The sequence below is a fragment of the Cytobacillus sp. FSL W7-1323 genome, assembly GCF_038595015.1.
Lineage (GTDB): Bacteria > Bacillota > Bacilli > Bacillales > Cytobacillaceae > Cytobacillus > Cytobacillus kochii.
Genome location: NZ_CP151998.1, coordinates 4148884 through 4264226 on the forward strand (window position 1 = coordinate 4148884; position 115343 = coordinate 4264226).

Annotated in this window: 115 protein-coding genes and 2 pseudogenes (2 of these 117 only partly in view); 35 read left to right on the forward strand and 82 right to left on the reverse strand. The window is 38.3% G+C overall.

Annotation, left to right across the window (positions count from 1 at the left end; genetic code table 11):
* Together hpaE and hpaI are read right to left on the reverse strand one after the other, a co-directional pair.
* On the reverse strand, positions 1-618 hold the 5' end (the start) of the coding sequence (hpaE, locus tag MKX67_RS21095) for a 5-carboxymethyl-2-hydroxymuconate semialdehyde dehydrogenase (protein ID WP_340976668.1). 903 nt of this gene lie to the left of the window's left edge; 618 of the gene's 1521 nt are visible here — the first part of the coding sequence; it begins with the start codon at positions 616-618; the stop codon falls past the left edge of the window.
* Between the two features lie 27 nt (positions 619-645).
* Positions 646-1575, reverse strand: a complete 930-nt coding sequence (gene hpaI, locus MKX67_RS21100; RefSeq protein ID WP_307316121.1) for a 2,4-dihydroxyhept-2-ene-1,7-dioic acid aldolase — start codon at positions 1573-1575, stop codon at positions 646-648.
* 155 nt (positions 1576-1730) lie between these two features.
* On the opposite strand from hpaI, the gene MKX67_RS21105 reads away from it, so the two are divergent.
* The 4 genes from MKX67_RS21105 (at position 1731) to MKX67_RS21120 (ending at position 4866) form a co-directional block, all read left to right on the forward strand.
* Positions 1731-2618, forward strand: a complete 888-nt coding sequence (locus tag MKX67_RS21105; RefSeq protein WP_307316125.1) for a LysR family transcriptional regulator — start codon at positions 1731-1733, stop codon at positions 2616-2618.
* A gap of 301 nt (positions 2619-2919) precedes the next feature.
* A complete protein-coding gene (locus tag MKX67_RS21110; RefSeq protein ID WP_322909913.1) occupies positions 2920-3708 on the forward strand; it encodes a fumarylacetoacetate hydrolase family protein in 789 nt (262 codons plus the stop codon).
* Positions 3705-4457 (forward strand): fumarylacetoacetate hydrolase family protein, encoded by a 753-nt coding sequence (locus MKX67_RS21115; protein ID WP_251162244.1) that lies wholly within the window; start codon positions 3705-3707, stop codon positions 4455-4457. Before MKX67_RS21110 ends, MKX67_RS21115 begins: the two co-directional genes overlap by 4 nt.
* Before the next feature lie 13 nt (positions 4458-4470).
* The gene (locus MKX67_RS21120) at positions 4471-4866 is read left to right on the forward strand and encodes a 5-carboxymethyl-2-hydroxymuconate Delta-isomerase (protein ID WP_095371696.1); all 396 of its coding nucleotides are present in this window, start codon (positions 4471-4473) and stop codon (positions 4864-4866) included.
* 143 nt (positions 4867-5009) lie between these two features.
* Here MKX67_RS21120 and MKX67_RS21125 read toward each other — a convergent pair whose 3' ends face one another.
* Positions 5010-5459 carry a GNAT family N-acetyltransferase gene (locus tag MKX67_RS21125; RefSeq protein WP_342488735.1) on the reverse strand — a complete coding sequence of 150 codons (450 nt, stop codon included), beginning with the start codon at positions 5457-5459 and terminating at the stop codon, positions 5010-5012.
* A 288-nt stretch (positions 5460-5747) separates the two neighbouring features.
* Here MKX67_RS21125 and MKX67_RS21130 point away from each other — a divergent pair, with 288 nt between their 5' ends.
* The 4 genes from MKX67_RS21130 (at position 5748) to MKX67_RS21145 (ending at position 10268) form a co-directional block, all read left to right on the forward strand.
* Positions 5748-7103, forward strand: a complete 1356-nt coding sequence (locus tag MKX67_RS21130; RefSeq protein ID WP_095371694.1) for a sigma 54-interacting transcriptional regulator — start codon at positions 5748-5750, stop codon at positions 7101-7103.
* Positions 7104-7323: 220 nt separating this feature from the next.
* Positions 7324-8616, forward strand: a complete 1293-nt coding sequence (locus MKX67_RS21135; protein WP_342488736.1) for a citrate:proton symporter — start codon at positions 7324-7326, stop codon at positions 8614-8616.
* A 25-nt stretch (positions 8617-8641) separates the two neighbouring features.
* On the forward strand, positions 8642-9949 hold the full coding sequence (locus MKX67_RS21140; RefSeq protein WP_095371692.1) for an acyclic terpene utilization AtuA family protein: 1308 nt from the start codon (positions 8642-8644) through the stop codon (positions 9947-9949).
* A 4-nt stretch (positions 9950-9953) separates the two neighbouring features.
* On the forward strand, positions 9954-10268 hold the full coding sequence (locus tag MKX67_RS21145; protein ID WP_095371691.1) for a hypothetical protein: 315 nt from the start codon (positions 9954-9956) through the stop codon (positions 10266-10268).
* A gap of 48 nt (positions 10269-10316) precedes the next feature.
* Here MKX67_RS21145 and MKX67_RS21150 read toward each other — a convergent pair whose 3' ends face one another.
* The 13 genes from MKX67_RS21150 to MKX67_RS21210 all read right to left on the reverse strand — a co-directional run bounded on the left by MKX67_RS21150 (position 10317) and on the right by MKX67_RS21210 (position 21511).
* Positions 10317-10505, reverse strand: a complete 189-nt coding sequence (locus tag MKX67_RS21150) for a DUF6440 family protein (protein WP_095371690.1) — start codon at positions 10503-10505, stop codon at positions 10317-10319.
* Between the two features lie 110 nt (positions 10506-10615).
* Positions 10616-11104, reverse strand: a complete 489-nt coding sequence (locus tag MKX67_RS21155) for a small multi-drug export protein (RefSeq protein WP_233435191.1) — start codon at positions 11102-11104, stop codon at positions 10616-10618.
* A gap of 106 nt (positions 11105-11210) precedes the next feature.
* Positions 11211-11936 (reverse strand): hypothetical protein, encoded by a 726-nt coding sequence (locus MKX67_RS21160; protein ID WP_322909771.1) that lies wholly within the window; start codon positions 11934-11936, stop codon positions 11211-11213.
* Positions 11937-11950: 14 nt separating this feature from the next.
* Positions 11951-12967 (reverse strand): LytTR family transcriptional regulator DNA-binding domain-containing protein, encoded by a 1017-nt coding sequence (locus tag MKX67_RS21165; protein ID WP_342488737.1) that lies wholly within the window; start codon positions 12965-12967, stop codon positions 11951-11953.
* 966 nt (positions 12968-13933) lie between these two features.
* A complete protein-coding gene (locus MKX67_RS21170) occupies positions 13934-15007 on the reverse strand; it encodes an FAD-dependent oxidoreductase (protein ID WP_342488738.1) in 1074 nt (357 codons plus the stop codon).
* A complete protein-coding gene (locus MKX67_RS21175) occupies positions 15007-15336 on the reverse strand; it encodes a (2Fe-2S)-binding protein (protein WP_342488739.1) in 330 nt (109 codons plus the stop codon). Before MKX67_RS21175 ends, MKX67_RS21170 begins: the two co-directional genes overlap by 1 nt.
* Before the next feature lie 32 nt (positions 15337-15368).
* Entirely contained in the window at positions 15369-16427 is a 1059-nt protein-coding gene (locus tag MKX67_RS21180) for an FAD-dependent oxidoreductase (protein WP_342488740.1), read from the reverse strand.
* Positions 16417-16740, reverse strand: coding sequence for a (2Fe-2S)-binding protein (locus MKX67_RS21185; protein ID WP_341098043.1), 324 nt, complete (start codon positions 16738-16740; stop codon positions 16417-16419). Before MKX67_RS21185 ends, MKX67_RS21180 begins: the two co-directional genes overlap by 11 nt.
* Positions 16741-16753: 13 nt before the next feature.
* On the reverse strand, positions 16754-17554 hold the full coding sequence (locus tag MKX67_RS21190; RefSeq protein WP_224936669.1) for an ABC transporter permease: 801 nt from the start codon (positions 17552-17554) through the stop codon (positions 16754-16756).
* Positions 17551-18465, reverse strand: coding sequence for an ABC transporter permease (locus tag MKX67_RS21195; protein ID WP_322909775.1), 915 nt, complete (start codon positions 18463-18465; stop codon positions 17551-17553). Before MKX67_RS21195 ends, MKX67_RS21190 begins: the two co-directional genes overlap by 4 nt.
* A 4-nt stretch (positions 18466-18469) precedes the next feature.
* On the reverse strand, positions 18470-19537 hold the full coding sequence (locus tag MKX67_RS21200) for an ABC transporter ATP-binding protein (RefSeq protein WP_224936671.1): 1068 nt from the start codon (positions 19535-19537) through the stop codon (positions 18470-18472).
* 15 nt (positions 19538-19552) lie between these two features.
* On the reverse strand, positions 19553-20617 hold the full coding sequence (locus MKX67_RS21205; RefSeq protein WP_322909776.1) for an ABC transporter substrate-binding protein: 1065 nt from the start codon (positions 20615-20617) through the stop codon (positions 19553-19555).
* A gap of 171 nt (positions 20618-20788) precedes the next feature.
* Complete coding sequence (locus MKX67_RS21210; protein WP_322909777.1) at positions 20789-21511, reverse strand: GntR family transcriptional regulator; 723 nt, start codon at positions 21509-21511, stop codon at positions 20789-20791.
* Positions 21512-21683: 172 nt separating this feature from the next.
* Here MKX67_RS21210 and MKX67_RS21215 point away from each other — a divergent pair, with 172 nt between their 5' ends.
* Positions 21684-22142: a hypothetical protein gene (locus MKX67_RS21215; RefSeq protein ID WP_322909778.1), complete on the forward strand. Its 459-nt coding sequence runs from the start codon at positions 21684-21686 to the stop codon at positions 22140-22142.
* A 108-nt stretch (positions 22143-22250) separates the two neighbouring features.
* Here the strand turns inward: MKX67_RS21215 and MKX67_RS21220 are convergent, their stop codons facing one another.
* The 7 genes from MKX67_RS21220 to MKX67_RS21250 all read right to left on the reverse strand — a co-directional run bounded on the left by MKX67_RS21220 (position 22251) and on the right by MKX67_RS21250 (position 29707).
* On the reverse strand, positions 22251-23423 hold the full coding sequence (locus MKX67_RS21220) for an acyl-CoA dehydrogenase family protein (RefSeq protein WP_342488741.1): 1173 nt from the start codon (positions 23421-23423) through the stop codon (positions 22251-22253).
* Entirely contained in the window at positions 23424-24416 is a 993-nt protein-coding gene (locus tag MKX67_RS21225) for an aldo/keto reductase (protein ID WP_342488742.1), read from the reverse strand.
* Positions 24417-24428: 12 nt separating this feature from the next.
* Positions 24429-25814, reverse strand: coding sequence for an LLM class flavin-dependent oxidoreductase (locus tag MKX67_RS21230; RefSeq protein ID WP_342488743.1), 1386 nt, complete (start codon positions 25812-25814; stop codon positions 24429-24431).
* 14 nt (positions 25815-25828) lie between these two features.
* On the reverse strand, positions 25829-26710 hold the full coding sequence (locus tag MKX67_RS21235; protein WP_322909782.1) for a MetQ/NlpA family ABC transporter substrate-binding protein: 882 nt from the start codon (positions 26708-26710) through the stop codon (positions 25829-25831).
* 13 nt (positions 26711-26723) lie between these two features.
* On the reverse strand, positions 26724-27386 hold the full coding sequence (locus MKX67_RS21240; RefSeq protein WP_322909783.1) for a methionine ABC transporter permease: 663 nt from the start codon (positions 27384-27386) through the stop codon (positions 26724-26726).
* Entirely contained in the window at positions 27376-28398 is a 1023-nt protein-coding gene (locus MKX67_RS21245) for an ATP-binding cassette domain-containing protein (protein ID WP_342488744.1), read from the reverse strand. Before MKX67_RS21245 ends, MKX67_RS21240 begins: the two co-directional genes overlap by 11 nt.
* A 106-nt stretch (positions 28399-28504) precedes the next feature.
* Positions 28505-29707, reverse strand: coding sequence for an acyl-CoA dehydrogenase family protein (locus tag MKX67_RS21250; RefSeq protein ID WP_342488745.1), 1203 nt, complete (start codon positions 29705-29707; stop codon positions 28505-28507).
* Between the two features lie 387 nt (positions 29708-30094).
* Here MKX67_RS21250 and MKX67_RS21255 point away from each other — a divergent pair, with 387 nt between their 5' ends.
* Positions 30095-30919 carry a hypothetical protein gene (locus MKX67_RS21255; protein WP_342488746.1) on the forward strand — a complete coding sequence of 275 codons (825 nt, stop codon included), beginning with the start codon at positions 30095-30097 and terminating at the stop codon, positions 30917-30919.
* A gap of 44 nt (positions 30920-30963) precedes the next feature.
* Here the strand turns inward: MKX67_RS21255 and MKX67_RS21260 are convergent, their stop codons facing one another.
* On the reverse strand, positions 30964-31869 hold the full coding sequence (locus MKX67_RS21260) for a DMT family transporter (RefSeq protein ID WP_342488747.1): 906 nt from the start codon (positions 31867-31869) through the stop codon (positions 30964-30966).
* A gap of 118 nt (positions 31870-31987) precedes the next feature.
* Here MKX67_RS21260 and MKX67_RS21265 point away from each other — a divergent pair, with 118 nt between their 5' ends.
* Positions 31988-32674 carry a metalloregulator ArsR/SmtB family transcription factor gene (locus MKX67_RS21265; RefSeq protein WP_341098052.1) on the forward strand — a complete coding sequence of 229 codons (687 nt, stop codon included), beginning with the start codon at positions 31988-31990 and terminating at the stop codon, positions 32672-32674.
* A 370-nt stretch (positions 32675-33044) separates the two neighbouring features.
* Here the strand turns inward: MKX67_RS21265 and MKX67_RS21270 are convergent, their stop codons facing one another.
* Positions 33045-33314 carry a hypothetical protein gene (locus tag MKX67_RS21270; RefSeq protein ID WP_095371670.1) on the reverse strand — a complete coding sequence of 90 codons (270 nt, stop codon included), beginning with the start codon at positions 33312-33314 and terminating at the stop codon, positions 33045-33047.
* Positions 33315-33324: 10 nt separating this feature from the next.
* Positions 33325-34686, reverse strand: coding sequence for a TRAP transporter large permease subunit (locus MKX67_RS21275; protein ID WP_233435189.1), 1362 nt, complete (start codon positions 34684-34686; stop codon positions 33325-33327).
* 181 nt (positions 34687-34867) lie between these two features.
* On the opposite strand from MKX67_RS21275, the gene MKX67_RS21280 reads away from it, so the two are divergent.
* The 3 genes from MKX67_RS21280 (at position 34868) to MKX67_RS21290 (ending at position 37464) form a co-directional block, all read left to right on the forward strand.
* Positions 34868-35611: a GntR family transcriptional regulator gene (locus tag MKX67_RS21280; protein ID WP_322909788.1), complete on the forward strand. Its 744-nt coding sequence runs from the start codon at positions 34868-34870 to the stop codon at positions 35609-35611.
* A 129-nt stretch (positions 35612-35740) separates the two neighbouring features.
* Positions 35741-37123 (forward strand): acyclic terpene utilization AtuA family protein, encoded by a 1383-nt coding sequence (locus tag MKX67_RS21285; protein ID WP_095371667.1) that lies wholly within the window; start codon positions 35741-35743, stop codon positions 37121-37123.
* A 20-nt stretch (positions 37124-37143) separates the two neighbouring features.
* Positions 37144-37464 carry a DUF4387 domain-containing protein gene (locus tag MKX67_RS21290; protein ID WP_095371666.1) on the forward strand — a complete coding sequence of 107 codons (321 nt, stop codon included), beginning with the start codon at positions 37144-37146 and terminating at the stop codon, positions 37462-37464.
* Between the two features lie 401 nt (positions 37465-37865).
* Here MKX67_RS21290 and MKX67_RS21295 read toward each other — a convergent pair.
* A pseudogene (locus tag MKX67_RS21295) lies at positions 37866-38219 on the reverse strand (GDP-mannose 4,6-dehydratase); the annotation flags it as partial.
* A gap of 647 nt (positions 38220-38866) precedes the next feature.
* Between MKX67_RS21295 and MKX67_RS21300 the strand changes: the two are divergent.
* Together MKX67_RS21300 and MKX67_RS21305 are read left to right on the forward strand one after the other, a co-directional pair.
* The gene (locus MKX67_RS21300; RefSeq protein WP_307316257.1) at positions 38867-39079 is read left to right on the forward strand and encodes a hypothetical protein; all 213 of its coding nucleotides are present in this window, start codon (positions 38867-38869) and stop codon (positions 39077-39079) included.
* Between the two features lie 57 nt (positions 39080-39136).
* The gene (locus tag MKX67_RS21305; RefSeq protein WP_328198259.1) at positions 39137-39391 is read left to right on the forward strand and encodes an SGNH/GDSL hydrolase family protein; all 255 of its coding nucleotides are present in this window, start codon (positions 39137-39139) and stop codon (positions 39389-39391) included.
* Between the two features lie 89 nt (positions 39392-39480).
* Here MKX67_RS21305 and MKX67_RS21310 read toward each other — a convergent pair whose 3' ends face one another.
* From MKX67_RS21310 to MKX67_RS21335, 6 genes are all read right to left on the reverse strand, one after another.
* Positions 39481-40923 (reverse strand): SLC13 family permease, encoded by a 1443-nt coding sequence (locus MKX67_RS21310; protein WP_328198260.1) that lies wholly within the window; start codon positions 40921-40923, stop codon positions 39481-39483.
* Positions 40920-42098, reverse strand: coding sequence for a glycerate kinase (locus MKX67_RS21315; RefSeq protein WP_328198261.1), 1179 nt, complete (start codon positions 42096-42098; stop codon positions 40920-40922). Before MKX67_RS21315 ends, MKX67_RS21310 begins: the two co-directional genes overlap by 4 nt.
* 231 nt (positions 42099-42329) lie before the next feature.
* Positions 42330-42869 carry a PepSY domain-containing protein gene (locus tag MKX67_RS21320; RefSeq protein WP_322909805.1) on the reverse strand — a complete coding sequence of 180 codons (540 nt, stop codon included), beginning with the start codon at positions 42867-42869 and terminating at the stop codon, positions 42330-42332.
* A gap of 97 nt (positions 42870-42966) precedes the next feature.
* Positions 42967-43707 carry a PepSY domain-containing protein gene (locus tag MKX67_RS21325; RefSeq protein WP_342488748.1) on the reverse strand — a complete coding sequence of 247 codons (741 nt, stop codon included), beginning with the start codon at positions 43705-43707 and terminating at the stop codon, positions 42967-42969.
* Between the two features lie 76 nt (positions 43708-43783).
* Complete coding sequence (locus MKX67_RS21330) at positions 43784-45166, reverse strand: HAMP domain-containing sensor histidine kinase (protein ID WP_342488749.1); 1383 nt, start codon at positions 45164-45166, stop codon at positions 43784-43786.
* Complete coding sequence (locus tag MKX67_RS21335; protein ID WP_322909808.1) at positions 45163-45858, reverse strand: response regulator transcription factor; 696 nt, start codon at positions 45856-45858, stop codon at positions 45163-45165. Before MKX67_RS21335 ends, MKX67_RS21330 begins: the two co-directional genes overlap by 4 nt.
* Positions 45859-46173: 315 nt before the next feature.
* Between MKX67_RS21335 and MKX67_RS21340 the strand changes: the two genes are divergently transcribed.
* Positions 46174-46599 (forward strand): hypothetical protein, encoded by a 426-nt coding sequence (locus tag MKX67_RS21340; protein WP_307316272.1) that lies wholly within the window; start codon positions 46174-46176, stop codon positions 46597-46599.
* Positions 46600-46963: 364 nt separating this feature from the next.
* Here the strand turns inward: MKX67_RS21340 and MKX67_RS21345 are convergent, their stop codons facing one another.
* The 5 genes from MKX67_RS21345 to MKX67_RS21365 all read right to left on the reverse strand — a co-directional run bounded on the left by MKX67_RS21345 (position 46964) and on the right by MKX67_RS21365 (position 56664).
* Positions 46964-50158, reverse strand: a complete 3195-nt coding sequence (locus MKX67_RS21345) for a fibronectin type III domain-containing protein (protein ID WP_342488750.1) — start codon at positions 50156-50158, stop codon at positions 46964-46966.
* Between the two features lie 564 nt (positions 50159-50722).
* On the reverse strand, positions 50723-50983 hold the full coding sequence (locus tag MKX67_RS21350; RefSeq protein ID WP_342488751.1) for a hypothetical protein: 261 nt from the start codon (positions 50981-50983) through the stop codon (positions 50723-50725).
* Between the two features lie 158 nt (positions 50984-51141).
* Positions 51142-53154: a penicillin-binding transpeptidase domain-containing protein gene (locus MKX67_RS21355; RefSeq protein WP_342488752.1), complete on the reverse strand. Its 2013-nt coding sequence runs from the start codon at positions 53152-53154 to the stop codon at positions 51142-51144.
* Positions 53155-53256: 102 nt separating this feature from the next.
* Positions 53257-54633, reverse strand: a complete 1377-nt coding sequence (locus MKX67_RS21360; protein WP_340976748.1) for an MATE family efflux transporter — start codon at positions 54631-54633, stop codon at positions 53257-53259.
* A gap of 30 nt (positions 54634-54663) precedes the next feature.
* Positions 54664-56664: a hypothetical protein gene (locus tag MKX67_RS21365; RefSeq protein ID WP_342488753.1), complete on the reverse strand. Its 2001-nt coding sequence runs from the start codon at positions 56662-56664 to the stop codon at positions 54664-54666.
* 121 nt (positions 56665-56785) lie between these two features.
* Here MKX67_RS21365 and MKX67_RS21370 point away from each other — a divergent pair, with 121 nt between their 5' ends.
* Positions 56786-57706 carry an NERD domain-containing protein gene (locus tag MKX67_RS21370; RefSeq protein WP_342488754.1) on the forward strand — a complete coding sequence of 307 codons (921 nt, stop codon included), beginning with the start codon at positions 56786-56788 and terminating at the stop codon, positions 57704-57706.
* 48 nt (positions 57707-57754) lie between these two features.
* On the opposite strand, the gene MKX67_RS21375 is transcribed toward MKX67_RS21370, so the two are convergent.
* The 4 genes from MKX67_RS21375 to MKX67_RS21390 all read right to left on the reverse strand — a co-directional run bounded on the left by MKX67_RS21375 (position 57755) and on the right by MKX67_RS21390 (position 59954).
* Positions 57755-58141 (reverse strand): hypothetical protein, encoded by a 387-nt coding sequence (locus tag MKX67_RS21375; protein WP_342488755.1) that lies wholly within the window; start codon positions 58139-58141, stop codon positions 57755-57757.
* 53 nt (positions 58142-58194) lie between these two features.
* Complete coding sequence (locus MKX67_RS21380) at positions 58195-58599, reverse strand: hypothetical protein (RefSeq protein WP_342488756.1); 405 nt, start codon at positions 58597-58599, stop codon at positions 58195-58197.
* A gap of 3 nt (positions 58600-58602) precedes the next feature.
* Entirely contained in the window at positions 58603-58887 is a 285-nt protein-coding gene (locus MKX67_RS21385) for a hypothetical protein (protein WP_342488757.1), read from the reverse strand.
* Between the two features lie 116 nt (positions 58888-59003).
* Positions 59004-59954 (reverse strand): rhodanese-related sulfurtransferase, encoded by a 951-nt coding sequence (locus tag MKX67_RS21390; RefSeq protein WP_342488758.1) that lies wholly within the window; start codon positions 59952-59954, stop codon positions 59004-59006.
* A gap of 286 nt (positions 59955-60240) precedes the next feature.
* Between MKX67_RS21390 and MKX67_RS21395 the strand changes: the two genes are divergently transcribed.
* Positions 60241-61128 (forward strand): helix-turn-helix domain-containing protein, encoded by an 888-nt coding sequence (locus MKX67_RS21395; protein WP_224936710.1) that lies wholly within the window; start codon positions 60241-60243, stop codon positions 61126-61128.
* 44 nt (positions 61129-61172) lie between these two features.
* Positions 61173-61397 carry a hypothetical protein gene (locus MKX67_RS21400; protein ID WP_095371652.1) on the forward strand — a complete coding sequence of 75 codons (225 nt, stop codon included), beginning with the start codon at positions 61173-61175 and terminating at the stop codon, positions 61395-61397.
* Between the two features lie 47 nt (positions 61398-61444).
* Here MKX67_RS21400 and MKX67_RS21405 read toward each other — a convergent pair whose 3' ends face one another.
* Complete coding sequence (locus MKX67_RS21405) at positions 61445-61594, reverse strand: hypothetical protein (RefSeq protein ID WP_281203165.1); 150 nt, start codon at positions 61592-61594, stop codon at positions 61445-61447.
* A 382-nt stretch (positions 61595-61976) separates the two neighbouring features.
* On the opposite strand from MKX67_RS21405, the gene MKX67_RS21410 reads away from it, so the two are divergent.
* Together MKX67_RS21410 and MKX67_RS21415 are read left to right on the forward strand one after the other, a co-directional pair.
* Positions 61977-63023 carry a LysM peptidoglycan-binding domain-containing protein gene (locus MKX67_RS21410; protein ID WP_342488759.1) on the forward strand — a complete coding sequence of 349 codons (1047 nt, stop codon included), beginning with the start codon at positions 61977-61979 and terminating at the stop codon, positions 63021-63023.
* A 91-nt stretch (positions 63024-63114) separates the two neighbouring features.
* Complete coding sequence (locus MKX67_RS21415) at positions 63115-63426, forward strand: hypothetical protein (RefSeq protein WP_095371650.1); 312 nt, start codon at positions 63115-63117, stop codon at positions 63424-63426.
* Here MKX67_RS21415 and MKX67_RS21420 read toward each other — a convergent pair.
* Positions 63423-64253, reverse strand: coding sequence for an alpha/beta hydrolase (locus MKX67_RS21420; RefSeq protein ID WP_307318261.1), 831 nt, complete (start codon positions 64251-64253; stop codon positions 63423-63425). The two genes, MKX67_RS21415 and MKX67_RS21420, sit on opposite strands and share 4 nt — an antisense overlap.
* A 20-nt stretch (positions 64254-64273) precedes the next feature.
* The gene (locus MKX67_RS21425) at positions 64274-64480 is read right to left on the reverse strand and encodes a hypothetical protein (RefSeq protein ID WP_307318260.1); all 207 of its coding nucleotides are present in this window, start codon (positions 64478-64480) and stop codon (positions 64274-64276) included.
* An 83-nt stretch (positions 64481-64563) separates the two neighbouring features.
* Here MKX67_RS21425 and MKX67_RS21430 point away from each other — a divergent pair, with 83 nt between their 5' ends.
* A complete protein-coding gene (locus MKX67_RS21430) occupies positions 64564-64908 on the forward strand; it encodes a hypothetical protein (protein ID WP_095371647.1) in 345 nt (114 codons plus the stop codon).
* A 10-nt stretch (positions 64909-64918) separates the two neighbouring features.
* Here the strand turns inward: MKX67_RS21430 and dnaN are convergent, their stop codons facing one another.
* Together dnaN and MKX67_RS21440 are read right to left on the reverse strand one after the other, a co-directional pair.
* Positions 64919-66025, reverse strand: coding sequence for a DNA polymerase III subunit beta (dnaN, locus tag MKX67_RS21435; RefSeq protein WP_342488760.1), 1107 nt, complete (start codon positions 66023-66025; stop codon positions 64919-64921).
* Between the two features lie 454 nt (positions 66026-66479).
* A pseudogene (locus MKX67_RS21440) lies at positions 66480-67111 on the reverse strand (NAD(P)-dependent oxidoreductase).
* 154 nt (positions 67112-67265) lie between these two features.
* On the opposite strand from MKX67_RS21440, the gene MKX67_RS21445 reads away from it, so the two are divergent.
* The 6 genes from MKX67_RS21445 (at position 67266) to MKX67_RS21470 (ending at position 73390) form a co-directional block, all read left to right on the forward strand.
* On the forward strand, positions 67266-67685 hold the full coding sequence (locus MKX67_RS21445; protein WP_095371644.1) for an Rrf2 family transcriptional regulator: 420 nt from the start codon (positions 67266-67268) through the stop codon (positions 67683-67685).
* A gap of 110 nt (positions 67686-67795) precedes the next feature.
* On the forward strand, positions 67796-69376 hold the full coding sequence (locus tag MKX67_RS21450; RefSeq protein WP_341098089.1) for a sensor histidine kinase: 1581 nt from the start codon (positions 67796-67798) through the stop codon (positions 69374-69376).
* Between the two features lie 2 nt (positions 69377-69378).
* Complete coding sequence (locus tag MKX67_RS21455; protein WP_342488761.1) at positions 69379-70077, forward strand: response regulator; 699 nt, start codon at positions 69379-69381, stop codon at positions 70075-70077.
* 155 nt (positions 70078-70232) lie between these two features.
* Positions 70233-71558 (forward strand): citrate:proton symporter, encoded by a 1326-nt coding sequence (locus tag MKX67_RS21460; RefSeq protein WP_095371640.1) that lies wholly within the window; start codon positions 70233-70235, stop codon positions 71556-71558.
* Between the two features lie 1037 nt (positions 71559-72595).
* Positions 72596-73009: a VOC family protein gene (locus MKX67_RS21465; protein ID WP_095371638.1), complete on the forward strand. Its 414-nt coding sequence runs from the start codon at positions 72596-72598 to the stop codon at positions 73007-73009.
* 15 nt (positions 73010-73024) lie between these two features.
* Positions 73025-73390 carry a hypothetical protein gene (locus MKX67_RS21470; protein WP_307318250.1) on the forward strand — a complete coding sequence of 122 codons (366 nt, stop codon included), beginning with the start codon at positions 73025-73027 and terminating at the stop codon, positions 73388-73390.
* A gap of 11 nt (positions 73391-73401) precedes the next feature.
* On the opposite strand, the gene MKX67_RS21475 is transcribed toward MKX67_RS21470, so the two are convergent.
* Positions 73402-73752, reverse strand: coding sequence for a potassium channel family protein (locus MKX67_RS21475; protein ID WP_095371636.1), 351 nt, complete (start codon positions 73750-73752; stop codon positions 73402-73404).
* A 93-nt stretch (positions 73753-73845) separates the two neighbouring features.
* Here MKX67_RS21475 and MKX67_RS21480 point away from each other — a divergent pair, with 93 nt between their 5' ends.
* On the forward strand, positions 73846-74046 hold the full coding sequence (locus MKX67_RS21480; RefSeq protein ID WP_095371635.1) for a hypothetical protein: 201 nt from the start codon (positions 73846-73848) through the stop codon (positions 74044-74046).
* A 2-nt stretch (positions 74047-74048) separates the two neighbouring features.
* Here MKX67_RS21480 and MKX67_RS21485 read toward each other — a convergent pair whose 3' ends face one another.
* The 4 genes from MKX67_RS21485 to MKX67_RS21500 all read right to left on the reverse strand — a co-directional run bounded on the left by MKX67_RS21485 (position 74049) and on the right by MKX67_RS21500 (position 76771).
* Positions 74049-74984: a hypothetical protein gene (locus MKX67_RS21485; RefSeq protein ID WP_095371634.1), complete on the reverse strand. Its 936-nt coding sequence runs from the start codon at positions 74982-74984 to the stop codon at positions 74049-74051.
* A gap of 58 nt (positions 74985-75042) precedes the next feature.
* Positions 75043-75255, reverse strand: a complete 213-nt coding sequence (locus MKX67_RS21490; protein WP_233435188.1) for a DUF3784 domain-containing protein — start codon at positions 75253-75255, stop codon at positions 75043-75045.
* 205 nt (positions 75256-75460) lie between these two features.
* Positions 75461-75853 (reverse strand): hypothetical protein, encoded by a 393-nt coding sequence (locus MKX67_RS21495; RefSeq protein WP_095371632.1) that lies wholly within the window; start codon positions 75851-75853, stop codon positions 75461-75463.
* A gap of 336 nt (positions 75854-76189) precedes the next feature.
* Positions 76190-76771, reverse strand: a complete 582-nt coding sequence (locus MKX67_RS21500; RefSeq protein WP_342488762.1) for a hypothetical protein — start codon at positions 76769-76771, stop codon at positions 76190-76192.
* Positions 76772-76964: 193 nt separating this feature from the next.
* Here MKX67_RS21500 and MKX67_RS21505 point away from each other — a divergent pair, with 193 nt between their 5' ends.
* Positions 76965-77792, forward strand: a complete 828-nt coding sequence (locus MKX67_RS21505) for a DUF817 domain-containing protein (protein WP_322909826.1) — start codon at positions 76965-76967, stop codon at positions 77790-77792.
* A gap of 343 nt (positions 77793-78135) precedes the next feature.
* Here the strand turns inward: MKX67_RS21505 and MKX67_RS21510 are convergent, their stop codons facing one another.
* The gene (locus MKX67_RS21510; RefSeq protein ID WP_095371629.1) at positions 78136-79410 is read right to left on the reverse strand and encodes an efflux RND transporter periplasmic adaptor subunit; all 1275 of its coding nucleotides are present in this window, start codon (positions 79408-79410) and stop codon (positions 78136-78138) included.
* Between the two features lie 14 nt (positions 79411-79424).
* Positions 79425-80087 carry a hypothetical protein gene (locus MKX67_RS21515; RefSeq protein WP_095371628.1) on the reverse strand — a complete coding sequence of 221 codons (663 nt, stop codon included), beginning with the start codon at positions 80085-80087 and terminating at the stop codon, positions 79425-79427.
* A 315-nt stretch (positions 80088-80402) separates the two neighbouring features.
* Between MKX67_RS21515 and MKX67_RS21520 the strand changes: the two genes are divergently transcribed.
* Complete coding sequence (locus tag MKX67_RS21520; protein WP_322909827.1) at positions 80403-82034, forward strand: SWIM zinc finger family protein; 1632 nt, start codon at positions 80403-80405, stop codon at positions 82032-82034.
* Complete coding sequence (locus tag MKX67_RS21525; protein ID WP_095371626.1) at positions 82027-84855, forward strand: DEAD/DEAH box helicase; 2829 nt, start codon at positions 82027-82029, stop codon at positions 84853-84855. The genes MKX67_RS21520 and MKX67_RS21525 overlap by 8 nt, the downstream gene beginning before the upstream one ends.
* Before the next feature lie 40 nt (positions 84856-84895).
* Here the strand turns inward: MKX67_RS21525 and MKX67_RS21530 are convergent, their stop codons facing one another.
* The 4 genes from MKX67_RS21530 to MKX67_RS21545 all read right to left on the reverse strand — a co-directional run bounded on the left by MKX67_RS21530 (position 84896) and on the right by MKX67_RS21545 (position 91610).
* Positions 84896-85141: a hypothetical protein gene (locus MKX67_RS21530; RefSeq protein WP_095371625.1), complete on the reverse strand. Its 246-nt coding sequence runs from the start codon at positions 85139-85141 to the stop codon at positions 84896-84898.
* A gap of 812 nt (positions 85142-85953) precedes the next feature.
* Entirely contained in the window at positions 85954-89883 is a 3930-nt protein-coding gene (locus MKX67_RS21535) for a S8 family serine peptidase (protein WP_322909828.1), read from the reverse strand.
* A gap of 661 nt (positions 89884-90544) precedes the next feature.
* Entirely contained in the window at positions 90545-90955 is a 411-nt protein-coding gene (ssb, locus tag MKX67_RS21540) for a single-stranded DNA-binding protein (protein ID WP_307318234.1), read from the reverse strand.
* Positions 90956-91139: 184 nt separating this feature from the next.
* Positions 91140-91610, reverse strand: a complete 471-nt coding sequence (locus tag MKX67_RS21545) for a hypothetical protein (protein ID WP_322909829.1) — start codon at positions 91608-91610, stop codon at positions 91140-91142.
* 180 nt (positions 91611-91790) lie between these two features.
* On the opposite strand from MKX67_RS21545, the gene MKX67_RS21550 reads away from it, so the two are divergent.
* A complete protein-coding gene (locus MKX67_RS21550) occupies positions 91791-92222 on the forward strand; it encodes a YwpF-like family protein (RefSeq protein ID WP_095371620.1) in 432 nt (143 codons plus the stop codon).
* Positions 92223-92353: 131 nt separating this feature from the next.
* On the opposite strand, the gene MKX67_RS21555 is transcribed toward MKX67_RS21550, so the two are convergent.
* The 7 genes from MKX67_RS21555 to spoIIID form a co-directional block, all read right to left on the reverse strand.
* Positions 92354-92626, reverse strand: coding sequence for a hypothetical protein (locus tag MKX67_RS21555; protein ID WP_095371619.1), 273 nt, complete (start codon positions 92624-92626; stop codon positions 92354-92356).
* Between the two features lie 182 nt (positions 92627-92808).
* A complete protein-coding gene (fabZ, locus tag MKX67_RS21560) occupies positions 92809-93231 on the reverse strand; it encodes a 3-hydroxyacyl-ACP dehydratase FabZ (RefSeq protein ID WP_095371618.1) in 423 nt (140 codons plus the stop codon).
* A gap of 147 nt (positions 93232-93378) precedes the next feature.
* The gene (locus MKX67_RS21565) at positions 93379-93660 is read right to left on the reverse strand and encodes a DNA-directed RNA polymerase subunit beta (RefSeq protein WP_095371617.1); all 282 of its coding nucleotides are present in this window, start codon (positions 93658-93660) and stop codon (positions 93379-93381) included.
* A gap of 14 nt (positions 93661-93674) precedes the next feature.
* Positions 93675-94511 carry a flagellar hook-basal body protein gene (locus MKX67_RS21570; RefSeq protein WP_095371616.1) on the reverse strand — a complete coding sequence of 279 codons (837 nt, stop codon included), beginning with the start codon at positions 94509-94511 and terminating at the stop codon, positions 93675-93677.
* Positions 94512-94540: 29 nt separating this feature from the next.
* The gene (locus MKX67_RS21575; RefSeq protein WP_095371615.1) at positions 94541-95356 is read right to left on the reverse strand and encodes a flagellar hook-basal body protein; all 816 of its coding nucleotides are present in this window, start codon (positions 95354-95356) and stop codon (positions 94541-94543) included.
* Between the two features lie 147 nt (positions 95357-95503).
* Positions 95504-96505: a rod shape-determining protein gene (locus tag MKX67_RS21580; RefSeq protein WP_095371614.1), complete on the reverse strand. Its 1002-nt coding sequence runs from the start codon at positions 96503-96505 to the stop codon at positions 95504-95506.
* A 441-nt stretch (positions 96506-96946) separates the two neighbouring features.
* Positions 96947-97219 (reverse strand): sporulation transcriptional regulator SpoIIID, encoded by a 273-nt coding sequence (gene spoIIID / locus MKX67_RS21585; protein WP_095371613.1) that lies wholly within the window; start codon positions 97217-97219, stop codon positions 96947-96949.
* Positions 97220-97878: 659 nt separating this feature from the next.
* Here spoIIID and MKX67_RS21590 point away from each other — a divergent pair.
* A complete protein-coding gene (locus tag MKX67_RS21590; protein ID WP_233435368.1) occupies positions 97879-98529 on the forward strand; it encodes a LysM peptidoglycan-binding domain-containing protein in 651 nt (216 codons plus the stop codon).
* A gap of 78 nt (positions 98530-98607) precedes the next feature.
* Here MKX67_RS21590 and MKX67_RS21595 read toward each other — a convergent pair whose 3' ends face one another.
* From MKX67_RS21595 to MKX67_RS21675, 17 genes are all read right to left on the reverse strand, one after another.
* A complete protein-coding gene (locus tag MKX67_RS21595; RefSeq protein WP_095371611.1) occupies positions 98608-99474 on the reverse strand; it encodes a M23 family metallopeptidase in 867 nt (288 codons plus the stop codon).
* A gap of 201 nt (positions 99475-99675) precedes the next feature.
* Positions 99676-100707, reverse strand: a complete 1032-nt coding sequence (gene spoIID / locus MKX67_RS21600; RefSeq protein ID WP_095371610.1) for a stage II sporulation protein D — start codon at positions 100705-100707, stop codon at positions 99676-99678.
* Between the two features lie 478 nt (positions 100708-101185).
* Positions 101186-102502 (reverse strand): UDP-N-acetylglucosamine 1-carboxyvinyltransferase, encoded by a 1317-nt coding sequence (gene murA / locus MKX67_RS21605; RefSeq protein WP_095371609.1) that lies wholly within the window; start codon positions 102500-102502, stop codon positions 101186-101188.
* A 33-nt stretch (positions 102503-102535) separates the two neighbouring features.
* A complete protein-coding gene (locus MKX67_RS21610; protein WP_095371608.1) occupies positions 102536-103285 on the reverse strand; it encodes a YwmB family TATA-box binding protein in 750 nt (249 codons plus the stop codon).
* Between the two features lie 219 nt (positions 103286-103504).
* Positions 103505-103741: a DUF1146 family protein gene (locus MKX67_RS21615; RefSeq protein ID WP_095371607.1), complete on the reverse strand. Its 237-nt coding sequence runs from the start codon at positions 103739-103741 to the stop codon at positions 103505-103507.
* A 209-nt stretch (positions 103742-103950) separates the two neighbouring features.
* On the reverse strand, positions 103951-105450 hold the full coding sequence (nuoN, locus tag MKX67_RS21620; RefSeq protein WP_342488763.1) for an NADH-quinone oxidoreductase subunit NuoN: 1500 nt from the start codon (positions 105448-105450) through the stop codon (positions 103951-103953).
* Positions 105451-105457: 7 nt separating this feature from the next.
* Positions 105458-106951 (reverse strand): NADH-quinone oxidoreductase subunit M, encoded by a 1494-nt coding sequence (locus MKX67_RS21625; RefSeq protein WP_095371605.1) that lies wholly within the window; start codon positions 106949-106951, stop codon positions 105458-105460.
* Positions 106951-108816: an NADH-quinone oxidoreductase subunit L gene (nuoL, locus tag MKX67_RS21630; RefSeq protein WP_307318217.1), complete on the reverse strand. Its 1866-nt coding sequence runs from the start codon at positions 108814-108816 to the stop codon at positions 106951-106953. Before nuoL ends, MKX67_RS21625 begins: the two co-directional genes overlap by 1 nt.
* Before the next feature lie 48 nt (positions 108817-108864).
* The gene (gene nuoK / locus MKX67_RS21635) at positions 108865-109179 is read right to left on the reverse strand and encodes an NADH-quinone oxidoreductase subunit NuoK (RefSeq protein ID WP_342488764.1); all 315 of its coding nucleotides are present in this window, start codon (positions 109177-109179) and stop codon (positions 108865-108867) included.
* Positions 109172-109687 carry an NADH-quinone oxidoreductase subunit J gene (locus tag MKX67_RS21640; RefSeq protein WP_095371602.1) on the reverse strand — a complete coding sequence of 172 codons (516 nt, stop codon included), beginning with the start codon at positions 109685-109687 and terminating at the stop codon, positions 109172-109174. Before MKX67_RS21640 ends, nuoK begins: the two co-directional genes overlap by 8 nt.
* On the reverse strand, positions 109684-110103 hold the full coding sequence (gene nuoI, locus MKX67_RS21645) for an NADH-quinone oxidoreductase subunit NuoI (protein ID WP_095371601.1): 420 nt from the start codon (positions 110101-110103) through the stop codon (positions 109684-109686). The genes MKX67_RS21640 and nuoI overlap by 4 nt, the downstream gene beginning before the upstream one ends.
* 15 nt (positions 110104-110118) lie before the next feature.
* The gene (gene nuoH, locus MKX67_RS21650) at positions 110119-111126 is read right to left on the reverse strand and encodes an NADH-quinone oxidoreductase subunit NuoH (protein WP_095371600.1); all 1008 of its coding nucleotides are present in this window, start codon (positions 111124-111126) and stop codon (positions 110119-110121) included.
* Entirely contained in the window at positions 111126-112226 is a 1101-nt protein-coding gene (locus MKX67_RS21655) for an NADH-quinone oxidoreductase subunit D (RefSeq protein WP_095371599.1), read from the reverse strand. Before MKX67_RS21655 ends, nuoH begins: the two co-directional genes overlap by 1 nt.
* Before the next feature lie 6 nt (positions 112227-112232).
* Positions 112233-113300 (reverse strand): NADH-quinone oxidoreductase subunit C, encoded by a 1068-nt coding sequence (locus MKX67_RS21660; protein ID WP_342488765.1) that lies wholly within the window; start codon positions 113298-113300, stop codon positions 112233-112235.
* 1 nt (position 113301) lies between these two features.
* Positions 113302-113814 carry an NADH-quinone oxidoreductase subunit B gene (locus tag MKX67_RS21665; RefSeq protein ID WP_157733862.1) on the reverse strand — a complete coding sequence of 171 codons (513 nt, stop codon included), beginning with the start codon at positions 113812-113814 and terminating at the stop codon, positions 113302-113304.
* Positions 113805-114179 (reverse strand): NADH-quinone oxidoreductase subunit A, encoded by a 375-nt coding sequence (locus MKX67_RS21670; RefSeq protein ID WP_095371596.1) that lies wholly within the window; start codon positions 114177-114179, stop codon positions 113805-113807. Before MKX67_RS21670 ends, MKX67_RS21665 begins: the two co-directional genes overlap by 10 nt.
* 786 nt (positions 114180-114965) lie before the next feature.
* A protein-coding gene (locus tag MKX67_RS21675) for a F0F1 ATP synthase subunit epsilon (protein WP_095371595.1) crosses the window boundary here: on the reverse strand, positions 114966-115343 show its 3' portion. The gene runs 30 nt beyond the window's last position; 378 of the gene's 408 nt are visible here — the last part of the coding sequence; the start codon falls outside the window, past its right edge — the gene reads right to left on this strand; its stop codon occupies positions 114966-114968.

Genomic DNA, 115343 nt, shown 5'->3' on the forward strand with positions numbered 1-115343 from the left:
TATCACTTCAGCCAGTTTATTTGCCGTTAAAGGAGATAGCTCCGCAGGTTTAAGGACGACCGTATTCCCTGTCGCTAAAGCAGGGGCCACCTTCCATGTTTCTAACATAAACGGCGCATTCCACGGAGTAATTAACCCCACCACCCCAAGCGGTTTATAGATTGTGTAATTGATAAATTCATCGTCCACTTGATAAGCTTCACCATGCAAGGTCGATTCAACCATTTTCGCGTAAAATCGGAAGTTCATCGCTGCACGTGCCGCTTGTTTTTTCGTTTGACTGATTGGTAACCCTGTATCAATCGCTTCTAATCTCGCAATCTCTTCCGCTTCTTCATCAATAAGGTCAGCGATGCGGTTAATATAAACCATCCGCTCTGAGATTTTCATCGTTTTCCAAATTGTCTCGAAAGCTGTCTTCGCACTCTCAACTGCAACATTAATATCTTCCTTATCGCCTTCAGCTACAAGATTAATTGTTTCATTTGTAAAGGGACTTAGATTGGCAAATGTTTTCTTTGAAACACTATCAACAAATTCACCATTGATAAATAAGGATACATCCTCAACTGCAAAATTTTGCTTTGATTGATTCGTCTCAGTCACATGATTAGTCATATTGTTTCACTCCTTGTTTAAATCACTTTACTTCTGCACGACACTACCAGGAAGGTCCACATAATGTTTTAAGACTTCTGCAATTTCATCTTGCAAGCTCTGCGTAGGTAAATCCATCGGAAGTCTAAGTACCGGCTTAATTTTGCCCATTTGACCAAGTGCTGCTTTTAATGGTGCAGGATTCGTATCTTTGAACAAAACATCATTCAACTGCATGAGTTCGTAATGCAAGTTTTGCGATCGTTCTACATCGCCAGCTTTCCATGCATCATAAATCGCTGCCACCTTATCTGGGACAATATTTGCTGTTGCGCTAATATGTCCTGCGCCACCAATGGCCAGCATCGGATAACATAACAGTTCAATTCCTGAATAAAGTAAGAAGTCACGACCGCAATTCAGAAGTACACGATTCACATGTTCGAAGTCCTTATTCGATTCTTTTACACCAATAATATTTGGACAATCTTTACTTAACTTCGCAAGTGTTTCCACATGCATATTTGTGCCTGTTCGACCTGGGATGTTATAAACGATGAGGGGGAGATCTGGTACAGATTCAGCGACAAGTTTAAAGTGCTTATATAGCGCATGTTGCGAAGGTTTATTATAATAAGGAACAATGATTAGGGCAGCATCTGCACCCATCTCTGCTGCTTTTTTTGTTAAGTACAATGTTTCCTGATGGTTTGTTGAGCCTGTACCTGGTACAAATGGTACTCTTCCGTTAATTGTTTCTTTCGCCACTTCCATCACTTTCAATCGTTCATCGATTGTTAATGAACTTGGTTCTCCAGTTGTTCCTGTAACAGAAATACCATGACTTCCGCTTTCAATATGCCAATGGATGAGCTTTTTAAATGATTCAAAGTCTATCGATTCATCTTCATGAAATGGTGTAATAATCGGTGCGATCGAACCTCTTAATCTTTGTTTTACTTCAGCAAACTTCGTCATTTACAAACACTCCTTCTTTAAAGTTATTTCTGAAATTTTTGAATATTTTATTGTAAGCTCTTTCATTTGCAGTTTAACATGTGTTAGATTATATAAAAAATATTGTTTTTGTTTGTTTTGGATATAAAAAAAGTATCGTTTCAAGGAGGGACAATATGGACATAAAGCAGCTGCAATACTTTTGTACAATTGTTCAGGAAGGACAAATCACACGCGCAGCAAAGAAGTTACATATGGCACAACCCCCACTTAGCCACCAACTAAAACAACTAGAAGAAGAACTCGACGTTAAATTATTCGATCGCATTGGTAGGAAGATGGAACTGACCAAATCAGGTAGCGTCCTTTATGATCGTGCCTTGCAAATATTATCTGAGTTAGATGAAGCTAAAAACGAAGTCAAAGAAACAAATGAAGGAGTGAAAGGAAAGCTTTCAATTGGTGCGAGCAAATCATGTTTCGCCTTTTTACCAGACCGCCTACGGGCGTTTCGTGAAAAATACCCTCTCGTTACTTTTCAGTTAAGAGAAGGCGATACTTACTACATTGGCGAGCTGTTGAAAAATCGCGAAATCGAACTAGCTGTCACTCGCCTTCCACTAGAGATGGATGATATTGAGATGATTCGCTTTCCGACAGAACCTTACGTACTAGTCATTCCAGAATCATGGCAACAACATATCCACAACAAGACCTCCATCAAAATGATAGATATCAAAAACTTCCCATTACTCTTACTCCATCGCATCAATGGCAAAGGTCAATTCGAAATCGTCACAAATGAATGCCGACGTCACGGCTTCGAACCGAAAGTGATTTTGGAGTGCCCTGATGCCTCTATGCTTTTATCTCTTGTTACTGCTGGGGTTGGTGCAACAATAGTACCTAAATCTACATTGCAATCCTATTATGCAGATAAAGCGATTGTCATAGAGCTAGAAGATGCAACCATCCAATCGGAATCGGCCATTATTTGGTTGAAAAATCGTTACCTCTCCAAAAGTGCGAGTCGGATGATAGAGACCTTTCAAACAAACGTTTGATTGAATATTTTCTAACAGCAATTAGAAGAGAACACCTTCTAAAGTGAAGTTTGGTATATTATGTTTTTTTGTATGTCTGACTCGATTCCCTCTCTTACCACTAGATTTGAAGTAATCAAAAGACAAATTTCAGAGATTTCAAATATAAAAAAGGATAGATTTTACCGTAATGGGTGATTCCACTTGGCCCATTAGGATATTTTGTAGAAAAGGATGCAATTTATTTTACATTATTTGAAATATTTAAAATAATCAATTATGATTTAATCATTATTTTGTTAAAGGAGTGTTGATCACATTGATGAAAGCAATGATGAGATATAATGGACAATTCTTTTTACAAGAGGTTTATGTCGATTCTACTAAACAACTAATAACCCGAGGAGAAGAGACAACTCCAATTGAACAGCTTGTCGTCCATCCTCCAGTATCTGGAACGATTTACGGAACATTACTTAATTACAAAGGTGAGTTAGAAGCAATTGGTTCAGCTGTTTATGAAAGCCCTTACCAACAACCACCGAAAGCACCCATTCTTTATATCAAACCAGTCAATACAATCAATTACCATCAAGCGAGCATTCCTATGCCAAAAGAAGAAGATACCTTACAAATAGGCGCTGCCCTTGCAGTAGTCATCGGTAAAAAAGCAAGCAAAGTATCAAAAGATGAAGTACAAAATTACATTTTGGGCTACACAATTGCTAATGATGTCAGTATTCCACATAGCAGTGTTTACCGTCCTGCCATCAAAGAAAAAGCGCAAGATGGATTCTGCCCAATCGGTCCATGGATTGTTGATCAAAAAGAGGTGGCGAACCCTGACGACTTAGACATTACCGTCCATATCAACGGAGAGTTAAAGCAACAGCAAACAACTAGAAACTTAATCCGCCCCGTCGCTGAGCTAATCGCAGAGGTTACTTCCTTTATGACCTTATTTGAAGGCGATACATTACTAGTCGGTGTACCAGAAAGCCCTCCACTTGCTCGTAATGGGGATATTGTCAGAATAACGATTGCTGGCATCGGCTCACTTGAAAACCAAGTTGTTATCACAAAACAACAAGTAAAGGAGAATACGATATGAAAACCGCACGTGTCGCCTATAAAGGGAATATCCATGAGGCAATAGAATGGTACGGTAAGCTACAATTAGATACGGGCGCCATCGTTTCAGAGGATGATGTTGTTTGGCTCCCTCCAATTGTGCCACAAACGATTTTTGCATTAGGACTCAACTACGCCGATCATGCGGCAGAGCTTTCTTTTAACGCACCGAAAGAGCCCCTCGTTTTTTTAAAAGGACCTAATACACTTATCGGTCATAACGGGGAAACTTTCCGCCCTGCCGATGTTACCTATATGCATTATGAATGTGAATTAGCAGTTGTCATTGGTCAATCTGGTAAAAATATTCAAGAAAAGGATGCTTATAACTATGTCGCTGGATATACTGTGGCCAATGATTACGCCATCCGCGATTATTTGGAAAACTACTATCGCCCGAACCTACGTGTGAAAAATCGTGATACATTGACACCCATCGGCCCCTGGTTTGTCAGTGCAGATGAGATAAAAAATCCAATGAATCTCACTTTACGCACCTATGTAAATGACAGTGTCGTCCAAGAAGGAACAACGAAAGATATGATTTTTAGTATTCCAAAGCTCATCGCCTATTTAAGCAGTTTCATGACACTCAATAAAAACGATATCATTCTCACTGGGACACCAAAAGGTTCAGTCGATACGAAAGTGGGCGACACGGTCATCACTGAAATCGAAGGCATCGGCCGACTCAAGAACACCATTATAAGCGAACCTGTCTATCAGTGAAAGGAGGATTTTCATGCCACATTTCATTATTGAATATACGAGCAACATCAAAAACGCTGCACATATTCCCGCCTTATTAGAGAAAGCGAACAAAATCCTCATCAGTAAATCGCCTACTTTTCCAATAGGTGGGATCCGTTCAAGGGCCATTGAACTAGAAGACTATTATATTGCAGATGGTCAGGCAGACGATGCCTTCGTTCATGCAACACTCAAAATCGGCTCCGGACGAAGTGAGCAGGTAAAGGCATCTGTATGTGACGAACTCTTTACTATGATGAAGGATCACTTCAAGGAACTATATAATCAACGCTATTTTGCTTTATCAATGGAACTGTATGAATTTAGCGAAGCTGGTACGTATAAGTGGAATAATATTCATGGTCGGTTTAAACAGCAACCGAGATAGGCATTATTATGAGGACAAAGAAAAAATATCAATTAAAACAACAAAATATTTAGTACACCAAAAAGCCTTGGATTTCAAAGCTTTTTGGTGTCTTTAATAAGTTGTTCTACATTTAAAGCAAAGGGTTTAGATTTTATTTACTCTCATTTAATTGTGTACTTAAATAAGAGTTCCCCATTATTAGGGTCCCTTTCATTCATACATTCGAACCCAATACTTTCGTATAAGCGATAGGCCGTTTTATTTTCATCAATGATACTTAAATATATCACGTTTACCCCATATTCTTTTGACACGATATCAATAAGTTTCTTCATCGCAGTTTTCCCATAGCCTTTGCCTTGATTGTTTTCATCGATCATTATTCTATCAATCCAAGTCTCTTTATTAGGACCAAAAGAACCGTACATAGCAAATCCGATCATTTCTTCATCCAAATATATAGCTACTGGATGCCACTCTCGATGGGCATTCGCTTCATTTAAACATTCATCTACGGTTTCAATGAACTTTTCTTGTCCAGACTTTAATTTTATATTTCTAACGTTGTATTCATTTGTAACATCTATATCTTTAAAATGCAGTTTACTCATGTATAAATTAATCCTCCAACACTTAAATCTAATTTTTAAAATTTACTTCCGTATGTTGAAATCTTACCATAAGTATCACAAACCTTTGTATTTTCTCACCTGACATCCCCATCACTATTCAAATAGTACCCTCATTTACAGGTTGCTATTTTAAGTCTGCAAATATCACTTCATCTCATTCTCAGGGAATTTACTATGGTGTTTTAAACAACTAGATTCGTAGGTAGTACAAACTCTTCAATTGCCATATAATTTAAATATTCCGTATTTTTTAAGGAGTTGAGAATTATGCAATTACAAAATAATAAGATTGGCTGGCTTGAAGGGATTATTGAGGCCATTCATGATGGGATTCTGGTAATCGATCACGTTGGTGTGGTGCAATTAATAAATGAGGAGTATACACATATTACAGGTGTCAGTGCAGAACAGATAGTAGGAAAGCTATTACAAGAGGTACGACCAGGAGCACTTCTGCCCACTGTTTTAAAAGACGGATTGGCACGAGAAGGTGTATTCCGAAAAGAAATGACAATGGAATATGTTGTTGATATGGCTCCCATTTGGGATCAAGGGAAAATCATTGGTGCCGTTTCTGTTTGTAAAAGTATTCCTGAAGTTTATCGGTTAAATAAAGAGCTGAAAAAAAGTCGTAAACGAGTCACTATGCTTGAGAGAGCCGTTGGTAGAATTCATCAGGCAAAATACACCTTTGCAAATATTATCGGTAGTGATGTGCAATTAAAGCAGACGATAGAACAAGCCAAAAGAACCGCACAAACAGATATGAATATTTTATTATCCGGTGAATCTGGTACTGGCAAAGAGCTTTTCGCACAGGCCATCCATAATGAAAGTAAAAGACGTGTAGCACCCTTTGTTCCAGTTAATTGCGCTGCTATCCCAAGCTCCTTATTAGAAAGCGAGCTTTTTGGCTATGAGGAGGGAGCTTTTACTGACTCTAACCGCGACGGAAAGATTGGGTTATTTGAGCTTGCCAATCACGGCACGCTATTTCTCGATGAAATCGGTGATATGTCATTTGAGCTTCAGGCCAAGCTTTTGCGGGTCTTACAAGAGGGCTCTTTTAGAAAAATTGGTGGTCTCGAGGAACAAACGGTTGATGTTCGAGTAATTGCAGCAACGAATAAAGAATTACAAAGCATGGTAGAAAAAGAACGATTCCGCGAAGATCTTTTTTATCGAATTAATACGGTTCATTTAACCATACCTCCTCTTAGGGAAAGAAAAAATGATATTACAGAAATCATCGCCTTTTTATTAAAAAATGAAGCAGACATTACTTTTGATCCAGAAACCATATTTATCCTCCAACACTACCATTGGCCAGGGAATATCAGAGAACTGAAGAACGCGATTCAATACGCCATTAGTATGTGTGATCATCAAGTCATTCGCCAGGAACATCTACCTGACACAATAAAGAAAGCGTTTAATGCAACTCAACAACAATCAATAACGCTCCAGCCACTAGAAAAAATACTGAATGACACAGAGAGAACAGCCATACAAAGTGTACTTAATCAAACAGGAACGACAGTGAAAGGAAAAAAGAAAGCGGCAAAAATCTTAGGTATATCACTTGCTTCCTTATATAACAAATTAACTAAATATCATATTTAAGCCTGCTTTCTAAGGAATTAGAAATCATCATCCCATTTCTAATTTTCTAGAAACAACGCCATCACCTGTATAGAAGGACTTCTTAGACCTTCATGTTTCTAATTCTTTAGAAATGACAATTTATCATTTTAAAAAATCTCTTTCCTATCAAGGCTTATTTTTTGGCATAAATCATGCATAACGAAATGTAAGCGCTTAATACAGTTAAGGAGGTTTTTATTTGTTATCCATCATGGGGTTCTTAACCATCGCAATTTTTCTTTATTTAATTTTATCGAAAAAAGTGTCTGTGATTGTCGCTTTAATATTAGTCCCCGTTTTCTTTGGGCTTTTCACAACTGACTTGAACAGTCTCGGCGCGATGATTCTTGAAGGGGTCACTTCAGTTGCACCAACAGGGATTATGCTTGCTTTTGCCATTCTTTTCTTTGGTCTCATGAGTAAAGCGGGCCTTTTCGATCCCATTATTTCTAGAATATTAAAGCTTGTAAAAGGGGATCCGTTAAAAATTGTCATCGGTACAGCCATTATTGGAATGGTCACACATTTAGATGGCTCGGGTGCTTCTACATTCCTTATCACGATTCCTGCTTTACTTCCTTTATACGAACGTTTAGGAATGAACCGACTTGTGCTCGCAGGTGTGGTGGCCCTTAGTGCTGGGACAATGAATATCGTTCCATGGGGTGGTCCAACTGCACGCGCATCAAGTGCACTTGGTATAGATACGGCAACATTATTCAATCCCCTGATTCCTGCTATGATCGCTGGGCTTATTTGGGTGCTATTTGTTAGTTATTACTTTGGTAAGAAGGAAAGGAATCGCATCGGTATTCAGAACTTTCAATATGATTTTAATCAGGAATTAAGCGAAGAGGAAAAAAAGGCAAGAAGACCTAAACTTCTTTGGCTCAACTTACTTCTTACTATTTTAACCATTGTTGCATTAGTAAAGGTATGGCTCCCTCTCCCAGTTGTTTTCATGGTCGCCTTCGCCCTTGCATTAGTTATGAATTATCCGAACCCAAAAGAACAGCAAGAACGAATTACCGAACAGGCTACAGGGATGGTTACAGTAGTTTCAATTATTTTTGCAGCAGGTATCTTCACTGGTGTTCTTTCAGGCACAGGCATGATTGAAGCAATGGCCAATACACTTGTATCTATTATTCCTGAGAGCACGGGTTCCTTTATGGGCCTAATAGTTGCGGTTACAAGCATGCCTCTCAGCCTCGTCTTTACACCAGATGCTTATTATTTCGGTGTTTTGCCAGTTCTGAGTGAAACAGCCGCCAACTACGGGGTAGCCGCTGAAAATATTGGTCGTGCAGCTATATTAGGGCAGATGACAACTGGATTCCCTCTCAGTCCATTAACTGCCGCTACCTTTTTACTTTTAGGATTAGCCAGAGTAGAGTTAGCTGATCATCAACGATTTATTTTCATCTGGGCTTTTGGCACAACCATTGTAATGACAATTGTTGCTCTTATTACCGGTGCAATTGCCATCTAATTATATATAAAAAGGAGTGTTCAACTTGCTTCGAATTGGATCAGGAGCAGGATTTGCGGGTGACCGTATTGATCCTGCCATCTCTTTAATAGAAAATGCACAACTTGACTACCTAGTATTAGAAGGATTAGCAGAGCGAACCATTGCGCTATCTCAAAAACAGAAACAGAAGGATGCCAACAAAGGGTATAACGAATATCTCGAAGACAGAGTTCGCCCACTACTCCCTTCTCTTTTAAAAAATAAAGTCAAACTTATCACAAATATGGGGGCGGCTAATCCAATTGCCGCAGCAAAAACTATTTTACAAATGGCTCGAGATTTAAACCTTACATGTAAAGTTGCAGCGGTTTCAGGCGACGATGTCTTAAACGATTTAAACTTTCATCAATTCGAAACAGAAAATGGAGAAAATTTAATGACATTTGAACCCATTGTTTCGGCTAATGCCTACCTTGGCATTGAAGCGATCTTACCTGCTTTAGAAGCAGATGTAGATGTGATTATTACAGGTAGAGTGGCTGACCCTTCACTTTTTTTAGCGCCACTCGTCCATCACTTTCAATGGAATCAAAATGACTTTGACTTGATGGGGCAAGGGACTTTAATTGGACATTTACTTGAATGTGCAGGGCAAGTGACAGGTGGATATTTTGCTGACCCTGGCCTGAAAGAAGTAAATAACCTAGCAGATCTTGGATTCCCCTTCGCCATCGTAGCTGAAGATGGCAAGGCGATAATTACAAAACTCCCTAATAGTGGTGGTGTCGTCAATACTCAAACAGTAAAAGAGCAATTACTTTATGAGGTGCATGACCCAAGTCAGTACTATACCCCTGATTGTATTGCGAATTTTAGTACAACACAAATGGAAGAAATAAAACCAAACGAAGTGCTTGTTTGGGGAGCTACAGGTAAAAGAAAACCAGATACACTGAAAGTATCTATCGGTTACCATGCAGGTTACCTTGGAGAAGGTATGATTTCTTATGCCGGATCAACTGCCGTCAATCGCGCCAAACTGGCAGAATGGGTGATAAACGAGAGATTACGTGCCAATGTACCTCAATTACGAACAGACCTAATCGGCTTAACGGCTCTTCATCATACAACTTATACTCACACAACACCTTACGAAGTCACTGTGAGAGCTGCCGCTTTATGTAAAGAAGAGCAGACAGCCAAAATGATTGGACATGAAGTTGAAGCACTCTATACAAACGGACCTGCTGGAGGGGGCGGGGCACGGAAAAAAACAGAAGAAGTGATAGGAATCGTTTCTACCTTTATTGATCGCTCAGCAATTACAATTCATACTGAAATAATGGAGTGATAAGATGGCAACAGTTAAATTATTGCACATTGCACATAGTCGAACAGGGGATAAAGGGGATACACTGAACTTCTCCCTCATCCCCTATAACGAAAAAGATTACGCTTCTATCGCCGAACAGGTGACAAGTGAGAAAGTGAAAGACCATTTACAAGCAATCATCAAGGGCGAAGTAATCAGATATGACCTCCCCAACTTACATGCTTTTAATTTCGTTTGCACAAATGCCCTTCTCGGTGGTGTGACGACTTCCATCGCATGGGATGCTCACGGAAAAAGCATCAGTAGTGCCCTATTAGAAATGGAAATAAATATTTAAATGAAAGAGTTAGAAACGACTGTTTCTAACTCTTTTTCGCATAAGAGATTACTCTGGTTTCTTTACAACAACCTTCCCGTTTTCATCTAACAACGGTGTAAGTCCACTTCCGCCTGTACTTGCCCATGTATGAACATAATGGACCCCGGTTTCACGATCAACGAGGATAGAAAGCAGCCCTGATGAGTAACTTTCTTTCAATATTTCTACAAAACGGGTCTCTCTTTTTTTAAACACATCAACACTCCTTACAAAAATTCATTATCATCGTATTTAGTAAGATGATTGACCATAATACAAAGCATACTGATAAAAGTATTTGTAATAGTAAGTGGAAGTATTTCATTTTAGGAGAACAAATTTATACCAGACATGATTAAAATTCCAATAACAAGTGCCTGTGCTATGATAGCAATGGTTGCCCATAAACTGACATAGCTTTTCTTTGCTCCTCCTGCTAAGCCGATTGCTGCCGAAATATGAAATCCCCATAGAAGACCTGCTAAAGAAACGCCAGGTACACCGTATTTTTCAAAATATTTCTTTGCTTTCATCATGCGTTTACTTGGTTCTTTCTCCTTTTTCTTTCCTTTCATCAACTTTGACCTCAGCGCATTGATCACCCAGATAAAAGCCATGACTGAAACCCAGTTCCCTAGTATCGCTACTAAAATAACAGGGATTCCAGGAAATCCTAAAAGAAACCCAAATGGAATGGCACCGTATGATTCAAAAAATGGGATGAGCGATAAAACAAAAATACTTAGTAACTGTAGAAATAAATTATCTTCTAGTGCCGGCATTAAATTCAAATAGAATTCTTGTATGTCTTGCATCATTTCTCCCCTCTCATGTTTGCCTACTTTTAGTATGAAGGATAATCCCTTCTATATCAGCAACTTCTGCACGAAAGGAGGGAAATTCATTCCGAGTGGAGACGATTTATGCCTCAATGGAGGCCTTTTTTTCCCTTTTCTTTATGAGGAATAGCAAAGCAATGCCACCCCAAATGAATGGCACAATCATAAACTTCAATACAGAGGTAAAGTCATCATTTTCAATCAGAGTAAGACCACGTTCGATATGATAATTGGGAAAAAGAATCGTTAACTTATTCAGGAGCGAAGAATAAACAAATCCTTCTATTAAGAAATAAACAATCATAATTGGCCATCCATATAAACTTACATCGATTGTATTTTTTGCATATTCAGCGATAGCAGTCCCTATTAAAAGCCACATACTGAAAATTGGGATGGTAAATATACTGGCCATCAGTATTTGCGCTAAACTATAGCCATAAATAATCATACCAATAGTGAACAAAAGATAAGACATACTATAGGTAACGATGGATTTAGCTAAGAAAATATTTATTCGCCTTATCTTCATCAAACGATATAATATGCCTGTCCCCTGCTCTTTTTCTTCAACCATTAAGTTCCCTTGTGTATACATTGTCACCAATATACTAATAAAACTAAGTAATGAAGTCATGCCTTTGAAAAAGGTAATCTGTTCATTTGAAAAGGTGATGGTCAAATTATTTAATACATAAATGAAAAAAATCATCGCGAAGGCAGTGAAAAAGAGTAATAATACTTGCCCATTAAAGCGCAAATCTTTTAGTTCCCTTATCATTAAAACCTTAATTTGCTGTACATTCATGCGAATCACCCCTTTTACCAGTTCAACAGTTCTTTTAACTCCCCATATCGTGATTTGGATAAAGGAACCGTCTTTTCATTTTCCAATGTGAGGCTATAACTATTCTTACTCCATACCACAACTTCCCTAACACGCTGCAAATTAACTAAGTAGGAGCGATGACAGCGAAAAAAACCGTAAATATGTAATCTCGTTTCAATGTCCTTCATTGAAACAGTTGATATAAACTCTTCATTATTCACATGGAGAATAGTTTGTCTATCTCGCGTTTCCACAAAATCAATCTCTAATGGATCAAATAGAATAAATTTATCGTCTGATTTAGCTGATATTTTCTCGAATCTTTGTTGGTAAATCGTTTCGTCCTCTGTGCCACTAGCTTCCTTTTCCTCAACTTCTTCTTCAGCTTCCTCTTTATATTCAAGCCGCTGTAGTCCTCTATCTGTCAATCGGAATACTTTTGTCCCTAAACGAATGCTCTCTTCTAAAGAGGATGTAAGAATAATAATGAAACTATCCTTTTTCAACAATTCATTAAGAATACGATTCAATACCTGCTTCGATTGGAGATCAATGTGATAAGTAGGTTCTTGAAAAATATAAATGGTCGTAGGTTGAATCAAACTGCGTGCAAATTGTAATCGTTTTTTCTCTGAGAATGTTAGTCCTTTGTTTTTCTTATTACGGACTTCATTTAATTCAGCAAGCGCTAAAATCCTCTCTATATCTACTCTTACACCATACAAGTCACACCAAAAACGAATCGTTTGCTCGGGGGTTAAACGTTTATATTCGCCCATATTCGTCCGGTAAAAGAATAAATCCTCCGCCCCACGGAGAACACTGTCTGAGAGACGGATTTCATTTGTCATATAACTTCTATCTTCCTCCATTAAGGATAAAAATGCATGCATATACTCCATGTCTGCTTGAATCGCAACCACATCTTTTTTTTCAATGGTCAATTGTATAGAAGGCAAGACAACTGTATTGCCAGCGACCTTCCCAAAACCTTCAAAAATTAATGACATATACACTCTTCTCCTTCTGAACCTATTTATTATGACGGATTTCTAGAAGTGGTACCTTCATAATGAACGAAAAAGAGGAAAAAGCAAACGAAAAGGGAGCAAATCTTGGTTAAACTCATCCTTTTATTATTTACACCTCAACGAGTGGCCATTCATTTTATCCCGGTGTATAAAACTGATACTTTATTGTATTGAAGGAAATTATAAGGAATGAACTGTTTTTTCATCTTGATGAAAGCTGTGAGACATACTAGTCGTCTAAAGGGGAGTACGCGATCATTCAGCCGAAAATTCACCATAATATGATTGGAGAAGTAGGGAAATTTTGACTCCTTCCGGGAAAGAATAAAAATGGGGTACAGAAGATGGCTAATATTATAACGATCAAGAGAGAAAAGGGACATTTTGAAATACCATGTGGCAAGATTGATTTACTATCTCACCACATTTGATTAAGGAAATAAACAATATTTAAAAATAACCGTTAATTGTTCCCAGGTCTCAGCTTCGCGAACGCTGACTCCCTACAATTAGAACCTGATAGTGGCTATGGATTAGCTAGAGAAACGTGGTTACTTTTCTCACAGCCTTCCCCGGGGAAATATTACGTAAGAAAATCCAATGATTAAGAATTGTTTCATTATATTTTAAGAGGAATATTGCGATATGCGCGACTACCTCAATCACACCCCCCTATTTAGTCGCGTACTCATAAACTCCTTCAAAGCTACTTTGAGAGTCTCCCTCCTCTCTTCAACAAAATTCTACATTTCCAATCATTTTCCGGGAAATAAGATAAGCATTCGACTAGAAACAATTATTTTCCGTAAGATAAGAAGCAAGAAATTAAATATATTTCACACATCATGTGCAAAAAGGAAAAACGCCTTAGGGAATCAGGAAAAAATATGGTAATCACAACTTTGATTGCGACAAAAGTAACCGTTGTTGTTCCGTTTCTTCTCTTCAGTCAAACCGACTAATCCCATACCTCTCAATCGGAATTGAAGTTTCCTTATCAATTATTAACTCCGTAATTAATGTGCCTATAAGCGGTGATAGGGTTACACCACTGTGGGTAGCTGCTACATATAGGTTCTCTATATTAGGAACGGCACCAATGATAGGAAATCCATCTTCCGGCATGGCACGTATGCCAGAGAAAGCACGAACAATTTTTGCTTTTTTAATGGCTGGCACATAACGGATGGCCATATTGGCTGTTTCTTGCATTACATTAAGTGTGGTGGAGCGATCAAATCCTTTATTTTCCATGGAATACCCCATCAAAACCTCACCATTATTTGCTTGTCTAAGACCGCTCACTGTATGATTCAGAAAAGGTTTAAGCGGTTCGGAAACTAAAATTTGTCCCCTTACTTGATTCATTGGAATATGAACATCAATCATTTTCCCCAATTCTCTGGACCATGTTCCCCCAGCTAGAATAAGCCTTTTACATCGATAAGTATCCTTCGTTGTTGCTACGATAAACCCACCATTGATTTTCTGAAGGTCATGAACAGGGTTATACGTTGAGTATTGCACTCCTTTTCTTTTAGCTGCTCTCATATACATATCTATGAGTCGAAAAGGATTTACATTTCCATCTATGGAGCTATAGGTGGCTCCTTCGACATCCGGATTCATGAATGGCTCTTTTTCCAATACCTCTTCTTTTGATAATACTTTAATATCTATGCCAATTTCTTTATATGCTTCTGCTAGTTTCATTGCCTTCATTCTATCCTTTTCATGAAAAAATGGTGATAGTCCGCCTGTTCGTTTATATTCGACATCACCAATTTTTTTCGATAGATAAGGATATAACTCAGCACTATAATAATTCAATTCTGCATACCATGAAGGTGTTTTATTATGCACCCATACCCATGCCTGAGTAGAGCCAGAAGTACCTGCTAAAGGGTATTTTCGATCAATGACTAATATACTTTCTTGGCTTCTTTCTGATAGATGATAGGCAATCCCGCTACCCACGACTCCTCCACCTATCACAATTGTATCGAATTGAGTGTTCATCACTTCACCTTCCCATCTGTCAGCTCTATTTCATCAAGTACAGACTTGACTGTAGAAAACTGTTGGCTATCTGTCGCTAATGCCTCCAAACTGACAGGCGAAATTGGCATCCGAAAACGAGGTGGATAAATTTGTTCCATCGACAACCCTGTTTGCTTGTGTATCACTTCCGCTACTAATTTACTGCATATTTTTGACTGACATGCACCCATACCACAACGAGTTATTCTTTTAATATCATCAAATGTTCTTCCGCCCTGATTGATTACTTCTTCTATTTCTTCATAGCTTATTTCTTCACATCTGCAGACAATTACTGACTTATCCATTCAATCCCCTTCTTATCTTCAATTTTAATAATCTAAGAAATAAATTGATCTTTTAATTGTGGTGTGGAAAATTGTTTAATATGCTCTTTTCTTGCTGAAAATGTATCGCTCCCTTCTTCATCCTCTAACTTACTATATAGCGAATTCCTTACTACTTCAGTTTCTTCTGGCGGTAATGATTGAAGCGCTTCACACACGCTAGCAGCCGCTAACATTCCCGTTAGAATAAGTGCGGAATGATTACTGACTCCAGCTGCATTTCCTGTGACATATACATGATCCTTACTTGTTTGAAGTTGATGATTGTAAACAGGAAGCCAGCCCCCGAGTTCTGCTTGATATCTAAGGGCACAGTCCAATTGATACACGATATCTAATATAGGAGATTGTCCCCCATCTATTAGAACGATGTCAGGCTTTAAGGTGATCATCCCATGAGGAGTTTGTATGTCAATTTCTTCTAGCTTCCCATTGCCTCTAGCCTTCATAATTGAGCTATTTTCATACAACGGTATATTCATATCCACGAAAGTGGGGTTTCCTAACTGTTTGTTTTGTTTTACTATAGCGACGATATTTACTTCTACACTAAGCAGAAGTTCACAAACATCGCTGGCAAAGGAGTTATCACCATAAATCACTGCTGAAGATCCTGGTTTTACTCGATCCCGATTCACTACACTTTGTGCTGCTCCTATCGTCATCACACCTGGTAAGGTCCATTTAGGAAAAGGTATCGCATTTTCAGCTGCCCCTGTTGCGATGATGATTTTTTCAGCAAATACCGGGAAAACATCTTTATCATTTGTCACACCAATCTGTCCATCTTCATATACACCAATGACACGATGACCTAACAACCACTCCACTGCCAGTCCTTCTAACCGTTCCACTAAAAATTGAGCAAGCTCAAAACCTCTCATGTTTGGGAATATATCGGGTAAAGCTAACATTTGGCTTTGTTGCCATAATTGCCCGCCTGCTTGTTGATGTTCATCGATGATTAGAACACATAGACCTGTCTTGGCTACTTCATAGGCTGCAGTTAAACCGGCGGGACCAGCTCCAACAATTAATACGTCAGCCTTCATCAATATCTCTCCTTAATTCGGGGTCTTCTAGCCCTTCACTTATTTTCATCCCATCTCTTACTTTCCTCATACAGGTTTTCACGTGATCTTCTCCGTCCACAGTCATATAACAACTACAACATCTACCCTTTGAACAAAACATTCCCCTTGCTTGAACGAGCTTCCTACTTTGCCCTAGCTTCTTCACATCATTGGCCATTAATGCACCAGCAATCGATTGGTTTTCATAGGCTTCAAGGGGTTGCTCATTCAAATAAATAGTAATGGGTTTGTTCAATTGCTCACCTAATATTGGATGCTCTTTTATATGCACGACTTTCACCTCTCTAATTTTTAGAAGAGAATATTTTCCCTACTCCCATCACCCGCTCAATTATAATCATTAGAACGACCGTCATAATGATCATGATGCTAGACACCGAGGCGATAATGGGATCATATTGATATTGCATATACGTATAGATTCGTACCGGTAATGTCACTACATCCGTACTTACGATAAAGAGGGCTACGGTTAAGTCGTCAAACGATGTAATGAATGCAAAGATGGCTCCTGCAATAACCCCGGACTTAATCACCGGTAAAGTGATTTCAAAAAACACTCGAATAGAACTGGCGCCTAGATTCATTGCGGCCTGTTCAATCACTCGGTCAAACCCAACTAAACTAGCAACAACTAATCTCATTACAAATGGAACAGTTAATATAATATGTCCAAGGATTAATGACAGTGGGCTTGTTGCTAGTCCAATCCATGAGTAAAATTGTAATAGCGCCACACCAAAGACAACTGAAGGTATAAGTAAGGGTGAACCAATTAACTGTACAATCGCATTTTTCCCCTTAAACTCCCTTCGAACAACTGCTAAAGCAGACATGGTACCAATGATTGTTGCAATGATTGCTGTGCCAAAAGCTACACTGATACTTAAGATGAAGGAATCGATAAATTCCGGATGTTCGATTAGCTCTATATACCATCTCAAAGTAACGCCTTCAGGTGGAAAAACGATATATTCTGTCGTGGTTAAAGATGATAATAAAACGACGACAATGGGTGCCAATAAGAATAAATACACTATTAAACAAGAAAGACTTAGTAATATGCTCGGTAACTTTTTCTTCATTGGATCGCCACCCCTTTTTCCGATTTGCTAAGGACTTTACTGTATATAAGGATGGTGATGGTAGCAACTAAGATCAATAAGAAGCCAATCGCCCCACCATAAGGCCAGTTCATCATAACAGCCACCTGTTCATAAGTAATATAGGACATCACTTTCACTTGTGGTCCCCCTAGAATAGATGGAGTAACGAAGGAACTAACGCTTAAACTAAAGACCATTACCGAGCCTGCGAAAATGCCGGGTAAAGTTAAGGGCAATACAATCGACACAAACGTTCTTAAGTTACTTGCCCCTAAGTTTTTTGAAGCGCGAATAATAGAAGGATCAATTCTCTCTAAAGCTCCCATAATACTTAACACCATATAAGGAAATAGCACATGTACCATTCCGACAATTACACTAAATTCACTATAAAGTAAGGGAGCCGGTTCATTAATCAATCCCGTTGTCATTAGGGTTTGATTAATCACCCCATTATTCGATAGTAAGATGACCCAACCATAACAACGAATAACCATACTAATTAACAAAGGAGACAGAACCAGCAATGTTAAATAATTTTTCATCCGAGGCTTGGCCTTCGTTATTTGGTAGGCAACAGGATAAGAAATAATAATTGTAATGATTGTCGTAATCAAACCAATTTTTATTGTTCGCCAAAGCACACTTATATAAAAAGGATCAGACAAAAATTGAATATAATTCGCTAGCGTCCACTGATTGCCAATCCCAGTACCAGCATCAAACGTTTTAAAGCTAGTAACAAATAAAAAGAACAAGGGGAGCAAGAAAAAGAAAAGAAAGATAGCTAGTGTAGGAATGAGCAGCAACCATGTATCTCTCCGTTTTTTAAGGTTCTTTTTCTTTTGCATAAGGACGATTTCATTATCTACGCGTGTATTTAACTCCATTTCCTTACCTCACATTCCTAGAAGGCAGGATATCCTCTGCTTGCCAGAAGGTTTGCACTTTACTGCCTTCTATAATTGAGTGTGGATTTAAAGCTGTATTCGGAATGTCTGCAATTAAATCTTTATCTTCTACTTTAAGGAAATACCTTGTTTTAGCACCTAAGAACATTTTCTTCATTACGATCGATTGAAATCCCTCTCCCTCATGTTTTTGAGTAATGACAATTTTTTCTGGTCGAACAAAAAAATCAAGTTTCTCATTCGTTCGGAGTTGGAAAGGAAGTAACTGTTCATCTCCGTAGAAATTAACTCTACTTTCATTCCCATTCTCCCCGCCTACTACTACGCCTTGTATTTTATTAACTTCTCCAATAAATTGAGAGACAAAGTCCGTTTTAGGTTGATTATAGATGGTTATTGGATCATCGACTTGTTCAATTCGCCCTTCATACATCACGGCAATCCGGTCAGATATGGCTAAGGCCTCTTCTTGGTCATGTGTAACAAAAATAGTCGTGATACCTACTTGCTTTTGAATATCCACTATCTCTTCACGCATTTCTTGTCGTAGCTTCGCATCCAGATTACTTAAAGGTTCATCAAGCAACAAAACTTTTGGCTTGATTACTAATGCGCGGGCTAATGATACCCGTTGCTGTTGCCCACCTGATAATTCCTTAGGATACCTTTTTTCATAGCCAGCTAACCGAACCATGTCTAATGCTTCTAACACTCTTTTTTTTGCTTCTACCTTTGATACTTTTCTCAATTTGAGCCCATATGCAATATTGTCAAACACAGTCATATGTGGGAATAACGCATAATTCTGAAATACCATCCCCATTTCTCTTTTGTTAGCAGGAAGCAGATGAACGGCTTGTCCATCTACCTCTATTCGTCCTCCATCGACATCCAGAAAGCCAGCAATCATATTTAATGTCGTTGTTTTCCCACATCCAGATGGACCAAGAAAAGAAATTAACTCCCCCTTACTAATTTCTAAGGTTAGATCCTTCACTACTTCTGTACGATTGAATGTTTTCACTAAATTGTTTATCCGCAAGTAACCCATAATTGATTCACCTCCTTAATGTGATACTTCAATTTCTTTATTCGCACGCTCTGTCCATTCAGCACGCTTACTATTCACTACTTCCCAATCAACTTTAATGAGCTTAGCAATCTCTTCTTCGCCGTACACGACTTTACTTGCTACCTCTTCATCTAACTCAACTTCTTTATTAGCTGGGCCATCGAATAACTCAGCTGCAAATAATTGCTGCGCATCCTCATCTAAAACGAAATTAACAAACTTCTGTGCTAACTCTTGATTTGGGGCATCTTTCACAACACTAACAGTTGCCATTAAGGCTGGCGCCCCTTCTTTCGGGGTAATATATTCAATTGGAAAACCCGAATCTTGTAATGTTAGGACACGACTACTCCCCCAGGCACTCGCTACCGCTTGCCCTTGTAAGAAGTAATTAGAAACATCGGCTGTTTTGTCAAAAGTAATAGTGTTTTGCGCGATTTCTTTCATCTTCTCAAAACCTGGCTCCATGTCTTCTATACTTCCGCCATTGGCAAGTGAAGCCATTAATAATGTGTGAACGCCATAAGTATTCGCAATTGAAGGCAATACTAACTTGCCTTTATACTTAGGATCAGCTAAATCATTCCATGAAGTTGGGGGTTCCCAGCCATTTTCATCAAAATACTTTTTGTTATATGCAAGACCTGTAGTAATAAATCCAAACCCAACCCCAATATTATCTTTGTCCTTAGCAATATCATATAAATGAGCTAAATTCGTAACGATTTCTTCATCTAAAGGAGCTAATAACCCAAATGATTTTGCTTGTGCCTGTGGTCCATCATCAAGAAAAACGACATCAATTTGTGGATTATCCTTTTGTGCCTGAATTTTGGATAGCGTATCAACAGAGCTACCTGTAATGTAAGTCACTTTTACATTATTTTCCTTTTCAAATTTTGGAATCAACACTTCCTTCATCTTTTGTTCATAGCTACCACCATATGCAGCTAATACAAGTGTTTGTTGTTTCTCCTCACCACTTGACTCAGTCGATTCACCACATCCTGCAACCAAAAGTAACAGTCCAACGATTACGATAACCATCCATTTCTTCATCACTTCCATACCCCCATCATTAGATTGACTTCATTTATAATTAGATTGCCTAATTACCTATAATAGATTTTTAATTTTAAATATTCAGTAATTTAATAATAAAAATATAATAATATGATATTATAACTTTTAAAAGGTGAAGGAGGAGAAACATGCAAACGTCTCTCTCCATTAATTAAAATCAACTTCTGTAAAATAAGTTTCTTTGTCCGGTCTTACATAAAACATTGAGTATTCCACGATTTCCTTTTCCTTAGAGTATGTAAAACGTTCCCACTCAAATACTGCTGTATTCTCAGAAATACCTAATACCTCTGCTTGTTTACCTGTAGCTATATAAGGCTTTATAAAAAGCTTAGCTTTTCCTAAATTGATATGAAACTTATGGCGTAACATGTTGTAAATTAAATCATTATTAATATCTTCACTTGTTATTCCAAGACAATGAACATATGGTAAATATGTATATTCCAACGATATCGGTTCACCATCAACAAGCTTTAAACGTTCAATTCTTACCACCTGATCACCATGATTCAACTTCATCTTCTCAACCATTTCACTAGAAGCTATCTCTATAGCAAAGTGTAACAACTCATGGGGATGCGACTCCGATTGGTCAGTTGTTAACGAGATTAATTGATTAATATCTTGTTCTTTTCTTTTCCCTAAAACAAATGTCCCTTTCCCTCGTTGTCTCATCAAAAAGCCTTTATTGACCAGCTCAATAATTGCCCTCTTTACTGTTATCGTACTAATATTAAATAATGTAGCCAACTCCTGTTCAGTGGGCAATTGAAAACCCTCATCCCACTGACCTGAACTTATTTTATACTCCAACACCTGCTCCACTTGGCGATATAATGGGAGATGTGAATCTTTATTAATTTCCATATATGTATACTCCTCAGATTATAATATTATAACTTTATAAATCATAAGTTTAAGCTGACTCGTTTCATTTGTCAATGTTTTCTGATAATTAAACCTTACAAAATCCCCCCTCACCATACTAGCTATCTAGGCATACACTATGCTGAAGAAAAATGGATTGGGGAGATTAGGTATGTATCCATATAATTATTATCATGTGTATAGAACACAACCCACTCTTTGGTCACCAGGTGAAGCCACTCAGAATCTTAATCAATTTCAAAATCAATATATTCGAGTGCACATCACCGGGCTTGGATGGGTTGTTGCTCAATTATTAGGTTTTGATGCAGCTACAGGAGTGGTGACGCTCAATGTTTATCGCCCTGGTAGTCATGTGCCAGAATTTATGAGGATTAATCGCGCAGAACTAACTGGATTAACACCACTCGGATTTACCCCACCACCTGAAGTAACTGGTGGTGCAGGCGGCGGTGGCGGAACACCTGGTGGACCAACCGGACAACCGGGAGGCGGTGCACCTGGCGGCGGTGGCGGGATGCCTAATCCAGGTGGCGGAACAGGTGGCGGAACACCTGGTGGAAAACCACCTTGGTGTGCATATATGCCGTGGCACCCTTATTGTCAATGAGATGCAAAAAGCGACTATCCCTTTAACATTAAGGGCTGGTCGCGTTTTTTTACTTGTCTCGCATTTTCCCCTCCCACTTGGTGCCTTATTTTCTTTTTGAAGAATCCGTTACTCAGAATATAATACAGATCTCGCCAACCCCTGCACAATCATATCATCAGCCGGATGCATGGACAGGCCACATTGCACATCTCGGAAAAGTCGTTCTAATTTAAAGTCTTTCGACAATCCTCTTCCACCTGCAATTCTCATGGCGATTTCCACAATTCGTATAGCTTGATGACAGATGGTATACTTCGCTGCTTGAAAGTCATTTAGTAAGTGATCTCTTTGTTGGGGAAAACGATCCCATTTGTCTGCTAGTGAATATAGTAATGTACGGGATGTGGTTAAGTTAATTTCGATTTCACCGATTTTTTGCTGAATGTGGGGGACTTCGGCTATGGGTTTATTTAAACTGCCTGCTTGTTGATGTTTGGCAAAGTCGATAATAAAATCTCTGGCTGCATGGGCAACACCAAGAAAGACTGAGGCGATAAACAGAAAGGTGGAGCGATTTTTTAAGCCTCCTTCCTTGCCAGTTGCTTTTGCTAGCAGTGACTCCTCTGATACGAATACTTCATTTAATACAATCGTATCACTGCCTGTCGAACGCATGCCAATTGTATTCCAGGTTTCTTTCACTACTACTTTATCTGATTTTCGAATGAGGAATTCCCCAAGTACACCTTCATCCTCGACCCAAGCCATCACAATCAAAGGATCAGCAATTGGTGCTAATGTTGCAAACGTTTTTTCCCCTGAAATGAGGTATCCACCAGCCGTTCTTCTCGCAATCGTCTCTGGCTGGCTTCCTCTAAAAATATTTCCACCTTTCTTCTCAGTGGCAAATATATTTAGAATGTCTCCGTTTTGTACCACATCTTGGCAGACCTTCGCAAACACCTCTTCTCTCCAACGATTCCCTTCCCGATAATTCAGGAATAAACAAGATTGCCAACCTGCCGCAAGGGCAACCGCACCATCACCTTTAGCTAACCTCTCTAAAGCAATCGCCATTTCATATAATGAAGCCTCATATCCACCGTATTTCTGCGGAACGGTCAACGAAAAGAAGCCTGCCTCTCTTAAAATGGCAAAAGAAGCATAAGGGAACATACCTTTTTCATCATTTTCGTCTGCGTATTCCTCCAGTCTCTCTGCAATTTTATCGTATTTCTCCGCTATAGCTGCTTCTCGTTCATTACGAATATGCACATCCTTTATTTTCGTTTGAAGCATTTATTGTCTCACCCCCTTAAATAAATCTTCCTCACGACTATGGTCTGTTGAAAGGGGTGGCGTGTCTGATAATTGAGTAATCGCTTCATATAATTCATCACTTAAGTGAATCTCTCGTGCACGGATGCCATTCTGTAATTGTTCCACATTCCGTGCGCCGATGATGGGGGCCGTAATCGCTGGATTCCTCAGCACCCAAGCTACGGCTAATGATGCTGGATGATAACCGTATTCGTGTGCCAATTTTATAAACTGATCGGTCGTCGTATAGTATTGCTTTGTTCCATACCTTCTTGCATAATTTTTTTGTTCAATCAATCTTCCTTGCGTTGGTAAGTTGTCATGATTATACTTTCCAGTCAATAATCCACCACCTAAAGGGCTGTAGGAAATAACCCCTAACTGCTCCTCCTTAGCTAACGGTAAGAGTTCCACTTCCGCTTGGCGCTTCACTAAATTGTACATCGGTTGAATAAGTTCAAATCGGGCAAGCTCTTTTCTCGCCGAAATACCAAGGGCCTTCATTATTTGCCATGCTGACCAATTACTTACCGCCGGATATAGGATCTTTCCTTGCCTTTGTAAATCGTCAAGCGCCCGAACGGTTTCTTCTATATCTGTATGAGGGTCAAACAAATGGATGAAATAAAATTCAATCCTATCCGTCTTTAGTCTCCTTAAACTACCTTCCACTGCTTGAAAAATATGGCGTCTGGAGGCTCCTTTACTATTCATATCCTTACCAACGGGAAAACCTACTTTAGAAGAAATAATGACCTCATTGCGACAATTAGCGATACATTCTCCTAAGATTTCTTCTGATCTTCCCTGGCTATATACGTTGGCTGTATCAAAAAAATTAATGCCTGCCTCTCTCGTTAAATGAAACATTTCTTTCGATGTCTGTTCATCTGCATTTCCACCGAAAGACATTGTGCCAAAACAAAGATTGGACACCTTTATACCCGTCTTCCCTACAAATCGTTCCGTCACGGTTATCGCCCCTTAAAGTTTTGTTGTATACGTTCGTCGATATTTACTCCCCGGATGTCCGCTAGGTAATAACCGCTGCCCATTACCAAATATTTTTTCACGGAAAGTTCCTTCTGTATAATCTTTTTTATACAATCCTCTCGCTTGCAACTCAGGAACCACTAAATCAATGAACTCCTGTAAATCTTGCGGAGTGACAAAATGTGCTAAGTTAAAGCCATCAATCCCCGTATCTTCAAAGAAAAATTGGATAGCATCAGCTACTTCCTGAGGATTACCGACAATTACATGATCACGATTGATTGTTTCAAAACGGTTCAACACTTCCCGCACCGTCAATTTTTTCGGCGCATCCTTTGTTAGTGACGCTGCTCGCGATTGTCCATGTTCCGTATGCTTGTATTCAAAATAACCATCTAAATCGGTATATTGTGATAAATCATAGCCACTCGAACCACCATACTGTGCCTTTGCAGCCTCCGCACTCCACAGTTTTTGATACGTTTCATATTTCGCTTCCGCTTCTTCGTTCGTTTCCGCAACAATCACATTTAAAAAGGTATAAAACTTTATATGTTCAGGATTTCTACCGTGTCTTTCTGCACGTGCTTTTATATCCTTAATATGCTCACGTATTTTCTCATTTGTTGGGCCACCAATAAAAACACACTCTGCATGCGTAGCAGCGAATTCTTTTCCTCTTACAGATGTACCTGCTTGATAAATCACTGGTGTTCTTTGTAAAGAAGGGTCTGTCATATGTGGGCCCTCTACTTGATAATACTGACCCTTATGGTTAATAGGGTGGACTTTATCAGGATCAACTAATATCCCTCGTTCGACATCTGCAATAACAGCTCCATCTTCCCAACTACCTTCCCATAATTGATAGACTACCTGTAAAAATTCATCTGCCCGCTCGTAGCGTTCATCATGTTTGACCATATTTTTCAAACCATAATTTCTCGCTGCATTTGGCAAATAAGAAGTCACGATGTTCCACGCAATTCTTCCTTTTGTTAGATGATCTAAAGTCGAAAACCGGCGGGCATGACTAAAAGGATGTTCATATGTCGTACTAACTGTCACAGCAAATGATAAGTCAGTTGTCACACTTGCCATCGCCGAAATGATCATCGCTGGATCATTTAAGGGAAATTGCAAACCGTCTCTTATAGCTGGTTCTTTACTATCTTGATACACATCATATACACCGGCCACATCAGCAAAGAAAAGGGCGTCAAACTTGCCCCTTTCTAATAGCTTTGCTAAATCTGTCCAATAAGACAAATCATTGTAATGGAGATGCCTTTTACTTTGCGGGTGCTTCCATAACCCATGTGAATTATGCATCGCACCTGCCATTTCAAATGCATTCAATTGGATTTGCTTACTCATCGACTCTCTCCTTTCTACTGTTTACCAGATTTGATATCTTCTAATAATTGATCAAGCGTATCCTGTAATTCAGGAATAGGAATATCAACGACAACATTCCCGCCATTGGAATCTTCCTTTACAGCCTCAACTACTTTTTCTTCTTGATAAATTCTGGCAATCGTTTGATATGTCTTATCCTCCGCATCCTCCCCACGAACCGCAAAAACATTTAAGTAAGGTCTTGTTTCTTCGCTATGTGGATCATCATGATAAATCGCATCCTCTAGTAGATAGCCTGCTTGACCAGCAATCCCACTATTAATAATTGAAGCGGCAACGTCAGGTAAGACTCTCGGTGTTTGTTGAGCGACAACTGTCAAAATCTCTATATTGCGTGGATTGTCTACAATATCATCAGGTGTTGGATATAAGCCAACATCCTCCTTCAATGTTATCAAGCCAGCTTCTTCTAATACTTTTAATCCTCTGCCTGTGTTAGCAGGGTCATTCGGAATGGCAATTGTCGCACCATCAGGTATATCTTCTGGGCTCTCATATTTTTCTGAGTATAATCCCATCGGTGCAACGACCGTTGAGCCAATCGGTTTGATATCTGCATCGTCATTTTCAACAATAAACTGACTTAAGAACGCTAAATGTTGGAAGGAGTTCACGTCAATTTCCCCGTTTATTAAGGCATTATTCGGTAATGTATAATCGGAAAACTCGACCAACTCCACTTCAATACCTTCTTCCTTCGCTCTCTCCTGAATAATTTGCCAATATTGACCGTCTGATCCTGTAACACCGATTTTGACATGCTTCGTATCACCCGAAGCTGAATCGGAACCACACCCACTTAAAAATGTTGCAAGTAATAGTACTAATATGAAAACAAACTTTCTTTTCTTCATTCAAAACACCCCTTTATCTTCTTAAAAAGAATCTTGAAAGCATATTTCCTAAGAACTGCGCGATTTGCACAAGTAAAATAAGGATGACAACCGTGACAATCATGACTGAAGTATCAAATCGTTGATATCCATACGTCATCGCTAAATCACCCAATCCGCCGCCACCAACTGTACCAGCCATAGCAGAGAAGTCGATTAGCCCAACAGTGATGAATGTAATACCAAGAATGAGTGGTCCAAGCGCTTCCGGGATAAGAACCGTAAAGATAATTCGTATAGGACTCGCGCCCATTGCCTGTGCCGCTTCAATAATTCCGGGATCTATTGAGACGAGGTTATTCTCAACAATTCTAGCAACGGCAAAAGCTGCGGCAATCGTCATCGGCAATACCGCCGCTGCCGTCCCTATCGTTGTTCCCATAACCATTCTCGTAAATGGACTAATGGCAACGAGAAAAATGATAAATGGAATCGGTCTGATAATATTAATCAATAAGTTCAATGAATAGAAAACCCAGCGATTCTCTAAAATATTGCCTTTCCGCGAGACAAAGAGTAACAAACCAATTACGAGGCCGAGAATGGTAGCAAAGATTAAAGTCAGAATTACCATCAAAATCGTTTCCCCAGTGGCTTCGATAATTCTTGGCCAAAATGTCGCCCAATCAACTTGCATAATATACCTCCTTCAACTCAACTATTTTTTCTAATTCCTCAATCACCTGATTTACTTCTGCTTCCTCACCAATGAATTCGACTATTAAACTACCAAACAATCTTTCTTGCAGTTCACTAATATTGCCATAGAGGATATTGAATTCCACCTGATATTTCTTACTAATTTTTGATAGGATGGGCTGATTACTGACCCCCTCTTTATAAATAATGCGATACAGTTTCCCTCGCTTGCTCTCTTGTAATTTTTCTAATAGATGTGAGGAAAGTTGGTCATTCTGGACGGAGCGAATAAAATTCTTGGTCGTCTCGTGCTGTGGTTTCGTAAACACATTAAATACTTGACCTTCTTCTATCACTCTGCCATCCTCCATGACAGCCACACGATTACAAACTCTCTTAATCACATGCATCTCATGGGTAATCAGCATAATCGTAATGTTATACTCTTTATTCACCTTCAATAGTAGCTGGAGAATTTCCTCAGTTGTTTCTGGATCAAGAGCAGATGTGGCTTCATCGCAAATGAGAATGTCTGGTGATGTTGCTAAGGCACGTGCGATGCCTACCCTTTGTTTTTGCCCCCCTGATAGGCTTTCCGGATATTTATTTGCCTTATCCTCTAAACCAACGAACTTCAGCATTTCCTTTACTCTTTGATCTAGTTTTGATTTTGGCCAACCGGCAAGCTTAAGTGGGTATGCAATATTGCCATATACCGTTCTAGAACTAAAAAGATTAAAAGATTGAAAGATCATCCCAATGCCACTTCTTAGTTGGCGCAGCTCCTTCTGGGAGAGTGCATCTATTCTCTTTTCATTGACTACGATTTCCCCTGAAGTTGGCCGCTCAAGCAGATTAACTAGACGCAATAATGTGCTTTTCCCTGCGCCACTGAAGCCAATCACCCCAAAAATTTCCCCTTTTTCTACCTCTAAACTCACATCTTGAACGGCTTTTACGACGTTCTCCTTTGTACCAAATGTTTTACTTACATTTGTAAATCGAATCAAACCATTTCCCCCTCTTACAAACTCAATTCTTTATATAACAAAAAAGACAGCCCTCTATAGAAGAAGTCTGCCTTTAGTTAGTCTAGTCGGCTTACTTTAGTTGTAATTAAAAATAAACAACCCCTACTGGGAGTTTTTCATCGTTAATGATGTACCTACCAATCGCTTGGGCTTTATAAACAGTTGGATTATGGGAAGAAATTGTACGGATATTGCGCCAATGGCGGTCTAAATAGGCTGACTGTTTCGTTGCTGATGCACCTCCTACCTCAAAAAGAAGGGTCGCTGCCTTTAAGGCTAATTCATCCACAACTACTTTTGCCTGTGCTGCCCGTAAAGACGCATCATGGTCAAGCTCGTAATCACCTGTTCTATTCGTCGCCCGTTCTAACGACTCCGCTGCCGCTAGCACCGTTGCTTCTACAGCAAAGGCAATACTCGCAATCTCACCGATTTTATGTTGCAACAATGGATCGTCCTTCGGTTGTTCTGCCGGTGCATAACTAAATGTTCGTTTTCGTTTATGTACCAATTCCTTTGCATCTGTCACCACATTACGGACAATACCAGCAATCACGGCTTGTAAAATCAGTTGCAGAAAAGCATTAAATGATTTTTTATCTTCTTGAAATTCCTTAATTTCTTCAGGATAGACCGTGACATCTTTGAAGATGGTCGTTCCACTTCCTGTGCCTTTTTGACCAAATCCATCCCAATCATCCTTGATGATGACGCCCTCTCTATCTGTCGGTATAAAAGCAGAGACAACTTTACCTGCCGACGTTTCTGCCATGACGCTAACCCAATCAGCGTACATCGTTCCAGTGCAAAAATACTTTGTACCGTTTAATCGAAAATTCTCTCCGTTTTCGGATAAGGTGGTTTCGAATTTTGAGCTGCCTGCCGCATTTTTTGAGATTTCCGTATAAGCATTACCGATGATCTCGCCATTGACAATTTTCTCTAACGCTTGTTCGCGTTTCGTTTTGTCCCCTAGCTGGATCAACCGTTCCACGTGTGAGAAATGAGACCTTAATAAATGAGCAACATCTGGATCCGCTTCGGCCAAGCGGATGACAAATTGCATTAATTCCTTCAATTGAATGCCGCCTCCGCCAAGCGCTTTAGGTACCCTCAATGCCCCTATTTTGTTCTCTTTAATTAATCTCATCGCATAAAAAGGTCTGGCATCACTATCATCATTTCTTCTCTTTTTCGCATCTTGCGCAATAGCTGTTAACAGGTCCTCCATATCACAGGAATCTATTGCAATTGCTACATCTGATGTTACTAGCTCTTTTTCTGTCATCATCACGACTCCTCTTTAATGTTTTAATCCATTTATTCTTATGTATTTAGTAGGAATTATAAAAAATAAAAAGACTCCCCATACAGCTTTTAACACGCTGTGTAGAGAGCCTCTAGTGTCCCAGTCGGCAACCGATCTTTTTAATAAATTAATCATATCTTATACGGTTACAGTAAAGATGTCAACATCATTTTTAGATAATATTGAATTATTCATTATTTCAAACCATTCAACCCCTTATACAAATAGCCCTCCATACTATAGAAAGTACAGGGAAATAGTAATATCATTAAAATACCTCATACAGATGCAAAATCATTCACAAATAGGTAATTTCATCATAAATTATCTAGACACTATACGGAGATTTGCATGAGGAGGCACAACATGTATTATTATTACGGTCCGTTCGGGCCACAACCTTATTATCAACCTCAGAGCTATAACAACCATAACGTTCGCGGCTTACCGGGAGGATTTCCTGGAGCTGGCGGCTTTTCAGGAGGAGATGGGCCCCCATCAGGCGGTGCCCCACACTTAGATGATTTCATGCCTGGCCAAGGCTCACCAAATAACGGTGGCGGCATGCCAAACTTAGGTAACTTTATGCCCGGACAAAATAATGGTGGCGGTATACCCAATCCAGCTGACTTCCTACCAGGGCAAAATGGGAATGGAGGGGGCATGCCAAACCTCCAAGAATTATTACCAGGACAAAACGGATCCAACAGTAATGGTGGAGGTTTACCAAACTTACAAGACATCCTTCCTGGACAGGGAGAGTCTGGATCAAATGGCGGCATGCCAAGCTTAGAGGACTTAACCGAACTCATCCCACAACCGAACGAGTCAAACGGACAAAACGGGCAATCAGAAGGCAATAGTGGGACAAATGGCAACGGACAATCGGGTGAAAACGCTGGTGAGGAAGGATCAACAGCACCTGCCTTACCCGCACCACCATCACACTATACCGTCAACAAATATCACTCTCTACTAAAAAATCCACAAACCGCCAAAAACATTCTACAAAGCAAAGGTTCCGCCTGTGTAAACAAATGGAGCATCATCCAATTAACAGACGGGCAAATACTATTAATGCATATTACAGGGTACGACGCAAACGGGCAAACACAAGGCGTATTTTGGCCATCTGGCCGGTATGGTGCATTTGGTAGTAGTGATATTTCAGGGTATAGTTGCAGAGAATGAATGAATAAAGGTCGCCTCAGGATGGCGACCTCTTTGTTTATCTATTATCCACTTTTTGTTTTATTTTGTACGAAAGGAGTCTCGCCTACAACTTCTTTTTTGAAGCTATTATTTACCAGATAGATGCCTAATAAAATAAATGAACCCCCAACTAAAAGTGAAAAAGAAATAGGTTCATCAAGCAAGACATATCCAGTCAAAACACCAAAGAATGGAGCTAAAAATAAATAGGAACTCGTCCTCCCTGGATTACCTTTTTGTAAAAGGAAATACCAAACCGCAAATTGCACAATAGAGGACATGATACTTAGCCATAACAAAATAAGCACTGAATGCTTCGTCACATGAAAGAATGGTTCTTCAAATACGCTACTAAAAAATAAGAGAATGCCACCACCAAACAACATCTGATAAGCAGAAAGCACCCATGTATCGAAACGCCCACTCCAGCGATTAACTAATAAAGTAGAAATAGCCCAAAAAACAGCAGAAAAAGCGCCAAACACTAGACCAATCCTAAAATCATTAATGCCCCCTAATGTAATTCCTACGCCTACGAAACCTAAGACAACACCACTCCACTGATACCATTTATAACGGTGACCCAATAAAATAGTGCCAAAAATGATGACTAATAGCGGGTTCATAAAAGTTAAAATAGAAGATTCACTTGCTGTTATCGTTCTTAAACTGATAAATATGCATCCCATCACCCCAGCTGTTTGAAAAGAACCTATTAATAGCACTCTCCCCCAATTTTTCATGCTACTAGGGTGCTCCCTCTTCTGTATCAACACAATCACCATCATGATTAAACCAGCTAGAAAAAAACGTAAACCTGCCAATAACAAAGGGGATGAGTAACCTAGCCCTATTTTCCCTATCGCAAAAGACGAACCCATTAGTGCTGTAGTCAACATAATTAAAGTAAAAAAGTTGAATTTCTTCATGTATACTATCCTCCCAATAAATACTCCCACCTACCTTGTAAATAGGTTTTCTTCGTATTATTATAAAACCTATATCATACGATAATTATCGAAGTATGGATTACAGAGGTGTGAAAAAATGAGTATACATCCGAATCTTACGGCACTAACAGCGCTACTTGCTGAAAAATCTAGAGCCACTATACTGGCAGCTTTAATGGATGGAAAATTCCATACAGCAAGCGAACTAGCTTATATGGCCACCATTAAACCCCAGACAGCCAGCTTTCATCTTGCCAAACTAGTAGAAAACAATCTCGTAATCAGTGAAAAAAATGGCCGATTTCGCTATTTCCGCTTAGCAAACGAGGAAGTGGCCAACACACTAGAAATATTTATGTCCATCTCCCCTCCACCTGAAGTTCGCTCTTTAAAACAATCAAGCCAACTAAAAAGATTAGAAAACGCCCGAACTTGTTACGACCATTTAGCCGGACGTCTGAGTGTGAATTTAACCAATATCATGCAAGAAGAAGGATATATTGAGAAATCCAATAAGAGGTTCATCATAACAACAAAAGGCGAGCACTTTTTCAAAGAATTAGGAATAGATTTAATTGCTCTATCTAGAAAACGCCGCTCCTTCTGCCATGCTTGTCTTGACTGGAGTGAACGTACACACCATTTAGGCGGCGCTTTAGGGAATGGTCTATTTGAAAGATATATCGAATTGGGGTGGTTAGAATCTAGAGAAAACTCGAGGGAGATTGTTATAACTAGCGAGGGAAAATCTGGCTTTAAAGAATTTTTTGGACTATCAATATGACTTCTTTTCAAGTACTATTTCTCATATTATGTTCTAAATAGACACTAACTTCTAAACAAATTACGACATCATTAATCATTTCTCGGGAAATAAGGAAAAAATTTGTCAAATACAGCTCCCATTTATATAACTAATCACTTATACAACTAAGCGCAGCTTCAGCAATAAAAAAAGTGATAGTTGTAAAGAGAATTACGGTAAACATCTAAACATCACAATACCAGTTGCGGAGAATAAAATGAAAGAGGCTGCTGGTTGGCAGCCTCTTGTAAAATATTATTGAACGTTCCTTTCCTACTATACTATCAAGGTAAGAAAGACAAAATCTCATATGGTTTGTTGGCTCTGCTTATAGGCTTCATATCAAACCTTACATATATAACTTTTCCTCCTCCTTCTTCCCCTCACTCTTCATCGTTAATGAGTGTTCTTTTCGTATATATATATCAATAATGCCGAACAATACTGCAATCGCCGCTAACTTAATGCACCAATTCATAACTTCACCAGCAAAACTGGCTATTAATTCTCCCTGATTCCCACCCATAACAATAGCTATTAGAAAAAGGATTGCCACAATGAACCCCAAAGTTAATGTAATCAATGCAATCATTCCATATATCTTTTTAAATAGACTCATATCAACACCCCTATAACCCTAAGATTGGTAGTATGCCAGTTAGTAAGATCATACACAATATTAAATGAAGAATAACCCATATTACTGAGAGTTTGACCGTTTTTGTAAAATCAGAGTTTGCTATCCCCATCGCCACATACATGCCTAATGCGAGTGGAGGAGTCATTCCCTCAAGCGCACCTGTCATAGCTGGTAATAATGCTGCAAATAGAATAGGGTCGCCTCCAAGTGCACTGGCGGCTGCAATTACGGCACCACCAAGAATAGCTACTTGCGCAGTTCCAGGTAACACCATTCCAAGAACCATAAAGAATATTGGAATAATAATAATAAGGAGCGTAATGTTTAAACCTAATGAGACAAACCATTCTTCAATTGCTTTTTCTGCACCAATTCCAGAGAAAGCCTGTGAAGTAGCATAAGCAAAATAAATGGTAACCGCAATAGGTACTACTTGTTGAAGTGAGCCTGAAAAAGTTGAAAACATTTTTGATAGAAATTCTTTTCTTTTAGCAAACGACTTTCTACCGATAAAAACAGCATAAGCTCCAGCTAAACCAGGGGTAAACATTAATACGGAACTAGAATAGGCCCCACTACCACTTTCCCCAATTCTACCTAATAACCAATCTTTTGCCTGTGCATCTAAGAAAAGGGGGAGGAATATGATGATTGGAATAAATAAAGTAGCCCAACCTGACTTTAAACTTTTACTGAATGAAGGAATTTCTGTAGCAGGAATCGGCTGTACTTTATAAACGCGACAAAGCACATACAACGTTAACCATCTTTGGACGAAGAACCAAACACCAATACTATATGCTGCCACCATCCATCCACTTAATGTGATACTACCAGGCGAAACTTTTTCAAGCACACCATATGTCAAAACAATAATTCCAGCTGGAGGGATAATATTACCTAACATACTTGCTGACATCTCTGTTGTTGCTGCAAAATGCGGAGGAAACCCTGTCCTTTTCATCATTGGAATCGTAAACACACCGGTTGTTGCAACATTACCTGGACCTGTCCCCGACAATGATGCCATAAATGTACTCCCTAATAAGGCAACATAGCCTGCTCCTCCTCTAAATCTCCCAACTAAGGAAATCATAATCTGCACAATTCTATTAACAACATTTGTTGCATCGAAAAGTACAGCAATAACCATAAAGGCAAAAATCACATAAAATAAACTACTTGTGGAAGGGTACAATAAATACTCTAAAAACTTATTCCACTGTCCTGTAATCGCAATGATAAAAACAAAGGTAAGAGCCATTATTTCATACATAGGTCGCTTGAAAACAACGAAAAATACAGCTACAAAGACTAATAATGCTAATAGTATCCATAAAGCAGCAGGCATTAACATCCCTCTCTCCCCAATTTGTCATAAGTGGTTATATCAATTTATTTGATATTATAGCAGGTATTTTCAATTTTTCAACAAGTATTCAGAAGTTTCTAAATCTTATTAAAATATGGTAGTTATTTCCCTTTAGATGTTATAATCACATAAACTAAGTTGGATCAGGAAGGTGTTAAAAATGCTTAATCGTCATAGTTCTACACCACTCTACGAACAAGTTGCACAGCTTATTCAGGAAAAAGTAAATGAAGAAACTTGGCAGGCCGGTAAAAAACTCCCTTCCGAAAGGGAACTTTGCGAACTTTTTGCTGTAAGCCGCATTACCATTCGTCAAGCTATTAAACAATTGGAAGACCAAGGTATTCTTTATAGAACACATGGAGTGGGCACTTTTATTTCACGAAAAACCAAGTTACAACAACCTTTAGAGCAAATCAATAGTTTTCAACAAATGTTAGAGCAACAAGGGGTTATTGCTTCAACCAAAATATTAGCAAACAAACAAGTACTCAGTTCTGTCCAAATGGCTAAAATACTTAATCTTCAACCGACCGATTATGTAAGTAATCTTCAACTCATCGGATACGGTGATGAGCAACCAATGGTCTATTATAATAGTTATTTTTCTATACCTGTCGGTCAAACCATCATGCCAAATGCACAAGCAATGGAAACACAAGGTAAACCTTTTTCAACATTGGATCTCTATCAGTTAACAAATACATATCAGCCGACTCACTTAGAACAAACATTTGAAGCTCATACAGCAAATAAGGAACTTGCATCTACAATGCAAATTGAAGAAGGTTGGCCCATTTTCCAAGTAACTTCTATCATGTATAAAGATGCTTATCCTTTAGAATATAGGGAAGCCTACTATCGCGGTGACCAATATCGCTTTTTTATAAAAAGAAAACTGTGAAACCTCCCTAGCCAACTTTTTTGTTGGCTTTTTTTATTTGTTGATTATATTCTGAATTGACAAATAATTTTATCAGTGTATTATATTGTATTAAGTGGTTATAACAATTTTGCTCAAGGAGGAATTTTTATGACAAAAGAACAATTAAGAATTGTTAGTCCAAATGGACATTTAGGATTTGCCCCAACAAAAGAGGAGAGCTTTCATATTGCAGCTGCTACAAAACCTGATTATTATTGTTGCGATTCAGGAAGCGACGATATTGGAGCTGCAGCTTTAGGTGCAGACCGGTCAGTAAGTATGTACCAATGGCAAAAGCATGATCTTGAACTAATGTTGCTCGCCTCACGTGAACAAAATGTACCAATGATTGTCGGTTCTGCAGGTGATTGCGGTACGAAAAGCAGAGTAGATTTATATGTAGAGATCATAAAGGATTTAGCTAAGGAACACCAACTTCCACCTTTCAAGATTGCCTATTTCTACTCTGATGTAGACACTGTATATTTAGCTGACAGAATCAAAGAAGGTACTAGAATTGAAGGTTTAGATAATCGAGAGGATTTAACAAAAGTAGATGTTGAAAAGACAACTAGGGCGGTAGCGGTAGCAGGCATCCACCCTTATGTAAAGGCTTTAGAAATGGGGGCAGATGTTATTATTGGTGGTCGCTCAAGCGATTGCGCTGTTTTCGCAGCGCCAGCTATTTTTGAAGGATTCCCAGAGGAACATGCCTATTATTTAGGTAAAGTTCTCGAATGTGCATCATTTTGTGCAGAACCTTACGGGGCGAAAGAAAGTGTAATTGGTACGATTACACATAATGATGTAAAGGTCACTGCAATGGCACCGCATCAAAAATGTACCATTGCTAGCGTTGCGGGCCATGCAATGTATGAGAGGTCAAATCCTTATTTTGAATACTTTGCCGGGGGTATGCTTGACATGACCCATTGCAAGTACGAACAATATGATGAAAAGACAACACGAATTACAGGGCAAAAATATATACCTATTCAGGGAGACACAAAAATAAAAATAGAAGGCTCTGGTAAAGTCGGTGAAAAATATATTGGCATAGCAGGAGTTCGTGACCCCTATACCATTCAACATATTGATAAAGTCATACAGTTAAGCAAAGAACAAGTAAAAGAAGAATTCCCAACTACAAACTATCATCTGAACTACCGTATATTCGGCAAAAATGGGGTAATGGGTGAAATGGAACCTATTCGAGATATTCAATCACATGAACTCGGCATTGTAGTCGAAGGGATCGCAGACACAAAAGAACTAGCCGAAGCGATTACACTCATGGGCACAAGACAAATCTTCTACGCACGCTTACCAGAAGTAAAGGGAACGGCTGGTACAGCTGCATTTATTGTAGACGAGGTCCTTCCTTCCACTGCTTCTTATTCATGGACCATTAATCATACGTTACCAGTTAAAGACCCTATGTCTCTTTTCGAACTAAACATTGAAACAATACAAGAAACCATTAAAGTGTAATGAAGAGGAGTGAGTATAACATGAACACAAAACCCTTAGCTGAATTAGCCAAGACCATTCGAAGTAAAAACGCAGGAACCGATCGCATCACATTTGACATTATTTTTCGAGAACAAGAAAACTATGATTTAGTCAAAAAAAGCGGTGTCATAAACAAAGAAAGCATTGCCGCACTCTTCCATATCAACAAAGATCGCATCACTGATTTAGTAGAGTTTGACCCTGCCTACGCCATTAAATTTACAATCAGCAGAACCGCCCCGAGTGGTAGTCCAGGTGAAGGAGATATATTTGGGTGTCAGCAGTATCCTCCTTTGTTGGGGGTGGAGGTACCGGTGTAATTATACAGTCTTATATATAACTCCAAACTTAATTTCACAGGGATATAAGGTTCTGTAGGAGCTATTGTTGCAAACAAGGGGAAAGAAATATGGCATATTAAATTTCTTTATACCAGAGATGTTAGTAAGTAGCCAACTGTAATGAGAAGACAATAGTTACTTCTAAGTTTGGAAAGGCTTGCTGTATATAATAAACCAATTACAAAATAACTCGATAGTTATGTAAACGTGTATTAATAGAGCAATTCATTCAAATTAAACGGTTCATTTAGACATTGAGGCGAATATCATTTTTCACAGGGAAGTGATAATGAGGATTGCATTTTCAGAAAACAGTAAACAACACAATTAAGCCCGCCGAGCCATTAAGGCTAGCGGGTAATTTTTATTTACATAGATATTTATTTGCTTAAATAACCATTGGGGTGAGTCTTATGCCAATTCCATGCATCAGAGATAATTTTTTCTAATGAATTAAATTGTGGTTTCCATCCTAATACCTTTCTTGCTTTTGCCGATGAAGCAATTAGTACAGCTGGATCTCCCGCTCTTCTCTCTTTTACTTCCGCAGGAATCGGATGATTTGTGACCTTTCTTGCTACCTCAATTACTTCTTTAACTGAGTAGCCACTACCATTACCTAGATTAAAAATATCACTTGTATTATCTTTTCTTAAATATTCTAAAGCTAAATAGTGAGCAGATGCTAAATCCATTACATGAATATAATCTCTGATACAAGTACCATCCTCTGTAAGAATATAAATTAGATATAATTTCTTGTGTTACATTATGAAAAATTACATGCTTAACGTCTAAATCTTCTATCTCCAAAAAAACTGTTTAAATGAACCCTCTTGTTCTTAATCTCTCCTTTTGTCGCATCCTTTTACCAAGAGCCAAAGATTCAAGAATTAATTTATTGGTTTCCGGATCATGATTTACTCCTATTTTCCACTAATCGTAGGATATTAGGACCATCAGCTTTAGGTTTAATGGGTAGGATCATGATTGTTTATAGTTGTTTCACAAGCATTTGCTGATATGGGAATGTCTAATGCAATAATTCATAGACAAAGTATCACTAAAAAGCAGCTATCAAGTTTTTATTGCCCAAATATTTTTGCTGGCTTAGTTATTTATTATATTATTTGAGGAGGAAGTCATGGTTGTATTCAGAACAAGGCGAGAGGCTATTAAAATGTATCCCCTTGTAAAGGAATTAAAATCACGAGAAAATTTGGATACTGTTGTTTGCGTTACAGGTCAACATAGAGAAATGTTAGATACCTCTTCCAGTAAATTTTTCATCTTTTCAAAATATTTATAGTCAAATCAAATAACGTAAGCTTTCTACTATACCAAGTAGGCAAAAGAACTCTAAACTACTTTAATAAAAACCTTGATTTGGATCACCATCAACGATATCGAGGAAGATAAAAGTTGGACAAATCAATTAGAACAAGAAATAAATCAAGCCTATCAAAAGACAATAACAGTCGAGATTGTTCCTTTTGATGGTATTTCAGGTGAATTTGATATCGCAGATGTAAGCAAATTTGGACCTGACCTTGTCTTATTAAAACCCTTCTTAAAGAGGGATAATGATTGGTAAGAGGATGTAGAAGCACCGATACATCACATTGAGAAGTGGCTAGAAGCTTTAGAAAAAGTGAACCCTGCAACCACTGTCATATTTCAGCCAGCTAACCCATTTTATTTACCACAAAAATATAACGAGCAAGTCAAGGCACTTAAAGCTTTTGCTGAGGAAAATCATTTAACATATCTCGACCATTGGCAAGCTTGGCCAGATACTAATGATCCATTCATACGAGAGTACTTGGAGGAAGATTACTACCCGAATGAACAAGGTCATCATCTATGGGTAGAATATTTACGAGAATATTTTATAGCAGAAGAGTGATTAAAACTGCACATACATCTCACGCTCAATGATTATAGCTTTACTAATATAATGCAAAAGGAGCCGAATGAAGGCTCCTTTTTTTACACTTATAACCCTGTCCAGTTCCAATAAGTAAAGTAAAACAAAATCATCAATATAAAATAAATCGGCATTAAGAACATATTTAACTTTAATAAAATATTGGCACGATAACTCATCGTGTCATGCTCATAGTATACTAATAGTGCCTTCGAACTGACCGGGAAAGTTAAGCAATAGTTCATCCCTACTAAGCTTAAAAAGAGCATGGAGGATGGCTCTAAATTAAGTGTCATACTAAGCATTAATATACCTGGCACCATCACTACAGCCCTTGTCGTATGAGAGGTAATATAAATGTGACTGGTAATAGCGATAAGGATGATAAGACTCACAAGACCCCATGCAGGGATAGGTGGAAAAGCACCAATTAGCTTGAATACTTCCTGCTCTATCCAGCTTACCGCACCTGTTTCCACCAGGTTCTTACCTAATGCTGTTGCAGCAGCGACAAATAAAATCAAATTCCACGATACAGCCTGTAAACCCTTCTTCCAGGTAATGACGCCATACTTAGGCAGCATAAAAATAAAGGCACCTACAATTGTAATCAAACCTATTTCATATCCATGAAGTGCTTCTGTTAGCCACAACAAAATCAAGACAGTTAAAAGAATAAGGGTTTGCTTCTCCTTTTTGGAAACAGGCTTTACTTCATATATATTGTTGATATTGTTCGCGTCAAATGGGGCTGCAGTTAATTCCTTTGAAAAAAATAATTTAAAAACAAAATATGTGATGAAACTGATGATCAAGGCAAAAGGGAGCCCCCATATCAACCAATTTATATAAGAGATACTATCTCCTGTCGTCTTCTCTAATATTTCTATCCCGATTAAATGTGAACCTGCTCCTAATAATGTCGAAGAGGTCGTCATTAAAATGATGACTGGTACGAACAATGCGATGATTTCTCTTTGTTGCTTATTCTTAACAAGATTCGCTATTTCTCTTACAATTGGCAACATGAGTACCGCCCTGCCGGAAGTGGAAGGAATAAAGATAGCCAATGGAAACAGAGACAACATCAAATACAATAATAGTTGGTTTGTGTTTTTTGCTTTATGAATGATCACTCGCGTCATTCGAAGAGATAGACCAGAAGAACTAAATGCTTCTCCAATAATAAAAGCGCCAATCATCAACCAAATGATTTCCGAAGAAAGAGATGAATAGAGCACATCTGTATTTGCCCCATTTAATAAAATGAGTAATAGTAATGCACCTAAAGCAACATAGGCGGCAGGAAGTTTTGTACATACCCATAAAGCTAGTGTAATAATGAAAACAATCATAGAAACCTTTGCATCATAAGCTATATTGTCTGTGAAAACAATAAATGAACACACAAATGAGAGAAGAATGACGATGATTTGTGTTACATTTGGCAGCTTAGTTAAGTATGTTTTAGTAGATTGTTGCTTGTTTTCTAGTAAACGATTAGATTTCATATGATACCTTTACCCAATTTCCTTTCAGCAATACGATAGCCAACCCGAATTTGACGTACAGCTGCCTCTGCACAATCAGCAATTAAATTTGCTGCGTCTTCCATCGCCTTTTCTAATGAAGTTGGCTTCTGAATAATGCTCATATAAGCATCAATCCCACTTGTATAGTTTACCCATGCATCCTTTCCAATGGACCCAGTAATTGCAATCACCGGTATGCCCAATTGTTTTGCTAATCTAGCAACTTCCGCAGGAATCTTCCCGTTTGGTGTCTGTCTATCTATACACCCTTCCGCAGTTAATACAAGGTCAGCACCTTCTAGATGTTCTTCAATTTGAATATATTTCATAATAATTTCATAACGTGGAAATAGTTTTGCACCTGCAAATGCCACTAACCCTGCCCCTAATCCCCCAGATGCGCCACTACCTGGTAGCGTTTTCACATCATGCCCCGTAGCCTTCTCTATTAAATTAGCAAAGTGCGATAAACCATTAGCCAATATCTCTACTTCTAGTAAGGAAGCTCCTTTTTGGGGTGCAAATACGTGCGCCACTCCCTTTGGACCACAAAGTACATTATGCCAATTACACGCGACATTTATTTGTACTTGAGATAATCTAGGATCTATATTGGTTAAATCCATATATGCAATATCACTTAAGCAGCCCCCTCCCGTAATTTCTATTGGTTGATGATTTTGATTAAAAAATTTAGCACCCAACGCTTGTGCCATACCCGCCCCACCATCGGATGTACCCGAATCACCACAGCCAAATAAAATATGAGTCGCTCCTGATTCTAAGGCAGCTAAAATTAATTCTCCTACACCATAAGTATGAGTATTTAAAGGGTTACGTTTGTGAAGAGGAACCATTCTAAGCCCAGCAATAGCGGCCATTTCAATTACGGCTGTTTTTACGTTGTTTTCCTCATACAACCCAAAGTATGTCTGTACTTTTTCACCTACAGGATTTGTGGCGTCAATAAATTTAAGTTCACCTTTCTTAATTTTAATAATTGTTTTGACAAAACCTTCTCCACCATCAACCATGGGAATAACATGCGTATCCACAGCGGAATCAAAACGCCTGATCCCTTTATCAATCGCACTCGCTACTTCCTCAGCTTCCAAACACTCCTTAAAACCAGATGGGATAATTACTATTTTCATTTTACTGCCTCCAAGTCATTTTTTTTTAGGAAAATGAGCCATTTCCATTTAAATCCGTCACTTCTAAGCTTTTTCACTTTCCTTGTTATCTTCTATACTAGTTTTTGAAGATGAGAACTCTATGTAAGAACCATGATAGTTAGATTAGAAATCAATAAGAATGAACCCAAATAATCAACCGAAATAAAAAAGACATGTAAATGGTTCTCACCAAATACATGCCAGGCCTCATTAATCCAACTCTTTTTTTATTATCTCTCCAGTTTTTGCATTCATCTCTATTTCCACTTCGCCTTTTTTGGAATCAGCTTCAATTTCATAAACAATGAGACCATCTTCTTCATCCAGTTCAATTTCATTCACTTTACCGTTAGACGCCTTTTCTGCAATTGCTATCGCATCTTTTTCTTGTATGATCCGTTGCTTGATTAATTGCTTATCATCATCGTTAGCGTCGTCTCTATCTCTTTCGATATCATCATCTTCATTACCTTGATCCCTTTGGATAGAATCACCTGAAGAGGCATCTACTTTTACGTCCTGTACATCATCGTTATCGTCATCGTATCCCCTATCGTCAGATTGATTCTCCCCATCATCTTGTTTACTGATGGCAATGACATCCGCCTCTCCGGCCTGAGATACTTTTTCATCTAATTCTGTATTGATAGAAGTAGCATTTGTTTCATCATTATTTGTAGCCCCAACAGCAACCGCTCCACCCATAATTACACCAGTTATGATTAAACCAACAAAAATTTTATTTTTCATGATTAATATCCTCCTTTAATCTTCTGATTACTTATAATATAATCGCGTAAGATTAAGGAATGAGGTGAGTAACATTAGAATTTGCTAAAAAGTAAGATTAATCATCAAATGAAATAGTAGCTTTCCCTGTTAAAGTATGAACTTGTACGGTTGCCTCATTATTATCATCGGTTTCAATTTCAATGAGATAATAAGTTTGGCCTCCAATATTTTCAATTTCGATATCATCATCGACTGCCCCTTTTACATGTTCCAACGCGATTTTAATTGCTTCATCTTTAGAAATAGCCACTGGACGATCTTCTTCTTTTTGTTTGCCTTCTTCCGGGTTTTCTTCTTTAGGTTTTTCAGCTTTATCTTTTGAAACAATTGAACCTGTTACTGCATCTACTTTAACAATATACTCCTCTTTATTCTCCAGAACTTTAGCTACATAAACATCTTTCTGATTTTCGGTTTTTTTACTAATAGATAAAATATCATCGCTTGACAGTAATAAGATACTTTCTATTTCCTTTTCATTCTTTATCGTTTTATTACGATCATCACCGCCACTTGAGTTATCTCCAAGTTTCTTTAAAGATATTATATCTCCATTTTCTGCATTTAAAGAAACTTCATATATTCCGCTTTCTCTCGTCATTTTTATGTGATAAGCACTTTGTTGTAATTCGATATTTGTTACTTTGCTGCCTTTATACCTTTCCTCAATTAAGGCAAGGGCATCTTCTTTAGTAATTGTTTTCGCAGAAGTAGTTACTCCTTGCCATGTAACAATAATAATAAAGGCAGCAATGACAACTAACCCAAGAGTAATCCATAACCCTTTTCTTCTCATTATTATCCTCCATTCTATATCCTTTCCTTTATCATCTAATATAAAAATTAAAAGAAAATGAGAAAGCACTGATCGATTAATTAATTTTTGTTTTCCTATGTTCGTTATTAAACACCATGGTAACTGTTGTTCCTAAGTTTTCAACACTCTGTAATTTTATCTCAATGGCTAAAGCCTCGGCAATTTCCTTCGCTAAAGAAAGTCCAAGTCCGACTCCTCCTGTTTTTCTGGACCTTGCTTTATCAATACGGTAAAAACGTTCAAATATTTTGGGAAGCTCATTCTCATCTATACCTATTCCACGGTCAGAAACATGAATAAGTATTTCTTCGTTACTATTCTCACTCAAAGTGATTGTAATTTCATCATTACTATACTTTCTTGCGTTATCAAGGAATATAAAAAGTAATTGCTTTAACTTTTGTTCATCTGAGTAAATGGACGCATTGCCATCAATTTCACTTTCAAAAATAATCCTTCGATTGTAGCCGTTCTGGAAAGCTTTTGCTGAATCTACCAAAAAGTCGCTTAGGCTAATTTTGGTTGTTTCTATATTCCATTGTTGATTATGTTGTGCTAGGAGTAATAGTTGTTCTGTCAAATTTTTCATTCTAATGGCTTCAGAATGAATCGCTTCAATTGATTCTTTAAAAAGTTCCTCATCATGCAATCCTCGTCTTTTTAAAAGACTGGTATAGCTTTCAATTACAGTTAGTGGTGTTTTTAGTTCATGGGAAGCACTTGAAGCAAATTGTTTTTGCTTATCAAAGTTGACTTCGAGTAAATCAATCATATGATTAAAAGTCGTACCCATTTCATGCAATTCGTCATTGGAATCTTTATTTAATGGCAGCCGTTTAAATTTCCCACTTTCTCTAATTTCACTCATCGTCTTAATCATTGAAGTAATCGGCGCAATAATAAGGTTGCCTAATAACCTACTAGAAATAATAACTGGAATCATTGCAACTAAGGTTACAATGATTAAAACCAACCGTAATACTTTTAAATTTTCTGTCGTTCTTACAATGCTTTTGGCGATTTGCAGGTTAGCTATTTCACCATTGCTCAAAATAATCGGAATCGAACCAAAAGTATATGAGGTTTCACCCTCTTTAATCTCGACATTTAATGAGGAACTAAATGATTTCTCTATGTTATGAGCCTCTTTATTAAAAGAAGGATCCACAAATGTACTAGCTGCTTTTTGGCTATCCTCATAAACGATACGAACCATACCGTCGATAGGAATATAAGCCCGAAGTAACTTGTCCATTGGTACCGTGGCAAGTGACTGATCGATTTCAGCAGCATTTCTTTCCAATTCCAGTTTCCCACGGTCAAGTTCACTATTCATCATCATATTGCTAAACAGCAAATAAATAGAGATATTCATGACGATTAGTAATATGATGAACAAGATAGAAGTATATAGATTGATTTTGTTTTTTAACTTCATTTCATCTCCCTTATTACATAACCTACACCTCGTACCGTATGGATAAGCGCAGGGAGATTTTCAACGTCAATTTTCTTCCTTATATATCGAATATAAACATCAACAACATTTGTATCACCAATAAAATCATATCCCCAGACTGCTTCAACAATTTGATCACGATTCAGTACTTGTCGTTTATTTACCAATAAATAAACAAGCAAATCAAACTCCCTCGGTGTCAATTCAATAAATGTATCCCCACGAAAAACTTCTCTTGTTTTCTCATTCACTTTTAAATTAGCAATCGTAAGCACATCTTCTTCATTTTCTACTTCCTCAGTGACTTTATTTCGGAATGCCACACGGACTCTGGCCAGCAACTCTTCTATTTGAAAAGGCTTTGTTATATAATCATTCGCACCTAAATCTAATCCAGAGACTTTGTCTTCAACTGAGCTTTTCGCAGTTAAAAGTATGACCGGTGTATGGTTATCATTAGCCCTAATCCTTCTTAACAACTCTATTCCGCTAATCCCCGGAAGCATAATATCTAATAATACGAGATCCCATATTTTGCTTTTATAAGTATGGAATCCTTCTAACCCATCAAGCGCTTTTGTCACTTCATATCCTTCATATTCCAGCTCTAATTCTAATAACCGTGCAATTTTTTCTTCATCTTCAATGACGAGAATTGATTTTTTGTCCATTAAATACCCACCCTTTACAATCCACTTTATGATTGATTGTAGATTCTTTTTATTAAGATTCTATTACTTTATGAATATATTTATATTAATACCTTTCAACCCCAGTTTCTGTTAAAATCCGTGTTTATTAAACGGCCAAATGGCTCATTTCTCATCATTTTTTAAAAGAGGCAATTAAATATGAGCTTTCTTTTTTTGAAAGGACTTATCTAGTACAATCGTTTGTTTTTGAATTGAGACTTTTATTGGATGAATTTAACCGGAGCATTTGTTATGGTTAATTAAAATTATATTTACAGGAGATGAAATTGCATCATGTATAAATGGCAACTTGCACTAATTACTGGGATACTGCTCCTCTCTGCTTGTAACAGTAATTCCGGTGAGGAATCGGACATGAATAAAGAGAAGACCCATGAAGTGTCTCAATCATCTGATGAAAAAGAGGCAAACTCAAAATCAGGTAACCATTCAGTCCCTGTACAAAACATAGCAAATGATAAGATTTCTAACGAAAAGGATTTGTCTTCATTACCAGAATACGGCAAAATCATAGAACTAATCGGTGATCAAGATTATCTCTTCACAAAAGAATCAGATACTGGAAGTAAACGCGTGTTTATTATTGAGCAAAATGGTGAAAAACAATATAAAACTATCTTCATCAAGAAAACAAATCGACTTAAAGTGATAAAAATTCACGGTAATGGCGGAGAAGTTTTCAACCAAATATTACCATAAAAAGAATGACAGAAAAGACACTAATAGCAGATGGAAGTAATGAAAGTCGACCGGACCCTTTGAGGTTATTCTTTAAGTATTTATACATTTCTATGGCATGAAAGAAGTTTAAGGAAATTCGCGCCATGATTTCCTATCCGATTCAAACCAATTGTTTCTAGGTAACTTGCACATCTTCATACCTGTTGTTCGCATTTTGGCTTTGCCCATACCTTTTCCCCAAAGGTATAGGTATAACTTATGCTCATGTGTTTGGTTGTAAAGAGGCTAGAGCAAAACAAACACAATAGAAACTAATTTTCCTCACATTGTTCGCCGGAACTTAATAAAGAGTGACACCATTTTAGGGTCACTCTTTGTTTCATCATTTCACTGACGGGTGTTTTTTCCTTGCAAGGAATAACATGATGGTACCTGCTAGTAAGATCGTCATACCCATTGCTAAATAGTTATAGCTGTTGGTTGACGTATTTGGTAGAGACTTACCTGTTTTCTCCTCTGGTTTGGCGCCAGATTTCATTTGTTCTTTTTTCCCTTTGATGACATCTGATGGTGTTTTACCATCAGTTGGTTTTTTATTACCATTGCCTGGGTCTGGTTTTTTCGTTGGTGGAGGAGGGGTGTTGCCCTCGCCCGTTCCGTCTTCATCTACTGTTGTTGTTGCTTCTGCATAAGTATAACCAAGGATTTCATATTCTTCGTCATAGGCCATCAATTCAATAGTGTATGTTGTGTCTTTCTCAAGTTCTGTCCAAATATGCGAGAGTGTATCTGCATCCACGATTTCATACTCTTCTCCATTTAGAGAGATTTCATATTCATAGACTGCTCCTTCACCATCGTATATCCATTCTGTTTCAATAGAGTCCTCTGTTGCTTCTACTTTTGTGAAGTAAAGATCTTCACTAATCGTGAATACATAATCGAAATAAATTTCAATTTCTTCTCCATCCGCATTTAGTGCTGCAATAGCAACTTCATACGGCGTTCCCGGAGATAGTCCAGTAAATACATAACTAGATTCTGTTCCAGGTACTGTATCTACTAATTCACCATCTATATACAATTCATAATCTGCTACTTCTTCTTCCCCAATATATTCCCATTCTGCATAGATTGAATCATGCTTCGCTGTTAAAGAGGTAAAGCTTAAGTTCCCCATTTCTTCTTCATAGAAAACTTCCACACCGCGCATTCTTAATTCTTTAATCACTTCCATCGCTTTCGATCCTTCCGAAATGTCAAGCGTTGGGACCGAGATGAAAGAGACAATAGCTAAGTAAGGTAAATCTAGTAATGGCGAAATATCCGTAATAGCTGTTTCATCCATTGCTAAGAATAATAGATTATTACCATTCTTAAGTGGCGTAATGTCAGTAATAGCATTACCCGAAATAATAAGACCTTGTAAAACATGAGCATTCTCAGAATTTAACCAATCAAGATTCGTCATATTTGTATAATCTGCAAGTAAGAATAGTAACTGTAATTTCGCTAGTGATTTGAAATCACTAATTGGATTATCCGATACGATTAAGTATTGCAGATTGGCTGCTTTTTCGATTCCTTTAAGACTTGTTAGTTCATTATCATATAGTGATAATTCGATTAAGCTACTTGGCAAAACAGGGAGCTTCTTATATCCATTGCTATCTGCTGAAAGCGATTGTAAGTTAGGTAAACCTTGTATTGGTGATAAATCGAGTCCAGGATTGTAGGAAGCAACAAGCATATTCAAGTTTGTTAAGCCCGACAATGGTTTTAAATTTTTCACTTTCGTGTCATCAATAAATAATACCGATAACTTACTCAAGCCTTTAATCGCTGTTAGATCACTGACTGGGTTCCCTGTTATCGATAGCTCTTCAAGGTTTGTAGCCAGCTCTAGTCCAGCTAAATTCCGAACACCTTCATAATCAACATACAGTGAAGTTAAATTTTTCATATCACTTTCATATATGTCACGGCTAATGCCAAGAGTCATCTTAATCATGTCTCTTAACCCTTTATCCTTAATCGACACTTTTTTTCCTTCAGGTAATTTTGCCGTTTTCACATCCATTGTTGCCCGACCAATTAATTGTTTACCGTCGTAAGCCTTAATAACGATATTATAGGTTGTATCTGCCTTTAAGTTCTTAAATACATGTTCTTCTAAACCAGATACTTTCGTTTCTTTCCCGTCAATAGAAACAATATAATGATCTGGGTACAAATTGATATTGGCTTCAGGCCAGTAACTCCAATACACTTGTATACTTGATTCATTGACAAATCCACGCTCTACCATCATATTTACATCATCTGCTTCATTGCTGTACACGGTTACGCCTTTTGCAGTTAAATCTTTCAGTACAGCTTGTGCCCCAGCATTTTCACCAATCCAAGGCAGACCATAAGCATAAACTGTTTGAAGATTCGTTAATTTTTTAAGGAAGTCCAGGCTGGCTAGGGAAGTATGAGAGATATTTAATTCCACTAAACTTGTACTAAAAATACTTGTATCTTTAATAGCTAATCCTGTGACATCAAGGTCTTTTAACTTTGTTAATGCTTTGATTGGTGTTAAATCAGCAATGTCATTATAACCGAGATGCAATGTTTCTAAATTTGTCGCAAATTGTAATCCTTCAATAGATGTTACCCATAAATTCGAGATTGATAGACTGGTTAAACGGTCTAAGTCAGCTTGATAAATAGCGCGCTTTAACCCTAATTCATCTTTAATTGCTTGCTCAAGAGTACTGTCTTCGAATGGAATAACTTCTCCTGTAGGTACTGCCGATGTTGTTACTTCTACCTCTGCTGAAGATACTACACTACCTTTTTGAACACCTTCTACTTTCACTTTATATGTAGTAGCAGGGGCTAATTTCGTTAATGCATAGGTTGTTTTATTTGGTGAAACGACTTCTTTTAAATTGCCATCAACGTATAATCTAAATTCATCAACATCCACTAAACTCCACGAAATGTCAGCTGTTGTATCAGTTATCTTATGAGCAACAATATTTAAGGAAGGGACAGTTTCATCTTTTACTGCTGCTTCTTCATCCGCAACTTGTTCTTCTTCCTCAACAACTGTTTCATCTTCTTTTGGTGACTCTTCGCTAGCTTCCTCTTCTACAACCGGCATTTCAACCGTTAACGTTGTTTCGTTACTTTGCGCCTTACCTTGCGCAATCGCATAAGTCACTGTATCTCCAGTTTTCACCTCAGAATCAATCAATTCATATATACGATAAACGCCATCTTCCCCAGTTTGTTCTTGACTCATTTCTGGTTGACTGGCAAGAACCGAACGTTCTCCGTTTTTAACGAGGGTGAACAATTCTGCATTCTCATTTGCAGATTCTTCATATTTCACTCGCCATTTCAATTTCACTTGCCCATCAATATATTCTGGATTTTGCAATTGAATATCTAATGGTTGTTCCACATCAGTTGTTCCTGGTGAAGTCGGTGTTTCCTCCGTACTCTCTGTCTCCGCTAGAACGGATGCAGGGATGAAAGAAAAAACGAGCATCATGGATAAAAGTAGATGGATAGCTTTTTTCATTCCCAATTCCCCTATTCTCTCTATTTTTAGAAATATATTCCTTTCAATACAGATGTATCATATAACGAATAGATGGGCTTGTATAGATACTTACGATAAAATATTTTTCGACATCATCCCTTGAGGAAAATAAAGGTTTTTGTCGAAACATGACTTGGCTAGGTTGCTATCCCAATCACCGGAGTACTTGTTTGATAACCGATTGCGCGGGATACGTCAGAGGATGTTTTGATCGTTGATTTACGATGTAGTCACGGCATGTGCTGCTTATCTCTCTCGAAGATTTGATCGTTTGGGGGTGGTTATAGGAGTGATAAAATTTTTTGAAAGGTAACTCCTCGAGAAAGGAGAATCGTGGATCGGGTTGGTAGCCATTGGGATAAGCTCTGTTGAGGCGATTCTGTCCGTTATCCTACCATTTTTTTTGGCTTACTTTGATTTTTGGTACGCTTCTCGGCTTTTCCTACCATATTTTTGGCTCACCCCAGTTTTTGGTATGCTTCTCGCTGTTTCCTACCAACTTTTCATGCTCGCTCTGGTTTTTGGTTCGCTTCTCGTCGTACCCTACCATTTCTTCTTGCTTGCTCCGGTTTTGGTATGCTTCTCGCTGTTTCCTATCATATTTTCTTGCTCTCTCTGATTTTTGGTTCGCTTCTCGGCTTTTCCTTCCATATTTTTTGGCTCGCTCTGGTTTTTGGTACGCTTCTCGGCTTTTCCTACCATCTTTTCTTGCTCTCTCCGGTTTTTGGTACACTTCTCGGCTTTTCCTACCATCTTTTCTTGCTCACTCTGATTTTTGGTTCGCTTCTCGGCTTTTCCTACCATCTTTTCTTGCTCTCTCCGGTTTTTAGTACATTTCCACACACCCCCCCTCAACGCAGCACCCCTCTCTTTTCCACTACACCCCCATGTTATTACATCAAGCATCTAAAAATAATAAAAGGCTGGAACCACCGAGTCCCAACCTTCAACTTTGTTCTTTATTAGAAACGATCTTTGTTTTTCTCAAATGTATCTTTCACTTTTTCGATGACGATTTTACTGCCACCTTGTTCTTCGACACCTTCAACCATCATTGAGATAAGGAGACGAGGGTCATCCGGGTTATAGGCAACAAACCAGCCGTTTTCTTTACCCTCTTCATCAGCGGTTTGTTTCAGTTCCGCTGTCCCCGTTTTCCCTGCTAGCGGGTAGCCTTCAATACGTGCCGTACGTGCTGTACCGCCTGGTTCGTTCACTACTTTATTCATCGATTCAGCTACAGTTTTAACGGTAGCTTCATCAATTATATTTTCCTTCCATACTTGGCTCTTTTCTTCATCATTCAGGAGCAAGATCGGTTTAATCATTGACCCATTATTGATAAAAGGTGTATAAGAAGTAGCCAAGTGAAGGATGCTCATTTCAACATGTCCTTGCCCGTAACCGGAATCGGCAATTAATGTTTCTTTATCCAGCTCGCCGATTGTAGAAGATTCGAGTGGATAGGCAAAGGGAATATCCTCTGTAAAGCCAAATTCTTTTAACCCAGCAGTTAATTTGTCTTTTCCTAGCTCTAATGCTGCCCTTGCAAAGTAAATATTATCCGAATACATCATCGCCAAATCGAAATTGACTGGCTTTCCAGGATCGCTTACCCTTGTGATTCGGTAATCACCCCAGCGATTATCATCCGGCCACTGCAAGCCCTTCACTTCTATTGTATCTTCTGGTTTAATGGCTCCTTCTTTTAGTGCAAGCGCACCTGTAATTGGTTTAATCACGGAACCTGGTGCATACGTGTGTTGAAAACGGTTCAAGAATGGATTATCACCACTCTCTTCTAGTTCTTCTAATTGCGAGGCAGAGTATCCAAGTGTTGCTTGATTCGGATCGAACCCTGGACTAGAGACAAGGGCCAATGTTTCACCAGTAACAGGGTCAATGGCGGCCGCAGTGCCTGGCTTATGATCCAGTTCTTTATACAAGTCCTCTTGTAATGTGAGGTCAATGGTTAACTGAACGTTGCTACCATTTTCTACTGGTGTTTCGGCCACTACTACCTCTGAACCGTCCTCTTTCTTAATCCCTATTAAGACACCATTTGAACCACGCAGCTTTTCCTCATATACTTTCTCTAAGCCGCGGCGTCCGATGACATCATTACTGCCATATCCTTTTCCTTCGTGTTCCTCCAAGTCGTCAGCCGTCACTTGAGCGACATTACCAATTAAGTGTGAGGCCGCCTCGCCGCCAGGGTATACTCGACCTTCAATATCCTTTTTTAATACACCTGGTATGCTCATCAAGTTATTTAATAGTTCTTCTTGATTCGTCGCAATTTTCTTGATTGGCACAAATTGATTTGCCTGTACCCAACTCGCGCCTAGTTTATCCTTAACAGAGTTCTCTGAGATCTCAAGTAATTTTGCCACTTGCTTAACCGTTTCATCTTCAGAGTCCATTTGTTCTGGGACAATGCCGATTTCTAAAATCGTCCCATTGAAAGCAAGTGGATCGCCTGAACGATCGACAATTTCTCCCCGTTTTGCCTTCACTGTGTTGTATGTAATTTCATCATTCGGGCCAAGTTCAGGGAAAATATAAGTCGTATCCCATTCAATATACCAATTTTCCTCATCGTCTCTCTCTTCTTTAACTAATGTTGCTTGATGATCAAAGGCAATCTCTCCTGCTAAACTATCCATTTTTGCCGAAAAGGGTAGTTGTAATGATTGCTGATCTGTATCTTGTTCTTTCTCTGATTTTTTATGTGAAATGTCTAAGTTAGCAATGCCTAAATCTGTATATACTTTTTCATAGCGACTGACAAAGTCTTCTTCACTAACTGATTCCTTTGCCTCTTTTGAGAGCATGCCATACATTTTTGCGAACTCTTCTTTATTCCAATATTCTATAAATTGAGATAACCGTTGTTCTGGATCAACCTCTTTATTGCATGCGCTAAGAATGGCTAAAACCGTAATGGCCACAAATAAATAGACTATCTTTTTCATGTCTCTCCCCCTCATCAACCATTTTAACACTACGGTCACTTTCATACCATATATAGAACAACGGTTTCATGAGAACATTTTATGAACAAAAAAACCGAGCCTTTATGACAGCTCGGATATTCCTACTTGTTTTTCCTTTTCCTTATGATGAATGGTTTTCAAACGAATGTAGAAACCGATTGCCGCTGCAGTTAGCCCTACGGAAATACCAATCCAAAAACCGTATGCCTCAAGCTCTGTAAAGGCAGCTAAACCATAGCCAACTGGAATACCAATCACCCAATAGGATATAAAAGCAATGATAAATGGTATTTTCACATCTTTATAGCCTCGTAAGACACCTTGTAACCCCGCTTGAGCAGCATCTGAAATCTGATAAAAAATAGCAATCACAAAAAAGTTAGCCGCAAGTAAAATCACTTGTGGATCATTCGAATAGATGGCGGCAATTTGTTCTTTGAAGAACAACAAGAAGATAGAAGCAAAGCCCATAAATGCCATTCCACCTATAACACCAAGCAAACTGTATTTTTTTGCGTTGTCTAAACGTCTGCCCCCAACAGAGTACCCGATCATAATTGTCATCGCCATTGATAGACTAAGAGGGATCATAAATAATAAGGAAGTGAAACTAAACGCCACTTGGTTGGCTGCTACTGTAATCGTTGAAAACATCATACCAACTAAAAGGGTCACAACCGCAAAAATACTAGACTCAAAGAAAATTGTTAATCCTATTGGAATTCCAATGGATAATTGTTCTCTCCATGCTTTTATTGATGGCTTAAACCAAACTTTCCCAATTTTGTAGTTTCTTATTTTACCGATTTTAAAACTGATCAATATACTAATAATTAGAATGAACCAATACGTAAAGCCCGTTGTATAACCTGCACCAACTCCGCCGAGCCTTGGAAAACCAAAGTGACCAAACACTAAGCAGTAGTTCAAGAATATATTTACTGGTACCGCTAATATGGTAATAATCATCGTAATTTGTGTGAATCCTTGTGCATCAAAGAAGTTCCTTAGCACATTATATAAAAATAACGGCACAATCCCGATAGATAATCCAAGTAAATAATGAAAAGCAATATATTCAACATTTGGAGCCAAGCCCATTAAACTTAAAATCGGCTCCAGGAAAAAAATACCGATTAAAAGTATAATAACAGCAATAATAGCAGCTAAGTATAACGCTTGTGTCACACTATAGGATATTTTCTCCTTTTTACCTTGTCCTAGTAAATGCGACACAATAGGAGTTATAGCAAGCATAATCCCATTAATCCCTGTAAATACCGGCATCCATATATTGGACCCAATTGCCACTCCAGCCAAATCATCCGTTCCAACGCGGCCAGACATCATCGTATCCGTTAAATTCATTGCATATAGCCCTATTTGCGTCACCATAATCGGCCATAGCACTTGCAAAAATAGCTTAATTTTCTCATTCCACGTTTCTGCATGATACATCTTGTATTCTATCTCCTGTTTCGTCTGATTTTAACGATTATTTATTTTAGCACTGGAATGATGTTGTTTCAATCGAACATCAGAAGTGGATGATAACATATCACTAGCTGGAGCCCACCTTGCATAAAGAATAAGATCCCCTGTTGTCCCTGCTGGAATAACCGTTACCACCTGCCCCGCAGTATTATACCAATTCACAAATCGGTAACCACGTACTGGTCCTGGTGGATTTAATATAATTGGCAGTTCTGAGGCTGTGTACGTTTGTGGGTTTGGACTCACCGTTCTAAATATATTTTGATAAGTAATTGTATCATTAGGTAATCTGACCAACAGGACTTGCGTATTGTCATCACTTAAACGAATCACCCAATCCTCAAACTCGGTTGTCGGCTTAAAAAATTTATCCGCATCTGATTGTACTAAGATCGGATAAGTTGCGGTCGATTCAGCAACTACGATTGGTGTACCAGCATCATTTGGTGTGACATAATTGGTTAAATCTAATTGCACAACAGTCCCTTGGATAAGCGGTGCGGTAATGTAGGCTACGTTACTTCGACCAACAATATAAAGCCCGTTCGCATCCCCAAGCTGATCTTGCATGAGTAGAATACCACCATTATATATACCTGGTGCAGTTTCAGCCATATTCACACCAATATCCCCAACACTATTACTACCTACAAAAGAAATTTCACCTGTATTAAAAATACCTCCGCCAACTAGGGCAGCTTCATTACGTTCAACTAGAGATTCTGTTATCCTTGTTTGGCTATTTGTATTCGTAAATATGCCTCCACCTGTTTCACCAGCATAGTTATCAGTTACTTGAATATTAGTGAGAACGACTTCTGTAATATCATTAACAAACACACCGCCGCCACTTTCAGTTACCCGATTATTTCTTATGATACTCTCCATGATTTGAAGCCCCGCATTTAAATTGACAAACACACCTCCACCATTAGCAGCAATATTTTCGAATATCGTGCATTGGTCGAATATCGTACTTGTTTCATTATTAAAGTATACCCCACCGCCATTAAGGTTGGCTTGATTAGAGAAAATACGGCAAAGAGATAGAGTAATCGTTGCATTTGAATTGATAAATAAACCAGCTCCATTACTGGCAATATTGTCCGCCACTTCACAGTTAACGATATTTATCACACTATTAATGTTAGCAAAGAAAGCTCCACCATTACTTGATGTCGAATTTCCAGTTAGCAAAACATCGTTAAAGGCGATTTGAGATCGCTGGTTAATATACAAGCCGCCTCCATTTTTTAACGCAGTATTGTTTGCGATGCTACCTCTCATGAAGCTTCCAATAACGTCCGGGTTGATTAAGACCCCACCTGCCCCCCTCGTATCAGTTGGTTCTGTTGATTGATTCCCGATAATATCCGTATCAGCAATAGTAAAACTTGTACCTGTATTAAAGTAAATGCCCCCACCAACGGTCGCGATATTATTGGAGATAACTGACCCATTAATAGTGGCACTTCCTTGGTTCACAAAAATAGCTCCACCAAAGCTAGCACAAACATTCTGCACTAACATTGAATCGGTGATATTCGCATGTGCACTTGAAGCAATATATATACCTCCACCAAACTCTGAGGCATCACAATTATAAATGGTTGAATTGTTTACATTACAAATAGCAGATCCAGTTAGATAGAAGGCACCTCCCCTTGGCACAGAAGAATTTTGCAAGGATGAATCGTTAAGCGTTACAATACCCGTACCTGTACAAAAAACAATCGAAGAGGCGACAGTATTTTGTTTATTACCATCTATAGTTAAACCTTGCAAAAGTAGGTTCCCATTTGTAGCAACATTAAAAAGGTATCCTGTAAACTCCGTAAGTCTGGTCAAGATAATAGATGTATTTTCCCCACTTATCTCCACTGTGTAGTTAATTGATAGAGTTGTTTCAAGATCAAAACTATCCGTAACCGTAATAACATCCTCTTGATTACTAATTGCCGTTTGCAGTTCTGCAAATGTTGAAACCGAAACCATCATGTTCACTCCTATCTGAGCATGTCCTTTTATAACATATGAAGGACTGGACTTACTGGTGAAAAAGAATGACAGTGGCACTCTTATCGGTTATAATTTTGGAAAAGAAAGGATGATGTTTTTGACTGTTTATAAACCACTCGAAGCTTCGACTACTCTCCGTTTTTATCGAGCAATCCACAGTCGCACCGAATTACCTCCAGAATCTGCGTACTATCTTCAATCTTTACAAAAAGGCTATAATGGTGAGAAGAATTGGGCCACCTATCTGAATGAACTCCCGAAGAACATCCCGATTCTATATGATCTTCAATTTGAAGTGAATCAATCTACGATTCAAATTGATGCCCTCTGTATTCTCCAAAACAAACTAGTACTTTTTGAAGTAAAAAACTTCCAAGGAAATTTTTCAGTAGATGGAGATAAGTGGTATAGCCCCTCTCACAAAGAAATGAAGAATCCCCTCAACCAGATCAAACGTGCCGAACCCTTATTCCATCAATTCTTAAAAAAGTACCAACTTAACATGCCGTTTGACTATTACCTTATTTTCGTCCACCCTACTTTTATCCTCTACGGTGCCTCTCATCAAGAACAACTCATTCTTCCAGGACAAATCCATGAATTCTTGGATGGTCTCAAACAACAAACCTTTTCACCCCAACGGATGCACACAAAAATTATTGATACCTTATTAACAAATCACATAAACGATATCCACTTGCTCCATAAACCTGAATATCACTTTGATCAGATGGCGAAAGGGCTATTTTGCGGGGTTTGTGGAGGGAAGATGAAAAGAAAACATAAAAAGACATTTTCCTGCATGAAATGTCATCACTCTGCTACAGTCAACGATACTGTCTTATACAATATTCAAGATTATATGGCACTTTTTCCAGAACGTAAGGTAACTACGGCTAATATTTTTGACTGGATTGGTGGAGAGGTTAGTAAAAGATTCATTAACTATTTCATGCTTAACAAATTTGAAAGTCATGGCTTAGGAAAATCTACTTATTATAAACAAAACAAATATTGACTGTAACTTAGGATCTAAGAGGAAAAACCATTTGTTACGATTACGCACCTACCTTTTTGATATCTTACACGCGCGCAATTCCGGTTTTCTTTCCTTTCCCTTTTGCGCGTATCTGCCTGTTACGCGCATTTCTCGGCTTCTTTCCTTTCTCTTTTGCGCGTATCCGACTGTTACACGCATTTCTCGGCTTCTTTTCTTTCTCTTTTGCGCGTATCTGCCTGTTACGCGCATTTCTCGGCTTCTTTCCTTTCTCTTTTGCGCGTATCCACCTTTTACGCGCATTTCTCGGCTTCTTTTCTTTCTCTTTTGCGCGTATCCGCCTGTTACGCGCATTTCCTGCTTTCTTTCCTTTCCCTTTTGCGCGGATCTGCCTGTTGCGCGCAATTCCTGCTTTCTCCCCTTTCCCTTTTGCGCGGATCTGCCTGTTACGCGCATTTCTCGGCTTCCTTCCTTTCCCTTTTCGCGGATCTGCCTGTTACGCGCATTTCTCAGCTTCTTTCCTTTCTCTTTTGCGCGTATCCGACTGTTGCGCGCATTTCTCGGCTTCTTTTCTTTCTCTTTTGCGCGTATCCACCATTTACGCGCATTTCTCGGCTTCTTTCCTTTCTCTTTTGCGCGTATCTGCCTGTTACGCGCATTTCTCGGCTTCTTTTCTTTCTCTTTTGCGCGTATCTGCCTGTTGCGCGCAATTCCTGCTTTCTCCCCTTTCCCTTTTGCGCGTATCCACCTTTTACGCGCATTTCTCGGCTTCTTTCCTTTCTCTTTTGCGCGTATCTGCCTGTTACGCGCATTTCTCGGTTTCTTTCCTTTCTCTTTTGCGCGTATCCGCCTTTTACGCGCATTTCCTGCTTTCTTTCTTTTCTCTTTTGCGCGTATCCGCCTTTTACGCGCATTTCCTACTTTCTTTCTTTTCTCTTTTGCGCGTATCCGCCTTTTACGCGCATTTCTCGGCTTCTTTTCTTTCTCTTTTGCGCGTATCTGCCTTTTACGCGCATTTCTCGGCTTCTTTTCTTTCTCTTTTGCGCGTATCTGCCTATCGCGCGCAATTCCGGTTTTCTTTCCTTTCCCTTTTGCGCGTATCCGCCTGTTCGCGCAATTCCGGTTTTCTTTCCTTTCCCTTTTGCGCGTATCCACCATTTACGAACAATTCCTGCTTTCTTCCCTTTCTCTTTCGCGCGCAATATTTACCCCAAATCAACTTTCATTTACATATATCAATCAATTACGCACCTACACAAATACCTTTTCCAAAAACACAAAAACCCCCATAGACCAAAGCCTGCGGGGGTTCCATTAATTATGATAATACTGCTAATCTTTCTTTAACTTCTTCTTCAGTTAACCCGTGCTCTGCAATGTAGCGGTTGCGTGGGTGTGAGCGGCATTCTTCGGAACAGCTACGTAAATGTTTGTGTTCATTTTCCTCAGAACAAAGGATTTTTTTGTTACATTCTGGGTTGGCACAGTTGACGTAACGTTCACATGGCTCACCAGAATAGTAATCCTTCCCTACAACTACATGTTCTTTGCGGTTGACGGGTACTGCGATTCTTTCATCGAATACATATAATTGGCCATCCCATAGATCGCCTTGGACTTCGGGATCTTTTCCGTAAGTGACGATACCGCCATTCAGTTGACCTACATCTTTAAAGCCTTCTTGAAGTAACCAGCCAGAGAATTTTTCACAACGAATACCACCAGTACAATAAGTGACAATTTTCTTCTCGCCTAACAATTCTTTATTATCTCTTACCCATTGAGGGAGGTCGCGGAAGTTTGTAATATCTGGGCGAATGGCACCACGGAAGTGACCTAGATCATATTCATAATCATTTCTTGCGTCTAAAACAACTGTATTTTCATCATTTAAGCTCTCGTAGAATTCTTTCGCGCTTAAATGTTTACCTGTTAATTGATTTGGATTGATATCGTCTTCTAATCGAAGAGTAACTAGCTCTGGACGATAACGTACTTTCATTTTTGGAAACGCATGTTCATCTACTTCATCGATTTTGAAAATCATATCAGCAAAATGTGGGTCTGCTTTCATATGCTCGATGTAGCGGTCTGTTTGTTCTACAGTACCTGAACAAGTCCCATTAATTCCTTCATCTGCAATCAAAATACGGCCTTTTAATCCTAGTTCGTTACAAAATGCTTTGTGTTCAATCGCGAACTCTTCTCCGTTTTCAATTGGTACGTACATGTAGTATAACAATACGCGATAGTTATTCTTTTCTTCCATTTTCTTCACCTATTCTTTTTATATTTGCAAGATATAATGGTTCAATAGGTTTTTTACACCATTTTCTTACTGACAGTATTATAACAAAAAAACGCTAGGAAATAATGTCGATTTATTGACCTTTTTTTGGTATTCTTACCCGACTAACAGTTTATCCACCGCAATATAATTTCATACTTAATAAAAAAAATCGAAAAAATACTTAATTTTACCTATATCTGAACATTTAAAATTATTGATAAATATACAAAATTTACTTATTATAAAAGGAAAAGGAGGTATGTTTATGAGCCTTGCACCAGTAAGTTTTGGAGAAATTCTCAGCGATCTTCGGCAATTTAAAAAACTATCAATTGAGGATTTAGCAGAAGGAATTTGTTCGTCAGAAGAAATCATCGAATATGAAAAAGGCAAGAAGTATCCAACATTAGATCAGTTATATGAATTGGCTGAACGGTTGAATGTAGAAGTCAGCCATTTCATTGACTATGCATCATCAAGTACCTTCAATTATGTTACGGCTGTTTTTTTATTAATTAAGAAGTATAAGCGTGAACGTGATTATCAAGCGATTTATGGGATTATTGAACAAGAGAGGGACAACCCTTTATTTAAGCAGCGAATTTCTATGCAATTTATGCTTTGGCATGAGGGGATTTGTGAGTATTATTTACACCAAAATGAGGATGATGCGGTAAAACTCCTTTATCAAGCAATCGATTTAACGAACCCTGATAGAAGTAGACTGACAGAGAACGAAATTGAAATTCTTACGAGCTTAGCGATTATTAAACTTGAAGAAAAGGACTTCATATTTGCTTCTAATATGTTTGAGGATGCGTTAGATAATTTGGATTCGCTTCCGCATATACTGGATCCGAAAGTGAAATTGCGGATTTTGTATGGGCTGTCACAAACATTAGCAGCAATGAATAATTATGAGGACTCGTTGAAATATAGTAATTTAGGGATTAATTATTGCATTAATAATGAGATTCTCTATTTATTTGGGGAATTTTACTTCCAATCGGGCGAAAGTTACATCAAAATTGGTGAGATAGATATAGGTACGGAGTATATTAATCGGGCAAAATCTATCTTTTTACTACAAAATGATGAAAAATTTGCCAAATTAGTAGGGATAGAGCTAGATAAATTATTAGAAAAGTGTTAATATTTGTATTGTAAGATATTTCTATATTGAAAGGAGAAAGGAAAATGAAAAAATTCGTTTCTGCATCAGTTGTTGCACTTTCAATGGTTGCTTTCGGAGGATTTGTTGGAGCTGAACCGCTACCGACCCAACATGGCGCTGAACCACTTCCTACTCAGCACGGTGCTGAGCCGCTTCCAACTCAACACGGATCTTCACCACTACCAACTCAACATGGCGCTGAACCGCTGCCGACTCAACATGGTGCACCACTACCTACCCAACATTAATAAGGTTTGAGCAAAAGCACTTTCCCGCCAGAAGGTGCTTTTTCTTGTTAAAAGGAACGCCGTGGGCTTAGTAAGTGTTTAAGATCCACTGCCAATTGTTCGACATATTTCTCTACATCTACATCCCCTTGACTCATTCCATTTTCGTGCGCCTTCAATAATAATTCTAGTAGATTAATAGGGTTTTCTGCATCCAAACCAAACTATCCTCCTAGTATTTCTTAGGAATATTATACTAAAATTCCCAATATGAATCAATATTAAATTGTCAAAAAATTTCCGTTTTTGTAAATATACTTATATGGAAGCATTTAAATATATCCTTCCACCTAATTTACCCCCATTTTTCAACATCAATTGACATATGTCTGCTCATTCGATGATAGTCGACATTTTTCTTCGACAAGAACTTTATCATAAGCTGTCATATTATGTCGTATGTTTCAAGAACCAAGTCGAAAGTCCTCGAAAATAATGTTTTTTCATCTTATTTTGTAAAAGGTTGTAAAAAATATAATTCTATAGACGATATTATGATAGAATTGACGAAATCTTGGAGTAAAGGAGAGATTACTAGACGTGAAAAAACATATGGTGTCGATGGCCACGATTGCTGTCGTTTCCTCTGCTTTTGCCGCTCAAGCGTCCGCTGACTCAACTCATACTGTAAAACAAGGAGATACATTATGGGATATAGCTAAGAAATACAATACATCTGTTTCTCAGCTAAAAAAATGGAATGATTTAAACTCAGACTTCTTACAAATTAACCAAAAGCTCATTGTCTCTAGTGAAAACTCAGCACCTGCAAAAGAGAATAATTCTTCTAATCAGTCTAGTTCAGGTACATATAAAGTGGTGTCAGGAGATACTTTATCTAAGATTGCACGCCAACATAATATGACTGTCAAAGCTTTAGTAGATCTCAATAATTTAAAAGGCGATCTCATTTTCCCAGGACAAGCACTTAAAGTGAATAGTTCATCCTCAAGTAATTCTGGAAATGCTTCTTCCAAACCATCAAACGGTTCAAATGGAAGTAGCGGGAATTCCAATTCCAAGAAGGATACATATGTTATTCAGCCTGGAGACACACTAAGTGGCATCGCTAAAAAGACAAACACGACTGTTAGCAATTTAAAAAAGTGGAATCAGTTAAGTTCTGATTTAATTTTTGCCGGAAAAAAATTATATGTAACCAGTAATAATGCTGGTAAGGATACAGAGACGAAGCCGTCTAATCCAACAAATGACAATATCTCAGGAAATGCCGCTGCCATAATTAATGAGGCTAAGAAGCACTTAAATACGCGCTATGTTTGGGGCGGATCAACGCCAAGTGGGTTTGATTGTAGTGGATTTATCTATTACGTACTGAAGCAAACAGGAACAAACATTGCGAGAACAAACGCCGAGGGTTATTTTAGCCGTTCGTATTATGTAAACGACCCTGTACCGGGTGATATTGTTTTCTTTGAGGGTACTTATAAAAAAGGAATCTCTCACTTAGGGTTTTATATCGGAAATAATCAATTCATCCATGCTTCATCAAGTGGTGTTATGATCACCAGCTTAGACAACCCTTATTGGAGCAAACATTTTGATAGTTTCAAGCGACTTTATTAAACAAGTTTATCTTTACAGTCAATGGTAAATAAATAAAAGGGGGGTCCATGTCAATTCACCCCCTTTCAATTTCTAAAAGAGGTGAATCGAATTGAGTATCTTTATGTTTATTAGCATCATGACATTGATATTGCTTTTAATTAGTTTTCTACTGATCTTTTCAAAGCTCTATCGAAAAACAGCTACACGATTAAGTCTACTGATTTTACTTTTCGGTGCCGTCTCTTTTCCTCTGTTTTCTGTGATGTACCAAGTGCGAACAACGAATTATCTAATTGATTTTTCAACAATCGGAACCGTCTTTTTTCTTACTTGGACTTTAGTTGTCATTACACTTCTTGGAGGTATTTTCTTTCGTTTTCGAGTGAATATTTCCGAAGAAAGTGAGATGTACCGTCATTAATTCAAGGCTTGAACGATTACTTTCTGGAATAAGTCTTTCTCCTCCAAAAATGGATAATGATTGCTATTTTCAAAAATAAATAGCTGTGATTGGGGTATTTCTTGGTGGATTTCCTTCGAATACTCAACCGGGCACTGGACATCATAACGTCCACAACAAATGTTCGTCGGTATGTTGATTTGCTTTAATTTCCTTGTTATATCAAAAAGAACGGCTTCTCTACTGAAAAAATCCAACCTCACCCCTGACATATCCTTACATATGTTGCCCGTAAAATATTGGGTGTATTTTTCGGGTTCAAATAGAGAAAGCTGGATACGTTTCTTTTTTAACTGTTCTTTATCTATTGCAGTTACATTTGGCTGAGTTAATGCAAATTGATACTGTTGCATTTCAGCAAATTTGGGATGTTTTTCATTATAGATGCATGCTGAGGACTCTGTGTAGTCTCTTGCTGCTGAACCCACAATAACAAGTGATTCTAACGAAGACTGATGAAGCAGTGCATAAAGAAGGCCAATCATTCCACCTGTTGAATGACCGGCATAAATCCATCTTTCATAGCCTAATGCTACTCTTATTGCCTCTATATCTAATACGCTATCTACCATACTATATTCATATGGCTCATGAGCTTGCTCTGATTCTCCCACCCCGCGTATATTTATTAACGTTACGCAAAAACGCTTAGAGAATGTATCAGCAAAATAGTCTCCTGTTTCATTAAAGACGGCATAAAGATGCGCAACGCATAAAGGCTTTCCAACTCCCTTTTGAAAGATTTCAAACACACCTCTTTGGGTTTGGAGCATTTTTCTTTTCCACATCCTTCTCCACCATCCCTACTTTAATGATACTTGCAAGATACTTCTGAAAATACACCGTTTTTCTCAATCGTTAATGATCGGTCACCTGACTCCTCATAACAGCGCTCAATAATCTGTTCATTTTCGACATGTTGGTTATATATTTTGAGCATAATAACCATCGCAGCACCCAGGATAAACACACTTCCTAATAATAATATAAGTAATTTCACCTTGTCTTTTTGCATTTTCATCCCTCCTTACTCAAACACATAATTAAATAACAAACTGAGCAAACTAAAGTATTCTTTTTATATAGGGAGCTCAACATATGATATTCTTAGCGATTCTATTGATGGTTTGTGGATTATTTATTATCAACGGCATTTATGCCTATCAAACGAAGCACATTGATACCTTTTTTCTTTCTACACTTTGGTACTATATTAAACTTGTTCCTTTATTTATTGCTGCCAGTTTAATGATTGGCTATGGTGTAAAGTTTTTAAGCAAACATGTCGATAACCTTTCTTTTTCCCTCATCGCCTCTAAAGGGATTGAGATTCTTGTTAGTCTAATCATTGGGTACCTCTTTTTTAAAGAAACACCTACTCTTCGGACAGGGTTCGGAATTGTAGTGATATTGGTTGGTTTTTGGTTATTAAAAGGTAAATGAACATGATTTCTTAAAAAGATCGCACTTGCGATATCAGATGTTGAAAAAGAGAACCCTTCACTGGTTCAAATAAAACGGGCTTCATCGTTCCACTGTATGTACAGCAAATATATTCATCATCTATTACGCGCAAATAATCTAATAAAAAGTGATTATCAAGAAATACTTCTACATCACCTTTCCCTGATAACTCTTCAATTGGTTGCCATTCTTCAATCCTGCCTATTTGTTTGGCATTGGAAGATATCCGCAGTCTCCCATTTTGTATTTGTAATTTAATATGATGATTCTTTTTAGCATCCGAAAAGAGTGCTGCTCGCTCAATTCCATGTAAAAAGGTTTCAGTATGGATATGAAAAGAACTGACCTTTTGCTTTGGAATAAAATCACTTGTGGCCGGATATCGTCCTTCTATCAGTCTTATATAAAAATGACAATGTTTACTTTTCAAAGCTAGATGGTTTTTAGAAAGTGATAATGTAACCTCTTCCTCTGTATGTAAGCTAAGTTTCGACCATTCAAGTAGACTTTCACTTGGAACAATCATTTCTGTTTCTAACTGTGAAGGTATCGTCAATGAACTAATAGAATAACGATGAGCATCTGTACTTATGAAAGTGAGCTCGCCATGACGAGCAACGATTTTAACACCCGTTAAGGCCGGACGATTGTCATGAACAGCAGCAGCAAACACTGTTTGCCGGATGAGCGTATGAAGTTCTGCTGCATTCAATGAAAGAACCCCTTCTGCTGGCACATCAGGAATATTTAGTGTCTTTACGTTTGTTAAAGCGAAAATTCTTGTATGAATTTCTTCTGATTGAATGTTAATCGTACTATGCTCACTCAAGTAAATATGTATATTGGCTGGTAACTTCTTAATAATATCAGAAAAGTATTTGGCAGAAATAATAACAGAGCCTGTGCGTTTAATGATGAGCCCCTCGTCCGTTTCGGAGGGTATATTTATTTCCATAAGCACATCTTCATTTCCAGCAATGAACGTGACTTGATGACTGTTTACAATTATTTTCATAGGAGATTGACTATTTTTTAACACCTTACTAATATTTTTTAGTATGCCCTGCAATGTAGACTTACAAATGGTTAATTCCATGTTATTCTTTCCTCACTTTATCGCTATGTCTAGGCTATACATTCGGTAGAAACATGTCGAATCCTGCCAGTAAGTACTAATTTTTATCGCCAGAACAGGGAAATTATAATGAAAGATACTTGCACTTACAATAAAAATAACAGGGTTTTAAGCAGCGGGATTATGAGTATGTGATGAGTTTTCGCTATTGAGATGAGCTGGATTTATTTATATACGTACAACTAGTGATTTGCGCCCAAGCACCTCTACTTTCACGTCCGTATGTTGGAAAATCAATTTAAACACCTAGGAAAAGAGGATAAGCTCCATACACACCCTACAACTTGAATTCACTTATTTCAGGACTAACCTGGGCTATATTTGTTTTTTCTCCTCTCTTGTGTTCGCATCTTCATTTGCTCATAAAAAATACCCCATCTATATAGAAGGGGTAAGTTCATTTTTCTCGATTCCTTTATGCTCTGTCGCCAACAACAGCAATGCGTTCATTTACATGTTTGCCTTGTTCAGCTTCATCAAGGACAGCGATAGCAAAGTCTGCATAGCTTATATAACTATCTCCTTGATTGTTGAAGAATAGTTTATCTTTTCCTTTTTGATAGCTTCCGCTTCGTTTACCTTCTGCGTCGAAGAAAGCACCTGGGCTAATATATGTCCAATTGACGTTTTGGCTGTTTTGAAGTTGCGCTAAATCTTTCCCCATTTGTGTAGCAGTTGGCAGGTAAGCTTTAGGAAAATCTGCTGTTTCATATAAAAGAGTTTCTTCGTCTACATATAGACTGCCTGCACCACCAACAACGATTAGCCTAGATTGCTGACCTTTTAGCGCATCAATCAGTACTTTGCCTGCTTCCACATGTTGTTCCTCTTGGCCTTGAGGTGATTTAAAAGCATTCACAATGATATCGTATTTTTTTACGTCCTTAGCTTGTATATCGAAAATGTTTTTTCTATCACTTCTACTTGGCTATTATTTATTCTTCCTGCATTTCTTACGATTGCCGTTACTTCATGTTCTCTGGCTACTGCTTCATCCAAAATGAATTGACCTGCTTTTCCACTAGCCCCAATAATAGCTATTTTCATAATAAAAATACCTCCTTGTTGTAATTGAGTTGATTACATGTAATCATTATAGTTACAGGTGTCTTTTTTGTCAATTCTCACCTTTTTCCTTTTCTTGTGATTGCGGTATAATAATATTCACTATGATTCTTCCTTTTAAAGAAAGGTGATAAACATGACCATAAGCAGTCGATTTGCTGTGGGAATTCATATATTAACATTACTTGAATTAAATAAAGAGATTAATACCTCTGAAACGATAGCAGGCAGTGTCAATACAAATCCAGCCGTCATTCGCAAAATTATCGGGATGCTGAAAAAAGCCGATCTCGTTGAAGTCCACCCTGGGAAAGCTGGGGCTAAACTTAAAAAAGGCTTAGCAGACATTACTCTACTTGACGTCTATCAAGCCGTTGAAGTCGTTTCGGAAAATGAGTTATTCAGTCTCCATGACCAACCGAACCCTGATTGTTTTGTAGGGAGAAATATTCAACAAACGATAGAACCTATTTTTATCTCAGCACAGCTTGCCATGGAAAAGGTTCTTTTAAATGTGACGCTTGAAGATGTTGTAAGGGAAATTGATAATAAATAGAAGGCGCCCCGAGGTCCATTTTCGGGCGCTTTCTATTTGTTAAAGTAACGACTATCTCGTGTTATAATATCATTATTTTCACTATTACAAATTCAGTAGGGGCGGAGCAGATGAAGTGGAAAAACTTTGGCTTAAAAGGAAAAATGATTGCTTTAATTAGCTTACTCATTTTGCTTGTATTTTTGATTTTTACTATTTATTTATTTCGCTACCTATCCGATATGGTTGAAGAACAAACAGGACAAAAAGCGTTAAGCTTAGCACATACAGTTGCCAATATACCTGAAATTCAGGATGCCTTTGAGCTAAGTAATCCCGCTTCTACCATTCAGAAAATCATTACACCTATTCAAGAGGCATCAGGAGCTGAGTTTATTGTTGTTGGCAATAGAGATGGCATTAGATATTCTCACCCTAACCCTGATTTTATTGGGAAGAAAATGGTTGGCGGCGATAATAAACGGGCGATTTTGAACGGTGAATCTTATCAATCTAAAAAAGAGGGAACATTGGGATTATCTATTCGGGGGAAAGTACCGATTAAAAAGGATGGGGAAATCATTGGTGTCGTTTCCGTTGGTTTTCTCAACGGGAATATTCAAGAAATTATTCAAGATAAGAGCAAACCACTATTCGTTGCACTCGTATTAGCGATTTTATTAGGTATGGCTGGGGCCGTTTTAATTACTAACTACATAAAAAGAATATTATTTCATATGGAGCCGGAGCAGATCTCTCAATTATATTATCAAAATAAAGCGATTCTACAGTCCACACATGAAGGAATGATCGCTGTTGATCATTTAGGACACATCACTGCCGTTAATAAGAACGCGAGAGAGATTATCGGGACAGATGCCGAAGAAAGCGAATTTATAGGGCGCGAGATTCGCGCATTACTGCCAGTTCCTCAGCAGATAACAGGACTTATTCGTGATCAAGAATTAATATTAGGTGAGACGATTATTCTCCTAAACGGAGTCTCCCTTCAAGGAGAACAGCCTGGGGCCGTTTATACCTTTAGGAAAAAAACAGAGTTAGCAGGCGTAGTCAAAGAATTGAGTCGAATTAAACAATATGCTCATGCACAAAGGGCATTTACCCATGAATTTTCTAACAAAATGCATATCATTCTTGGACTATTACAAAATAATGAAACGCAAAAAGCGATGTCCTTTATTCGTAAAGAAAATCATTCGCAAATGACCCGCCTAAATTTCTTAACGAAAAGGATTGCTGATCCCCTATTGCAAGCATTATTACAAGGTAAGTACAATCAGGCAAATGAGTGGGGCATCGAGATGACGATCCATGAAGAGAGTAGAATGATGATATCATTTTCGCTAGAAAGACAGAATGCTATTTTAACAGCACTAGGGAATATTATTGAAAATGCCTTAGAAGCTGTAAGAGGCCAAAAAAATGGCGTGCGCGAAGTAAGTATTTATTTTACAGATATCGGAAATGATTGTGTTTTCGAGGTTCAAGATTCAGGTACTGGCATTAAAGACAAGTTGCTGGAGAAAATCTTTGATCAAGGATTTACGATGAAAGAAGGCGACTACCGTGGGGTAGGCTTAGCTATTTCTAAAAAAATGATTAACGACGTAGACGGCGAGATTCTTGTAGAAAGTGGGGAAAATAGTGGAACGAGTTTTATCATTATTTTACCAAAGAAGGGAGAAGAGTAAGGATGGAAAAATACCACGTATTCATCATTGAAGATGATTTCCGAGTAGCAGATATTAACAAAAGTTATATTGAGCAAAATCATCAATTCTCCGTTAAAGAGGTTGCTCGAAGCGCTGCGGATGCACTATTTTATTTAGAAAAGAATGCTCATGAAATTGATGTTATTTTTCTAGATATATATATTCCTGATGTGGAGGGTATGTCATTACTTTGGAAAATACGTTCGCTTTATCCATCCATTGATATCATTATTATTAGTGCTGAAAAACAAGCCCACTCTGTTAGAATCGCATTAAGAGCAGGGGTATTTGATTATGTAGTGAAACCCGTTAGTATAGATCGACTCCTCCAAAGTTTAAATCGCTATGAACGTTTTAGACAACTATGGACAGATGAGCAATTAGATCAAGAACAAGTGGATGAACTAACAAACGTATTTCATATTCATCCTTCCCATGTGGAAGAAGAGCAATTACTCCCAAAGGGCATTGATGCGATTACGCTAGAAAAGATCCTACACTTGTTTGAAGGGTTAGTAGAAGAAGGTTTAACAGCAGTTGAATTAAGTGAGCAAACTGGTATAAGTCGCTCAACCTCTCGTAGATATTTAGAATATCTCGTATCTATGAATCGGGTAGAGACGCGACTCATTTACGGTAGTGTCGGTCGACCACAAAGAAAATACGTGATCTGTTCATGAAACTTATGAACAAAATAGATAAGAAAGAATAATATTCAGATTATGAACAAAATATTCTTTCTTTTTTCTCCTCGTGTTATTTTCATACTAATCTTATTTTTATGATATTTGAAAACGCATTCATCAATGAATGAACGAAGAGGGGAAGGAAAAAATTGAGTTTGAGTTTAATAGGTATTATTACAATTATAATTATTGTCGCTTTACTGATTAGTGGAAAAGTCAGTCCGATTGTTGCGATGGTGATTCCACCAATTATCGGCGCTATGCTTGCAGGGTATAGTTTTGCTGAGGTTGGGGGATTTTTTGAAAGCGGTATAAGTTCTGTTATTAACGTCGCAGTCATGTTTATGTTTGCTATTATTTTCTTTGGTATATTACAAGATGTTGGTCTATTTGATCCGTTAATTAATAAGCTTGTTTCCTTTTCAAATGGAAATATTATCGCTGTAACGGTCGGTACTGTATTGGTCGCAACAGTTGCTCACTTAGATGGCTCAGGTGCATCAACATTTTTATTAACCATTCCTGCACTATTACCTCTGTACAAACGATTAAAAATGAATCCTTACCTATTACTTCTGTTAATTGCGGGAAGTGCAGGGATTGTCAATATGATTCCTTGGGCCGGCCCATTAGGAAGAACAGCGTCGGTATTAGAAATGGATGTAACGGAGCTTTGGAAGCCGCTTATTCCTATCCAACTAATTGGATTATTATTAATACTCTCATTGGCTGTTTATATGGGTATAAGGGAGAAGAAACGTATTACAAAAATGTATGGTTCCTTAGAAGCAGCTGCTGCGATTGAAGTTGCTGAAGACTTCCATGATCAAGAAGCAGAAAAGGCAGCGGCAAATCACCTCGCTAGACCCAAGCTAATTTGGGTCAATGCAATCTTAGCCCTGCTCGTCTTAGGGGTTCTCGTATCAGGTATTATCCCTGCAGGACTGGCCTTTTTAATTGGTGTTAGTATCATCTTACCTATTAACTTTAGAACAGTCGATGAGCAAATGGCGAGAGTTAAAGCTCATGCACCAGGAGCAATGACAATGGCATCCATTATCATCGCAGCAGGTCTATTTTTAGGTGTCCTCAATGGAACCGGTATGTTAACAGCTATTGCTGAGGATGCAGCTAGTATTCTACCTGCCTTTATTGGCCCATTTGTCCATATTATCGTTGGAATATTTGGTGTTCCTTTTGATCTAGTGTTGAGTACTGATGCATATTACTTTGCTTTATTACCAGTAGTTGATCAAATTGCAGCCACATACGGAGTCGCCTCTTTATCAACAGCTTATGCTATGATTATTGGTAATATTGTTGGTACCTTTGTCAGTCCACTTGCTCCAGCTGTTTGGCTTGCCCTAGGTCTTGCTGGCCTAGAGATGGGCAAACATTTACGCTATTCTCTCTTCTGGCTTTGGGGACTAAGTATTGTGCTCGTTCTAACTGCTGTAGTCATTGGTGTGATATAAATATGATTCGTTCGCTACTAATCTGCAAGTTCTGCTTGTTTGTTAGTAGCGATTTTCTAATTAAATGACTAACCTTTGATCTGTTTTCAATGCATCCAACCATTTTATCGTCAACAGTTTTGGCAATGCGGACATATCATGATGAAACTGGACAAATTTATCGCATTTATAACGAATCTGAGCTAGTTGAATCTCATATATTCGCTGTGGTCAATTCTCCATAAACCTCTTTTCTTTTATTAGTCGCGGTTCTCGCTTTTGCGCTACTTATCTTTTCCTTTCTTCTTTTATTAGTCGCGGTTCTCACTTTTGCACTACTTATCTTTTCCTTTCTCCTTTTATTAGTCGCGGTTCTCGCTTTTACGCTACTTATCTTTTCCTTTCTCCTTTTATTAGTCGCGATTCTCACTTTTGCGCTACTTATCTTCTCCTCTCTTCTTTTATTAGTCGCGGTTCTCGCTTTTGCGCTACTTATCTTCTCCTCTCTTCTTTTTTTAGTCGCGGTTCTCGCTTTTGCGCTACTTATCTTTTCCTCTCTTCTTTTATTAGTCCTGATTCTCGCTTTTGCGCTACTTATCTTTTCCTCTTTTCTTTTTTTAGTCGCGGTTCTCGCTTTTGCGCTACTTATCTTCTCCTCTCTTCTTTTTTTAGTCGTGATTCTCGCTACTGCGCTACTTATCTTCTCCTCTCTTCTTTTTTTAGTCGCGGTTCTCGCTTTTGCGCTACTTATCTTCTCCTCTCTTCTTTTTTTAGTCGCGATTCTTACTTTTACGCTACTTATCTTTTCCTCTCTGCTTTTTTTAGTCGTGATTCTCGCTTTTGCGCTACTTATCTTAGAAAAAAACGGTGTTTAGACGACATTATATTATTTTCTATTTGAAAGAGTCCGAGGGTGAAATGATAGTAAAAATCACTTTCACATCTAATAATTCTTTTTTTCAATTCCATTTATCATCTATCTTTTATTGTTTCCTTTATCCATTTTTAGTACAATTAAGAAAAATCTTACTATTAATCTAGTAGAGGACGTGATGTGCATGAAACCTCAAATCACTGTGATTACACTAGGAGTCGATGATTTAGAGAAGGCTGTTTATTTTTATCATCATGGTCTTGGATTTCCAACAGACGGAATTGCTGGTACAGAATATGAACATGGTGCTGTCGCTTTTTTTGACTTACAACCAGGTTTGAAAATGGCATTATGGAAACGGGAGGATTTGGCTCATGATGCTCATATTCAGCAGGGGCCAGCTAGTGCCACGGAGTGTTCACTTGGTCACAATGTGAGTAGTAAGGAAGAAGTAAATACAATCATGCAGCGTGCAAAAGAAGCAGGTGCGACGATTACAAAGGATGCGCATGAGACTTTTTGGGGCGGATATGCTGGATATTTTCAAGATCCGGATGGACATCTTTGGGAAGTTGTATGGAATCCAGCTTGGTCTTAATTGAGGGATGATGAAATGAAATGGATAACTGTATTAAATAGTCTGACTCTCATATTATTCACCGTTCTTTTCTTTGCTGATTATTTTCCTAAAAGTATCGTAGCAGAGACAATACCACAAGGCATTTTACTTCTTTTGTTAATTGGCACCCTAATTGGGAAGGGGTATCTGGACAAACATGCCTACAGTTTGAAAGATCAAATCATTTCCTTTCTTTATATGATCTTTTTAATGAGTCTATTCACTTTTCTAGGGGGGAAATCTCAAATCGGCTTTTCTTTTGATGGTTATCTCTTCTGGTTTTCAAGCATCATTGCCTCCATCAATATATATAAAGAGTGGAAAGAGATGAAACAGGAGAAAATTATAACAGCTAACTAGAAACGCCATGCTTATTTGTGACGTTTTTGATCTTCCTTCTTTTCGAATTTGATGACAGCTTGCCCAATTGTTACTAATAGCATCAGCATTACTCCTACACCTACGACTAAATAAAGAATCGTAAACCATTTACTTATTGTTGTATCTGGCACTAGACCTGTATTTACACTGGAAGGAATAAGACTGACAAATGCATAATAAAAAGAATCAATCCAATTCCACCCCTCTTGATTGTGATAAAACATCGTACCAGAAAAAAGAATAAATAGCAGAGTTGTTAATAACGATTTAAATACAGGTTCCTTCATTGCTCTATACACTGCCGACAGCAGTCGGCCTATTGTGATAACTAAGGAAATCATCCACTCTTGTCCTTTCTATTGATTTCCTTATTAGTTTGTATCAACATTCATTTTTATACTCTTTACCTATTAGTCATAAGGAGTGAAATACAGATGAAAGAAAAATTCAAAATTGCTATCATCTTAATTTTGATCGCCTCACTTGTTTCCTCTTTTGTACTCTTCTTTATCGGATATTATCTTGTCGGTTTTTTTGTTGGAGGGTTATTCATATGCATCGCTAGTATTATTGGCCAATATGCGAATCAAACAAGTGCAATGTATGTGCAAAAACACAATAGAAGAGACCTATAACGTTACCTTTCAAATATTTGCATACGCTTTTTCTCTATTTCCTGTAGTTTATTCTGCATGACATCTTTTTCACCCCTAATTTGATGAAGCACTGCCTGCACTTTTCTTTTTGTTTTCTCTGTCTCGTCGTAACTATCATTAATCTTTCCATGAACGACCCAATCAACAATGATACCGTCGAAGAAATAATCAGCAAAGGTTAACAGATTACCGATCTCATGTTGAGAGGAAAAATGGTTGTCTATATCCAAAAGCTCTTCTTGGAACTGTCTTAACAACCGTTGTGCAATATGGATCGCTGATTTCGCCTGATCTAAATGGCTATGCTTCATCGCAGTAGAAAGGGCTCCGCCACCGAACATATCAAAAGTGGACCAACTTTTTGACGAAGAGAGTGAATCTAAAGCTTGATCAAATGCTCTTACTGTCCTGCTACCAACTTCAATCGCTTCTTCAAATTCCTTTAAATTCGCGTGCACTTCCGCTTCTTCATTTGCCAAATCAAATAATCGCTTACTTCCCATCTCATCATGAGAGTGAATCATTCGCTCTTTTTCTTTTAATAATGACTTATATTGTACATCTGCATCGGCAACTTCTTGCCACTTCCCTTTATATTCAATAAGCTCTGCATTCATATCATCAATCGCTTCAATCGCTTCTGTATATTTCAATTTGGCCGCTAACACTTCTTGTTGTTCTTTATCTAACTTCTCAAGTTTTTGGCCTGTAATCGTATAGAAAATGTTTGTTAAACTAAATCCTTCTAGCTTTTTCACATCTTCTTTTTCTTTTTCTAACTGAATTTGTAATTGTTCCTTCTTCAGGCCCTCTTCTCGAATATGGTCCGTCAGACGTTCTATATGCATTTCGTATTTTTGTTTCTTTCTTTGATTATCCTTCGTTTTAGCCAAACGCTCATTAATATTCTGAAACATTGCCATCCCCCTTGGAAAGGTTCTAATGATATCTTTACGTTTTAAATGGAATAAAGTTTCATTTCTTAAAACGATCTCCTGTGTTAGCATAAATGATGGTAAAAAGAAGAAGGGCTACAAATAGAACCATACCTAGTATATAGAGCCAAGTTAATTTCAATAGATCACTTAATGCCCATAATAGGAGGCTTAAACAGATACCATAGATTACCTTGCTCATGAATTTACACAAAGCGACCCGATTGTATTTAGCTTTCTCACTATCCGACATTGTATTAAAACCCGCAATTAACCATGCACCTTTTCCTTTTGATAGAGCAATAGCGAAGCAGTCAAAAGTTAACTAAATACTGATTTAATGAGAAAGAGAAAAGATTAAACGATCGACGAACCGAACTCATTTTATTAGATTGGTGCCTCCCGATGAACTGAATTCACCTGAAGTTCATTTAAATATGGGAATTTCTTTCTCTTTTTTACATCAATCTCGTAAAAACAACCATTGTCCCAGGAATCGCAATAATCATTATACTGAAAAGGATAATTAATACTTGGTTCGCGCTCAATTGCCACATACCTAAAGACCCTTGTCCAGTAATTAAGAATAATATCAAAATAACAACAAACAAAATAAAATAATTCGCAGTCATTGCCTTACCAATAATTGCTTTTGCTCGTTCATCCCTAGGAAAAATATGCGGAGATAAATATGCAAAGAAAAGTTGACTCACACCCAATGCCAAGATCATGACAGAATCAACAAACTCCCCTCGAGCAAAATCTTCATAAGAAAAATAAATACCTAAAATAGTTAGTAACACACCTAAACTTAAGTACAGATAACGATTTTCTTTCGCTTTACCTACCATCTTCCCCACTTCCCTTTCAAAACAATCTAGATAATCATGCATTTGTTTATCCATATTAAATGTTAAGTTTACTTTACAATAACTGATTATGCAGAGCAAGGAACAATTGATCGTTTCGTGTACTTGATACACCGTTATAATGAAATCTCGGTGAGCACAGAACCCCTATTTTTGCGGGAATGGATTGAATTAAATAGATGAAGATATTGTGAGTAGTTTTATCATGTCGGTCGCTTCACCTCAGTGAATCTGTACTTACTTTAGGCTAGGTGTTTTGGCAGATAACTTTCCTTTTGTAATGTGATTTACTGCTTTCATGCAAAAGAACGAATGTATCTATTGATGTATTGCGCGTATTTTGGTTTTGCGCGCAATTCTGCTCGGACTTCCTTTCGCTTTTGCGCGTATTCTAGCTTTTCGCGCAATTCTTCTCAGACTTCCTTTCGCTTTTGCGCGTATTTTGGTTTTGCGCGCAATTCTCCTCGGACTTCCTTCCGCTTTTGCGCGTATTTTGGCTTTTCGCGCAATTCTTCTCAGACTTCCTTTCGCTTTTGCGCGTATTTTGGCTTTTCGCGCAATTCTTCTCAGACTTCCTTTCGCTTTTGCGCGTATTTTGGCTTTTCGCGCAATTCTGCTCAGACTTCCTTTCGCTTTTGCGCGTATTTTGGTTTTGCGCGCAATTCTGCTCAGACTTCCTTCCGCTTTTGCGCGTATTTTGGTTTTGCGCGCAATTCTGCTCAGACTTCCTTTCACTTTTGCGCGTATTTTGGTTTTGCTCGCAATTCTGCTCGGACTTCCTTCCGCTTTTGCGCGTATTCTAGCTTTGCGCGCAATTCTTCTCAGACTTCCTTTCACTTTTGCGCATATTCTAGCTTTGCGCGCAATTGCGCTTGTCAATCTACCATGTTTTACGCGCAAGTCGGATTCATGCTCAATAAATTTTGTCTTTCTTGATGTGATTCAGTAGAATCTTCCATTATCAGATACGCTGTTGAACCTAGTTAAGTACGCAGCAAAAGAATAATTATTTTTCTTATTTCATTATTTTTTTATTGAAAAACAATAAATAACCTGTTAAAGTAACATTAATAAAATTCGGAGGTATCCATTCATGTTTTTTTCCATACAACAGCTCGTACGATTTGGTTGGTCACAGGCGTTATCTTGTATTTTTCCAGTTGTTATTTTTGCATCATTGGCGATTACGCAGATCATCCCCCTCCCTCTCTTACCAAGATACGATTGGCTCCTGCTCATTTGTATAGTGACTCAGTGGTTAATGATTCGCTCTGGACTTGAAACGAAAGATGAGTTGAAAGTCATCACTCTTTTTCATATCATTGGGTTGGCATTGGAGATCTTCAAAGTACATATGGGGTCATGGGCTTATCCAGAGGAAGCTTACTCGAAGGTTTTCGGGGTTCCCTTGTATAGTGGCTTTATGTATGCAAGTGTGGCGAGTTATTTATGTCAGGCTTGGCGAAGACTAGATGTTAAATTGATCAAATGGCCACCTTTTATATTGTCAGTGCCACTCGCTACAGCTATCTATTTAAACTTTTTCACTCATCATTTCTGGATTGATATACGTTGGTGGTTGGGCGCGGCTGTAATAGTTGTATTCTTCAGGACTGCGGTAGCGTATAAAGTTGGTCACAAGTTTTACCATATGCCACTGGCCCTCTCGTTTGTACTCATCGGCTTCTTTATTTGGATTGCTGAAAATATTGCCACCTACTTTGGGGCGTGGCAATATCCAAACCAAACAGAAGCATGGAGTTTAGTTCATTTAGGAAAAGTAAGTTCATGGCTCTTACTTGTTATCGTGAGTTTTCTGATTGTCGCGACTTTGAAAAGAGTGAAGGAAAAGCAACCTACCCTCCGATTAAAAGTGGATGATTATGAATCACTTCACTCTAACAGATTAGGAGAAAACTAAACATATTTGCTCACACTTCTTAATCATTTTGTTTCCACTTGTGTGGGCATTCCCTGTTTGCCCACACTTCCTGCTCATTTGGTACCCTCTTGTGTGGGCATTCCTAATTTGCCATACTTCTTACTCATTTTGTACCCGCTCGTGTGAGTATTACCTATTCACTCATACTTCCTGCTAATTTCGACTCATATTATGTGCTCATTCCCATTCCACTTGATCAGTCTACCCGCTTGGCTTTATCTTTCTTTACCTCTTGACTTATTTTATTTTGCCAACCTCCCTTTTTAGAACCCGCTGGTACCACGAAAAAGCACGAACAAAAAAATTTGCTCGTGCCTCCAATTTATCTAGATAAAAATCCTTTAGAGATTGTTTTAAAGATCTCCATACCTGACATAGCCCCGTAGCTGGCCTTTGTGTTTTTGGTTGGCGAGAGTGGTGTAATGAACGGGTGGTTAGATTTGATTAGTAGTGGACGGTCGAGTACAATTAGTTCTCCTGCTTCTACTCCCTTTTGTACCTCTACTGTATGGTCGAGTTTCATCCCTGTATCCAACTGTCTTCGTTCGACATAACCTCCAGCACCAAGGATATAACTCACTTGTTTTTTATCTGTGTGTTTAATCGTTTTTACGGGAACAGTCGTTGCTCCCTGTACTTCATTGGTAACGATTTTTACGTTGACATGCTGGCCAAAAACGCTTGTTCCATCTTCTGGCTCGGTTAATTGTACCGTATACAAGTAGCTATTCTCCTTGCCAATCTCTGGTGTTTCTTCTGGATATACGGAAACGGTATCAATAGTCCCTTCTAATTGTTTATTACTATTTTCATAAGTAATCAGGACCTTCATGCCCGGTAAGATTTGTTGCACTTCATCCTCTGTTAATTCCCCTTCGATTTTTTGCTCGTTAGAGATGATTGTGAGAATCGGATTTTCAAGCGTATGCTTTAGTTCCTTTACCGTTCCTGAAATCATGCTTTCTGCAGTGAGTTCTATCATGCTTGAATCAGCTGCGGTTAGCATTTCTTCGTATTTCTCGACTTCACTTTCCAACTTACTTTTATCCAATTCTTTATTCTCTATATCGCGAGCGATCGATTGTTGTATATACGCTGTGCTATCAAAGGGCTCTACTTGTACAATAATTGAATCATCATTTGGGGTCTGCAATTGCTGACTCGTACCTGTTGACGAAGCTGGCATTGTGTTTGATGTGGCAAGTAACTGTTCCATCTGAGAAATATGCTGATCTAAACTCGCCACTTCCTGATTGAGACGATCGATTTCCATTTGAAAAGCACTCTTTGTTTCATTAATATTTTGTGGGGAATATTCAAGTACGGCTGTTCCTGGTTCTACTGCCTGACCTTTTTCCACAAGAAAGCCCTGAAAACTCCCTTTATCTTGATCGTGGTAGAAAAACTGCTCTTCCTTTGGCATAAACATACCAGCAACAGGTAGCGTTTCTATTAAATCCTGTTCGTTGGCAACGGTCCATTTTGAAATATAGTTTACGCGGTTAATCTCTTTTTCACTTGTAAATATAAGTGTGATATTCAAAGCAATGAATAACGTAATCACTGCTGCTATCAAAAGCTTCCATTTCAGCTTCATGAGAGAACCCCTTCTTAAATAATATTTTCGAATTTAATGTATGAAAGTAAGGATGATATAACTGCAACAAATAAATAAAAACCTATTAAAGTCCAAATAATAAAACGTGGGGATCGCTCAGATAAGTGGCGATAATACTTATATGTAAGAATGATAGCCCATACTTTGAATAACGTAATATTGGCTAGAAAGAATATAATGAGCTCAATCGAAGTAAACGTTTGGGCGATAATTCCTAGTGAAAATATATTCGATTCAGCACTGATTCCTAAAAACAAATGTACTGGAATGAAAACTAATTTTTCTATTAAAAATATCATCGTAATAATCAGTTGTACAAATAATAATTTACGATAATCTACTTCTAATATGGTCCAAAAAAAGAGTGAAGGAATAAAGATAGCTAATAATATCCAGATGAGTCCCCATGTTACCTGTCCCACAGCAAAAAAAGTTTGATAGGCTTCATATCCACTCCTCGTTAAATCCGGCAATGATCTTGAAACATACTCACTACCTATACCGAAAAAAGCTGAAATGCCTGCAATAATGATACTCGCTAAAGTAAGCCAAACAACCGGTTTCCATAAACCGACAACTTCCTCCTCTTTTCCCAATTGATAAGCGACAAATTGCGGCTGTTTCAATCCACGGAAAAGAGGTACTCGTTCACTCATACTATGTCCCCCAAGCCAAAAATTTCTAGTCTATTTATATTGTAACTGAAAAATCATATATTTGAATAGTTTAAAGGTACCATTAAGGCACGAAAAACCCTTTTATGTCAAGGTTCGACACGATTCGTCATCTATCGTTCTTTTTACATAAATAGACCGATTAAGAAATGGATATTTTCGTTTGATTAAAGAGTATATTTTTACGAAAGCCGTTCTTTCCATAATCCTGCGGGCGGCTTCAACCTTTGCCTAGAAAATGGTATAATGGAGGAATGCTAAAAAGGTACAATAATTGATGTGAATGGAGTGAAGGCTATGGATAATGGGATTCCTGAGCGTTTTTTAGAGCCGTTAGAGGATATGGCACGCAAAGTGAAGGAAGAGCTAGACGCACACGCAGCTACTGATCAAGCACTTGTGCAAAAAGGATTAATTCTATACCGTCAAGGGCTCGTGAAGCAGATTCGCTATGAGTCACACTCCATCACAGCAGCTGTATTAGATGTAAACCGAGTCCAAGTGTCCCTTAATATAGAAGATTATCATATAAGTCGTTGTTCTTGTCCTGCGGAAGATACTTGTAGACATATGATGGCGGTATTCTTTTATCTGTTAGCGAAAAATAACAGTGTTTCTAATTGGATAGAGAGTTGGCGTGCCCCCATTAAGGAACGGAAGACCTTAGCAGACCTTGGCTTGAAGCGCGCACGTGACCTTATGCAAACGAACCCAACAAAACAACCTGATTATGATAATTGGATTCGTACCTTTACAGAGAATTTCCAGCAAATTATGTATCAATCTGGACAATATCCAAAGCCATACGTCGTTTCTGATTTATTTTATATTTATTTACGAAAAATAAATGCCTATGCTCCTATAAAAAAAGAATGGAAATTGCTATACCAATTAATTGGTAGCATGCATACATTTATGCTACTCGAACAATTTGCCACTGAATGTAAACATAGTGAAAAGGAGATAGAACGCCATTATCTCCACCTTTTTCAAGACTTAATGGAAGAGTCCTCTGTCATGATGGAAAGACTTTCCCAGCAAACAGTCCCATTTGCCTTTGATCCATTTATCGAACGGTTAAGAAATGAAGCAACAGCCTTAATAGACCACCGTTCTGAGATAGTTCAATTTGAAAGAATTCAACTATACCGTAGACTTTGGACACAATTTTTCAAACAAAAGAGTTGGCGTGAAGAAGAGTTAGAGAAACTACGTACACTATATGAAACTGATGCCTCGCTATCATGTACTATCGGCATGGCCCATTTACATTTTTTACTACATGATGATCAAAAAGTGTTTCAATTGATCGATGAGGGCGATTATGATTATACACCTTATTTCTTTTATTGGATATATCAACTAAATGCTCAAAAAGAATGGAAACGTGCAGAACAATATATCGAAACACTCCTTCCTTATGCAATTAAATACTTAGAGGAAGAAGATGACTTTCATAAATGCTCAGACCTCGTAAAAATGGTTTTAGAGGTCATTACACCTTATTGCCAACAAACAAAACGGAATGACTTATACGAAAAAGTTTTAACTGAAACATTACCTTATAGCTTTTATTATTACGATGATTTCTTATATGAATATGAACAATGGGAGAAATGGGTTGATCTCCAAGCACTGCTCAGCATCCGACTCACTGACATTTCACAAGAGCGGCTAGAGCGTCTTGAAAAAGCAGAGCCCACATTGCTACTTCCCTTATACCATCAAGCAATCCAACACGATATCCATTTAAAAAGTCGTGAGCAATACCGTCAAGCAGTGAAGAAAATGCAAAAACTTCGTTCACTTTATGAAGAATTATCATTGGCTAGTGAATGGGAACAATTCCTAGAGGAGCTGTTAGAAAGCACAAAACGACTACGTGCTTTTCAGGAAGAATGTAAAAGAGGGAAACTAATTCATGCTTAAAACGAGGATGATCTCCATACAAATAAATATGATTAAAGCGGATGCCTTTTTCATTTTTGCTAAAGATGATAAGGAAAGAACGATACCTCCTGTTGACTGGAAGCCCATGCTTTTTTACTCTCATAGCGAAAGCTTCTTTGGCACGATGATTAATGAAAAAACTATCGATGGTATCAGTGGTTTTCTTTTAGATAGTTGGGAGATTGTTACATTATTTTCCAACGAGCAGTTTAATCGTTTTATTCATTGGAAATGGGATGAAACAGCTGAGATTCTACTAGCTGCTGCTCCAATCCTCAAAGATTGCATCGATGAGCGTCAATGGATGCCCGATTTTGACGCTTGGGAAAGTGACCACTTTCGCTGGGCATTGCCAGCTGATGTCATTAATGAATTTCACCCTGATTTTTGGGAACAGTCATTGTTAGATGAACCAATCAAACCGATGATTCAGCAACTCTTCCATCATGCCCTTGACCATTATTTACAAAAAAACAAGCAGGCGAAAGCGGCGTTCGGAGAGAAGCTACTTGCTTTACGCAACGAATATCTCTCTGCACGAGCATTAGCTGCGTATTTTGATGAAGAAAAGTGGCAGGAATGGATAGGGATAAAAGAAATTCCTACACCATTTTCACTCGGGATTAAACTTGAGGAGCCAGCAGAAGATGACCTCACATGGTCCCTTTCCGTATTTTTAAGAGGAAGAGAAAATCCAGATCTCTTTGTTGATTACAAAGATGAAGGGAATTATCCTCCTGGTTGGCTCGATTACGAGGGGGAAGTAGACAAGGAAATGATTCGTATTCTCGAGATGTTTCCATGGTTAGAAGGAAAGAAACAACAATTGACCACTCAACTTACAGAAGAAGAAGCATGGTTATTCTTAACTGAAGCGAGTGAGACCTTACTTGCTCTTGACGTTGAAATCCTTCTCCCTTCTTGGTGGCAAGCAATGAAAAAGGCAAGCATGAATGTAAAGGCAAAGGTTAAAGCATCAAGCAGTCACAGGCCATCCTTTGTTGGATTGCAGGCTATGCTTGATTATGATTGGCGCTTCTCGATGAATGGTGTCGAACTATCTGAAGAAGAATTTCGGCAAATGGTTGAAGAGAAACGTCGCCTTGTATATATTCGCGGCCGATGGATTAAGCTTGATCCCCATTTTGTAAAGCATATTCAAAGTTTAATGAAGAAAGCCGAGCAAGAAGGACTTCATGTCCGGGATTTAATCGAACAAGAATTGCTTGGTGGGGAAAAAGATGAAGATCAAGCACAAAGCCAACGGGCATTCGCAAAAGTACAAATAGAATTAAATCGTCAATGGAGGAAAATGGTTAATCAACTACGGAATATTCATGATATCCCCATTGAGCCTATTCCAGCTGGATTGGCAGGCGACTTACGACCATATCAAAAACTCGGCATGAGCTGGTTATTATTTTTACGTTCGTTTAAATTTGGTGCCATCCTTGCTGATGATATGGGACTTGGAAAAACGATCCAATTGATTTCATATATACTGGCAGTAAAAGAGCAAGAGGACGGAAACCATACACAACCTGCCCTAATTGTCTGTCCTACTTCTGTTTTAGGAAATTGGCAAAAGGAATTTGAAAAGTTTGCCCCTGATTTAAATGTTTATCTTCATTACGGTTCTTATCGTGCCAAAGGAAAAGTATTAGAAAAAGCAGTGAAGGAAGCAGATGTTGTGCTTACTTCGTATGGGCTAACTCACTTAGATATTGATAGCCTAAAGGAAATCGAATGGAGTTCTGTAAGTATTGATGAGGCACAGAATATTAAAAATGCACAAACAAAGCAATCGCAAGCCGTCAGGCAATTACAGGGAACGCATCATATCGCCTTGACAGGAACACCCATGGAGAACCGTCTCTCTGAGCTTTGGTCCATTTTTGACTTTACCAACCATGGTTACCTTGGTAGTCTAGGTGCTTTTCATAAACGCTTTGTTCTTCCGATTGAAAAAGACCAGGATGAGGAAAAAGTTAAACAACTGCAAGCATATATTCGTCCCTTCCTTTTACGCAGAACGAAGAAAGATGAAGAAGTGGCGTTAAATCTGCCCGACAAGCTCGAACAGAAGGAATATTGTCCACTCACTTCAGAACAGGCTGCTCTTTATGAGCAATTGGTGCAAGATACATTTGCGCAGATTGAAAAGCTAACTGGTTTTGAAAGAAAGGGTCTTATCTTACAGTTACTTAGTCGCCTAAAGCAATTATGTAATCACCCAGCTCTCTATTTAAAGGAAAAAGTCGAAAATCATGCATTAATTTCCCGCTCTTCAAAATTAGAGAAACTTGATGAATTAATTGCTGCTGTCCACGAGCAAGGAGAAAGCTGCTTAGTGTTTACGCAATACATCGAGATGGGTCATATGATTCAGCAACTGCTTGAGAAGAAATATGGCTTTGAAGTCCCTTTTTTAAATGGCAGTGTGCCTAAAGGGAATCGTGATATCATGATTGAACGTTTCCAAAACAAGGAGTTCCCGGTCTTTCTTTTATCATTAAAAGCTGGTGGAACGGGGCTAAACCTTACCGCTGCAAACCACGTCATTCATTATGACCGCTGGTGGAATCCTGCTGTTGAAAATCAAGCGACTGACCGCGCTTATCGAATTGGGCAGAAACGATTTGTCCATGTCCATAAGTTAATATGCACAGGAACATTAGAAGAAAAAATTGACCGCATGCTTGATCAGAAGCAATCACTTAATGAACAAATTATTCAAAGCGAAGCCTGGCTAACAAAATTATCTACGGATGAGTTACGCGATTTGATCTTGCTGTCATAGTGTGTTGAAAAAGCTGCCTTATTCGGGCAGCTTCTTCTTTTTAAACCTTTAATTCCTGCCTATCTTTCTTATGATTACTTAAGAAGATAACCGCTTCGTTACACATAAATAGCGTTTGCTTCAATAACGGATCATTGATGGGAGTAGTTCTTTGGATGGGTGTGCGTTGTTGGAAGGAAACACGGTGGAAATCTTTAGAAGTTGGATTTGAGATTAATTGGAGGGCATCGTAAAAACTAATCGGACATAGAACTTCTTTTCTTTGGTAGACAAGAGGTTCATTCATAACTTCACCTCCTCTCTATAGGTATTTATGACCATTTCGACAAAGTTTGCTGAATATCCTTTTGGAAAATGGTTGTTTTTACTTTTTTAATTAGATGGCAGTTCGGATGGCAGTTCGCAAATGTGATGGAATGTCAGTATGGGTTGTGTTACGCACTCATTTTTGTTATTGCTTCTGAGTGACTTGCTTAACCTATTTGCGCGGCGCTCTGCTCTGGGTTTTCTTCTGAATGACTCACAAACTCTATTTGCAGGGCGCTCAGCTCTGGGTTTTCTTCTGAATGACTCACAAACTCTATTTGCAGGGCGCTCAGCTCTGGGTTTTCTTCTGAGAGACTCTCAAATCCTATTTGCTACGCGCTCAGCTCTGGGTTTTCTTCTGAGTGACTCTCAAATCCTATTTGCAAGGCGCTCTGCTCTTGGTTCACTTCTGAGTGACTCTCAAATCCTATTTGCTACGCGCTCAGCTCTTGGTTTTCTTCTGAGAGACTCTCAAATCCTATTTGCTACGCGCTCAACTCTGGGTTCACTTCTGAGAGACTCACAAACACTATTTGCAAGGCGCTCAGCTCTTGGTTTTCTTCTGAATGACTCACAACTCCTATTTGCTACGCGCTCAGCTCTTGGTTTTCTTCTGAATGACTCACAACTCCTATTTGCTACGCGCTCAGCTCTAGTTTCCCTTCTAAGAGACTTGCTAATACCACTAACCCTTATTTTCATTTAACTACTGTATTGCCCCCTCACCCATTTCTAGTCTTTTCTATACGTAATAAATAAGAGCCTAGCAATCTGCTAGACTCTTACGCTTATTTAGAACCCTATTTTACCACCAATCACAGGTTTTCCTGGTGCAATTGGGTTTGTTGGTAGTGGATTCGGTGCTTTAATGCCACCTCCGCTACCTGGTAGTGTTGGTTTCACAACATTTCCAGGCTTTTCTGGAGAAATCGGGAATTGGTTGTTTGGTCCGTCTCCATTAGGTGCTTCTTCTCCTTCACCTAATTTGTATAATTCCACTGTTTGTACCGTTTTGTTGCCTGCAATGTCAATTGCCTCGAACGTAAATTCATTCGCTCCGTCTTGTAATTCAAGCTCAATATCTGCCACAACATGTTCAAAGCTTCTCATTTCATAAGGTTCTTGGAATTCTTTGAAATAAACCTCATCGCCATCTAAATAAAGACGGATTTGATCAAAATTATCGGCTACTCTTACATCCACAACTGGATTTTCAGCATCATGTTCAATATATTCACTTTCAGGTAATCCAAGTACCTCAACCTCTGGTGCGGTTGCATCTACTAAAATTGTTCGTTTGAACTGGGCCACATTCCCTGCTGCATCGACTGCCTTAATGGCAAAGGAAGGTGCACCGTCTTCAGAATGAAGAATTGTATCAAAAGTATATTGTTTCTTCTCTTGATCATAAGTCAGTTCTACTTCCTCACCTGCAATAGTAAATTCACTAATCTCAGATTCATCAGTAATGGTACCAGTAAATTGAATATCATTTGTATTCACTGTGCTTAAAGCTTCGGGAGTCGTTAAACGAACGGTTGGTGCCTTTTGATCGGCAGGTTTCACTTCTAGCTCCTTCGTTGTTACATTGCCCGCATAGTCAAATGCTTGTACAGTTACAGTCGAACCAACCTCTAATGGTTCTGAGAATGTATATTCCTCTGTATCCCCTGCAAGCGGTGTTTCTAATAAAGACTCACCATCTACTAAAATATCAAGATAAGATACGCCAGAACCTTTTTCATGATCTGATGCATTAATCGTTAACTTTTTATTACCTTCAGTCACTTTGAAAGCCAATTCCGGTGCCTTTGTATCAATGATAACCGGAATTTTTACTGACTGCCATTCGGCATCAGGGAAGTCAATGACAGATTTAATTTCAAAATAATACTTACCATCTGCAGCAAGTTTATTTTTTACTTTTCCATCCCATTTCCATGCTGAGTTAATTTTGTAATAACTACCTTGACCAGCGTCATAATAGTCTTTTCTCAGATCATTGTCTGTTCTCAACTTGCGCAATTGCTTACCATCTTCATCTAATACACTAAATACCACTTGATGGGCATTTCTCAAGAATGAAAGAGCAGGAATGATGGCATCTTGTACACCATCTCCGTTTGGAGAAATTGCTACTTTATCCGCTTTATATGCATCAGCTATCGGGTCATAACCAAGATAATAGTAACTGTCGCCAGATTCATAAACAGCACCACCCATACCATAGAAGGATGATTCATCATACTTTAATCCATCTAATATCGGCGATTGATCCCATTCACCTTTGAATCCTACATATGGTACAGAAAGTTCTGGGTGAGTATCTGCTGAATCAGTTAATGTCACATACCCCTCCACAAAATAACCGTTCGGAAATACTTCATCAACATCAACTGGCGTTGTCCAATTACCCGTTTGGCTCGGTTCAACTACTTGTGCATCACTTACATCGGCTTGAACGGTAAACGTAACTGTTTCTCCTGCAGGAACAGTAATTTCAGCCGATTCTTGACCATCAACAGTGACCTCAACATTCAATAATTCTTGTGCTTCAAGTTCATTTGGATTCCAGCCTAATTCTCCATATGCAGCAAAATCTGTTTGGATATTCGCAGCTGCGTCATAAGTGACGTCTTCATCACTAAAGTTTTCTGCTTGCAATGTGAACTCAAAAGTATCCCCAACTTCTTTTAAGGCTACCTTTGCCTCATCCGTTTCTACCTCTGTTACAACGACTGGTGTAGAAAGAGCTGAGTGCAATTGCATGATGCCCGATCCTTGTCTACGAGGTGAATAAGGAACATCCCACTCAAGTGACTCATTAACAAGGCCTTGATCATCGATTGGTTGAGATGTGTTCATCATAATATTTTTCGCTGTATATACACGATCATAACCAGTTAAATCAAAGTCAGCATCTACTCTTTGTAGAACGAGTGCTGCACCACCAGACACATGTGGAGCTGCCATGGATGTACCACTCATCATGCCGTATTGGCCATTTTCTAATGTCGAGTAAATTTGCCCACCAGGCGCCGTAATTTCAGGCTTAAAGTCTAAGTTCGGTGTCACACCCCATGAAGTGAAGGCACTCATCTTGCCTGCTTCAGGGTTTGGTGCTGTTGTTTTTTCACCAGTAAAAGTAAATGTTACTTCTTCTCCAGCACGAAGCGCTTCAACAATTGGATCACCATTCACTTTTGGCATAAATAATTGTGGAATTGTAATAGCTGGATCTGACTGCATATTGACGAAACCATCTGTATTATTATAGATAATTACGCCAACAGCACCTGCCGCTTGTGCATTTATCGCCTTATCAACGAATGACAATTCTCCACGTTGAATCATTGCATATTTCCCTGTAACTTCTGTTAATTGATCAGGGTAGCCAAGTCCTCCATCTGCAACATCGAACGTTTTTGTGTCGACATCGTTAGGGTGCTTGTCACCAGCTGAAAGAAATGGAGCATCCACCTCTTCGCCATTTATATTCACCTTAATGGCATCGAGATCCATAAATGAATTCTCAGAAGATGCCACTTGTAATGAATCTGTGTATACTCCTGGCGAACCAACTACACCAAAGTCCGGATTTTCTGGCGTTGGGTTGGCAAAGCCATTACCAAAATGAGCAGAGTTACCAGCTGAAATAGACATAAGGACGCCATTATCAACTGCTCGCTCAATCGCTTTATATTCGGCAGATTCTGGCGAGACAAATCCTGCTGTTGACCCAAGACTCATATTTAATACGTCCGCTCCTAAAATAATCGCATCATCAATGGCTTTTACATAGATATCTCCATATGTAGAACCGAATTCAGGATCGTTACCAAATACTTTCAAACCGAGAATTTGCGCTTCCGGTGCAATACCTTTAATTCCACCATCTTCTTCATCTCCATTTGCGCCTACTGTCCCTGATACGTGCATACCATGCATACTTGCTCCTTCAGCCACATCACCGATTACTTCGTCTTCATCCATATAATTGTAAGCATATGGTACTTTTTCAGTATAATAGCTTCCCGGTAGCTCGTTATCTGCTTTTATTCTATTAACCTTAGATTCTGTTAAATCGACTTCCGTCTCATCTGATAAAATCATATCTTGATGATCTGGATCAATACCTGTATCAATAACCCCGACAACCATACCGTTGCCTTTGTAGCCATATTCTCTCCAAGCCTCTTGAGCTTGTACCAATTCTTTACTGTAAACCATGTCAGGTTTTTCCTCTGGGCGTTCATATTCATTCACTATTTCAACAGAGGATACATTTTTTACTTCTTTAATTTTCTCAATATCCCCATACATTACATCTGCACTAAATCCATTCACAACTGTTGTGAAACTTTCATGTTCGACGAGCTTCACTTTGTTGTCTTTAACTTTTTGCTTCACCGCTTTTTGTTCTGCTAGTTTCTCGTTTGTCAGTTTCTTTTTCGTTGCTGCGGGTAGTTCTTTAAATGTTTTTTTTGTTTTCTGTGCGTATGCAATGGTCGGCTCACTATCCATTTCGACAATTACACGAACAATATCAGACTTCTTATATTGTTCCTCGGCATCCGTTTTTTCTATTTTTTGTAGATTGAGCTGATTTTCTTTCCCTTTAGTATTTTCTACCTTCTTCTCAGGTACTGCTGCTGACACTGACCCAGAGAAAATAAGTAAAAAGGCCATTAATACGACAAGAATCCTGCTTTTTTTCAACATTCAACTCCCCCTCTGTAAATAAAATTCAGAATTTTTCGTTTCTCTATTAAATTAACATAAGGAAAAATTTAGTTTTAGAGTACTAAAGTACCAATTTATGCTAATTTGCCTAGTAAAATATAATTATTTTATAATTCGAAATATTTTTTATTAATGAACCATTCACATATACCCACTTTTTCCTCTCTCAAAATAAAAACAAACGGGAAATCATAAATGGTATAGTGGAGAAATGTAACTATAACAAGCGCACTTGTTTTCAGCATAAAATGATAAAGGAAACGAAAAATGATATATTGTCATGGTCCTATTCTGCTAAGTCTGTTATTGCACCCTTTTGCTACAATGCTTTTAGCCTTCCTATTTGAGTGTGGGGTTTCTCCATTCTCCACTTGCTTCCTTATTTTGTTGACTTCAAAATTTACTTTTAAATATCCTATACGTCCTAATACTTACAAGAAAAAAACAGTGCGATAGGCACTGCTTCAAGTTGGGGATATTATGAGGATGTTCATTGATTCTTTCTAATAGAAGGTAATAAGGGGATAAAAGTAAATTGAGGTTCCTTTAAGCTCTTTTTCTTCCTCTATCATACGATTCTTTCAATATACATTCTAATTGTGCCAGTCTACTCTCCATCTCACTCATTCGATAGTTTGCATTACCAAGCATTTTGATAAGACTCTCTATGAGTGTTTCCATCACTTTTTGTTCTTGAGTCATCTGGATTCATCTCCTCCCTTTGTTGTTTTTCTTTCTTTCGATTATCGAGGAAACGTACTTGCTCGACAATCACTTCCATCACATACTTCCTTTTTCCATCCTTTTCATATGATCTTGATTGTAATCTGCCAACAACACTTATAAGTGACCCTTTCGTACAATACTGAACGAGATTTTCCGCAGATTTATGCCAAAGTGTACATTGAATAAAATCAGTTTCTATCTCTCCATTTTGATTGCGAAATTGACGATTGACCGCAACCGTTATATTTGCCACCGACCTTCCATCTGATACAAGTCTTAAATCCGGCTCTTTCGTTAACCTTCCAACAATGCCAACTTGATTCATCATCCTCCTCCTTTCTGACACTAGGTTAATATAGCTTGTATAACTTGTAAAAAAACGGAAAAATAATTTTCATTTACGACAGGCTTTCAAAACTGCGGATAGACGGTCAGAATTTAAATTTTCCCATAAAAATATGGCAAAAAATTAACTTTTGCAATAAAGGTAAGATAAATTTCGACAAATTTCAACATTCTTCTCTATAAGGAATATGAGGCATAAATGAACTGATTTTAATATCAAAATAACGTTCTATATCGTTTTTTAAATTTCCTTCTAGTAAGCTTAGCTCGTTTACAAGATATTGGTGGGCAAAAACATTATAAACCTCAGCTTCTGGCCAGCTAGTGTTCAATCGTGCTAACCGATGAAAAGGAATCATTTCCAAAATAGCTCCTTCATCATACTCAATTGAAAAATAATAAAATGCCGCTTGTTGATTTTTCAACCATTTTTTTTGCCATTTCGCCAATGCTTTATAAAATTCAAAGGCAGGTAAATCTGCTTGGAAATATAATTGATTGTTAATCTTTATTGTAAAAAAAATATCAATCGACAGAATTTTTGCAGTGTCACGTTTATCGCTTGCTGTTATTTCATTGGGAGAGCATGTGAAATGGTATGTAAAATATAAGGTATTGGTCCGATATTTTTCCAATATTTATCTCCTTCAAACTGTTTTCCTTAAGCATATCCTATTTCTTTTTATATGTGTAAAGGGGACCTAAAAAGGGGTAAATAAACTATAACTTACCTTTTGTAAGATATTTTCGTTTTGTATATCTTCTATGATATAATTTAGACAACTCAGTTAACTTTTGAGAAAGGGAGGGGTCGCATGAAGACATTTAAGCTAGTTTCCATGCAGGTTTGGGATGAGGATGAGTTAGTAGATGTCGAATTGGAGGACGGACTCATTATTAATAAAGAGGATGAGAATAGTCGGTGGCTACTCGAGGCCTTTATTGATAAAAAGCACCTTTCCTTCTTTTCCAATCTCCGCAAAAAAGAAATCGATGTACCGCTACAAGTAGTAATTACGAAAAAAGATAATGATCCAGCACATTTCATTACTAAAATTGCATCCATTAATGAATTTGAAGAACATATGAGTGTCCTTTTCTTAGGGAGCATTCGTCATAAAAGAAATGAATTCGCAGAGATATTACTTAGTGACCTCGTTTCTAAAGGGTTAAGTGGCGAAAAACTTCTTGCTGAATTTAAAGGCCAAATGAAAAGAGCACAAAGATTGACGAGTAATAAAAAATAAGGAAAAGCTAATATATGCTTTCTCCGAGGATCTCCACCCGATTTTTCGAGATGTTCATACTCGTAATATTCGCGTGGATATCTTTAAACTTTAATGAGGCTCCGATTGTTTAATCGGAACCTCTTTTTTATTTACATATTATCTTTGTTTTCTTCGTCCGCAGGTGCATCTTCATTTAAATTTTCATCTGTATTATTGTCATCTTCAAGCATACCATCATCATCATTGTTTAGATCGTCTTGATCATTATTATTAATGTCATTTCCATCCTCTAATTCTGCTGGCTCTTCAATATTATCATTATCTTCTGGCGGTGGCTCTTGCTCATTGTTTGCTCCACAACCAACAAGCATTGTCGCCGCTAAAGCAGATGCAGACAGTAATTTTAACAGCTTTGTATTCATGGGTAAAACTCCCTTCCAATTTCAAAAATTTTTGACCTCTATTGTGGTCTTTTGTTATCGTTCCCGAAAACCTGAACAAAATTTCAAATTGATTGATTGTAAAATTTTCCGCCTGTGATAGTGCCTTGCAGAGAAAAAAAGAAGTAATGCCCTATATAAAGCGGGCATTACTTCTTTTGATGTTATTTCAATGCAAACATCATTTCTGTTTCACAAACTAGTTCGCCGTCGACGGTTGCAACACCTTTTCCTTTACCAATCGGGCCCTTCACACGAGTCATTTCGACCTCTAATCGCAGCTGATCGCCCGGCTTCACTTGTTTTTTAAATCGACATTTATCAATCCCAGTGAAAAAAGCGAGCTTTCCTTTATTTTCTTCTTTTTTCAGCATCGCCACTCCGCCTACTTGTGCTAATGCTTCCACAATTAAAACACCAGGCATGACGGGGTAATCAGGAAAATGGCCATTAAAGAATTCTTCATTAGCCGTAACATTTTTAATGCCAATAGCTCTTTGACCTTCTTCCACTTCAAGGATTTTATCTACTAATAAAAAGGGATAACGATGAGGAATAATTTCTTTTATTTCATTAATATCAAGCATTTTTAGTACCTCCTACTAATAATAGGTATAATATTAATTATTATTGTACTAAAAAAAAGCCCAAATGCAAAGATAAAACAATTTCATTTTCAAATTCTTAAAATAAGTCAAAACAAAAAGGAGGCATATACATGCGCTCCCCATTCTTCAGTTCTCTTTATTAACCAAATCAATCATATGCATCCACGTTTCTTTTTTAAAAATATCTGTTGCCTGGCCATCACCAAGCACACTATATCCGAACGCTGCACCCGCGATGATACAAATGGCAAGTAAAACTAGCACAATAATAATTCGTAGCCAGATCGGTATAAGTCGCACTCTAATTCGGTTCACTGTGGTTTTATCTTCACGTGTAGTAGTTGAATTATGTTGCGCTTTTTGTTTAGTTATTCTTGTTGACGAATCTTGCTCGTTATTAAGTGACATCGTTTTCTTCCCCTTTAACGAATTCCATTAATGAGGCCCATCATTTGATCAGCCATCGTTATTGAACGTGATTGAAATTGGTATGAACGTTGTGTGTTCATTAGGTCGGTCATTTCCTTTGAAAGGTCGACATTTGATTGTTCTAGGACACCTTGTGATAGTGAAATATCGCCACTGAACTGCCCAGCTAAATCAGTATAAATATCAATGCCATCCATTTCAGCCTCTGCAGGCAAGCTTAACATATTTTCACCGATTTGTGTTAAATATTGTGGTTTATGTACGACCGTAATCCCAATATTTACCGTTTCAATGTCTCCATTAGCAGTATGAGCTTGGAGTCTGCCTTGCTCCAATAATGTAAACTGGTTTACATCTGAAGAAAAAGTAATGGGTTCATTATTCTGTCCTAAAACGGCATCACCATTCCCAGTTACAAGCATCACTTCATTATTCCCTGACGGCGTAAGATGGAAAGAGCCGTCTCTGGTATAACGGATTTCAGCACCGTTTTCGGTTTGTTGAAGAATGCGGAAGTATTGACCTTCTCCTGTTAAAGCGAAGTCTAATGCCCGATCAGTTGATTTTAGACTGCCTTGTGTGCTCACTAGCTTAGCTTGGGCAAGTTTAGCCCCTACACCTTGTCTAACGCCTTCTGGAGTCATTCTCTGTACGCCCATTAGTTCTTCAGCAGGTTGATTATTAAATTGTTGAACGAGAAGTTCACCAAAAGACGCTTCTCTTCTTTTAAAACCTGTAGTATCGACATTCGCCATATTATTGGCGTGTATATCCATTTGCTTTTGTAATTGTGATAAGGTGTTTGTTGCTGTAATCATTACACGGTTCATTTCATCGCCTCCTTATAACTTCCTGGTTGTTATCCAAGACGGCCAACTTCGTTTACTGCTTTCTCCATACTGCGGTCGTATGCTTGTAACACTTTTTGGTTGGCTTCAAACGTACGATAGCTTGCCATCATATCTGTCATCGTTCTTGAGGTATCAACATTGGAACGTTCTAAGAAACCTTGGTGGATACGAAAGGCTACATTACCGTAACCATTTTGCAAAGCAGTATTATCTTCCGTAGCGAAGAGTCCATCTCCTTGTTTTAGAAGATTCTCTGTTGTTTCCGCATAAGCTACGCCAATTCGTGTGGTATTTCCAGCTGCATTTGTTAAATACCCTTCATCATTAACGGTAAATGATTCACTACCTGGTTGGATTCTGTTCCCGTTTGTATCTAAGACGTATAAACCACTTGCTGAAGTCAAATACCCTTGGCTATCTAATGTAAAATTACCATTGCGTGTATATTTTGTATTCCCATCTTCACCAGCAACAGTAAAAAACAATGCACTACCGTCCGGAAGATTACCATTTTCAAGCGATAAGTCTGTAGCCAGACCTGTTTCATTCAAATCACCCTGGGTATATAAAGGCATTGCTTCTTGTAAATATACACCTGTACTAATACTTCCAACTGTTTCGTTAACTGGTATACGAAATCCGTTTTCAGTAGGGATATTTTGACTATCTATTCTTTGCAGTAACATATCAGAGAAACTGCTAATTGCTGTTTGATCTGCTTTAAAACCAGGTGTATTTGCATTGGCCATATTGTTAGCTAACATTTCCGTTCTTCTTTGCTGCGTTAACATACCTGATGCTGCAGTGTAAAACCCTCTAAACATATCGGTCACTCCCGTATATTATCGTCTCCCTTTTATATCGGAAAGGCTGCATAATTAATTAACATTATTTACTTAGAGGTAAATGCATTCCTCTTCAACGAAAAGGCTGGCCTATAGGAGAATCATTAGGTCAGCCTTACTCATTTGTTAACTTAATTTTTTCCGTGGTAAACGATCAATGTTATCAAGCATAATTCCAGTTCCAATTGCGACACAGTCCATCGGATTTTCAGCAATGAGAACAGGTACTTTTAATTCTTCAGCAAGAAGCATATCGATACCATGAAGCAATGCTCCTCCACCAGTCAGAATAACGCCACGATCAATAATATCTGCTGATAGTTCAGGTGGTGTCCGCTCTAAAACGCTTTTTGCAGCTTGAACAATCACGTCTACAGGCTCTTTTAAAGCTTGTTCGATTTCTTTTGAATGAACAGTAATTGTGCGAGGTAATCCAGAAACCATATCACGTCCACGAATTTCCATGCTCTCATTTCTAGAGTCAGGGAATACTGTTGCAATAGAAGTTTTAATATCTTCAGCCGTACGCTCACCAATTAAAAGCTTATACTCCTTTTTAATGTATTGGAGAATTTCATTGTCAAATTTATCACCGGCCATTTTAATTGAAGAAGATGTAACAATATCACCCATAGATAGAACAGCCACATCCGTTGTTCCTCCACCAATATCTACGACCATATTACCACTTGGTTGGAAAATATCCATTCCCGCACCAATTGCAGCAACTTTCGGTTCTTCTTCAAGATAGACTTTCTTACCGCCACTTTTTTCTGCGGCTTCTCTAATCGCTTTTTGCTCGACACTCGTTACATTTGTAGGGCAACAAATAAGAATACGTGGTTTAGATAGAAAGCCCTTTACATTTAATTTGTTAATAAAGTGCTTAAGCATCGCTTCAGTTACATCAAAGTCAGCAATAACACCATCTTTTAGCGGGCGAATAGCAATAATATTTCCAGGCGTTCTCCCCACCATACGGCGTGCTTCTTCACCAACAGCTAGTACTCTATTCGTGTTTTTATCAATGGCTACAACAGAAGGTTCGTTTAATACGATCCCTCTTCCTTTTACGTGTATCAGTACATTTGCCGTACCTAAGTCAATTCCAATATCTCTTGCAAACATTGTTCCTAACTTCCTCCTCGCAACTAAATCTTCTTCTCATTTTTACAGTTCAAATGGCTTAATAGGCATGTAAAATGCCTTTTGTGTTTTTTGCTTATGTAAGCAATCTATCATTGATTTTTCGTTTCCGCACGAATATTTCCCCATACAAAAGCCTTTCTCAAGCAACCTGAGAAAAGAGTTGTTTTATGTATATCCTAGGGCTTCCACGTTAACAAAAGCACATATCAAGTTCATTATATCCTAGTTAATTATTTTAGCACATCTCTAGGAGAATAAATAACTATTTGTCAAAATATATTGTGACTTTTTAAGGAGAAATTGTCGAATTGGTTGATTCTTGGGATAAAAGCTGGTGAGAACACTTTGAAGTAATAAAGGAGTGATGGTTAAACGGGCAGATGGTGGTTGTATCTTACCTCCCTCTGCCCGCTTCATACATTATTTGATGGGTTCTTCTTCAAGCTCTTCTTTTTTATACTTTAACTTTGTTGCTTCTCCCCCTCGCAAATGACGAATGGACTTATGATAATCTAATATTTCTTTTACTTCATTAGCAAGGTCAGGATTTATTTCAGGCAATCTTTCTGTAAGATCTTTATGGACTGTACTTTTGGATACGCCAAACTCCTTCGCAATTACGCGAACCGTTTTTCTCGTCTCCACGATATACTTTCCAATCTTGATGGTTCTCTCTTTGATGTAATCGTGCACACTACTCGCCCTCCCTAAATTGGATGTGAGAAGTGTGAAATGAGACTCGTTTTTACTTTGTCTTATAGTGTGTTTTTTACTAGTTGTTAAAAGAGTAGCAGGTAAACCTGCCGAGCAGTAGCTAAACATATCCTAGAGATTATACAGCTGTTACTAAACAAACGACCCCTCACCTCAAACATTCTCTTTGTAAGGTTTGTAACAGTTTATTAGCTTGGATTAAAATATATGCACAAAAAACACAAGTAGGACAAGTAGCTGTATGTTTTTTTCATTTTAAGCAATCTTTTTCAAGAAGACATTCTCTATAAAACATGGTTGTTATTTAATACCTGCGACTTATGACTTAAAAAAGGGTGATTAGACCTGATTATAAATTCTTATTTTTCGACAAGTTTCGCAAACCCTTTTTCTTACTCTATATTACAAAAGAGCATTTTTTAGTTCTAATCACTCAATTAAATGTATTTCAGTAACCAATGAAAAGTGATAAAAGTCCATACATAAAATCCAAATACCCAATTCTTTATAATGAACAAGAGATTCTTTATTCCTATTGTTGTTTAATCCATCCCTGACTTACACTAAAAATCGAGCCAATAGATAAAACATGGTTATATAACAATTATTTTCCAATTGAAGGGTGATTTATTTTGACAGTGTTAAAGCCACGGAAAGAGAGAATCTTTGAAGCGAGACAAAGAAGGATGAAAATAAGAAGAATGAAATTAACAGGCATCTTGGCTGCTACAGTCATTATTCTTGCTGTCATTTTCAGCTTGAATGAGCAATCATCAGAAGCCGCTACTTATAAAGTTAAAAAAAATGATACACTCTATCGTATTGCCAAAAAACATAATCTTTCTGTCGAAGAATTAAAAATACATAACCAACTTGTAGACAATTATATTACTGTAGGGCAATCGCTAGACATTCCATATCCTACAAACTATCAAGGTTTATCAGGTGAACCATTTATACATATTGTCGCTCCTGGGGAAACATTATGGAGAATTGCCGGTAGATACGGACTAAGCGTTGAAGAATTAAAAACACTCAACAACCTTAAAGATAATCATATTAACGCTTTTCAGCCATTAACCATCATTGATGAAATGTATACATCGCAAGCTAAACTTATTGGAGCTGCAGATGATCGTGTGCTCGAATTCCAAGCCGATGAAGAGTTCTTCACTTTACTGGCACCTCTACAGTCTGCTTCTAGACTTCAAGCATTTACTGGTCAAGATTTATTCATTACATATAAAAAAAATTCATTACTATCAATACATTCTACTCAAACACCATAAGAAATAAAAAGGGAAATATTCACGAATGAATATTTCCCGAGAAATGTCGAAACTTTTCCATTTTTGTCTCAACATTATTTATGATTCTTGTGAATCCGAAGAAGTATCAGCGTCTGTTTCATCTTCATTGCTTGCACCATCATCTTCTGATTGGCCTTCATCACTTGGCGCAGCATCTGATTCATCATCAGCACTTTCCGTTGAACCTTCTTGGGCTGCATCTTCAGCAGGTGTACTCTCTTCAGCTATTTCAGCTTTTTCCAATTGACTTAACGTTTTACCAACAAACTCTTCTGGGTTTACAGCTACACCATCTTTACGGATTTCAAAATGTACGTGCTCTCCAGCTTCTTGGTTAATTTGGCTTTGACCAGATTGAGCAATTGTATCTCCTTGCTCCACTACACTACCTTCTTTTACTTTCATATCAGTAATGGATTGGTAGCGTGTCACAATTCCTTCAGCATGCTGAATTTCAACGACATTACCTAGTGTTGCATCTTCTTCCACCTTAGTAACTGTTCCACTTAATGCTGCACGAACTTCAAATGTTTTCCCATCTTCCATAACAATGTCAATACCTGCATTTGGTTGGTATGTGTTATTGTAGAATACCAAAGCTTCTTCTTGAGCCGCTTCCTCACCATGTACATCATAGAATTTAGTTTGGATTACTGCTCCGTCCGCTTTTTCTACCGGTAGCACAAAGTTCTCCATTGCATTATTTACTTCAACTGCATCCTCATTACCTTTGCCAGTAAGATCTGTCTCACCGTAATCGAATCCATCTGTGTCTGAAGCATTTTCATTGCTGTTTTGGAACCATAGAACGCCACTAAGTATGAGTGCTGCACTCGCGATGTAAATTGCTGGATAAGCCCAACGTTTCTTCATAAACTTTTTAAAACTAGAATCTTGAGAAGTCTTTTTTTCTTCCTCTCTCATTTTTCATCACCTCTGGCATCAGTTTGAACAGATTCCAGAAGATATATACATCATCTAAAAATTTTTTTGGATTTATTTTTTACTAACTCGATTTTTATATACATGTTTTATCAAAATAATTATTTTCTGAATACTTAAGTACTAAGAGATCTACATTCAAACAGAAAACAAACAGCTCCGATTGAAGCTGTTTGTTTAAACTTACTTTTGTGCAGTTAATTTTGCCACCATCGTATCAGATTCACTTATTTCGATTCCTTTATAATAATAAGAAACGATTTCTTTATATGATTTACCTTCTTTCGCCATACCGTTTGCACCATACTGACTCATGCCAACCCCATGTCCATATCCTTTTGTTTGTATATTAATCTGATCGCCATTTCTCTTCAGGGTAAAGTCAGTTGATTGCAATCCTAATTTCATTCTAACATCTGTTCCTTTAATCATGGTTCCATTAATATTTACTTTCCCTATTCGATTACCATCTGTTTTCTCAACAATTTTAGCAACAGTTTGACCCGAAGGTACTTTCACATCTAATTTTTTTTCAAATTCGGACACAGGGATAGAGATTTGATCAGCAAATTTTGGTGTATCAATGTCCCAGGGGCTTTTGACACTTTTTAAATACGGGGTCGCATTAGCCCAAACATTTTCTGCATTTTCCGTATAGCCATTACTTGTTGAAAAGAACGCTGCTGTTATAGGATTACCATCATAGGTAAGAATTTGCCCACTTGTTTCTTGAACTGCTTGCGTAATTTTCTCGATTTTCCAATCATAATCGGACTTCCATATTTTCTTGAGCTCTTCTTTGTTTTTAAAAACTTGATCATCAGTGGAATCAGTAATCATGGCACCATCTGGTAATGAACCCTCATCTGCCAGTAGATGCTGCATTGTATACGTTCGCGCTGCTAATGCTTGTGCCTTCAACGCCTCTAGCTCAAACTCAGCAGGCATCTCAGAAGCAACAACCCCAATAAGATAGTCTTCAAAAGCAAAGGTTTCCACTTTGTTGGCATCGGTACGGTAAACAGCCACATCAACTGCAGGTTCCATCGAGGTGAAAGGTGTTGCCTCCCCCTTCTTCTTCTCCGCAGTTACAGTTTCTCGATTCTCTTGCTTCTCATCATTTCCCAAAGGAAGAACTACTAGTAAGGCTGGAATAATTAATACAAGTGTAAAGAGTAATGCTGATAGTACGATGAATGGTTTGAATTTTGTCATATGCTAGCCTCCATCAAGATTCACGTCTCATTCAATCATATGGTCGAAATAGAGCCATTATGACAAAATCCCACTATTGAATTTCTCTAGTAAAGTAGCTATTTCTTGTGTAATGGTAGAGATAGAGAACCGAGTGAAAATGGAGTTAGGGCTAATTGCGAGAGCTAAATGTTCACCTTCACTATGGTAATGAATAGTTTTGAGTCCACAACCAAATCATAGATAGAGTCCTACAACACCTAAAAAAAATTGTGGATGAACCTTTGTCCTTTTTTGCCCTCAATCACATCTCGATGGTTATGTGACTTCATTTGTGCGCATTTCCTGTTTGCCCAACATCTCATCAGTTTTATATACTCTGTGCACCCATTCCCTAATATAACTTGGCTTTTTTGATCTCACATATATGTACATCTACATTTTCATCCTTAGCTAAAAAAAACCACCAATCTCTAAAAAGATTAGTGGTTCGCCATTTTTATGCATTCAAATCAGTAATGATGGTTTGTTCAGTTGTAGACATATCTTCGTCTGCTTCAGTCACACGTTCAATGTCTGCACCTAAGCTCGCTAGTTTCTTATGGAAATCGACATAGCCACGGTCAAGATGTTTTAATTCTGTTACACGTGTTATGCCGTCTGCTACAAGTCCTGTTAAGATGAGAGCAGCTGCAGCACGTAAATCGGTTGCGGCAACTTCTGCACCTTGTAGGTTGGATGGTCCTTCCATAATAACAGAGCGACCTTCGATTTTCACATCTGCATTCATGCGACGGAATTCTTCCACATGCATGAAGCGGTTTTCAAATACAGTCTCCGTAATAACACTTGTGCCTTTGGCATGAAGCAATAGTGCCATCATTTGAGATTGCATATCTGTTGGAAAACCTGGGTGAGGCATCGTTTTAATATCGACAGCTTTAAGTTCTGACGGGCCGATGACGCGAACGCCTTCTTCCTCTTCGATAAACTGAACGCCCATTTCTTCCATTTTTGCTATTAAAGATGTTGCATGTTCTGGTACAGCGCCTTTGACAAGAACATCGCCGCCTGTAATGGCTGCTGCTACCATAAATGTACCTGCTTCAATTCGGTCTGGAATAATATGATGCTCAGCACCAAATAATACATCCACACCTTCAATACGAATCGTTCCTGTTCCAGCACCACGAACTTTTGCACCCATTTTATTAAGGAAGTTCGCAAGGTCCACAATTTCTGGCTCTTTTGCTACATTTTCTAGAATCGTTGTACCCTTTGCTAATGTAGCAGCCATCATAATATTTTCTGTTGCGCCTACGCTAGGAAAATCAAGATATATTTTCGCACCATGCAGTTTTCCTTCTGGAGCTTCTGCTTCAATAAAACCGTTGCCAACCTTAACTGTTGCACCCATTGCTTCAAAACCCTTTAAATGTTGATCTATCGGGCGTGAACCAATCGCACAGCCGCCTGGCAATGCTACTCTTGCTCTTCCATTTCTCGCTAATAGTGAACCCATGACTAAAACAGATGCACGCATTTTTCGAACATATTCAAATGGTGCTTCTACTTTTAACTCTCTAGATGCATCAACAGTTACTGTATTGTTATCAAACCCCACTTCGGCGTTTAAAAAACGTAATACTTCATTAATTGTATATACATCGGAGAGAGTTGGGACATCACGAATTACGCTTTTTCCATCACTTGCTAACAATGTTGCAGCGATTACCGGTAAAACAGCATTTTTTGCGCCTTCTACTTTGACTGTGCCACTTAACCGATTTCCGCCGCGGACGATGATTTTTTCCAAAGTGTATTCCCCTCCGCGTCCATTTTCTCTATATTAATATTCAATCGTTATGATGGGTGTGCCGATAACAATAGTTGTCTTAGCGCCCAACCCTTCTTTTCTTAAGCCAATTTGTAAATTCATATCTTTGCCATCCGTTGTAACAGACTCTTTGAACATAGGTGAATATGCCGATGTCGAAATAAATTGCTCTTCTTCTAACGCTTCTATTTCTTTCGCATTAAATGTGGACAATAATCCGTTCATTTGTTCAAGCATAGACTCCCTCATATTACCATCATAATGACCAATGATACAAGAGAAAATATTGGGTTTTTTAGTAAAAATGTCAGACATCTGACTTTTCATATAGTTCCCCATATTTTCCTGGATACTGCCTTCGTAGCCAGCACCTTTCGCCTCATAAATGACATACGTTTGTACATTGTTTTTTGTGTCGGTTGAAAGTATTTTTATCGTTTCAGTCAGATCATTTTTTTTAAGCGTTCCTATGACTTCATATCTTTCTTGAGATTCCTTTTGGACAGACCATTTCCAGTCCGTAAAACTCTTTTTCATCTCTTTAGTATATGCTTTTACTTCTGCAAAGGTTTGTAGTGTTTCCAAGTTTTCCCTTGCATGAACTGACCATTCTTGAATCAAAATATTCTCGTCCTGTACAGTTTGAGCGATTTGTATTAGTGAAAGCTCTTCTACAGATGCTGCATCCGAATGATTGCCGAAAATAATCCAAACTAACCCGACAATTCCCATTATAGAAAATATAAATGAATACTTCTTCATTTAACTCCCTCCCTTACTACCATTGTTACCAAAGGAGAGATCGGCATACTTGGGAATTATCGTCACATTTTGACATCCACTAGTTGAGTGAATATTAAGTCAGATTATATGTATAGTTTTAAGAAAATTTATAGCAACATCATGCATTGTACTCAAACTTTGAGCAAATGAAAACATGTACGAAGACCTATATTTAAGGTCTATTTTTTGACAAATGGATTATTGCAAAATAAATGGAAGTTGTTGAGACCAAAGAAGATAATCAAGCACAAAGTTACCGACAATCGATCCAAGTGCGATCGATAACAATACATATAATACCCTTGCTTGCAAAACATGGTTCGCCTTGATCCACGTATCAATTTTAATCGCTTGCAAAGCATACCAAGCTACAGCAATAAATATTAAATGTACAATAATACTAACCAATGCCTGTTGGCCAAATCCAGAGATCACATGACCCACTCCTTCAATCAAAAACTACACCATTTATTTTAACTCAAATCACCTTCAGAAAGATAGCACACACCCTCTTAACAATTGACGTTTTTGTTTCAGTTTTCGTTTCACCTAAATTTATTTTTCCATAATTTACTTTACTTTAAGCTCTTTGCTTTCCATAAATAAAAAAGAAGAAGGAGCTCTCCCTTCTTCTATACCCGTTTCTACTGTAAGAAATCATAAAATGATAAAAAATTTTGATGGAGGAAATCATAAGCTAATTGTGGAAAAACGCCTAGTAATACTGTCATCATCACGCAAATACTTATGATAATGCCATTCAACTTCTTCCCACTCATTTGAAAATTATGATTCGCTTCTCGGAAAAAAGCGTAAATAATCAACTTAAAATAATATATATAAGATATCACCGTAGTGGCGATTAGGATAACAGCTAATAGATAATGCGTTGGTTCTGTGCTTAATGCGCCTAGAAAAATATTCAGTTTGCCAATAAACCCTGATGTTCCTGGTATCCCCGCTAACCCTAGCATAGTAAGTGCGAGTGCAACAGCTAAAAGGGGAGCGCGTTTGGAAAGCCCAGACAATTGCTTTAGCTCTTCAATATTCATTAATTGTAACAAGGAAAAAACAGCGATTGTCATAAATAAATAGGCCGTTAAATAAAACCAAATCGTCTCTACCATAAAGGCGGAGAAAGCCGTTACCGCAACTAATAAATATCCCGCATGTGCAATGCTTGAATAGGCAAGCATCCGCTTAATCTTCGTTTGCCTTAGTGCCACTAAATTCCCCCATATCATCGTCACGGCAGCAAGAACGGCTAAAAAGTTTTGCAGCGCCATTAATAAAGAAGAATTGTTACTCACATCCGGAATATGATAAAAAACCGTGATGAACATTCGAATGATTAAAATAAACCCTGCTGCTTTTGAAATAATACTCAAAAAAGCGGTAACTGGTATCGGCGCTCCTTCATAAACATCTGGTGTCCACATATGAAAAGGTGCTGCAGCGATTTTAAATGCTAAACCAGCTAAAATCATCAGAAAAGCTAGTGCTAATAAAAATAGATGTTGAGTATTCGTTAACTCTTGAAGCCTACCCGCCATTTCTAAAATATTGGTTGTCCCAGCAATCCCATATAAATAACTCATACCGAACAAAGTAATAGCTGTGGCAATTCCACCATTAATGACATATTTCATTGCTGACTCGTTTGAAGGGAGATGCTTCTTTCTTATTCCTACTAATATATAGGATGATAAGGTCATTAGCTCTAAACCTACAAAAAGAGTAATTAAATCAGCGCTGGAGGACATAATCATCGCACCAAGTATTGCCACTAAAAATAAATAGAAAAACTCTCCCCTGAACTCCGTTAATTCTTCTTTCGGTTCATATGAAATAGCTAACAACAACACAAAGCCGGCAGCAACTAATAACACTAATTTAAAAGCAATCGCAAAGGAATCTAATCGGAAGGTGTCATAGAGGATCGCAAAAGGTGTGTCCCCTATGAGTGTAAGTAAAAAGATTAAAGCTGCAACGATACTTCCTACACCAAGCCAACCGAGCCATTTCCGATGAAACGACCTCGGTAGAAATAAATCTAGGAGGGATAGTAGAGTAGCTGTACCAAGAATAATGAATTCTGGAACCATCGCATGCCAACTAAATGATAATAATGTATCAAGATCCATTTTTATTTCACCCCCCTAATCCAATGATGATTGATTTTAAAGTTGAACCGATAATATCTGGATAAACACCAATACCAACAATACATAAAAGCAAAATAATTGCTGGCCAAATCTCTAATGACGTCATATCTCTTACCCTTTTCACCTTCTCTTGTTGGCCAAAAGTAATCCCTAGTACTGCTCGTAATATATATACAGCCGTCAATATAATTCCTAAACATGCGATAACTGCAAGCACTGGCCATTCTTGAAATAGACCCAGGAACACGAGAAATTCCGCGACAAACCCTGACATACCGGGTAAACCTAATGAGGCGAGACCTGCTACTAACAAAAAACCTGAAGCGATTGGCATTGTTTTCGCTAGCCCATTTAAATCATCCATGGAACTAGATTGATATCTCTCGTAAAAGATACCGATAAGATAGAAGAACAAGGCGGCAATTAACCCATGTGAGACCACTTGAAACATCGCTCCTTGTATCCCCGCTTCATTTAATGCAGCCAATCCGATAAGCACGATACCCATATGCGAAATCGATGAGTAAGCTAAAATTTTTCTCAGTTCTTGTTGGGATAATGCTAAAAACGCACCATAAAGCAAGTTGATTACACCAAGTATCGCCAGCCATAAAGTGAGCGATTGAAACTGGTTAGGAAAGAAGCCTAAACCAAAATGGATGAGACCATAGGCGCCAATTTTCAACAGTACACCCGCATGAAGCATGACAATTGCTGCTGGCGCTTCAGCATGAACCTTAACCATCCAGCTGTGAAACGGCCAAATAGGAAGCTTAATCCCAAAGGCAATGAATAAGGCAAGCAGCAAGCCCGTTTTCTCTTTTGATGAAAAAACCGTTCCATCATCTGCACTTAAAATAGACATTAAGGCCTCGATATTCGCCGTACCTGTTTTAGCAAACAATACCATGATGACAACTAAAAGGATTGCTGACCCAATCCCGTTATAAATGAGCAAAGAGAAGGCTGTTCGTTCTTTTTCATATAGCCCCCATTTGCCTATTAAAAAGAAGGTTGCCACTAAAGTCACTTCAAAAAAGATAAAGAATAAAACTAAGTTCTCAGCAGCAAACACCCCGAGCATGCCAACTTCTAATAATAGAAATAGCATGTAATAACCTTTCCACCCTGCTTTGATCTGAAATGAAGCAAAGGCGGCTAACGTAGAGAGTAAGGCTGTTAATAACAATAGAATAAGAGAAAAACCGTCTACTCCTAATTCATAATCAATACTGTATAATTTGCCAAAGACTTCGGGATTACCAAATTGCATCCAACTTAATTTCCCAGAATAACTAACTAACTCTACACCCATCTTAGATGAGATAATTAAGTAGATTGATAGAAAAAGAGAAGGAAGGGTACTAAGTGTAGCGACTGTTTTAATCGTTTTCTCCTTCGTTTTTGCAACCAGTGTTAATAATAAGACACCGAGAAGGGGCGCAAATACAATAATGCTCAATATAAACGGGAATCCCACTATAAGCCACCTCCTGTCACTGCAAACACTACGATCAGAATGGCTAACCCAACAAAAGCAACCGTTCCATACAATTGAGTCTGCCCATTTTGAAACTTTGAACCAATCATGCTCAACTGTTTAATGGTGATGGTTACAAGAGAAATGAGACCTTCAATTAAATAAACCTCCACGAAATGTAGAACTTGACTTACAAAGCGGCTACCTTTAACAAAGATATACTGATACACTTCATCGATATAATATTTATTTACTACAAGCTGATACGTATAAGGAGCTCTTGATGTAAACCAATCTCTGGAAATAACTTTCTTACTATACATCAACCAAGCAAGCAAGATACCTAAGAATGCTACAATCGTGGCTACAATCATCACCCAAAGCGGACCATCGAGATGACCATGCACATTTGCAGCTATCCCCGTTGTTAACCAATCTCCTAAAAATGTTCCGAACCAAGGGGTTTGTATATAACCAGCAACAATCGCTAACAACGCAAGAACCAGCATGGGAACGGTCATCCAATTGGATGAATCTTTTACCATTGAATGCTCTTTCTTTTCTTCTCCACCAAATACTAAGAAAAATAAGCGGAACATGTAAAATGCAGTGAAGAAAGCAGCAATGATTGCAAGTGTGAATAATAAGTAATGACCACTCACCCAGGCAGACACTAATATTTCTTCTTTACTAAAAAAGCCTGATAATAAAGGTACTCCGCTAATCGCCATTGTCCCAATTAGAAAGAACGGTGCAGTCCATTTCATCTTCTTCCATAAGCCACCCATTTTCTCAATATCTTGGGTATGAACAGCATGAATGACACTACCAGCTGCTAAAAACAATAGTGCCTTAAAAAAGGCGTGTGTTGTTAAATGGAATACACCGGCCACGTAACCTCCCACCCCTAATGCAAGCATCATATAACCTAGCTGACTTACAGTAGAATACGCTAAAGCTCTTTTAATATCTTTTTGGGTCATCCCAATCGTTGCAGCAAAAATGGCGGTAAATCCACCAACAATAGCTATGGTAAGCATGGCCACCTCACTGAAGGCGAATAACGGATAAAGTGCTGCTACAAGGTAAACACCAGCTGCTACCATTGTGGCAGCATGAATTAATGCCGATACAGGCGTGGGTCCTTCCATCGCATCAGGTAACCACGAATGCAACGGGAACTGACCAGACTTCCCAACGGCTCCGATAAAGATAAGAATAGCTGTTAAGGTAGCCATCGTTTCTGATAGACCACCCGCTGAGATAGCAGCAAAAATCTCATCATACTCAAAGCTCCCTACTTGCCAAAAGAGAAGAATCATACCAATGAGAAGGCCGATATCACCAATTCTCGTCATGATAAATGCTTTCTTGGCAGCTACTTTTGCCTCTTCTTTATAAAAATAAAAACCAATCAATAGAAATGAGCCAACGCCCACAAGCTCCCAGAATATATATGTTTGTAATAGATTAGGAGAAAGAACAAGTCCAAGCATCGCAAAGGTGAATAATCCTAAGTATGAGAAAAATACTGTTATGCGCTCATCTCCCTCCATGTATGCCTTTGAATACATATGTACGAGGAAGCTAACGAGCGAGACAATGACAAGCATAAGGGCATTTAATTGATTGACCTCAAAACCTGCAGTCAATTGAGTCTCCCCTATGGTTAGCCATATGAACTCTACCTTTACATTTTCCTGCGTGAAACGCGCAAATAAAACCAGTAAAGCACATATAAAACTAACTAAGGAAAGAATTACTGCGAAATCAATTTGCCCTCTCCGCCACTTCCTTCCAAAAATAAGTAGCACTAAGAAGGAGAAAAGCGGAAAAAGCGGTATGATCCATGCAATCTCCATCATTTCTTCATGTCCCCTTTTATTCATACGAATGACGTATGTTCATTCAAGTTAATTTTTCAAAGAGTTGTAATCATCTACATTGACGGATTTACGATTTCGATAGATAGCTATGAGGATAGCGAGCCCGATTGCCGCCTCAGCCGCAGCAACTGCAATGGCAAAAAGGGCAAATATTTGGCCATCTATTGAAGGCATCATGCCATACTTACTAAAAGCAACGAGGTTAATATTAACCGCATTTAACATTAATTCAATGGCAATAAGTACAATGACAGTATTCTTCTTCGTTAATGCCCCGTATAATCCGATACAAAAGAGGATAATGGCTAGTGTTAAATAGGCAGATAACGGCACACTACTCACGTTCTTCCCCCTCCTCATCATCCCGTTTCGCTAACACTATCGCACCAATAAGGGCGACGAGTAAAATAACCGAAGTTAATTCAAAAGGAATAATATATTTCGAATAAAGGGCAATCCCTATTTGCTCTGTATTATTTTCATGCAACGAAGTGGATGGTTCCCCTAGTTCAAGTTGGTATATACCTAAGTAAAAGACGAGCCCGAACCCAAGGATGGCTAGAAAGATGAGAAATTTTCTAAAGCCCCCTCCACTCGTCTCGCTCTTGTCATTATGACGCGTTAACATAATGCCAAAAAGCATCATAATTGTGATCGCACCTGAATAGATAAGGATTTGGACTACTGCAATAAATTCTGCAGAAAGCATGACGTAAATGCCAGCAATACTAATGAAAGTAAAGACGAGAGCGACGACCATATGAACAACCTTTGTTAAGTTGATCATCATGATCCCACCGCCTATAGCGATGAGTGATAAAACAATAAATATGAAAAACTCGCCGCTCATGCCTTATTCTCCTTTCGTAATTGGGTATCATTTTCATCCAACCACACAAGATCTTTAAATAATTCATCACGACTATATTCTGCGAGTTCAAAATGATTTGTCATAATGATTGCCTCAGTAGGACAAACTTCCGTACATAAGTCACATAGTATACAAATTTCGAAATTTATATCATACGTATCAATAATTTTCCCCCGCTTACTTGAATCGGGATGCTTTTTCCCCGTGAGTGTAATGCAATCTGTCGGACATATATTGGCACATTGATTACAGACTATGCATTTTTCTGGATAAAATTTTTGAATTCCCCTAAAGCGATCGGGAAGTGGTAAGGGTTCATTAGGATAATCATAGGTTAGTTTCTTGCGCGTCATATTTTTCAACGTGTATTTCAATCCTTTTGCTAATCCAAACATACCTTTGTCACCCCTTTAAAATAGATTGATCCATTCTTTTAATAATGCAGTGAGGAAGATATTCGCTATAGCTACTGGCAATAATACCTTCCAGCCGAACTCCATTAGTTGGTCGGCACGTATCCTTGGGAAAGTAACACGGAACCAAATAAGCAGAAAGATAACAACCATAAATTTAAGTGCAAACCAAACGGCTCCCGGTATAAACCCTAAATAGGGTAATGGTAGCCAACCACCTAAAAAGACGACAGTTATTAACGCTGACATTGCGAACATATACACATACTCAGCTAACATAAAGAACGCCCAACGAAAACCGGTATACTCAACAAAATAACCTGCAACAAGTTCCGACTCCGCTTCAGCCAAATCAAACGGCACCCGATTCAATTCAGCTACTGCTGCAATAAAGAAGACGATAAAGGCAATCGGTTGCCAAAGAATATACCAGCCATTTTCTTGCGCTAACACAATATCATTTAAGTTCATACTTCCTGTCAGAAGAATGACACCAATGACCGACATAACTAGTGGAATTTCATATGATATCATCTGTGCGGCTGCCCTCATTGCCCCCATTAATGCATATTTATTATTAGAAGCCCACCCTGCGGTCACAACTCCGACAGTCGTAATACCCGAGACAGCAATATAATAAAGCAAACCAACACCGATATCAGCGAATTGAAATCGATCAGTGAATGGAATGATTGCTAAAACCATAAAAGCAGGTGTAAAAGCAATTAACGGTGCAAGAATAAATAATGGTTTGTCTGCTGCCCGCGGAATGGCATCTTCCTTAATCAGTAGCTTCAAGACATCCGCAACTGTTTGTAATAGTCCCCATCTTCCTCCTACTTGGTTAGGCCCATGCCGCAATTGCATAAAGCCCATAACCTTTCTTTCTGCTAAAATGGCATAAGTGACAAACCCTAGAACAATAAATAACAGCAGAACCGTTAATGCAAAATAAATGAAGAAATGGAGCCATGTCGCTTCAGAAGTTAATAATCCCTCAATCATTATCCGTCCACCTCCCCAAGCACGATATCAATTGCGCCAAGGATCGCGATTAAATTAGCCATATTCTGACCAACTAGTAACTTCGGTAAGATTTGCAGATTATAAAAAGACGGCCGCCTAAATTTCAGACGATATGGCTCTTTCTTACCTTCACTGGCAATATAACAACCGATTTCTCCTCGAGGAGACTCGATGCGTACAAACGTTTCTCCTTTAGGCGGTTTAATGACCTTAGGAACCTTACCCATGACCTCACCTGTTTCAGGGAATTGCTCCACCGCTTGCTCAAGTATCCGTAAACTTTGTTCTATTTCCTGGATACGCACTTGGTACCTTCCCCATGCATCACCTGTATCAGCTGTACATATTTCAAAAGAAAACCGGTCGTAAATGGAATAAGGTTCACTTTTCCGTAAATCCCAAGCAAGCCCAGTACAACGTAAATTGGCTCCGCTTAAGGAATAGTCCATTGCCTCTTCTTTTGTGTATTGACCGATACCCTTTACACGATTAAGGAAAATTTCATTGCCGGTTACGAGATCTCCGTAACCCGCTAACTGCTCTCTCATGTAAGGAATAAACGCCTTCACTTTTTCTATCCAACCGTCTGGTGCATCCCATTTCACTCCGCCTACTCTCATATAATTAAATGTTAGGCGGCCACCTGAGATTTCATTTAACAAATTGATGATCATTTCTCTTTCTCTAAAAGCGTATAAAAATGGACTTGTCGCCCCTAAATCAAGCAAATATGTACCCCACCAAACAAGATGACTAGCAATTCTACCGAGTTCCATCGTGATGATGCGAAGGTATTCCGCTCGTTCAGGAATGTCTAGCTCCATCATCGTTTCAACTGCGTGGCAAAGCACATAATTATTTGTCATCGCGGCCAAGTAATCTAAGCGATCTGTATAGGGAATGATTTGTGTATATTGCAGATTTTCAGCTATTTTTTCTGTTCCTCTATGGAGATAACCGATGACTGGTTTGGCATCAATAATCATTTCTCCATCTATTTTGATAACAAGACGAAAAACGCCATGTGTACTGGGATGCTGTGGTCCTACATTCAATAGCATCTCTTCTGTTCTGATCATTGCCTTTTACACCTCCACATCATAAGGTTCATAATCCTTGCGGAGAGGATGACCAACCCAATCTTCCCCAAGCATAATGCGATGTAGGTCAGGGTGGTTGGTAAATTGAATACCAAGGAGGTCATATGCTTCACACTCTGGCCAGTTCGCACCTGGCCATATAGTTGCAATAGAATCAACTCTTGGATTTTCACGATCCATTTTCACTTTCAAAGCGACAGACTGCTTATTTTTAAAGGAGTATAAATGAACATAAATCTCCATATATGTTTCAAAATCAGTTCCATGTAATTCTGATAAAAATTCAAAATGAAGACCGCTATGTTGTTTGAATAACAAGGCAAGGGAATAGTAATGTTCTAGCTTAACAACAATAGTGGGCACATGCTTGCTCATACGATTAATATAGGAATCTTCTAAAATATCTTCTTTGTAGTGTTCTTTTACAATGTTGAGGTAACGATCTAAGATTGGTTGTTGAGGTGATGGTGTGATAGGTTCTGGCTCTTCTGTTTCTTTTGCTTGAGTTGTTTTCCCTCTTGCCTTTGCTGCTGCAGCTGCCTTTGCTTTGGCGGCTGCGATGGCTTTAGCCTTCTCTGAATCGCCACTTTCATTCGCGTTCTTTGCCTTTCGTTTCGCTGCAGCGGCTGCTTTGGCTTTGGCAATAGCGATTGCCTTTTGTTTTTCTAAGTCTTGGTTAGATGTTGGCTCTGTTTCTTTTCCTTTTGTCTCTTTTGCTTTTTTCTTTGCTATTGCGGCTGCTTTTGCCTTGGCGGCGGCCGCTGCTTTTTGTTTTTCTAGATCTTGATTGGAGGTTGGCTCTGTTTCTTTTCCTTCTGTCTCTTTTGCTTTTTTCTTTGCTATTGCGGCTGCTTTTGCCTTGGCGGCGGCCGCTGCTTTTTGTTTTTCTAGATCTTGATTGGAGGTAACATCATCTTTTGTTTGGTTCACTTCGGATACTGAGTCATGCGATTCTTCTTTTTTCTTTTCCCTCTCTTCCCGTTTTCTTTGTGCAGCTGCTCTTGCTTTTTCAGCTGCTTCCTTCTTTAACCGCTCTTTATCTTTTTCATCCAAGTCAGATCACCCGCTTTCCTGTTTTCGCCTCATAACGGATTTTTGCCTTTAACTTATTGACACCGTATATGAGTGCTGCAGGATTAGGTGGACAACCTGGTATGTACACATCAACTGGGACCACTTGGTCTACCCCTTTTACAACAGAATAAGAATAAACATATGGACCACCTGCAGTTGCACAAGAGCCCATAGCAATCACCCACTTCGGTTCAGGCATTTGATCGTAAAGCCGTCTAATTACTGGAGCCATTTTTTTCGTGACGGTACCAGATACAATCATGACATCAGATTGTCGTGGAGAAGTGCGGAAAAAAGAGCCAAAACGATCGAGATCATAGTGAGAAGAACCCACACCCATCATTTCAATGGCACAACAGGCGAGGCCAAACGTCATCGGCCATAATGAATTACTTCTAGCCCATCCTTTTAACTGCTCTAATGTAGACATGAATATATTACGCTGAATTTCAGCCATTTCTTTTTCACTCATTTGATCTAATTTTAAATCCATTTCAGCACCTTCTTTTTCCAAGCATATATTAAACCTATCACTAACATAAACACGAAAATCAGCATCTCTATTAAAGCAAATATGCCTAATTTTTCATATGCTACGGCCCATGGATATAAAAACACTGTCTCCACATCAAAAATGACGAAAAGAAGAGCAAACATGTAATAACGAACCGTGAATTGTACCCTTGAGTCTTGAAAGGGATCAATTCCACTTTCATAAGTAGTATACTTATTCTCATTAGGTTGATATGGTCGCAACAATTTCCCGAAAAATAGAGCAACTAATGGTAATAGCACACCGATAATTATAAAAGAAAGGACTATCAAATAATTATTTTGATACAGATGCCATAATTCCAATATCATCCCCTCCATAATATAGAAACTATTCAAAATTTTTAAAATGTAATCGGATACATTATAACACCCTTGCCATATTCTGTCGATAAGCCACTAGTCATTTCCATCTATCCCATACTTCATTTATATGACAAGTTGTATAGGATATATCTTTTTTACTGAATCTTATCCGAAAAAAATAAGAACTGTTGGTAGGATAAAGAGAAGGTTTATATTATTGTGAGGAAATAGATAGATCTATATAGCTTTTGCTCACAAGGGGTCAGAAATCTTATCAGCAGGATGAGTGAAATTCAATTCACTATGAGCATGTTTGCTTGCAATTACAAAAAGATGAAGGCTGAGAAACTGAGCGTAATTGACTTATTTAACACTGGATACACTCATATTTTTCCTCTACCCCATTTTCTTGACTCGTTTAGCACCGAATCCAATCATATCTTTCTGCTACCTCATTTTTTTGACTCGTTTATCACTGAATCCAATCAAATTTTTCCGCTACCTCATTTTTTTGACTCGTTTATCATCGAATCAAATCATATTTTTCCAACCACACATTATTTGCCTCGTTTTGGTTTATCAGCTGAACTCATCCAATCAATTTAATTCACTCACGGGATTTCTGAAACGTATTGGTATTATAGAGGCATCACAGCACAAATTTATGTCATCGATTCATTCCACGGTTCGTTTACCACCCGAAAGACACGCTTAAATAGACCCACGCAAAACAAAAAACGAACCAATCCTGATGATAAAAACAGGATTGATTCGTTTTCATGATGATTATATATTTCTCTCCGAAACATTGATACGATTCATCGCACGTTTTAGTGCAAGTTCTGCACGTTTGAAGTCGACGTTTTCACGCTTTGTTTCATTCAAACGTTGTTCTGCACGATCTTTTGCACTTTTGGCACGATCAAGATCGATATCAGTCGCTTGTTCCGCAGATTGCGCTAAAATCGTTACTTGGTCCGGACGTACTTCGAGGAAACCACCGCTAACAGCAACCAAATCAGATTGATTTTCTTTCTTTAGACGGACAGCTCCAATTTGTAACGGTGCAACCATAGGGACGTGACCTGCTAAAATACCTAGCTCTCCACTTTCAGCTTTGGTACTTACCATTTCCACATCGGATTCATACACCGGGCCATCGGG

Coding starts and splice junctions, on each gene's coding strand:
- hpaI (WP_307316121.1), bottom strand. CDS start 1,575: ATGACGAAGTTTGCTGAAGTAAAACAAAGATTAAGAGGTTCGATCGCA.
- MKX67_RS21105 (WP_307316125.1), top strand. CDS start 1,731: ATGGACATAAAGCAGCTGCAATACTTTTGTACAATTGTTCAGGAAGGA.
- MKX67_RS21110 (WP_322909913.1), top strand. CDS start 2,920: ATGAAAGCAATGATGAGATATAATGGACAATTCTTTTTACAAGAGGTT.
- MKX67_RS21115 (WP_251162244.1), top strand. CDS start 3,705: ATGAAAACCGCACGTGTCGCCTATAAAGGGAATATCCATGAGGCAATA.
- MKX67_RS21120 (WP_095371696.1), top strand. CDS start 4,471: ATGCCACATTTCATTATTGAATATACGAGCAACATCAAAAACGCTGCA.
- MKX67_RS21125 (WP_342488735.1), bottom strand. CDS start 5,459: ATGAGTAAACTGCATTTTAAAGATATAGATGTTACAAATGAATACAAC.
- MKX67_RS21130 (WP_095371694.1), top strand. CDS start 5,748: ATGCAATTACAAAATAATAAGATTGGCTGGCTTGAAGGGATTATTGAG.
- MKX67_RS21145 (WP_095371691.1), top strand. CDS start 9,954: ATGGCAACAGTTAAATTATTGCACATTGCACATAGTCGAACAGGGGAT.
- MKX67_RS21155 (WP_233435191.1), bottom strand. CDS start 11,104: ATGCAAGACATACAAGAATTCTATTTGAATTTAATGCCGGCACTAGAA.
- MKX67_RS21160 (WP_322909771.1), bottom strand. CDS start 11,936: ATGAATGTACAGCAAATTAAGGTTTTAATGATAAGGGAACTAAAAGAT.
- MKX67_RS21165 (WP_342488737.1), bottom strand. CDS start 12,967: ATGTCATTAATTTTTGAAGGTTTTGGGAAGGTCGCTGGCAATACAGTT.
- MKX67_RS21170 (WP_342488738.1), bottom strand. CDS start 15,007: ATGAACACTCAATTCGATACAATTGTGATAGGTGGAGGAGTCGTGGGT.
- MKX67_RS21175 (WP_342488739.1), bottom strand. CDS start 15,336: ATGGATAAGTCAGTAATTGTCTGCAGATGTGAAGAAATAAGCTATGAA.
- MKX67_RS21180 (WP_342488740.1), bottom strand. CDS start 16,427: ATGAAGGCTGACGTATTAATTGTTGGAGCTGGTCCCGCCGGTTTAACT.
- MKX67_RS21190 (WP_224936669.1), bottom strand. CDS start 17,554: ATGAAGAAAAAGTTACCGAGCATATTACTAAGTCTTTCTTGTTTAATA.
- MKX67_RS21195 (WP_322909775.1), bottom strand. CDS start 18,465: ATGGAGTTAAATACACGCGTAGATAATGAAATCGTCCTTATGCAAAAG.
- MKX67_RS21200 (WP_224936671.1), bottom strand. CDS start 19,537: ATGGGTTACTTGCGGATAAACAATTTAGTGAAAACATTCAATCGTACA.
- MKX67_RS21205 (WP_322909776.1), bottom strand. CDS start 20,617: ATGAAGAAATGGATGGTTATCGTAATCGTTGGACTGTTACTTTTGGTT.
- MKX67_RS21210 (WP_322909777.1), bottom strand. CDS start 21,511: ATGGAAATTAATAAAGATTCACATCTCCCATTATATCGCCAAGTGGAG.
- MKX67_RS21215 (WP_322909778.1), top strand. CDS start 21,684: ATGTATCCATATAATTATTATCATGTGTATAGAACACAACCCACTCTT.
- MKX67_RS21220 (WP_342488741.1), bottom strand. CDS start 23,423: ATGCTTCAAACGAAAATAAAGGATGTGCATATTCGTAATGAACGAGAA.
- MKX67_RS21230 (WP_342488743.1), bottom strand. CDS start 25,814: ATGAGTAAGCAAATCCAATTGAATGCATTTGAAATGGCAGGTGCGATG.
- MKX67_RS21235 (WP_322909782.1), bottom strand. CDS start 26,710: ATGAAGAAAAGAAAGTTTGTTTTCATATTAGTACTATTACTTGCAACA.
- MKX67_RS21240 (WP_322909783.1), bottom strand. CDS start 27,386: ATGCAAGTTGATTGGGCGACATTTTGGCCAAGAATTATCGAAGCCACT.
- MKX67_RS21250 (WP_342488745.1), bottom strand. CDS start 29,707: ATGACAGAAAAAGAGCTAGTAACATCAGATGTAGCAATTGCAATAGAT.
- MKX67_RS21255 (WP_342488746.1), top strand. CDS start 30,095: ATGTATTATTATTACGGTCCGTTCGGGCCACAACCTTATTATCAACCT.
- MKX67_RS21260 (WP_342488747.1), bottom strand. CDS start 31,869: ATGAAGAAATTCAACTTTTTTACTTTAATTATGTTGACTACAGCACTA.
- MKX67_RS21265 (WP_341098052.1), top strand. CDS start 31,988: ATGAGTATACATCCGAATCTTACGGCACTAACAGCGCTACTTGCTGAA.
- MKX67_RS21270 (WP_095371670.1), bottom strand. CDS start 33,314: ATGAGTCTATTTAAAAAGATATATGGAATGATTGCATTGATTACATTA.
- MKX67_RS21275 (WP_233435189.1), bottom strand. CDS start 34,686: ATGCCTGCTGCTTTATGGATACTATTAGCATTATTAGTCTTTGTAGCT.
- MKX67_RS21280 (WP_322909788.1), top strand. CDS start 34,868: ATGCTTAATCGTCATAGTTCTACACCACTCTACGAACAAGTTGCACAG.
- MKX67_RS21285 (WP_095371667.1), top strand. CDS start 35,741: ATGACAAAAGAACAATTAAGAATTGTTAGTCCAAATGGACATTTAGGA.
- MKX67_RS21290 (WP_095371666.1), top strand. CDS start 37,144: ATGAACACAAAACCCTTAGCTGAATTAGCCAAGACCATTCGAAGTAAA.
- MKX67_RS21310 (WP_328198260.1), bottom strand. CDS start 40,923: ATGAAATCTAATCGTTTACTAGAAAACAAGCAACAATCTACTAAAACA.
- MKX67_RS21315 (WP_328198261.1), bottom strand. CDS start 42,098: ATGAAAATAGTAATTATCCCATCTGGTTTTAAGGAGTGTTTGGAAGCT.
- MKX67_RS21320 (WP_322909805.1), bottom strand. CDS start 42,869: ATGAAAAATAAAATTTTTGTTGGTTTAATCATAACTGGTGTAATTATG.
- MKX67_RS21325 (WP_342488748.1), bottom strand. CDS start 43,707: ATGAGAAGAAAAGGGTTATGGATTACTCTTGGGTTAGTTGTCATTGCT.
- MKX67_RS21330 (WP_342488749.1), bottom strand. CDS start 45,166: ATGAAGTTAAAAAACAAAATCAATCTATATACTTCTATCTTGTTCATC.
- MKX67_RS21335 (WP_322909808.1), bottom strand. CDS start 45,858: ATGGACAAAAAATCAATTCTCGTCATTGAAGATGAAGAAAAAATTGCA.
- MKX67_RS21340 (WP_307316272.1), top strand. CDS start 46,174: ATGTATAAATGGCAACTTGCACTAATTACTGGGATACTGCTCCTCTCT.
- MKX67_RS21345 (WP_342488750.1), bottom strand. CDS start 50,158: ATGAAAAAAGCTATCCATCTACTTTTATCCATGATGCTCGTTTTTTCT.
- MKX67_RS21350 (WP_342488751.1), bottom strand. CDS start 50,983: ATGGTAGGAAAAGCCGAGAAGCGAACCAAAAATCAGAGTGAGCAAGAA.
- MKX67_RS21355 (WP_342488752.1), bottom strand. CDS start 53,154: ATGAAAAAGATAGTCTATTTATTTGTGGCCATTACGGTTTTAGCCATT.
- MKX67_RS21360 (WP_340976748.1), bottom strand. CDS start 54,633: ATGTATCATGCAGAAACGTGGAATGAGAAAATTAAGCTATTTTTGCAA.
- MKX67_RS21365 (WP_342488753.1), bottom strand. CDS start 56,664: ATGGTTTCGGTTTCAACATTTGCAGAACTGCAAACGGCAATTAGTAAT.
- MKX67_RS21375 (WP_342488755.1), bottom strand. CDS start 58,141: ATGCGCGTAACAGGCAGATCCGCGCAAAAGGGAAAGGGGAGAAAGCAG.
- MKX67_RS21380 (WP_342488756.1), bottom strand. CDS start 58,599: ATGCGCGTAAAAGGCGGATACGCGCAAAAGAGAAAAGAAAGAAAGCAG.
- MKX67_RS21390 (WP_342488758.1), bottom strand. CDS start 59,954: ATGGAAGAAAAGAATAACTATCGCGTATTGTTATACTACATGTACGTA.
- MKX67_RS21395 (WP_224936710.1), top strand. CDS start 60,241: ATGAGCCTTGCACCAGTAAGTTTTGGAGAAATTCTCAGCGATCTTCGG.
- MKX67_RS21400 (WP_095371652.1), top strand. CDS start 61,173: ATGAAAAAATTCGTTTCTGCATCAGTTGTTGCACTTTCAATGGTTGCT.
- MKX67_RS21420 (WP_307318261.1), bottom strand. CDS start 64,253: ATGTGGAAAAGAAAAATGCTCCAAACCCAAAGAGGTGTGTTTGAAATC.
- MKX67_RS21425 (WP_307318260.1), bottom strand. CDS start 64,480: ATGCAAAAAGACAAGGTGAAATTACTTATATTATTATTAGGAAGTGTG.
- MKX67_RS21430 (WP_095371647.1), top strand. CDS start 64,564: ATGATATTCTTAGCGATTCTATTGATGGTTTGTGGATTATTTATTATC.
- dnaN (WP_342488760.1), bottom strand. CDS start 66,025: ATGGAATTAACCATTTGTAAGTCTACATTGCAGGGCATACTAAAAAAT.
- MKX67_RS21445 (WP_095371644.1), top strand. CDS start 67,266: ATGACCATAAGCAGTCGATTTGCTGTGGGAATTCATATATTAACATTA.
- MKX67_RS21450 (WP_341098089.1), top strand. CDS start 67,796: ATGAAGTGGAAAAACTTTGGCTTAAAAGGAAAAATGATTGCTTTAATT.
- MKX67_RS21455 (WP_342488761.1), top strand. CDS start 69,379: ATGGAAAAATACCACGTATTCATCATTGAAGATGATTTCCGAGTAGCA.
- MKX67_RS21465 (WP_095371638.1), top strand. CDS start 72,596: ATGAAACCTCAAATCACTGTGATTACACTAGGAGTCGATGATTTAGAG.
- MKX67_RS21470 (WP_307318250.1), top strand. CDS start 73,025: ATGAAATGGATAACTGTATTAAATAGTCTGACTCTCATATTATTCACC.
- MKX67_RS21475 (WP_095371636.1), bottom strand. CDS start 73,752: ATGATTTCCTTAGTTATCACAATAGGCCGACTGCTGTCGGCAGTGTAT.
- MKX67_RS21480 (WP_095371635.1), top strand. CDS start 73,846: ATGAAAGAAAAATTCAAAATTGCTATCATCTTAATTTTGATCGCCTCA.
- MKX67_RS21485 (WP_095371634.1), bottom strand. CDS start 74,984: ATGTTTCAGAATATTAATGAGCGTTTGGCTAAAACGAAGGATAATCAA.
- MKX67_RS21490 (WP_233435188.1), bottom strand. CDS start 75,255: ATGTCGGATAGTGAGAAAGCTAAATACAATCGGGTCGCTTTGTGTAAA.
- MKX67_RS21495 (WP_095371632.1), bottom strand. CDS start 75,853: ATGGTAGGTAAAGCGAAAGAAAATCGTTATCTGTACTTAAGTTTAGGT.
- MKX67_RS21505 (WP_322909826.1), top strand. CDS start 76,965: ATGTTTTTTTCCATACAACAGCTCGTACGATTTGGTTGGTCACAGGCG.
- MKX67_RS21510 (WP_095371629.1), bottom strand. CDS start 79,410: ATGAAGCTGAAATGGAAGCTTTTGATAGCAGCAGTGATTACGTTATTC.
- MKX67_RS21515 (WP_095371628.1), bottom strand. CDS start 80,087: ATGAGTGAACGAGTACCTCTTTTCCGTGGATTGAAACAGCCGCAATTT.
- MKX67_RS21520 (WP_322909827.1), top strand. CDS start 80,403: ATGGATAATGGGATTCCTGAGCGTTTTTTAGAGCCGTTAGAGGATATG.
- MKX67_RS21525 (WP_095371626.1), top strand. CDS start 82,027: ATGCTTAAAACGAGGATGATCTCCATACAAATAAATATGATTAAAGCG.
- MKX67_RS21530 (WP_095371625.1), bottom strand. CDS start 85,141: ATGAATGAACCTCTTGTCTACCAAAGAAAAGAAGTTCTATGTCCGATT.
- MKX67_RS21535 (WP_322909828.1), bottom strand. CDS start 89,883: ATGTTGAAAAAAAGCAGGATTCTTGTCGTATTAATGGCCTTTTTACTT.
- ssb (WP_307318234.1), bottom strand. CDS start 90,955: ATGAATCAAGTTGGCATTGTTGGAAGGTTAACGAAAGAGCCGGATTTA.
- MKX67_RS21550 (WP_095371620.1), top strand. CDS start 91,791: ATGAAGACATTTAAGCTAGTTTCCATGCAGGTTTGGGATGAGGATGAG.
- MKX67_RS21555 (WP_095371619.1), bottom strand. CDS start 92,626: ATGAATACAAAGCTGTTAAAATTACTGTCTGCATCTGCTTTAGCGGCG.
- fabZ (WP_095371618.1), bottom strand. CDS start 93,231: ATGCTTGATATTAATGAAATAAAAGAAATTATTCCTCATCGTTATCCC.
- MKX67_RS21565 (WP_095371617.1), bottom strand. CDS start 93,660: ATGTCACTTAATAACGAGCAAGATTCGTCAACAAGAATAACTAAACAA.
- MKX67_RS21570 (WP_095371616.1), bottom strand. CDS start 94,511: ATGAACCGTGTAATGATTACAGCAACAAACACCTTATCACAATTACAA.
- MKX67_RS21575 (WP_095371615.1), bottom strand. CDS start 95,356: ATGTTTAGAGGGTTTTACACTGCAGCATCAGGTATGTTAACGCAGCAA.
- MKX67_RS21580 (WP_095371614.1), bottom strand. CDS start 96,505: ATGTTTGCAAGAGATATTGGAATTGACTTAGGTACGGCAAATGTACTG.
- MKX67_RS21595 (WP_095371611.1), bottom strand. CDS start 99,474: ATGAGAGAGGAAGAAAAAAAGACTTCTCAAGATTCTAGTTTTAAAAAG.
- spoIID (WP_095371610.1), bottom strand. CDS start 100,707: ATGACAAAATTCAAACCATTCATCGTACTATCAGCATTACTCTTTACA.
- MKX67_RS21610 (WP_095371608.1), bottom strand. CDS start 103,285: ATGAAGAAGTATTCATTTATATTTTCTATAATGGGAATTGTCGGGTTA.
- nuoN (WP_342488763.1), bottom strand. CDS start 105,450: ATGGATCTTGATACATTATTATCATTTAGTTGGCATGCGATGGTTCCA.
- nuoL (WP_307318217.1), bottom strand. CDS start 108,816: ATGATGGAGATTGCATGGATCATACCGCTTTTTCCGCTTTTCTCCTTC.
- MKX67_RS21640 (WP_095371602.1), bottom strand. CDS start 109,687: ATGAGCGGCGAGTTTTTCATATTTATTGTTTTATCACTCATCGCTATA.
- nuoI (WP_095371601.1), bottom strand. CDS start 110,103: ATGTTTGGATTAGCAAAAGGATTGAAATACACGTTGAAAAATATGACG.
- nuoH (WP_095371600.1), bottom strand. CDS start 111,126: ATGATTGAGGGATTATTAACTTCTGAAGCGACATGGCTCCATTTCTTC.
- MKX67_RS21655 (WP_095371599.1), bottom strand. CDS start 112,226: ATGATCAGAACAGAAGAGATGCTATTGAATGTAGGACCACAGCATCCC.
- MKX67_RS21665 (WP_157733862.1), bottom strand. CDS start 113,814: ATGGATTTAAAATTAGATCAAATGAGTGAAAAAGAAATGGCTGAAATT.